The sequence below is a fragment of the Sorangium sp. So ce1504 genome (genome assembly GCF_051521635.1).
Classification (GTDB): Bacteria; Myxococcota_A; Polyangia; order Polyangiales; family Polyangiaceae; genus Sorangium; species Sorangium cellulosum_B.
In genome coordinates this window covers 1-115,343 of record NZ_CP150365.1, presented here as the reverse complement: position 1 = coordinate 115,343, position 115,343 = coordinate 1, and the positions used below count along the sequence as shown (strand labels likewise).

General features: G+C 71.3%; 87 protein-coding genes, 1 tRNA gene and 1 pseudogene. 53 read left to right on the top strand and 36 right to left on the bottom strand.

The window, feature by feature from the left end:
* The first annotated feature begins 559 nt into the window (after window positions 1-559).
* Entirely contained in the window at window positions 560-706 is a 147-nt protein-coding gene (locus WMF39_RS00445) for a hypothetical protein (protein ID WP_437743591.1), read from the top strand.
* Between the two features lie 33 nt (window positions 707-739).
* Here WMF39_RS00445 and WMF39_RS00440 read toward each other — a convergent pair whose 3' ends face one another.
* Together WMF39_RS00440 and WMF39_RS00435 are read right to left on the bottom strand one after the other, a co-directional pair.
* Window positions 740-1,357 (bottom strand): hypothetical protein, encoded by a 618-nt coding sequence (locus WMF39_RS00440; protein WP_437743590.1) that lies wholly within the window; start codon window positions 1,355-1,357, stop codon window positions 740-742.
* Window positions 1,358-1,775: 418 nt separating this feature from the next.
* Window positions 1,776-2,303, bottom strand: coding sequence for a hypothetical protein (locus tag WMF39_RS00435; RefSeq protein ID WP_437743589.1), 528 nt, complete (start codon window positions 2,301-2,303; stop codon window positions 1,776-1,778).
* Window positions 2,304-2,456: 153 nt separating this feature from the next.
* On the opposite strand from WMF39_RS00435, the gene WMF39_RS00430 reads away from it, so the two are divergent.
* Window positions 2,457-3,305 carry a GNAT family N-acetyltransferase gene (locus WMF39_RS00430; protein WP_437743588.1) on the top strand — a complete coding sequence of 283 codons (849 nt, stop codon included), beginning with the start codon at window positions 2,457-2,459 and terminating at the stop codon, window positions 3,303-3,305.
* Window positions 3,306-3,329: 24 nt separating this feature from the next.
* On the opposite strand, the gene WMF39_RS00425 is transcribed toward WMF39_RS00430, so the two are convergent.
* The gene (locus WMF39_RS00425) at window positions 3,330-3,641 is read right to left on the bottom strand and encodes a hypothetical protein (protein WP_437743587.1); all 312 of its coding nucleotides are present in this window, start codon (window positions 3,639-3,641) and stop codon (window positions 3,330-3,332) included.
* A gap of 488 nt (window positions 3,642-4,129) precedes the next feature.
* On the opposite strand from WMF39_RS00425, the gene WMF39_RS00420 reads away from it, so the two are divergent.
* Both WMF39_RS00420 and WMF39_RS00415 read left to right on the top strand, forming a co-directional pair.
* Window positions 4,130-5,131, top strand: a complete 1,002-nt coding sequence (locus WMF39_RS00420) for an N-acetylornithine carbamoyltransferase (RefSeq protein WP_437743586.1) — start codon at window positions 4,130-4,132, stop codon at window positions 5,129-5,131.
* A gap of 5 nt (window positions 5,132-5,136) precedes the next feature.
* Entirely contained in the window at window positions 5,137-6,471 is a 1,335-nt protein-coding gene (locus tag WMF39_RS00415; protein ID WP_437743585.1) for an acetylglutamate kinase, read from the top strand.
* Between the two features lie 46 nt (window positions 6,472-6,517).
* On the opposite strand, the gene WMF39_RS00410 is transcribed toward WMF39_RS00415, so the two are convergent.
* Entirely contained in the window at window positions 6,518-7,291 is a 774-nt protein-coding gene (locus tag WMF39_RS00410) for a GNAT family N-acetyltransferase (protein WP_437743584.1), read from the bottom strand.
* A gap of 177 nt (window positions 7,292-7,468) precedes the next feature.
* Window positions 7,469-8,080: a superoxide dismutase gene (locus WMF39_RS00405; RefSeq protein ID WP_012232705.1), complete on the bottom strand. Its 612-nt coding sequence runs from the start codon at window positions 8,078-8,080 to the stop codon at window positions 7,469-7,471.
* 347 nt (window positions 8,081-8,427) lie between these two features.
* On the opposite strand from WMF39_RS00405, the gene WMF39_RS00400 reads away from it, so the two are divergent.
* The 3 genes from WMF39_RS00400 (at window position 8,428) to WMF39_RS00390 (ending at window position 15,579) form a co-directional block, all read left to right on the top strand.
* The gene (locus tag WMF39_RS00400; protein ID WP_437743583.1) at window positions 8,428-10,254 is read left to right on the top strand and encodes an OmpA family protein; all 1,827 of its coding nucleotides are present in this window, start codon (window positions 8,428-8,430) and stop codon (window positions 10,252-10,254) included.
* Window positions 10,255-10,267: 13 nt separating this feature from the next.
* Complete coding sequence (locus WMF39_RS00395; protein WP_437743582.1) at window positions 10,268-14,521, top strand: hypothetical protein; 4,254 nt, start codon at window positions 10,268-10,270, stop codon at window positions 14,519-14,521.
* Between the two features lie 191 nt (window positions 14,522-14,712).
* Window positions 14,713-15,579 (top strand): Hsp33 family molecular chaperone HslO, encoded by an 867-nt coding sequence (locus WMF39_RS00390; protein ID WP_437743581.1) that lies wholly within the window; start codon window positions 14,713-14,715, stop codon window positions 15,577-15,579.
* Window positions 15,580-15,629: 50 nt separating this feature from the next.
* Here WMF39_RS00390 and WMF39_RS00385 read toward each other — a convergent pair whose 3' ends face one another.
* Both WMF39_RS00385 and WMF39_RS00380 read right to left on the bottom strand, forming a co-directional pair.
* Window positions 15,630-16,265: a TetR/AcrR family transcriptional regulator gene (locus WMF39_RS00385; RefSeq protein WP_437743580.1), complete on the bottom strand. Its 636-nt coding sequence runs from the start codon at window positions 16,263-16,265 to the stop codon at window positions 15,630-15,632.
* Window positions 16,266-16,333: 68 nt separating this feature from the next.
* Window positions 16,334-17,968 carry an FAD-dependent monooxygenase gene (locus WMF39_RS00380; RefSeq protein ID WP_437743579.1) on the bottom strand — a complete coding sequence of 545 codons (1,635 nt, stop codon included), beginning with the start codon at window positions 17,966-17,968 and terminating at the stop codon, window positions 16,334-16,336.
* Window positions 17,969-18,411: 443 nt separating this feature from the next.
* Here WMF39_RS00380 and WMF39_RS00375 point away from each other — a divergent pair, with 443 nt between their 5' ends.
* The gene (locus WMF39_RS00375; RefSeq protein WP_437743578.1) at window positions 18,412-18,876 is read left to right on the top strand and encodes an SRPBCC family protein; all 465 of its coding nucleotides are present in this window, start codon (window positions 18,412-18,414) and stop codon (window positions 18,874-18,876) included.
* A gap of 919 nt (window positions 18,877-19,795) precedes the next feature.
* Here the strand turns inward: WMF39_RS00375 and WMF39_RS00370 are convergent.
* Complete coding sequence (locus WMF39_RS00370) at window positions 19,796-20,161, bottom strand: hypothetical protein (protein WP_437743577.1); 366 nt, start codon at window positions 20,159-20,161, stop codon at window positions 19,796-19,798.
* Between WMF39_RS00370 and WMF39_RS00365 the strand changes: the two genes are divergently transcribed.
* Window positions 20,160-20,555 carry a cellulose binding domain-containing protein gene (locus WMF39_RS00365; RefSeq protein WP_437743576.1) on the top strand — a complete coding sequence of 132 codons (396 nt, stop codon included), beginning with the start codon at window positions 20,160-20,162 and terminating at the stop codon, window positions 20,553-20,555. The genes WMF39_RS00370 and WMF39_RS00365 overlap by 2 nt on opposite strands.
* 464 nt (window positions 20,556-21,019) lie before the next feature.
* Complete coding sequence (locus WMF39_RS00360; protein WP_437743575.1) at window positions 21,020-22,156, top strand: PLP-dependent aminotransferase family protein; 1,137 nt, start codon at window positions 21,020-21,022, stop codon at window positions 22,154-22,156.
* Window positions 22,157-22,325: 169 nt separating this feature from the next.
* Here WMF39_RS00360 and WMF39_RS00355 read toward each other — a convergent pair whose 3' ends face one another.
* A complete protein-coding gene (locus WMF39_RS00355; RefSeq protein WP_157906337.1) occupies window positions 22,326-23,108 on the bottom strand; it encodes a hypothetical protein in 783 nt (260 codons plus the stop codon).
* A gap of 241 nt (window positions 23,109-23,349) precedes the next feature.
* Here WMF39_RS00355 and WMF39_RS00350 point away from each other — a divergent pair, with 241 nt between their 5' ends.
* The 6 genes from WMF39_RS00350 (at window position 23,350) to WMF39_RS00325 (ending at window position 31,094) form a co-directional block, all read left to right on the top strand.
* Complete coding sequence (locus WMF39_RS00350; RefSeq protein ID WP_437743574.1) at window positions 23,350-24,024, top strand: dienelactone hydrolase family protein; 675 nt, start codon at window positions 23,350-23,352, stop codon at window positions 24,022-24,024.
* Between the two features lie 126 nt (window positions 24,025-24,150).
* The gene (locus WMF39_RS00345) at window positions 24,151-25,506 is read left to right on the top strand and encodes a cyclic nucleotide-binding domain-containing protein (protein WP_437743573.1); all 1,356 of its coding nucleotides are present in this window, start codon (window positions 24,151-24,153) and stop codon (window positions 25,504-25,506) included.
* Between the two features lie 276 nt (window positions 25,507-25,782).
* Window positions 25,783-27,306, top strand: a complete 1,524-nt coding sequence (locus WMF39_RS00340) for a protein kinase domain-containing protein (RefSeq protein ID WP_437743572.1) — start codon at window positions 25,783-25,785, stop codon at window positions 27,304-27,306.
* 8 nt (window positions 27,307-27,314) lie between these two features.
* Entirely contained in the window at window positions 27,315-28,307 is a 993-nt protein-coding gene (locus tag WMF39_RS00335; protein WP_437743571.1) for a tetratricopeptide repeat protein, read from the top strand.
* Window positions 28,307-29,989 (top strand): SBBP repeat-containing protein, encoded by a 1,683-nt coding sequence (locus tag WMF39_RS00330; protein ID WP_437743570.1) that lies wholly within the window; start codon window positions 28,307-28,309, stop codon window positions 29,987-29,989. Before WMF39_RS00335 ends, WMF39_RS00330 begins: the two co-directional genes overlap by 1 nt.
* 472 nt (window positions 29,990-30,461) lie before the next feature.
* A complete protein-coding gene (locus tag WMF39_RS00325; RefSeq protein WP_437743569.1) occupies window positions 30,462-31,094 on the top strand; it encodes a hypothetical protein in 633 nt (210 codons plus the stop codon).
* A gap of 160 nt (window positions 31,095-31,254) precedes the next feature.
* Here WMF39_RS00325 and WMF39_RS00320 read toward each other — a convergent pair whose 3' ends face one another.
* Both WMF39_RS00320 and WMF39_RS00315 read right to left on the bottom strand, forming a co-directional pair.
* Complete coding sequence (locus WMF39_RS00320) at window positions 31,255-34,587, bottom strand: lamin tail domain-containing protein (protein ID WP_437743568.1); 3,333 nt, start codon at window positions 34,585-34,587, stop codon at window positions 31,255-31,257.
* 37 nt (window positions 34,588-34,624) lie between these two features.
* Entirely contained in the window at window positions 34,625-35,950 is a 1,326-nt protein-coding gene (locus WMF39_RS00315; protein ID WP_437743567.1) for a hypothetical protein, read from the bottom strand.
* A gap of 80 nt (window positions 35,951-36,030) precedes the next feature.
* On the opposite strand from WMF39_RS00315, the gene WMF39_RS00310 reads away from it, so the two are divergent.
* The 4 genes from WMF39_RS00310 (at window position 36,031) to WMF39_RS00295 (ending at window position 41,729) form a co-directional block, all read left to right on the top strand.
* Complete coding sequence (locus WMF39_RS00310) at window positions 36,031-37,728, top strand: hypothetical protein (protein WP_437743566.1); 1,698 nt, start codon at window positions 36,031-36,033, stop codon at window positions 37,726-37,728.
* 180 nt (window positions 37,729-37,908) lie between these two features.
* Window positions 37,909-38,706 carry a hypothetical protein gene (locus WMF39_RS00305; RefSeq protein WP_437743565.1) on the top strand — a complete coding sequence of 266 codons (798 nt, stop codon included), beginning with the start codon at window positions 37,909-37,911 and terminating at the stop codon, window positions 38,704-38,706.
* A 44-nt stretch (window positions 38,707-38,750) separates the two neighbouring features.
* Complete coding sequence (locus WMF39_RS00300) at window positions 38,751-39,644, top strand: hypothetical protein (protein WP_437743564.1); 894 nt, start codon at window positions 38,751-38,753, stop codon at window positions 39,642-39,644.
* Window positions 39,645-39,782: 138 nt separating this feature from the next.
* Window positions 39,783-41,729, top strand: a complete 1,947-nt coding sequence (locus WMF39_RS00295; RefSeq protein WP_437743563.1) for a CBS domain-containing protein — start codon at window positions 39,783-39,785, stop codon at window positions 41,727-41,729.
* A 194-nt stretch (window positions 41,730-41,923) separates the two neighbouring features.
* On the opposite strand, the gene WMF39_RS00290 is transcribed toward WMF39_RS00295, so the two are convergent.
* A complete protein-coding gene (locus WMF39_RS00290; RefSeq protein WP_012232684.1) occupies window positions 41,924-42,130 on the bottom strand; it encodes a hypothetical protein in 207 nt (68 codons plus the stop codon).
* Window positions 42,127-42,339, bottom strand: a complete 213-nt coding sequence (locus tag WMF39_RS00285; RefSeq protein WP_437743562.1) for a hypothetical protein — start codon at window positions 42,337-42,339, stop codon at window positions 42,127-42,129. The genes WMF39_RS00290 and WMF39_RS00285 overlap by 4 nt, the downstream gene beginning before the upstream one ends.
* A gap of 259 nt (window positions 42,340-42,598) precedes the next feature.
* On the opposite strand from WMF39_RS00285, the gene fadI reads away from it, so the two are divergent.
* The 11 genes from fadI (at window position 42,599) to WMF39_RS00230 (ending at window position 55,780) form a co-directional block, all read left to right on the top strand.
* Complete coding sequence (fadI, locus tag WMF39_RS00280) at window positions 42,599-43,909, top strand: acetyl-CoA C-acyltransferase FadI (RefSeq protein ID WP_437743561.1); 1,311 nt, start codon at window positions 42,599-42,601, stop codon at window positions 43,907-43,909.
* On the top strand, window positions 43,906-46,134 hold the full coding sequence (gene fadJ, locus WMF39_RS00275) for a fatty acid oxidation complex subunit alpha FadJ (protein ID WP_437743560.1): 2,229 nt from the start codon (window positions 43,906-43,908) through the stop codon (window positions 46,132-46,134). The genes fadI and fadJ overlap by 4 nt, the downstream gene beginning before the upstream one ends.
* A gap of 248 nt (window positions 46,135-46,382) precedes the next feature.
* Window positions 46,383-47,363 (top strand): SDR family oxidoreductase, encoded by a 981-nt coding sequence (locus tag WMF39_RS00270; protein WP_437743559.1) that lies wholly within the window; start codon window positions 46,383-46,385, stop codon window positions 47,361-47,363.
* Between the two features lie 214 nt (window positions 47,364-47,577).
* Window positions 47,578-48,087, top strand: a complete 510-nt coding sequence (locus tag WMF39_RS00265) for a GNAT family N-acetyltransferase (protein WP_437743558.1) — start codon at window positions 47,578-47,580, stop codon at window positions 48,085-48,087.
* 12 nt (window positions 48,088-48,099) lie between these two features.
* Complete coding sequence (locus WMF39_RS00260) at window positions 48,100-48,879, top strand: lysophospholipid acyltransferase family protein (protein ID WP_437743557.1); 780 nt, start codon at window positions 48,100-48,102, stop codon at window positions 48,877-48,879.
* Window positions 48,880-48,887: 8 nt separating this feature from the next.
* A complete protein-coding gene (gene speB, locus WMF39_RS00255; protein ID WP_437743556.1) occupies window positions 48,888-49,856 on the top strand; it encodes an agmatinase in 969 nt (322 codons plus the stop codon).
* Between the two features lie 110 nt (window positions 49,857-49,966).
* Window positions 49,967-50,959, top strand: coding sequence for a M14 family metallopeptidase (locus WMF39_RS00250; protein WP_437743555.1), 993 nt, complete (start codon window positions 49,967-49,969; stop codon window positions 50,957-50,959).
* A gap of 137 nt (window positions 50,960-51,096) precedes the next feature.
* Entirely contained in the window at window positions 51,097-52,503 is a 1,407-nt protein-coding gene (locus tag WMF39_RS00245; protein WP_437743554.1) for a serine/threonine-protein kinase, read from the top strand.
* On the top strand, window positions 52,490-53,497 hold the full coding sequence (locus WMF39_RS00240; protein WP_437743553.1) for a tetratricopeptide repeat protein: 1,008 nt from the start codon (window positions 52,490-52,492) through the stop codon (window positions 53,495-53,497). The genes WMF39_RS00245 and WMF39_RS00240 overlap by 14 nt, the downstream gene beginning before the upstream one ends.
* A gap of 129 nt (window positions 53,498-53,626) precedes the next feature.
* Window positions 53,627-54,334 carry a hypothetical protein gene (locus tag WMF39_RS00235; protein WP_437743552.1) on the top strand — a complete coding sequence of 236 codons (708 nt, stop codon included), beginning with the start codon at window positions 53,627-53,629 and terminating at the stop codon, window positions 54,332-54,334.
* Between the two features lie 159 nt (window positions 54,335-54,493).
* Window positions 54,494-55,780 (top strand): alkaline phosphatase PhoX, encoded by a 1,287-nt coding sequence (locus tag WMF39_RS00230; RefSeq protein WP_437743551.1) that lies wholly within the window; start codon window positions 54,494-54,496, stop codon window positions 55,778-55,780.
* An 11-nt stretch (window positions 55,781-55,791) separates the two neighbouring features.
* Here the strand turns inward: WMF39_RS00230 and WMF39_RS00225 are convergent, their stop codons facing one another.
* The 6 genes from WMF39_RS00225 to WMF39_RS00200 all read right to left on the bottom strand — a co-directional run bounded on the left by WMF39_RS00225 (window position 55,792) and on the right by WMF39_RS00200 (window position 62,859).
* A complete protein-coding gene (locus tag WMF39_RS00225; protein WP_437743550.1) occupies window positions 55,792-57,123 on the bottom strand; it encodes an RNA polymerase sigma factor in 1,332 nt (443 codons plus the stop codon).
* A 2-nt stretch (window positions 57,124-57,125) separates the two neighbouring features.
* Window positions 57,126-57,479, bottom strand: a complete 354-nt coding sequence (locus tag WMF39_RS00220; protein WP_437743549.1) for a YciI family protein — start codon at window positions 57,477-57,479, stop codon at window positions 57,126-57,128.
* Window positions 57,476-57,799: a hypothetical protein gene (locus WMF39_RS00215; RefSeq protein WP_437743548.1), complete on the bottom strand. Its 324-nt coding sequence runs from the start codon at window positions 57,797-57,799 to the stop codon at window positions 57,476-57,478. Before WMF39_RS00215 ends, WMF39_RS00220 begins: the two co-directional genes overlap by 4 nt.
* A 5-nt stretch (window positions 57,800-57,804) precedes the next feature.
* The gene (locus tag WMF39_RS00210; RefSeq protein WP_437743547.1) at window positions 57,805-58,476 is read right to left on the bottom strand and encodes a glutathione S-transferase family protein; all 672 of its coding nucleotides are present in this window, start codon (window positions 58,474-58,476) and stop codon (window positions 57,805-57,807) included.
* 192 nt (window positions 58,477-58,668) lie between these two features.
* Window positions 58,669-61,404 carry a penicillin-binding protein 1A gene (locus WMF39_RS00205; protein WP_437743546.1) on the bottom strand — a complete coding sequence of 912 codons (2,736 nt, stop codon included), beginning with the start codon at window positions 61,402-61,404 and terminating at the stop codon, window positions 58,669-58,671.
* A 249-nt stretch (window positions 61,405-61,653) separates the two neighbouring features.
* Window positions 61,654-62,859: a serine/threonine-protein kinase gene (locus WMF39_RS00200; RefSeq protein WP_437743545.1), complete on the bottom strand. Its 1,206-nt coding sequence runs from the start codon at window positions 62,857-62,859 to the stop codon at window positions 61,654-61,656.
* Window positions 62,860-62,945: 86 nt separating this feature from the next.
* Here WMF39_RS00200 and pgeF point away from each other — a divergent pair, with 86 nt between their 5' ends.
* The gene (gene pgeF, locus WMF39_RS00195; RefSeq protein WP_437743544.1) at window positions 62,946-63,758 is read left to right on the top strand and encodes a peptidoglycan editing factor PgeF; all 813 of its coding nucleotides are present in this window, start codon (window positions 62,946-62,948) and stop codon (window positions 63,756-63,758) included.
* Between the two features lie 9 nt (window positions 63,759-63,767).
* Window positions 63,768-65,030 carry a bifunctional nucleoside/nucleotide kinase/histidine phosphatase family protein gene (locus WMF39_RS00190; protein WP_437743543.1) on the top strand — a complete coding sequence of 421 codons (1,263 nt, stop codon included), beginning with the start codon at window positions 63,768-63,770 and terminating at the stop codon, window positions 65,028-65,030.
* 58 nt (window positions 65,031-65,088) lie between these two features.
* On the opposite strand, the gene WMF39_RS00185 is transcribed toward WMF39_RS00190, so the two are convergent.
* From WMF39_RS00185 to rpoN, 3 genes are all read right to left on the bottom strand, one after another.
* Complete coding sequence (locus tag WMF39_RS00185) at window positions 65,089-66,087, bottom strand: hypothetical protein (protein WP_437743542.1); 999 nt, start codon at window positions 66,085-66,087, stop codon at window positions 65,089-65,091.
* A gap of 41 nt (window positions 66,088-66,128) precedes the next feature.
* Window positions 66,129-67,121, bottom strand: a complete 993-nt coding sequence (locus tag WMF39_RS00180; RefSeq protein WP_437743541.1) for a hypothetical protein — start codon at window positions 67,119-67,121, stop codon at window positions 66,129-66,131.
* 62 nt (window positions 67,122-67,183) lie between these two features.
* A complete protein-coding gene (rpoN, locus tag WMF39_RS00175; protein WP_437743540.1) occupies window positions 67,184-68,704 on the bottom strand; it encodes an RNA polymerase factor sigma-54 in 1,521 nt (506 codons plus the stop codon).
* 343 nt (window positions 68,705-69,047) lie between these two features.
* Here rpoN and WMF39_RS00170 point away from each other — a divergent pair, with 343 nt between their 5' ends.
* Window positions 69,048-69,809 (top strand): Crp/Fnr family transcriptional regulator, encoded by a 762-nt coding sequence (locus WMF39_RS00170; protein WP_437743539.1) that lies wholly within the window; start codon window positions 69,048-69,050, stop codon window positions 69,807-69,809.
* Here WMF39_RS00170 and WMF39_RS00165 read toward each other — a convergent pair.
* A complete protein-coding gene (locus tag WMF39_RS00165) occupies window positions 69,763-70,470 on the bottom strand; it encodes a response regulator (RefSeq protein ID WP_437743538.1) in 708 nt (235 codons plus the stop codon). The two genes, WMF39_RS00170 and WMF39_RS00165, sit on opposite strands and share 47 nt — an antisense overlap.
* Before the next feature lie 457 nt (window positions 70,471-70,927).
* Here WMF39_RS00165 and WMF39_RS00160 point away from each other — a divergent pair.
* From WMF39_RS00160 to WMF39_RS00140, 5 genes are all read left to right on the top strand, one after another.
* Window positions 70,928-71,012 (top strand) — tRNA-Leu (locus WMF39_RS00160).
* 314 nt (window positions 71,013-71,326) lie between these two features.
* Window positions 71,327-74,362 (top strand): preprotein translocase subunit SecA, encoded by a 3,036-nt coding sequence (gene secA, locus WMF39_RS00155; RefSeq protein ID WP_437743537.1) that lies wholly within the window; start codon window positions 71,327-71,329, stop codon window positions 74,360-74,362.
* Window positions 74,363-74,499: 137 nt separating this feature from the next.
* Entirely contained in the window at window positions 74,500-75,150 is a 651-nt protein-coding gene (fsa, locus tag WMF39_RS00150) for a fructose-6-phosphate aldolase (protein WP_437743536.1), read from the top strand.
* A 7-nt stretch (window positions 75,151-75,157) separates the two neighbouring features.
* Window positions 75,158-75,766: an rRNA maturation RNase YbeY gene (gene ybeY / locus WMF39_RS00145; protein ID WP_437743535.1), complete on the top strand. Its 609-nt coding sequence runs from the start codon at window positions 75,158-75,160 to the stop codon at window positions 75,764-75,766.
* A gap of 64 nt (window positions 75,767-75,830) precedes the next feature.
* Window positions 75,831-76,139 (top strand): HU family DNA-binding protein, encoded by a 309-nt coding sequence (locus WMF39_RS00140; RefSeq protein ID WP_437743534.1) that lies wholly within the window; start codon window positions 75,831-75,833, stop codon window positions 76,137-76,139.
* Here the strand turns inward: WMF39_RS00140 and lnt are convergent.
* Both lnt and WMF39_RS00130 read right to left on the bottom strand, forming a co-directional pair.
* The gene (lnt, locus tag WMF39_RS00135) at window positions 76,126-77,901 is read right to left on the bottom strand and encodes an apolipoprotein N-acyltransferase (RefSeq protein WP_437743533.1); all 1,776 of its coding nucleotides are present in this window, start codon (window positions 77,899-77,901) and stop codon (window positions 76,126-76,128) included. The genes WMF39_RS00140 and lnt overlap by 14 nt on opposite strands.
* Before the next feature lie 111 nt (window positions 77,902-78,012).
* Window positions 78,013-78,927, bottom strand: coding sequence for an outer membrane beta-barrel protein (locus tag WMF39_RS00130; RefSeq protein ID WP_437743532.1), 915 nt, complete (start codon window positions 78,925-78,927; stop codon window positions 78,013-78,015).
* A gap of 236 nt (window positions 78,928-79,163) precedes the next feature.
* On the opposite strand from WMF39_RS00130, the gene WMF39_RS00125 reads away from it, so the two are divergent.
* The 3 genes from WMF39_RS00125 (at window position 79,164) to WMF39_RS00115 (ending at window position 83,301) form a co-directional block, all read left to right on the top strand.
* Window positions 79,164-80,363 carry a class I SAM-dependent rRNA methyltransferase gene (locus tag WMF39_RS00125; protein WP_437743531.1) on the top strand — a complete coding sequence of 400 codons (1,200 nt, stop codon included), beginning with the start codon at window positions 79,164-79,166 and terminating at the stop codon, window positions 80,361-80,363.
* 10 nt (window positions 80,364-80,373) lie between these two features.
* Window positions 80,374-81,228: an HAD family hydrolase gene (locus WMF39_RS00120; RefSeq protein WP_437743530.1), complete on the top strand. Its 855-nt coding sequence runs from the start codon at window positions 80,374-80,376 to the stop codon at window positions 81,226-81,228.
* A gap of 183 nt (window positions 81,229-81,411) precedes the next feature.
* Complete coding sequence (locus WMF39_RS00115; RefSeq protein WP_437548427.1) at window positions 81,412-83,301, top strand: serine/threonine-protein kinase; 1,890 nt, start codon at window positions 81,412-81,414, stop codon at window positions 83,299-83,301.
* Window positions 83,302-83,520: 219 nt separating this feature from the next.
* Here WMF39_RS00115 and WMF39_RS00110 read toward each other — a convergent pair whose 3' ends face one another.
* Both WMF39_RS00110 and WMF39_RS00105 read right to left on the bottom strand, forming a co-directional pair.
* Complete coding sequence (locus WMF39_RS00110; RefSeq protein ID WP_437748138.1) at window positions 83,521-83,844, bottom strand: CxxC-x17-CxxC domain-containing protein; 324 nt, start codon at window positions 83,842-83,844, stop codon at window positions 83,521-83,523.
* Between the two features lie 144 nt (window positions 83,845-83,988).
* Window positions 83,989-84,129: pseudogene (locus WMF39_RS00105) on the bottom strand (zinc-ribbon domain containing protein); the annotation flags it as partial.
* Window positions 84,130-84,487: 358 nt separating this feature from the next.
* Between WMF39_RS00105 and WMF39_RS00100 the strand changes: the two are divergent.
* From WMF39_RS00100 to WMF39_RS00090, 3 genes are read left to right on the top strand one after another with little or no spacing between them, the layout of a single operon-like run.
* Window positions 84,488-85,909: a hypothetical protein gene (locus WMF39_RS00100; protein WP_437743529.1), complete on the top strand. Its 1,422-nt coding sequence runs from the start codon at window positions 84,488-84,490 to the stop codon at window positions 85,907-85,909.
* 27 nt (window positions 85,910-85,936) lie between these two features.
* Window positions 85,937-87,733 carry an ABC transporter ATP-binding protein gene (locus tag WMF39_RS00095; protein ID WP_437743528.1) on the top strand — a complete coding sequence of 599 codons (1,797 nt, stop codon included), beginning with the start codon at window positions 85,937-85,939 and terminating at the stop codon, window positions 87,731-87,733.
* 29 nt (window positions 87,734-87,762) lie between these two features.
* Entirely contained in the window at window positions 87,763-89,685 is a 1,923-nt protein-coding gene (locus WMF39_RS00090; protein WP_437743527.1) for an ABC transporter ATP-binding protein, read from the top strand.
* Window positions 89,686-89,696: 11 nt separating this feature from the next.
* Here the strand turns inward: WMF39_RS00090 and WMF39_RS00085 are convergent, their stop codons facing one another.
* The 3 genes from WMF39_RS00085 to WMF39_RS00075 all read right to left on the bottom strand — a co-directional run bounded on the left by WMF39_RS00085 (window position 89,697) and on the right by WMF39_RS00075 (window position 91,847).
* The gene (locus WMF39_RS00085) at window positions 89,697-90,272 is read right to left on the bottom strand and encodes a hypothetical protein (RefSeq protein WP_437743526.1); all 576 of its coding nucleotides are present in this window, start codon (window positions 90,270-90,272) and stop codon (window positions 89,697-89,699) included.
* Between the two features lie 3 nt (window positions 90,273-90,275).
* Window positions 90,276-91,277 carry a porphobilinogen synthase gene (hemB, locus tag WMF39_RS00080; protein ID WP_437748137.1) on the bottom strand — a complete coding sequence of 334 codons (1,002 nt, stop codon included), beginning with the start codon at window positions 91,275-91,277 and terminating at the stop codon, window positions 90,276-90,278.
* A gap of 192 nt (window positions 91,278-91,469) precedes the next feature.
* Entirely contained in the window at window positions 91,470-91,847 is a 378-nt protein-coding gene (locus WMF39_RS00075; RefSeq protein ID WP_437743525.1) for a DUF4339 domain-containing protein, read from the bottom strand.
* Window positions 91,848-92,050: 203 nt separating this feature from the next.
* Between WMF39_RS00075 and cobA the strand changes: the two genes are divergently transcribed.
* Complete coding sequence (gene cobA / locus WMF39_RS00070) at window positions 92,051-93,655, top strand: uroporphyrinogen-III C-methyltransferase (protein ID WP_437743524.1); 1,605 nt, start codon at window positions 92,051-92,053, stop codon at window positions 93,653-93,655.
* A gap of 325 nt (window positions 93,656-93,980) precedes the next feature.
* Here cobA and WMF39_RS00065 read toward each other — a convergent pair whose 3' ends face one another.
* Together WMF39_RS00065 and WMF39_RS00060 are read right to left on the bottom strand one after the other, a co-directional pair.
* Complete coding sequence (locus WMF39_RS00065) at window positions 93,981-96,797, bottom strand: ArnT family glycosyltransferase (protein ID WP_437743523.1); 2,817 nt, start codon at window positions 96,795-96,797, stop codon at window positions 93,981-93,983.
* Between the two features lie 266 nt (window positions 96,798-97,063).
* Window positions 97,064-97,921, bottom strand: coding sequence for a response regulator transcription factor (locus tag WMF39_RS00060; RefSeq protein WP_437743522.1), 858 nt, complete (start codon window positions 97,919-97,921; stop codon window positions 97,064-97,066).
* A gap of 298 nt (window positions 97,922-98,219) precedes the next feature.
* On the opposite strand from WMF39_RS00060, the gene WMF39_RS00055 reads away from it, so the two are divergent.
* On the top strand, window positions 98,220-99,179 hold the full coding sequence (locus tag WMF39_RS00055) for an RluA family pseudouridine synthase (RefSeq protein ID WP_437743521.1): 960 nt from the start codon (window positions 98,220-98,222) through the stop codon (window positions 99,177-99,179).
* Here WMF39_RS00055 and hrcA read toward each other — a convergent pair.
* Complete coding sequence (hrcA, locus tag WMF39_RS00050) at window positions 99,172-100,215, bottom strand: heat-inducible transcriptional repressor HrcA (protein WP_437743520.1); 1,044 nt, start codon at window positions 100,213-100,215, stop codon at window positions 99,172-99,174. The genes WMF39_RS00055 and hrcA overlap by 8 nt on opposite strands.
* A 336-nt stretch (window positions 100,216-100,551) precedes the next feature.
* Between hrcA and WMF39_RS00045 the strand changes: the two genes are divergently transcribed.
* The 3 genes from WMF39_RS00045 (at window position 100,552) to WMF39_RS00035 (ending at window position 103,089) form a co-directional block, all read left to right on the top strand.
* The gene (locus WMF39_RS00045) at window positions 100,552-101,346 is read left to right on the top strand and encodes a hypothetical protein (protein ID WP_437743519.1); all 795 of its coding nucleotides are present in this window, start codon (window positions 100,552-100,554) and stop codon (window positions 101,344-101,346) included.
* 70 nt (window positions 101,347-101,416) lie between these two features.
* Complete coding sequence (locus WMF39_RS00040) at window positions 101,417-102,478, top strand: hypothetical protein (RefSeq protein ID WP_437714927.1); 1,062 nt, start codon at window positions 101,417-101,419, stop codon at window positions 102,476-102,478.
* A 98-nt stretch (window positions 102,479-102,576) separates the two neighbouring features.
* Window positions 102,577-103,089 (top strand): Fur family transcriptional regulator, encoded by a 513-nt coding sequence (locus WMF39_RS00035; protein WP_437743518.1) that lies wholly within the window; start codon window positions 102,577-102,579, stop codon window positions 103,087-103,089.
* Between the two features lie 50 nt (window positions 103,090-103,139).
* Here WMF39_RS00035 and WMF39_RS00030 read toward each other — a convergent pair whose 3' ends face one another.
* Entirely contained in the window at window positions 103,140-105,587 is a 2,448-nt protein-coding gene (locus WMF39_RS00030) for an HAD family hydrolase (RefSeq protein ID WP_437743517.1), read from the bottom strand.
* Window position 105,588: 1 nt separating this feature from the next.
* On the bottom strand, window positions 105,589-106,851 hold the full coding sequence (locus WMF39_RS00025; protein ID WP_437743516.1) for an aspartate aminotransferase family protein: 1,263 nt from the start codon (window positions 106,849-106,851) through the stop codon (window positions 105,589-105,591).
* A 268-nt stretch (window positions 106,852-107,119) separates the two neighbouring features.
* Between WMF39_RS00025 and grpE the strand changes: the two genes are divergently transcribed.
* The 3 genes from grpE to WMF39_RS00010 all read left to right on the top strand — a co-directional run bounded on the left by grpE (window position 107,120) and on the right by WMF39_RS00010 (window position 113,792).
* Window positions 107,120-107,704 (top strand): nucleotide exchange factor GrpE, encoded by a 585-nt coding sequence (gene grpE, locus WMF39_RS00020; protein WP_437743515.1) that lies wholly within the window; start codon window positions 107,120-107,122, stop codon window positions 107,702-107,704.
* A 187-nt stretch (window positions 107,705-107,891) separates the two neighbouring features.
* Window positions 107,892-109,754, top strand: a complete 1,863-nt coding sequence (gene dnaK, locus WMF39_RS00015) for a molecular chaperone DnaK (RefSeq protein WP_437743514.1) — start codon at window positions 107,892-107,894, stop codon at window positions 109,752-109,754.
* A gap of 120 nt (window positions 109,755-109,874) precedes the next feature.
* Window positions 109,875-113,792, top strand: a complete 3,918-nt coding sequence (locus tag WMF39_RS00010) for a serine/threonine-protein kinase (RefSeq protein WP_437743513.1) — start codon at window positions 109,875-109,877, stop codon at window positions 113,790-113,792.
* A gap of 135 nt (window positions 113,793-113,927) precedes the next feature.
* On the opposite strand, the gene dnaA is transcribed toward WMF39_RS00010, so the two are convergent.
* Window positions 113,928-115,343 (bottom strand): chromosomal replication initiator protein DnaA, encoded by a 1,416-nt coding sequence (dnaA, locus tag WMF39_RS00005; protein WP_437743512.1) that lies wholly within the window; start codon window positions 115,341-115,343, stop codon window positions 113,928-113,930.

Genomic DNA, 115,343 nt, shown 5'->3' with positions numbered 1-115,343 from the left:
GAATCTCCATGTGTAAAGCGTACGAGAATGGCGCCGCGATGCTCAGCCGGACCGAGGAGGTCATGATGCGCTGGTCCGCCACGCACGAGGCGTGGAGGCGCGTCGCCTCTTCAACAGGGCGTTCCCCCGCTCGGCTCATCGTCGCCGCAAAGGCACTAAGCAAGGCGCATGCCAGTCAGGCGCCCTCTGACTCAAGGCCATCGCGGAGCACCCGAGATCGAACCGGCACCGCTCATCGATACGACAAATCCAGCCGAAGCGAGCCTCTCGCGTGTCGCGCCAGGAAGCCGGAGCGCTGGCCGGGCGAGCCGCACAAGGCGTGTCTGTCGCGCAGCGGGTCGTGACATGTCACGCAACGGGCCGTGACATGTCACGCAACGGGCCGTGACATGTCACGGTGGACGTCGTCGGGCGCCGGTACCGCGGCTGCGCCGCGCGCTCGCCTCACCGCCCCCGCGGCGTGACGCCGGGCGCTTGAAGACTCTCGACACGTCCGACAAGACGAAGGCGCTCGCGGAAAGGCGTCGTCGATCTCTCGTTCCGCGAGAGCGTGGGCGACGTGGGGATCTGGACCGTGGTCGGTTTCAAGACCGGCTCCGACGCGGGCACGGCGCACGCAGCGCAGGAGGCGCAGGTGCGGCTCTACGGGCAGGCGATCGCCAAGGCGACGGGAGAGCGGGCGAGGGGAGTGGCGCTCAGGGTGTGAGGGCGCCAGCGCCAAGCGCCTGCGATAGGCGGCTCAGCTCGGCTCCCACACCGTACGGATCCTGAACTTCCGCGTCGGGAAGCCGCTGCCATTGCCGGTTCGGGCGGTGGCGACGACGCGGTAGCTGTGGGTGGCGACCATGGGCGTATAGAACTTGAGTCCATAACTGAGGCCAACGTTGCAGCCGCTGCCGGCGACGTAATTGCCGCGTCTCTGCGCCAACTCTACGGGGACCATCACCCCATCATCCTCGTAGTACAGGGTGGCAGCCAGAAATAGATCGCGGCACGCCTCCGGGTCTGTCGGCAGGGTGTCCGCCCAATCCACGTACGTATTCAGCTCGTGGTTGGGGCCGGGCGCCGGAGGGAAACCGGCCTCGTAGCCGACGACGTCGACCGCCAGGCTCTTGTAGCAGCCCGTCGTGGTGTACGTCTGCGGCGAGTAGTAGTTGTAGCCACCGATGTAGGTGGTCACCGGAGCGACGGTAGCGCACGTAGCCTCGCTGTACGCCTGCTCCACCTCGGCGACGTCCTCGTCGACCGGATCGACCCCGTCGACCTGATCGTCCTGCATCTCCACGGCGCAACCCGTGGCGGTCATCGCGACCATCGAAGCGAATAGACACCCCACCACGGCATGAGTTCGGCTCATCGTGCCACTCTCCATGTACAAAGCGTATGAGTACGGCGTCTCGACGTTCAGCGGGGGACCGCGGAGCTCATGATGCGCTGGTTCGCCCAGCCAGAGGTGTGGAGGCGAATCGCCTCTTCAGCAGCGCATTCCCTCGCCCGGCTCATCGTCGCCGCAGGAGCACTTCGCAACAGAGATGCCAGCCCGGCCCCCTCGGCTTCAACCTCATCACCGAGCCCCCGAAGCCGGACCGGTGCCGCTCCTCGACACGGGAAATCCAGCCCGAGGCGAGCTCCTCGCGCCGCGCCAAGAAGCCGGAGCGCTGCCCGCGCGAGCAGCCGCAAGGCCGTGACATGTCACGCAGCGGGCCGTGACATGTCACGCAGCGGGCCGTGACATGTCACGCAGCGGGTCGTGGGCGCCGGGGTCCGACGGGCGCTCACCGCCGGCCGGGGGTCCGCACGAACCGCTCGTCGTCCACGGTGGTGGGGAAATCCTCGGCGTCGACGTGCTTGTACAGGTCGCCGTCGCGGATCTCGTAGCGCATGTACACGACGGGCTCCTCGATGGACTCCTCGACTCCATCCTGCAGGATGCGGGTGTACTCGAGCGCGATGCGGCCACGCTCGGTGTTGTACGAGGTGACGCGCGCGTAGAGGTCACGCGGAGCGCCCATGTACGGAAAGCGGTGGTGGAAGCTCGTCGCGCTCAGCTCGATGAGCGAGCCGTCATCCTCGCTGACCCACGTGCCCACGAAGGGCAGGCGCTGTGTCTCGTCCCTCCGGGACTCCGGCTCATCCGCCGCCAGCTTGGGCTCGGGCGCGGCAGGGCGCGAGGGCGGAAGGACGAGCTCGACCGGGGCGGCGGCCCCAGACGACAGCTGAGCTGGCGAGGGACCGCAGCCGATTGAGTAGAGCGTCGCGAGCGCAAGGGCGGCGCAGGTCGCGCAAAAGCCACGTCGGTGCATCGGACGAGTCTACACCCGAGCGGCGGGAGTCGGCCCTCTGGACGCGCGATGTACGGCGGGCGCCGGCGCCGCTCGGCGCCAGCACGGAAGGGCCTCTCCGAGGAGCCCGTAGTTCCTCGCGCCGGCGCGCGTGGGGTGACACAATCGTGGCCCGTGAGCGCTCTCCTCGCCGCCATCGAGCGGTTTTACGATGCCGTCCCTCGCTGGCGCGCTGACGCAGAGGACCATGGACCGCTGACTCTCTTCGTTCGCCGCGGCGACGGCTGGCCCTACTATGCCCGCCCCGCCCTCGGCCACCCCGGCGCCGTATCGGTCGAGGACGTGGCCGCCGTGCGCGCGCGTCAGCGGCAGCTCTCGATCCCGGAGGCGTTCGAGTGGGTGCTGGAGACCACCCCTGGGCTCGACGCCACGGCCGAGGCGGCCGGCCTGCATGTCCGGCGCTGCCCGCTGCTCGTGCTCTGCGGCGAGCCCCACCAGACGCCTTTGCCGGAGGGCGTCTCGCTCTCGACCATCACCGCCCAGGACCCGGATCTCGCCGAAGTGCAGGCCGTCGCGCACGTCGCCTTCGGCGCGCTCGACACCGCGGTCGGCTCTGCGGGACCGGCGGAGCGGGAGGCCGCCGCGGCCGTGCTCCCGGCCGGACAGGCGGCCGCATGGCACGCGTCGCTGATCGAGGGGACGCTGGTGCACGCGGCCGCTCGGGGCCGCGAGGGAGCGCTCGCCGGTCCGCTCTGCACCGGCAGCTACCAGCACGCGCGGGACGTCGCCGAGATCGTCGGCGTGGGGACGCTGCCGGCGGCCCGGGGGCGCGGCCTCGCCGCCGCGGTCACCGCGGCTCTGGCCCGCCATGCGCTGGACGCCGGGATCCGCACCGTGTTCCTGTCCGCGCAGAACGACCGCGTCGCGCGCGTCTATGAGCGGGTCGGGTTCCGGCGCGTCGCCACCGCGTGCATCGCCGAGCCGCCCGCGCAAGCGGAGAGCGGCACCGTCCTCGGAACGTGATGCAGCGCCACACAGCGGCGCCGGTCAGACAGGGGCGACGTGGTAATCCGGTCCCTCTTCCCCGCGCAGGATCTCGGTATGAACGACCGACGCGTCCCGCAGGTGCGCCACCTCCCCGAGCTCGGCGTCGCCGCGATAGGCCGAGAAGGCTTGTTCATCCGGAAACGTGACGAGGTGGATCTCCTTCAGGGTGAGCCCAGCGCCGTCGGGCGCGGTCACCACGGTCCGCTCGATCGCACCGCCGTACCGTGCCATCACGGCCGCGGCCTTCCTCTCGTACGCGCGGAACGCGTCGAGCGCCTCGCAGCGCACCGTGAGGATCACGACCAGCGTCACAGGAACACCCGCTCCTTCTCGCCACCCCACCACCAAAGCACAAAAAAAAGAGCGCCCATTCGACGGTGGGGGGGGAAACCGTCACGGGCGCTCTGCCCTACTTATTTAGCAGGATGCAGGCCAAGGGTTGCGCCCTCGATTTCCGCGAGTCTTTCCCCAGGGGACCTGCGTACTCCTTTCGTTCCTGAAATCAGCACCTGCAATCCTGGTGTCCCGACACTGCCGAGGAGCTCGTCCAGCGGCTGGTGGGGCCGACACGAGACCGTGCCCGCCACCGGCGTCGGTTCCCGCTCCCGGAATCTCCTCGAAGCGAACCACGCTCACCGGCTCCTCGTCGCGTCGCGCAGCGGTCCCCGCTCGCCGGAGGCGAAGGGCCGCCCCCTTGACTCGCCCGCGCGCGCGGCGCGGCGCGAGCAGCGTTGACATCACCGCCAGGCTTGCTCCAATGCGAGTGCCCGCTCCGCGACGTTCAAACGAGGAGGCATCCGATGCGGCACTTCCTGACCACGATGGACTACACCCGCGCAGAGATCGAGGGCCTCCTCGAGCGCGCGCAGCGCTTCAAGCGGCGGCCTATCGAGCCGCGCCTCAAGGACCGCACCATCGCGCTCGTCTTCTTCAACCCATCGCTGCGGACGCGCACCTCCTTCGACGTCGGCATCCGGGAGCTCGGCGGCCACGCCGTCGTGCTCGAGCCTGGCCGGAGCGCCTGGCCCATCGAGTTCGAGGAAGGCATCGCGATGGATGGCGAGCCGGAGGAGCACATCCAGGAGGTCGCTCGCGTGCTCTCCCGCTACGCCGACCTCATCGGCGTGCGCGCGTTCCCCAAATTCCAGCGCTGGGAGGACGATCGCCAGGACAAGGTGCTCCAGGGCTTCGCCCGCCACGCCACCGTGCCGGTCGTCAACCTGGAGACCATCACCCACCCCTGCCAGGAGCTCGCGCTCGCGCTCGCCATGAAGGAGCGCCTCGGCCGCCTCGACGGCAAGAAGTTCGTCCTCACCTGGACGTATCACCCGCGCCCGCTCAACACCGCGGTCGCCAACTCGGCCGTTCTCATCGCGTCCAAGCTCGGCATGGACGTGACCCTCCTCTGCCCCAGCGAGGAGTACCACCTCGACGAGCGCTACCTCGACGCCGCCAGGAAGAGCGCCGAAGGCAACGGGCAGAAGCTCTCGATCACCTACGACATCAAGTCCGCCTACGAGGGCGCCCACGTCGTGTACGCGAAGAGCTGGGGCGCGATTCCCTACTTCGGGCGCTGGGAGCAGGAGAAGCCCATCCGCGACAAGAACAAGCACTTCATCGTCGATGAGCAGAAGATGGCGCTCACCGCGGGGGGGCTCTTCTCCCACTGCCTGCCGGTCCGGCGCAACGTCAAGGTCACGGACGCGGTGATCGACTCGCCAGCATCGATGGTCATCGACGAGGCAGAGAATCGGCTGCATGTTCAGAAGGCCGTGATGGACGTGCTGGCCAACGGGTGGTGACAACGATGGGTTCGACGCAAGACGTCATCGTCCGCCTGCTCAGGAACCTCGGCAGCCGCAAGGAGGTCGAGCAGTACCTGAAGCAGTACGCGGCCGTCGATCAGCAGAAGTTTGCGATCATCAAGGTCGGCGGCGCCATCCTCGACGAGGACCTCGAGGCGCTCGCGACCTCGCTCGTGTTCCTCAACCAGGTCGGGCTGTATCCCGTCGTCATCCATGGCGCCGGGCCGCAGCTCGATCGGGCGCTCGCCCAGGCGGGCATCCCGACGGAGCGGGTCAATGGCCTGCGCGTCACGACGCCCCGCATCCTGGAGATCGCCCGCCGCGTCTTCCTCCGCGAGAACCTGCGGCTCGTCGAGGCGCTCGAGGAGATGGGCACGCGCACGCGGCCGATCACGGCGGGCGTCTTCGAGGCGTCGCTGCTCGACGAGCCGCGCCTCGGGCTGGTGGGCAAGGTGGAGCGCGTCCATGTCGACGCGGTGAGGTCCAGCCTCCGCGCCGGGCACCTGCCGATCCTGGCCTGCCTCGGGGAGACGCCGGGCGGGCAGATCCTCAACATCAACGCCGACGTCGCCGCGCGCGAGCTCGCGCTCGCGACGCAGCCGTTCAAGATGATCTTCCTCACGAGCACGGGTGGCCTCCTCGACGAGCACGGGCGCATCATCTCGGCCATCAACCTCGAGGAGGACTTCGCGGGCCTCATGGCCCAGCCCTCGCTGAACGGCGGCATGCGCCTCAAGCTGCAGGAGATCAAGCTCCTGCTCGACGGGCTGCCGGCGACCTCGTCGGTCTCGATCACGTCGCCGGATCACCTGGCGAAGGAGCTCTTCACGCACACGGGCTCTGGCACGCTCGTCCGCCGCGGCGAGCGGATCCTCCGGCACGACACGCTGGACGGCATCGACCGCGGCCGGCTTCGCGATCTGCTCGAGGCGTGCTTCGAGCGGAAGCTCGACGAGCACTACTTCGACAAGAAGCCTTTCTATCGCATCTACCTGTCCGACTCCTACCGGGCGACGGCGATCCTCACGCTCGACCCGCGCGGGAGGGCCCCGCTCACTCCGTACCTCGACAAGTTCGCGGTGACCTCGGAGGCGCAGGGCGTGGGGATCGGCGGCTCGCTCTGGACGCGGATGAAGAGCGAGAACCCGAAGCTGTTCTGGCGCGCCCGGAACGGCAACGAGATCAACCCCTGGTATTTCCAGCAGGCCGAGGGCAGCTACCGCAACGAGAGCTGGACAGTGTTCTGGTACGGCCTGTCGAACTTCGACGACATCCGCGCCTGCATCGATCACGCGCTGTCCTTGCCGGCAACCCTGCGCCAGCACGGCACGGTCTGACCCCGCCCTCACCCGCCGTGGCGGGGGCGCCTCGTCGCGAGCGGGCTCACGGCGGGTCGCCGCCGCCGTCGTTCTCCGCCTCTTCGAGCGGCTCGATCTCCTCGTCCGTCGCGGGGCCCGACGGGCGCGACGCCGGCGGCGGGGCGCTCGACCTCTTCTCGCCGCCGCGCGCCTTCAGCGTCCGCCGCGGCGCTCGCTTCGGCTTCGCGGGCGCGCCGAGCGCCTCCGGGCTGCGGGGCTTCTTGAGCGCCCGAGGCGGCAGGAGCTCCGCGTCGACAGCGACCTTCTTCGCCATGAAGATCGCGGCGTCGAGCCGGTAGAAGCTGCGCTTCCGGTAGAACTTGAGGGCGCCGTCGTTGTTCTCGGCCACCTCCAGCACGAGGTGGGTGCAGCCGTGGATGCGCGCGAGGTGCTCGAGCTGCTCGAGCATGAAGGCGCCGACGCCGCGGCCCTGGTAGTCGGGGTGGACCGCGAGCTCCTCGACGAAGAGCGGGCGCATGTCGTGCTTCGTGAAGTAGCGCTCGTTCATCCAGTTATCGGTCCCGGTGATCTCGAAGGCGCACTCCGCGTAGCCTACGATCTCCTGACCATGCGCCGCCCGGACCTCGAAGAGGAGCTGCTCGACCCCTTCTTCTTCGTAGACCTCGAGGAACCGCTTCTTCGAGCGAGGCCGCTGGTATTCGACCGTCTCCCGGTTCACGTCGCGGAACACCTTCTTGAGGAATTCCCAGACCCGGTTCAGGTCGCGCCGGTGGATCCGGCGCACGTAGATGAGGCTCTCTTCCCCGGCGGCGCGGGTGCTCGACTCGGCCTTGCTCATCGCCGCGCCCAGTCTACAGGACGAACGCGGACGGGGCACTGGGGGCGAGGCATGATCTGGAAAGCCGCGTCTGCGGGAAGTCCGGCCCGAGGAGAAGGTGGTCGCCGCGTGGCACGGGAGCGCCGAACTCGCCGGTGAGCCGGCGGGGACGGGTGCCCCCGCCGGGTAACGACAGGATCACCCCTGCTGAGCGTGCGGCCCGATCTGCGCGAGGCGCGCGTTGATCACATCCCAGTTCAGGCCCGAGAGCACGTTGGCCACATAGTCCGCCTTCTTGGTCTGGTAGTCCGCAAAGTACGCGTGCTCCCAGGCGTCGATGGCGACCATGATATGCGTGTTCGCGAACAGACCGACATCGTGCTCGGTCCGGACGAGGTTATTGAAGAGCTTCTGCTCCTGGTAGTCGTACACGAGCACCGTCCAGCCGTGCGCGCTCAGGAGCGACGCCTTCGCGTCGGCCAGCCAGGCGTCGAAGCTGCCGAACGACGCCTCGATGAGCTTCTTCGACTGGGCGCTCGGCTGCGTCGAGCCGTTGCCGATGTTCTCGAAGTACAGCTCGTGGAGCACCGTGCCGTTGAAGGCGACAGGCTCGCGACGCTTCAGCTCGCTGTACGCGTTGTACGAGTAGTTCGGCGCGCTGCGGTCGGCCTTGCCAAGCTGCTCCCAGATCTCGTTGAGCTTCTTCACGTAGCCCTGGTACAGCGTGAAGTGCGCCTTGAGCTGCAGGTCGCTCAGGCCCTTGGCGTTGCCGCCGAGGAGGTTGTCGAAACTCTTGGGTTCGCGGGACATGGTGCCTCCTAAACGAGTACCGCAAGCAGTGCGTGCCGCGGGGTCAGGCCGCCGCTTTACCGCTGCCGCTCTCCGGTAGCAACCCTGCCGTGCGACGTGACACACCGCCGACTCACGACGCCATCGGGCCTGACCTTCCGCGCAGGAAACTCCGGACGCCGGCTCGAGCCGCGCCGTGATCCCGCGCAGGGACGCCACGACCCCCGCGCGCCGCATGGCGCCGCGCCCGAGCTGGCCCGATCGGCCGGCGCGCGCCCAAAAACCTCGTGAAACGTTGAACGCCGCCGCCGTTTCGGTCGATACTCCTGGTGCTTGCTGTTCCTTCGCGCAAGGAGGCGACCTCGTTCATGCCGGCTCGTACACAGGGGACTCATCCGACGGCCGCGCTCGCGGCGGCGCTGTGCCTGCTCGGCGCAGCGGCTCACGCCGAGGCGCAGGAACCCGCGAGACCCGAAGGCTTCGCGCTCGACAGGTTCCAGCCTGCACCCGCCGGCGACAGGATGTTCGGAGTCCAGTCCGCCTACACGGCAGGAAGCACCGCACCCCACATCATGCTCCTCGGCGATTACGCCCAGGATCCGCTCGTGTTGCGGCGGTTGTCGGGGAACGAGGAGTTCGGCGACGGCAAAGTCGTCGGCAGCCAGCTCCTGCTCCACCTGAGCGCCTCGCTCTCTCTGTGGGAGCGCCTCACGGTGAACATCGATCTGCCCATCGCGCTCCAGTCGGGCGACGGCGGCGCCGCCTCCGGCGCCTTGCTGCCGCCGCCGACCAGCAGCGCCCTCGGGGATCTCCGGCTCGGCGCGCGCGCGACGCTCCTCGGCGGCTACTTCGATCCGTTCCAGATCGCGCTCGGCGGCTACGTGTGGCTGCCGACCGGCGACCCCGAGGCGTATTCGGGCGACGGCAGCGTGCGCGGCGGTCCGCAGCTCATCCTCGGCGGCCACCTGGATCGCGCGGTGTGGTCGCTCGCCGCGGGGCCGGAGTTCCGGTCCACGAGGCAGTTCGCCAACGTCGAGCAGGGGATGACGGTGCACTGGGGCGCCGGCGTCGGGCTGCTGCTCGACGACGAGCGACGCCTGCAGATCGGCCCTGAGATCACCGGCGCGGTCACGGTCACCGACGTCCAGCAGCGCACGACCAACCTGGAAGCCCTGCTCGGCGGGCGCTACCGCTTCGCGGACGACTTCGAGGCCGGGCTCGGCGTGGGCCCTGGCCTCACCCCCGGCGTCGGCACCCCCTCGTTCCGCGCGGTGGCCATGGTCGCCTACTCGCCCGAGGTGAAGCCGCCCGTGCAGGACCAGGACGCCGACGGCATCGCCGACGCGGACGACGCGTGCCCGCACACCGCGGGCGTCCGCAGCCCGGATCGCACGAAGAACGGCTGTCCGCCGCCCAAGGACGCGGACCACGACGGCATCCTCGACGCGGTCGACGCCTGCCCCGCCGTGGCCGGCGTCGCCTCGCCGGACCCGAAGAAGAACGGCTGCCCGCCGCCAGGGGACCGCGACAAGGACGGCATCACGGACGACGTCGACGCCTGCCCGGAGCAGGCCGGCCCGGCGAACGACGACCCGAAGCAGCACGGGTGCCCGCCGCCGCCCGATCGCGACGGCGACAAGGTCCCCGACGCGTCGGACGCCTGCCCGGATCTGCCCGGCCTCACCACGACCGACCCGGCCACGAACGGCTGCCCGGGCGACACCGACGGCGACGGCATCCGCGACGACAAGGACGCCTGCCCGAACGAGAAGGGCAAGCCGAACGAAGATCCGACGCAGAACGGGTGCCCGGTCGCGGTCCGGGTGACCGAGACCGAGATCGTCATCCTGCAGCAGGTGCAGTTCGACACCGGCAAGGCGACCATCCGTCCGGTGAGCAACGAGCTGCTCGACGAGGTCGCCGGCGTGCTCAAGGACCACCCGGAGATCCTCAAGATCGAGGTCCAGGGCCACACGGACGACCGCGGCACGCGCCAGTTCAACACGAAGCTGAGCCAGGCCCGCGCGGAGTCGGTGCTGAAGGCGCTCGTCGAGCGCGGCATCGCGGCCCAGCGCCTGCAGGCGAAGGGCTACGGCCCCGACGTCCCGATCGCGGAGAACAAGACCGAGGCGGGTCGCCAGAAGAACCGGCGCGTCCAGTTCAACATCATCGAGAAGGAAAAGAAGCAGCCCTAGGCTGGAGGCGTCGATGGCAAAGCGATTGGCATTCACGGGGCTCACAAGCGCCGCGCTGCTCGGGGCGCTCTCCGGGACCGCGAGCGCGGCTCCAGTGCGGCGGGTCCAGGTGGCGCAGCGGGGTGATTTCGTCCTTATCGGCAACACGCTCGCGCACGACTGCGCGTCGTCCACGCCCGCGCCGCTGGTGGGCACGGTCGGGACGTGCGGCACGACCGCGACGCTGGGGGACTCCGCGCCCGATATCTACTGGCGGGGCGACAGCCCCCTCGCCGGCCAGGCCGAGGCAAACAACAGCGTCGACCCCGCGGCTGCCCGCAGCACCGCGGTCCTCAGCCTCCCCGCGGGCGCTCGGGTGACCCACGCGTACCTCTACTGGACGGTGAGCCGCGACAGCGGCACCTCGGCCGATCTCACCGTGACCCTGGATCGGCCTGGCGGCTTCTCTTCCAGCGTGACCGGTACGAACTCGGGCCAGACGGAGATCTTGGGCCTCGCCCACGCCCAGACGGTCGCCAACGTCACGTCGATCGTGCAGACGCGCGGCGCGGGGGCGTATCGCCTGAGCGGGATCTCCAACGGGACCGATCTGGACAGCGTGAGCCAGCAGATCGCGTTCGCCGGCTGGTGGATGGTCGTGCTCTACGAGCTGACGACCGCGCCCGCGCGGAACCTCGCCGTCTTCGACGGGCTGGATCAGGTGATCGACGGCGCGACGGTCGGCTGGAGGATCTCGGGGTTCGTCGTCCCCTCGGGCGGGGGCCAGGCGAAGCTCGGCGTCATCGGGTACGACGGCGACAGCTCGACCGGCGACGCGCTCGAGTGGAACGGGACCGCGCTGTTCGACGCACAGAACCCGGCGAACAACTTCTTCAACAGCTCCCGTTCGTTCCTCGGCGCGCCGATGTCCTCGGCGGGCGATCTGCCGAGGCTCACCGGCGGGCCGCTGAGCATGAGCGGCATCGACATCGACGTGACGCAGGTGCCGGCCAACCTGCTCATGGCCGGCGACACGGAGGCCGAGGTCGGGGCGGCCGTCGACGGCGCCGACAGCTACCTGCTCGGCGGCCTCATCACGTCGGTGCCGACGCGCCTCCCGGATCTCTCCACGTCGACCAAGTCGGTCCTCGATCTCAACGGCGGCGGCGTCACGCCTGGCGACACGCTCGAATACACGATCCTCGTCACCAACACCGGGGACGACAACGCCGCGGCGGTCGTGCTGAACGACCCGTTGCCCGCCGGGGTCACCTTCGTGCCGGGCTCGCTCGAGATCGCCTCGGGCCCGAACATGGGCGGCGTGACCGACGCGCCCGGCGACGACGAGGGCGAGTACGTCGCCGGCTCGCGGGCGATCCGCGTCCGGCTCGGCGACGGCGCCGACGCGGCCCAGGGCGGGTCGCTCGGCGTCAGCGAGACCACGACGGTGCGGTTCCGCGTGACCATCGATCCGGGCACGGACGGCGAGATCGCGAACCAGGCCATCATCACCGGGCAGAGCCCCGAGGGAGGCGCTGCCCAGGACTACCCGACGGACGGCAACGGCGCGGAGCCGGGCACGCCGCCCACGGAGATCCTCGTCGACAGCGACGGCGACGGGCTGAGCGACGGCGACGAGAACTTCGCTGGCACGGACCCGAACGACGCCGACACGGACGACGACGGCGTGAGCGACGGCGACGAGCAGCTCTGGGATCGCGACACCGACGGCGATGGCCTCGTCAACGCGCGGGACGTCGACAGCGACGACGACGGGCTGTACGACGCGACGGAGATCGGCTCGACGGACTGCGATGGTCCAGGGACGGACGCGCTGGCGGGGCACTGCGTGCCCGACGGCGACGCCGGGGCGACGACGACCGACCCGCTCGACGCGGACACCGACAACGGCGGCGTGCTCGACGGCTCGGAGGACGCCAACCTGAACGGCGTGCTCGACGCGGGCGAGAGCGACCCGGCGGCCGGGCACGGCGCCGACGACCAGCGCGCCGACGCCGACAACGACGGGCTCGGCGACGATCTCGAGGCGACGCTCGGCACCGATCCGAACGACGCCGACAGCGACGACGACGGCGTGCGCGACGGCGAGGAGCCGAACCCGACGGACGACAACGACGGCGACGGGCTGATCAACCCGCTCGACGTCGACAGCGACAACGACGGCCTCTTCGACGGGACCGAGCTCGGGCTCGGCTGCGACGGCCCGGGCACCGACGCGACGGCGGGCAACTGCGCTGCCGACGGCGACGCGGGCGCCACGAGGACGTCGCCGCTCGAGGCCGACACGGATCGCGGCGGCGCGAGCGACGGCTCCGAGGACGTCAACCTGAACGGCGTGCTCGACGCGGGCGAGACCGACCCCCGTTCCGGTCATGGAGACGACGATCCGCAGAACACGGACGCCGACGACGACGGGCTGAGCGATGATCTCGAGGTCTCGCTCGGCACGGACCCGAACGACGCCGACACCGACGGAGACGGCGTCCGCGACGGGCTCGAGCCGAACCCGGCGGACGATACGGACGGCGATGGGCTCCTCAACGCGCTCGACGTCGACAGCGACAACGACGGCCTCTTCGACGGGACCGAGCTCGGCCTGGGCTGCGACGGCCCTGGCACCGCGCCGTCGCGGCGCTGCGCCCCGGACGAGGACGCCGGCGCCACGAAGACGTCGCCGCTCGACGCGGACACGGACGACGGCGGCACGCGCGACGGCTCCGAGGACGCCAACCTGAACGGCGTCGCGGACAACGGCGAGACCGAACCGACCCGCGGGCGCGGCGACGACGACGGCGACAACGACGACGGGGACGAGGACGGGCTGAGCGACGACCTCGAGGAGACGCTGGGCACGGACCCGGACGACGCGGACTCCGACGACGACGGCGTGCAGGACGGGCAGGAGCCGAACCCGGCGGACGACGCGGACGGCGACGGGCTCATCCACCCCCTCGACGTGGACAGCGACGACGACGGCCTCTACGACGGGACCGAGCTCGGCCTCGCCTGCGACGGCCCCGGCACCGACGCGGACGCCGAGCACTGCACGGCGGACGGGGACAGCGGGGCCACGATGACGTCGGCGCTGAGCCGTGACAGCGACCGGGGCGGCGCGACCGACGGCTCGGAGGACGCCAACCTGAACGGCGCGCTCGAGGCCGGCGAGACGGAGCCGACCGCCGGCCATGGCGCCGACGACAGCCAGAACGCCGACGGAGACGCCGACGGGCTGAGCGACGATCTCGAGGTGTTCCTCGGTTCGGATCCGGAAGATCGCGACACCGACAACGACGGCCTGCTCGACGGCGAGGAGCCGAACCCCAGCGACGACGGCGACGGCGACGACCTGCCCGACGTCCTGGACGCGGACAGCGACGGCGACGGGCTCTTCGACGGCACCGAGGCGGGGAAGGGCTGCGCGGACGCGGACACCGATGCCGCCGCCGAGAGCTGCAGGCCCGACGCCGACGGCGGGACCACCACGACGAGCGTGGTGAATCCCGACACGGACCGCGGCGGCCAGAGCGACGGCGATGAGGACCTGAACCACGACGGCAAGGTCGACGAGGGAGAGACCGATCCGAACGACGCCGGGGACGATCTCGGCGATCGCGACGGCGACGGCCTCTCGAACAGCGAGGAGACGGCGCTCGGCACCGATCCGGACGACGCCGACAGCGACGACGACGGCGCGCTCGACGGCGAGGAGGTCGAGCCTGGCGTCGACACGGACGAGGACGGGAAGATCAACGCGCTCGATCCCGACAGCGACGGGGACGGGCTCCTCGATGGGACCGAGCTGGGCAAGGGCTGCTCGCACGAGGACACCGACGCCGACGCGGCCACCTGCGTGCCGGACGGCGACGACGGGGAGACGACGACCTCGCCGACGCAGGCCGACACCGATGGCGGCGGAGCGAGCGACGGCGAGGAGGACGCGGACCACGACGGGGTGGTCGACGAGGGCGAGCGCGATCCGAACAACCCCGCGGACGATCAGCCCGCGGAGTGCGAGCAGGACAGCGCTTGCGGCGCTGGGATGGTGTGCGACGAGGAGACGAAGGAGTGCGTCCCGGGTTGCCGCAACCCCGACAACACGATCGGCCCGTGCACCACACCGCTCCCCGGTGAGGGCGTCGTGGTGCAAGGCGGCGGCTGCGCCTGCACGGTGGGCGCGGAGGGCGACGGCAGCCGCTCGGCGCCGTGGGCCTTGCTCGCGACCGGCGCCTGCGCCGCCGTGCTGCACCGGCGCCGCCGACGCAGCTGAGCTCTCCCCCCGGGCGGCGCCCCCCCGCGCCGCGCAGGAGGGGGCGCCTGTGCTACAAGCCAACGGAATAACTATGCTTTTATGCGAGGCGCGCCCGCCTGCGGGGCGCCTCCGCCTGCGGCGATCGATGCGGCGCGGGTTGCCATCGGCCGTCCGTGGCCTAACGATGTTTTCCCACGGGAGAGTGCATCTTGCCCCGACCTTCTGATTCCGTCGTCCGCGCCATCACGATGGATGGCGCTTTTCGCGTCATCACGGCGCTGACCACCGAGACCGTGCGGGGGGCCGTCGCGGTGCAATCTGCGACCGGCGCGACCGCGCAGCGGCTGGGAGAGCTGATCACCGGCGCCATCCTCGTGCGCGAGGCGATGGCGCCGAACCTGCGGGTCCAGGCGATCGTCAAGGGCGCGGCCGGTCACGGGACCCTGGTGGCCGACTCGCACCCGGACGGCACGAGCCGCGGCCTCGTCAACCTGGGCAAGGGGGCCACGGCGGAGAGCGCGGTGAAGATCGGCGGAGGGTCGCTGCTGCAGGTCATGCGCACGCTGCCGAGCGGCATGCTCCACCAGGGGGTCGTCGAGATCCCGACCGAGGGCGGCATCTCCGCGGGCCTGATGACGTACATGCAGGAATCGGAGCAGGTCGTCTCGATGATCGCGGTGGCGACGCTGATCGGCGAGGACGGCGTCGGCGCATCCGGCGGCTACCTCGTGCAGCTGCTCCCGGAGGTCGAGCGCGGTCCGCTCATGGTGATGACCGAGCGGCTCAAGGACTTCGAGCGCCTCGACGACGTGCTCGCGCACGAGGGAGCCTCGGCGGACGTGCTGCTCGGGGAGCTGCTTTACGGCATGCCGTTCTCACGGCTCGAGGACTCGCCGCTCAGCTTCAGCTGTCGCTGCAGCGAGCTCCGGGTGATGGCCACGCTGGCGAGCCTGCCGCGGAGCGACATCGAGGAGATGGTCACGGACGGGAAGGTCCTCGACATCCGCTGCGATTATTGCGGCAAGGACTACCAGGTGTCGCCGTCGCAGCTCCGCTCTCTGCTGACGACGAGCTGAGCCGCCGCGCGCCTGCGCGCGGCCGGCGGGCCGCACGCCCACGCGCGGGGTCACGCGGGCTCGCGAGGCGAAAGGCCGCGGATCACGAAGGCGATGACCCGCTCGATCTCCGCCTCGTCGTCCCACGCCGCATCGGGGGCGATGTACACGCGGTGGACGATGTACCCCACGAACGTCGAGGCGACGCAGCGGATGACGAGGGGCGGCGGCCACCCGACGATCTGCCCTTCGCGCTGGAAGTGCTCGATCAAGGTGATCCCCTTCTCGAGGAGCGGCCCGAAGACCTTGCCGGCGAAGCCGAGCCGCAGCTCGGCGTCGAACGGCAGCTCCTGCGCGAGGATGCGCACCAGCTGCGGGTGCGCGCGCACGAAGGCGATGCGCTCGGCGAGGAGCGCCCGCAAGAACGCCTCGAAGGTCGGGTACGTCGCCTCGAAAAGCGGGTCCATGGAGCGCGCCAGCGCGGGCCCGACGAGCCGTTCGACGGCGGGACCGATGACGCCCAGGAGGAGGTCCCGCTTGCTCGGGAAGTACTTGAAGATCGTCGCCTCGGCGACCCCTGCGCGCCGCGCGATCTCCTTGGTCGCGGTCCCGTGGAAGCCCTGCTCGGCGAAGGCGGCCACCGCAGCGTCGACGATCTTCTTCTGCGCCTCGGTCAACGTGTCGTGCGGGCGCGGGCGTCGGCTCATCAGCGTCCTCTCTCCTCGACGTCCAGCAGCGCCGCGCGGCGGCTCGGGCGCGCTGCGGTCGGCGTGCGCTAGGCGGCCTCGGCCCTGCGGGTGAAGAGCCGGTCGAGCGCCTGCCTGAGCTCGCGCTCGTCGAGCGGATCGCAGCGCACGCCGACGTAGCCGTCCGGCCGGACGAGGACGGCGGCTGCCGCCTCGGCGCCGTACGCCACGTGGGCGCGCCCGTCCGGATCTGCGTACCCTCCGGCCTCGGGCGCGCTGATGACCAGCACCTTGAGGTCCGGCCTGCTGAGCTCCGCGGCGAGCCGCCGGACGTGCCCGTGCGCCTCGGTGTTCGCGCTGCCCTGGGGTTGACCGGCGAAGAGCAGCAGCGTGGATTCGACGCCGCGCATCAGCTCGAACAGGTGGACCTGCTGTCCCGCCGCGCTGCGCAGCGAGGCGTCCGGCGCGCGATCTCCGGCGCGGGGCCCGCGCTCCGGCGGGTGCCCGATCTGGATGGACAGCGGGCTCTTCCGATATCGGATCTTGAGCTGCGAGACGAACCCCAGTATCCGGCGTTGCACGGCAGCGACGCCGATGGCGCGGGTCATGAGGCGCGGCGCGACGATGCGCAGCGCCCGGCCCATGAGACCGTGTCCGGCCATGAGCCCGAAGAGGCGGTCTGTGAAGGCGATCAGCCGGCGCGCGACGGGCAGCCGCTCCATCTCGTAAGTGTCGAGCAGCCACGCTGGCATCCTGCCCTGCTCGACGGCCGCGAGCTTCCACGCCAGGTTGTACGCGTCCTGGATTCCGGTGTTCATCCCCTGCCCGCCGGCCGGGCTGTGGATGTGCGCCGCGTCGCCGGCGAGGAACACGCGCCCCTTGCGCAGCCGCGTGGCGACGCGGTGGTGCAGCCGGTAGCGCGAGAGGACGATCGCTTTCTGTATCTTGAACGGCGTGGGGATCATCGAGCGCATCACGCCTTCGAACTCCTCGAGCGAGAGCGACGCGCCGCGCGCCGGCGACGCTTCGGGCAGGATAAGGACGATCCGGAACCGGTGGCTTCCGGGCACGGGGAAGGCCGCTGCGAGGCCCCGGCGCGAAGGGCTGATATAGATGTCGCCGTCCGGCAGTGGCCAGTCGATGACGAGGTCGCCGAGCATGCAGTGATCGTCGTAGGTGTCGCCCTCGAAGGCGATGTCTGCGCCCTGGCGGACGGCGCTGCGCGCGCCGTCGCAACCGAGGAGCCACTTCGCGCGCACCACCTCGGTGTTCCCGTCGACCCTGCGGAGCGTGCATGTGACGCCGGCGCTGTCCTGGGTATAGGAAGCGAGCTCGGCGCCGCGCTCGACCGTCACGCCCAGCTCCGAGAGCCGCGACTCGAGGACGCGCTCGGTGTCGAACTGCTGGATGACGAAGATGCCTGGAACGGGCGTGGAGAGCTCCGGGAAGTCGAAGATCGGCAAGCGTGCGCGCTGGCCGTTCGAGAGGAGGACGTTGAGCCCTCCGACGCGCGTGGCGCGCGCCATCGCGGCGTCTGCGATCCCCATGCTGGTGAAGATCTCCATCGTCCGCGTCTGCACCACGAGCGCTCGCGAGTGATCCGGCGGCGGTTCCAATGCCTTGTCCACGATCCGCACTGCGAGCCCGCGCCGAACAAGCTCTCCGGCCATCGTCAAGCCCGTCGGACCTCCACCGACGACCAGCGCATCCACAGCTTCTGTCATAGGCCGCCTCCGGATTGGTGAGTGAGCATTCACTCACTTTATATGAGGACCTCCTTCGGTTGGCAAGGCATCAAGGCAAAGCATGTCTTACATCGACACACATTCACACAGTCAACCGCACCATGGTTGAGCTCGCCCAGCTGCGCCAACCGCACCGTCAACCGCACCGGGGTTGAGCCGACCGACCGAGGTTGAGCCGACCGACCGAGGTTGAGCCGCCGACCGAGGTTGAGCCGACCGACCGAGGTTGAGCCGACCGACCGAGGTTGAGCCGCCGACCGAGGTTGAGCCGCCGACCGAGGACCAACGATCGCCCCCTGGTTGAGCTCAGCGACGCCGCCACATTCAACAGGAACGGATCTTGAAGCCCACCGGCGAACTCCCCGCTCACCCGCCCCCCACCCCGCCCTCGCTCGGCGAGGTCTTCGTGCGATGGTCGCCGCATGCAAGAGGTCCACGTCAACGTCTACATCCACGCCCCGGTCGAGCGGGTTTTCGACGCGGTGGCTGACCACGAACGCTTCCTGTGCTCCGGGGACGGCACCCACACGAAGGTCGTCCGGCCAGGGCTCACCGAGCACAACGGCCTCGGCGCCCTCCGCGAGGTGCGCGTCGGGAAGCGGATTCGCTACGTCGAGGAGATCACGGCCTTCGAGCGGCCGTCCTCGTTCGACTACCAGATCGTCGAGAGCACGCAGCCGCTCCGGCACCAGGGCTCGCGTCTCCGCTTCACTCCGCGCGGCGAGGGCACGGAGATCGACTGGACATCACGCTTCGACATCCCGCTGCCGCTCGTCGGCAAGCGGCTCGGATCGCTCGCCAGGCGCATGTTCATCGCGGCGTTCACCGAGCTGCTGCTCGCTGAAAAGGCGCGGCTCGAGGCCTCGCAGCCCGCGCGCGCCACGTGACCCCCTCGCGCGCTCACCGACAGGCAGCGCCTGGTCTTCATGCCCCTTCCCCCTGGACGTGAACTACGGCTGGGCGGACCGATCCTCTCGCTGGAGCGCGCCCTCCACAGAGGGCAAGGGCGACCCGTTCTGCGGTTCGGTGCTCTCGTTCGGCGACGAGGAGAGACCGGCGCCGTGGTCAACGCGGTTCATGGAAGACTCCGAGTTCAACTGGCCCATGCGCCGCCTCCGCTGGAGGACGCGCAGCGCGGCCCCGTCACTTCACATGACCGACGCCAGGGACGCCACACCGACCCCGCTGGCGCGGCGTGGCGCGGTGTCCGCAAAACACATGAAACGTCGTCCAGTGTATGGCCAGCATTCATCCGCCCGATCTGAGGGAAATGCATGTAGACGAATACCCCATCAGCTACGACATCGACAGAAAGTTCCCATGGCAAGCCTCTTGCTGATGCCAGGCGGTTCTCTATAAGCTGTTGACCTCAACTTCCTTCCGTTCGGCCTTCGGACTTGGTCGAGCGGTCGCAGGGGTGTTCAAGATGCGACCGATGGCAAGGTGTGCGTCGCTGCTCGGCCCGATGACCTCGGGAGCAGCTCGTATCCGGGGTTCCAGGGGGAAGGTGTCGACGAGGGCAGGAGCGCCGCCGCAGCTGGGCAGTCGCGGCAATCGGGTCAACCGAGTCAACCGATCGAGCTCTTGGCCGAAGGGAACCGCCGCGCTCTGTGCCATCTCGTTCCTGACGCTCGTGGCATGTGCCCAAGGCTCCAGCCTGGACGGCGAGAACACAGGAGGCGGGGGCGGCGCCTCCGCCAGCTCGGCTGGGGCACCTTCGTCCAGCTCAGCCGGCGCTGGCTCCACCGTATCTGCGACGAGCGGCTCGACGAGCTCCACAACGAGCGGCTCGTCCAGCGCTGCGGGCTATGTCACGAGCGCGACGGTGAGCAGCTCGTCCGGCTCAGGTGGCGCCGATGGTGCCGGCGGCGCTGGGGGTCTGGGCGGCGCTGGCGGGGACGACGCTGCGAGCGCCTCGGCCAGCTCCTCGGCGAGCGCCTCGGCCAGCTCCTCGGCGAGCAGCTCGGCCAGCTCCTCGGCGAGCAGCTCGACCAGCTCCTCGGCGAGCAGCTCGACCAGCTCCACGACGAGCAGCACGACAGGCACCGGCGGCGGTAGCGCCACGAGCTCCACCACCGCGAGCTCGACCACCGGCGGCGTGACCACACCGGCGCTCGAGCTGCAATATGCTGCGAGGGACACCACCGTCGAGTCCCAGCATCTGTCGTTCATGGTACAGGTCAAGAACACGGACGATGCGAGCATCGCGCTCAGCGATCTGACGATTCGCTACTGGTTCACGGCCGACGTCGCGAAGGTGGATCTCAAGAGCGAGTGCGACTTTTCGTCGATCATCGGTGGATGCGCCAACGTCACAAGGACGTTCGGCGAGGCATCGGGAACGAAGGCCGATCACTATCTCGAGCTCGGTTTCCTCGCCGCCGCAGGTGGCATCGCCCCGAACGTCACGTCCGGAAATGTGCAGATCCGCATCTACAACGGCGACAATTACGACCGCATGACGCAGACCGACGACTACTCCTTCGGCACCAACACCGCCTTCATGCCTTTTGAGCGGGTCACCGTGTACCACGACGGCGTGCTCGCCTGGGGAACAGAGCCTTGACTGGCCGCGAGGACGAGCTCCACGTCCTGCGGGAGCAAGCTCCGCATCGATAGCCGCCCCGGGCGAGCGTTCGCCGGACCTCGGCGTACGGTCAGCTCCGGAGATCGATCTCAGGACGGATCCCCCGCCCGGCCAGACCAGCCCGACCTGGCTCGCAGGGCCTGCCGCCCTGTGCGGACGCGCGCCCCTCCACGCCCTTCGGTGCCCTGTGGCGGCCTGGCTCGCCGCGCGCGCACGCCACACCCCGCAACATGCCGTTACACGCCCTGGCCCGTCCCAGGTTGCCGCGATGTAACCAATTTTCCATGGAATTCCGTCCCGCCATGGGACGCGAGCGCTTCCGCTCCACCTGGAGACGGGCAGCTCGGGCGGCACCATCCTTGAATGGCCTCGCTCGGACCCTGAACTCTATGGATGCCACCGCGCGCGCAACGCCTCCTCCCCCGTCGTCCCACACCCGGCCTGTGCAGGCCCCGATCTCGCGTGATGCGCCGCGGAGCGGACCGCGGCTCGGACACGGCCTCGAGCGGTTCGACCCCCTGAAGCGGCGCGCCGCGGACACACCTGGCCTCATCAGCTTCGCGGGCGGGCTGCCCGCCCCGGGCGAGTTCCCGCGCTCGAAGCTCGCGGCCTCGTTCGTTCGCGCTCTTCAGAACCCCAGCTGCGCGGCGCTCCCGTGTAGCTGGCCCGAGGGCGACGAGGACCTCCGCGCCTGGATCGCCGGGCAGCTGCGCCGGCGCGGCGCCCAGGTGGCTCGCGACGACGTCATCGTGACCAGCGGCGCACAGCAGGCCGTGTCCCTCGCCGCGCAGCTGGTCCGCGGATCGCGCGCCAGGATCGGCGTCGACCGCGAGAGCTCCCCCGGCGCGCTCGATCGGTTCCAGGAGCTCGGCGCGACGGTCGTCGACGGCGGCAGCAACGTCGATGCCTATTATCTCATGCCCGCCGTCTCCAATCCGCGTGGACGCACGCTGTCGCGCAGCGATCGAGCCAGGGTCCTCTCGACCCTCCGGCCCATCATCGAGGACGACGCTTACGCAGATCTGTCCTTTGACGGCGCCGTCCCGCGGCCGCTCCTGGCCGAGGCCCCCGATCGCGTGTTCCACGTCGGGACGTTCTCGAAGACGCTCTGCCCCGGCCTCCGCGTCGGCTGGCTCGTGCCCCCGCGCTCGCTCCGCGCCGAGGTCCTCCAGGTGAAGCAATCCGCCGATCAGCAGGCGGCCAGCCTGCCGCAGGCCATCCTGGAAGACTACCTCCGCACAGAGGACTTCGATCAGCGGCTCGTGCGCCTGCGGGAGTTCTACGGTCGCCGCGCCGCCCGCATGGAGCGGGCGCTCCGAAAGCACCTGCCCGGCTGGCGGTTCGACCCGCCCGCCGGCGGCTTCGCGATCTGGGTCGAGCCCGACGCCGAGCCGAACGAGGCCTTCTTCCTGGCCGCCGCCATCGAGCACGGCGTCGCCTTCGACCCGGGCTCGCTGTTCCGGGCTCACGGCGCCGTGAGCCCATTCGCCCTCCGGCTCTGCTTCTCCTCGGTGGCGTGCGACGAGGACCTGGACGAGGGCGTGCGCCGCCTCGCGCGGTGCTGGGCCGAGGTCGCGTAGCCTCGCCAGCGGGCGCCGATTCACGAAAGCGCCCTGCACGACCTCTCTCCCTCTCTCCTTCAACTCCCTCTCTCCCTCACTCCCTCTCTGCTCTCTTCTCCTCCTCTCCGATCGCGACACCGCGGCGGCGGCCTGCGCGCACGCCGCCGACCCCGCGCAGGGCGCGGCCTCACTGCGCCAGCGGGCCGCCTGGCTTGTGCGGGACGGGCGGACGGCGATCGAGCAGCTCCCGCGCCGCGGCCCGGACGACCGCGGGCACGTCCGCCGCCGCCGCGAGCCGCAGGAGCTCGGGCCGCAGGAGCAGGCGCACCATGGGCACCGCGATCTCCTGCGGCGCGCCCGGGTTCTGCACGATCGCCATGCGCACCCGCGCGCGCTGCGGCCACTCGGGGTGCTTCGCGATCTCCGTCAGGACCTCCGCGTTCGCCGGGCGGCGCGCCGCGAGGCGGACGACGTCATCCTCGGTCAAGCGCGGGTTGGCGAGCAGGTTGCGGATGACCAGCGGGTGCGGGTCCCGGAGCAAGGCGTCGAAGGCCGCGCGGGTCGGCCGCCGGGCCAGCGCGCGCCGCTCGCCGAGCGTGAGCGCGCGACCGGCGCTCGACGTGGCGACGAGCCGCTCGTCGGGCGCCGGCGAGGCCGGCTGCGCCTCGGGCCGCCGCGCCTTGCGGCGCAGGAGGCGCGAGAGCGGCAGCAGGGCATGGGAGGACGCGAGCTCGCGGAGCTGCTCGACGCGCTCCGAGAGCGCAGGATCCACGAGGACCGGCACGACGGCGCCCAGCACGTCGCGCGCGAGGGGGTTGGCCTGCTCGGCGTCGCGGCAGAGATCGTCGAGCGCGCGGGCGACGGAGGGGAGATCGGCGCGCAGCACCTCGCTCCGCAGGAACGCGACCCGCAGCCGGAGCTCCTTCAAGGACGAGACCGCTCGCCTCCATCGTCCCGCCAGCGCATCCACGCCGTCAATCTACATCGCCGGCGTCCCGGCGTGGAGCGCGTGCCAGGCAGTTTGCGCTACGCAACGTGCGCGGGGCGGTTATCCTGCGCCGCGCCATGAGGGGACGGCGGAAGCCGATCCCCGATTGCCGACGGAGACGGCGGAAGCCGATCCCCGATTGCCGACGGGGGCGGCGGAAGCCGATCCCCGATCACGGACGAGGACGGCGCAGCCCATCCCCGTCTCGAAAGGGAGGAGTCGCATGTCCGAAAAGGTTTCGTTCCCCGCGAAGGACGGGTCCTCGGCGACCGGCGAGATCGTCTGGCCGAAGCAGGGGGACAAGTCGCCTGCCGTCGTCCTGATCCAGGAGTGGTGGGGTGTGAACGACCACATCCGCTCGCTGCTCGACCGGCTCGCCGCCGCCGGGTTCATCGCCCTCGCGCCCGACCTCTACCAGGGCAAGACCACCAAGGACGCCACCGAGGCCAACCGGCTGATGACCGAGCTCGACAAGCCGCGCGCCCTCGAGGAGATCGCCGGCGCCGCCCGCTTCCTGTCGGCGCACGAGCGGTCGACCGGCAAGGTCGGCGTCATCGGGTTCTGCATGGGCGGCGCGCTGAGCTTCGCCGCCGCCGCGACGATCCCCGAGCTCGCGGCCGCGGTGCCCTTCTACGGCGTCCCGAGCCCCGCGCCCGATTACACGCGCGTCAAGGCGCCGATCCTCGCCCACTTCGCCGCGCGCGACGGCTGGGCGACGCCGGCCGCCGCCGAGGCGATCCAGAAGGAGCTCGCCGCCCGCGGCCAATCCATGGAGCTCCACGTCTATGACGCCGACCACGCGTTCGCGAACGACACGCGCCCCGAGGTCTACGCCCCCGAGGCCGCGAAGCTCGCGTGGGAACGGAGCATCGCGTTCCTGAAGCAGCACCTCGCCTGAGCACGACGCCGCGCTCCTTCCCGGGGATCCGCGGCGCGCGGGGCGCGCGGGGCGCGCGGGGCGTGCGGGGCATCAACCGGGCGCGTTCTTTGCCGCCGCGCAATGAACCCTGATATACACGCTTACATGGCCCTCCCCCCGGTACTCCCGGGCTCGATCCAGCAGGCGGAGTCGCCGATCGACCGCGCGCTCTCGCTGGCGCTCGCGGGAGAGCGGGACGCCGCGCTGCGCTGGGCCGCTGCGCTGGTCCGGCACGACCCGACGATGCCGTCGGCGCTCTGCCTCTGCGGGCGCCTCCTCGGCGAGCTGAACCGGCACGAGGCCGCGCGCGAGGCGTGCTCCACCGCGATCGCCCGCGCGATCGACCTCGAGAACCTGCCGCTCGCCGTGGCGGCCGCGCGCGAGAGCGAGCGCTTCGGCGGCGATGCCGGCCCCGGGCTCGACCTGATCGCCGAGGCGTTCTGCCGGGACTCGCCGCGGCTCGGCGAGGGCGCGCCGCCGCCGCCGCCCCTGCCGGCCGCCGAGGCGTTCCAGCCGCTCGCCTCCGTGCTGACCGGCGCGCTCCTGCTCAACAAGGCGACGGAGATCCTCCACGACGCCACGCGCAGGCTGGCCGCCCAGGCCGATCACCCCGGGATCGCGCCCCAGCCGGTCTTCTCGTCCGTCGGGCGCGACGCGCTCCGCGCCCTGTGCGCCGCCTTCACGCCCATCTGGGTGGCGGCGGGGACGACGGTGATCGAGCAGGGCGCCGCGCGCAGCGAGGCCTACTTCGTCGCGCGCGGGGAGCTCGAGGCGCGGCGCCGGCGCGGGGACGAGGAGATCCTCCTCGCCCGGCTCGCGAACGGCGCCATGTTCGGCGAAATGGCGCTGCTCTCTCGGGCCCCGCGCACCGGGAGCGTCATCGCCACCCGGCCCTCCATCGTGCTCGAGGTGAAGCGCGACGCGATCGACGACATCGCGCAGCGCGAGCCCGAGGTGGGCCTGGAGCTCGCGGCCTACTGCCGGGACCGCATGGTGGAGAACCTCGTCCGGATGAGCGACGTGCTCCGCGTCGTGCCCGAGGCCGACAGGCCCGCGCTCGTGAAGCGGTTCCGCACGCGCACGTTCGAGAAGAACGAGCGGCTGCTCGTCCAGGATGAGCGGCCCCCCGGCCTGTTCCTCATCGCCTCCGGAGAGGTCGCCGTCGTCCGGCGCGACGCGGCGGACGACGCCCGCGGCGAGCCGCTCGTGCTCTCGACGCTCGGCCCCGGCGACGTCGCCGGCGAGATCGCGATGGTCCTCCGCCGCGCGACGAACGCCGAGGTGATCGCCGTTCACCCCACCGTGACGCTGTACCTTCCGGCCACCGAGTTCATGGGTCTGGTCGAGGATCACCCGGCCGTGCTGGCGCAACTCTACAAGCTCGCCGTCCAGCGCGACGAGGAGACCACGAGCATCATGGCCGAGGAGGTCTCCGTGGCCGAGGACTTCGTGTTGATCTAGGGTACCGAACCGATCGAAAAATTGACGAAACGAACCACGGATGCGCGGAGGTTTTGTTGTTGTCGCTTCTGTGTCGCTGTGGTTCAAACTCTCTCTCGCGCGGCGTTCCAACCTGCTCGGTGCTCTAGCGACGTCCTGCGAGCACGCGGCGGGCGCACCGATTGACGCTCCGCGCCACGCCTCGTAGACTTTCAGTCTATCCGTTGTTCTTGTTGACCAGCACTGAACAATCACCAGCGTAGGGAAGGCCACGCGCGCACCACAGGTCCTGCGACAATGACGACGAACGCGTTCGGGCTGGAGGGACAGGTGCTGGTCGGCCGGTATCGGCTGCTCCGCCCTCTCAGCTCGGGCAGCATGGGCACCGTCTGGCGCGCGGACGATCTCACGCTGGGCTCGCCGGTCGCGATCAAGGTGCTCGGGCCTCTCTATGCGAAGGACGAGACGGTCCGCGCGCGCTTCTACCAGGAGGCGCAGGCGGCGGCGGCGCTCCGCAGCCCGAACGTCGTGCAGATCCTCGATCACGGCGTCGAGAACGACGTCCCCTTCATCGCGATGGAGCTCCTCGAGGGCGAGGACCTCGCGCACCGGCTCGAGCGTGTCGGCGCGCTCGATGCGGCCGATACGGCGCGCATCTTCGCCGACGTCGCGCGCGCCGTGCGCAAGGCCCACGACGCCGGCATCGTCCACCGCGACCTCAAGCCCGACAACATCTTCCTCGCCCGCGACGACGACCGGGAGGTGGCCAAGGTCCTCGATTTCGGCGTCGCCAAGACGCGCCTGTCCGGCAAAGAGGGCATCGGGACGCAGGCGGGCGTGCTGATCGGGACGCTGCCGTACATGAGCCCTGAGCAGGCGCAGGGCGCGACCGTCGATTACCGGTCGGACCTCTGGGCGCTCGGGGTGATCGCGTTCGAATGCGTCTGCGGCCGGGCGGCGATCACGGCCGAGGCGCCTGGCGCGATGATCCTCGAGATATGCAGTGATCCGCTGCCTGTCCCCTCGAAGGTGGCGTCTGTGCCCGTGCCGCCGGCGTTCGACGAGTGGTTCATGCAGGCGTGCAGCCGTGACCCGAACGGGCGGTTCGCCTCGGCGACGGCGATGGTCGACGCGCTGCGCGACGCGCTCTTGCCGCCCAGCGACGCGCAGGAGGGCGGGCGGGCTTCGGTGAGCTCGATCCCCGGGGGCGCGGGCACCACGTCGCCCTCCGTCCCGCCGATCTCCGCTGCGCCGCTCTCCGCCGCGCCGCTCTCCGGTCCGCCGATCTCCACGTCCCCGCTCTCCGTCTCGCCCGATGGGAGCGTCGCCTCGCCGCCGGGACTCTACGACGAGGCCGGAGCCGACTCGAGACCTCGCCGCAGGATGCCGATCCCGGCCGTCGCGCTAGGCCTCGCGGCTTCGGTCCTCTGCGGGGTGCTCTTCATCGGCTGGCGCGCGCTCGGGGACGACCCGATCCCGCACGCACCGCCGTCCGGCGCGGCCTCGCCGCCGGGGACGCTCGACACACCGCCTGTCGCCGCCCCCGCGAACAATCCGCCGGCGGAGGCGAATTCGCCCAGGGTGGCGCCCGAGCTCGCGCCTCCCCAGGACACGACGGCCGCGTCGACCTCGACGCCTGCGCCCCGCGCCGGCTCCGCGCTGGCGGCCAGCGCTCCGGCCGCGGCCGCCTCCTCCGCCCAGACGGCGCCCGCTCGCCCGGGCAGGGCCGCGTCCTCCTCGCCGCGGCCCAGGCCCTCGTCCGCGGCCCCGCCCGCGGCCTCCAGCGCGACGCGCCCCAGGTCCGACCGCCTCGGCTTCTGAGGAGACGAATGCGCGCGCGATCGAGGGTCTCGGGCACCGCCACCATCGCGTTCGCGCTCGCGCTCGCGCTCGCGACCACCGCGCGGGCGGCCGACGTCGACCCCGCCACCATGAACGCGGCCCGGGCCCTCGCCGAAGAGGGCCTCGACCTCTTCGACAAGGGCCAGTTCGCGGCGGCGCTCGACAAGTTCGGGCGCGCGGACCAGCTGATCCAGGCGCCGACGATCGACCTCTATGCCGCCCGGTGCCTCGAGCAGCTCGGGCGCCTCATCGAGGCCTCCGAGCGCTACCTGCAAGTGAGCCGCACCTCGCTCGACGCCTCGGCCAGCGATGTCTTCAAGGCCGCGGTCGCCGACGCCGGGAAAGCGTACGACGATCTCAAGCCACGAATCCCCAGGCTCTCTGTGGGGGTACGCGGCGCCCCGGAGCGCGAGGTGCAGATCACCATCGACGGCAAGCCGATGCCACCCGCGCTGGTGGGGGTCAGCCAGCCTGTCGATCCTGGCGAGCACGTCGTCGAGGCCGCGTGGGCGGGGCGTGTCGTCCGGCGGGAGGTCGCGCTGCAGGAGCGGCAGGAGGCGGCGCTCGCGCTCGAGTTCCCCGTCGGTGTCCGCCCGCCTATCGTCCTCCCCCCGCCCGCCGACCCGGCGCCGGGCACCACGCAGCGCGTGCTCGGCTGGACCGCCGTCGGCACGGGCGCCGCGGCGCTCGTCGTCGGTGGGATCACGTTCGGCATCACGAGCGCGCGGCGCAGCGAGCTGATCGATCTCGGGTGCACCGAGGACGTCGTGTGCCCGGACACGCCGAGGACGCGCGCCAGGCTGGGCTCGTACAACGACCTGCGCCTCGTCCCTGCGCCGGCGTTCATCGTGGGCGGAGCGCTCGCCGCGGGCGGCGTCGCGCTGCTCCTCACCGCACCGTCCGCGGCGGCGAGGCCCAAGGGCGCAGCGGTCCGTCCGTGGATATCGCCGTGGGGTGCCGGGATCGCGGGGGTGTTTTGATGAAACGCAACGGCTTCATGGTCCTTTGCGGCGCGCTCGGCGTGGCCGGCGCGCTGGGCGGGTGCTTCGATCAAGGCGTGCTCGTGCCGGGCGCCATCAGCGGCGGCGGCACCGCGCAAGGCGGGATGGCCGGCGTGGGCGCCGCGGGAGGCGCGGGCGGCACGGGCGGCGTGGGAGGCGCAGGCGCCGCGGGAGGTGCGGGCGGCACGGGCGGCGCAGGCGGCAGCGAGCCCTGCGACCCTTGTTATACAGGCCCCGAGTCGACCAGGGGAGTCGGCGAGTGCAAGGACGGCTGCCTGCGCGGCGGCGCGTGCGTCGACGAGGTGCTCCCCAGGACCGAGGCCTGTACGACGAAGGCGAATGACGAGAGCTGCGATCGTGTGGCGGAGTGCACCGGAGCGCACGAGTGGAGCACCCAGCTCGGAGTGAACGGCGAGCAGATCGGTTATGACGTCACCTTCGACAGGGAAGGAAACCTCCTGATCGCGGGTGCCTTCAGCACCAGCCTGGATTCCGTCGGCAGCCTGGGAGCGTTCGACGGCTTCGTCGTCAAGCTCGCGCCCGGCGGCGCGAAGGAATGGTCGAAGGCGTTCGGGGGGAACGGCTCGGATTCTTGCAATCGCGTGGCGCTCGACAGGAACGGCGGCGTGATCCTGGCCGGGACCTTCGAAAACACACTTAACTTCGACGGGACGCCGCTCACGAGCAGAGGCAGCTCGGACGTGTTCGTGGCGAAGCTCGACGCAGAGGGCGCCCTGGACTGGATCAAGACCATCGCCGGTCCGAGCGTCGATAGAGTTTACGGTCTCGCGGTGGATTCGGACGACAACATCGTCGTCGCTGGCAGCTTCACCGACTGGGCCGACGTGCTGGGCGGGCTGCAGATGGGCGGGGACCACCTGACGGGAGGTGGCGAGGACATCTTCGTCGCGAAGATGGACGCCCTCGGAAACTTCGCCTGGAGCAGGAACTTCGGCGATACGACCGCTGAGGTCGCGAACGACGCTGCCGTCACGCCCGACGGAGGCGTGGTCCTGGTCGGCCGCATCGCGGGCAGGGTGAACTTCGGGACGACGCTCCTCAATGCTCAGGGCGACGACGCCTTCATTGCGAAGCTCGACGGGGACGGGACGCCGCTCTGGGCCAAGATCTTCGGCGACACCATGAGCCAGGAATTTGCCGCGGTCGCGGTGGACGCGAAGGGGGACATCGTCGTCGCGGGGAGCACCGGGGGAACGATCAATTTCGACGGAGCGCCGCGGAGATACGCCGGGGGAAGGGACGCGGTCGTCGCCGCCTTCACCGCGGAGGGCAAGCACCTCTGGAACCGTCTGTATGGGGATGCGGAAGATCAGAAGGCGCTGGGGGTGGCGGCCGACCAGGCGGGCAACGTCATCGTGGTCGGAGAGTTCGAGAGCGCCATCGACTTCGGCGCCCCGAGCCCGAGGCTCGAGTCCCTCGGCGGCAACGACGCCTTCATCGCGAAGCTCGCTCCGAACGGCGACACGGCCTGGGCCAAATCGTTCGGCGACGCGGCGGAGCAGCGCGCCCGGGCCGTCGCCGTGGATGAGCTGGGAGCCATCGCGCTGACGGGCAGCTTCAGCGGCAGGATCGATCTCGGGCAGGACCCGATGATGAGCTCCGGGGGCGCCGACGCCTTCGTCGCCAAGCTGAAGCCCTGACGGCCACCTCGCGACGAGGATCCCGCGGGGACGCGGCGGTGGCCGGACTACGGCCGCAAGTAGCCGGAATCGCTGGCTCGATCGGGGCGCTTCCGATCGCTGCCGTGAGGCGGCCCTCCCTCCGCGCCGACAGCACCGGTGTTGCCGGCGCGTGGTGCAGGACCTCCGTCGGACCAGGGGACGCATCGAGGTCCGGTGAGCGATCCATGCACCAGAACAAGTGATCCACCCGGATCTCGCGCGACTCTCCTCGGGAGCGCCTCGTGAGTCCTCGTTTTGCGGTGTGAGTCCTCGTTTTGCGGTGCGAGCCACCGCTTTGCGGTGTGAGTCCTCGCTTTGCACCGCTGTTTGCTTCACGGACGATGCACACGGTGCCAAGTCGGGGCGCGCTCACCTGGCACCACACTTGCTTAGAGGCCCCCCACTTGCTTAGAGGAGGAACGGCTCACGCAGGAGGAGGTCGCGCGCGATGATGAACACGCAACAAAGCCCGGGAGTGCTCTACCAGGGGACCAGAGGGCCCGCCAGCATCGCGCCGGTGGCTGCCAGCGTGCCGCCCATGTCGGCCTCGGGGGACCTTGAACGCGAGCTCGAGGCGATCGCCCAGGGCGTGCGGCAGAAGCGGCGGGGTCGGTTCGTGTTCGGGGTGGGTCTGGTCGTGGCGGCCGTGGCCGCGGTCGCGGTGACCACCTTCGCCGGCAAGGTGAAGGTGGCCGAGGCGGCTCAGGCCGAGGCGGTGGCCGCCCGCGTCGCCGAGCAGGACAGGATCGCGCAGCTCAACCTCCAGCTCGACGAGCGCAACCGGAAGATCACCGAGCTTACCCTCGCGCTCGACGCCGCCAAGAGCGACGCTGAGAAGGCGCAGAAGGCGTTCTCCGATTACAAGGCGACGGAGGCGACCAAGGCGCTGGCGCAGGGCGAGGACGTGGCCGACACAAAGACGTCGAACATCAAGGGGGCCGCAACCCTCCGCGGCCGAGCGGCGACGTCCGGCAAGGCGGCGCGGGGCGCCAGCGCGGCGCGGGGCGCCAGCGCGGCGGCGCCGGCCAAGAAGGGCGGAAAGTGCGTGTGCAAGGCGGGCGACCCGCTCTGCGGTTGCCTGTGAGCGCCCGCTCACGGCCCATTCCTCCTTGATTCTCTTCACTCTCTCCGGACACAGCTGACAGGACGAAGACACCGGCGCGCGCGGCGCGGACCGCGTGGCGCCGGGCGAACGGCGGGCGTCGAGGTGCGCTGCGCTGAAGAACACGGCGTCTCGGCCGGGCTCACGGCACGTTCGCCGCACCAGGGGTGATCGTCGCGGAGAGCGCCCAGTCGGCGGCGGCCCGGTTCGGGTCCGTCCCGTCAGGCAGGCGGCAGAGCGAGCCTGTCGCCATGCCGCCGTCCGCCACCGTGGCCGGCAACGCGTCGCCTTCGACGAGGCTCACGCTGGCGCCCCCGATCGTGACGGCGGTGATGCTCCCCTCGTAGGAGAGCGCGTCGATCACGGCCCCTGTCATGGTGTTCATCAGCGCGATCCCGTCGGAAGCCCCGTTCTGCATCCGGTCGGTCTGCGCGCCCGAGAAGGCGATCGTCACCGCACCTTCCGCCACGACGCCTGGCATGGTGTCGGTGCCGACCACCGCCGTGCTGCCGACGACGAGGTACTGGCCAGCCGCGAGCGTACCGGCGGAGCCCAGATCGAGCGTTCTGTAGGCGGAGGGCGCGCTGCTGGATCCATCGACCAGCACGAGCGCATGGCCCGTGAGATCCACGGGCACGCCGGCGCCATTGTAGATCTCGATGAACTCGGCTCCATCTCCGCCAGGCTGATCGTAATCCACCTCGTTGATCACGAGCCCTGCCGTCGCGGCCGCCGCCCCGAGGGTCGTCACGAGATCATCGACGCCGCGCGGCTCGACCTTCGCGTCGTGGTTCCGGTAGGTGAGGATGCCGCGGATGCTCGCGAAATGCTGGCCTTCCGCCGGGAAGGGGCTGGACCGGTACAGGAGGTCGTCCACGCGCAGATCGCCTGTGACGACGAATTCATGAACCATCGTATCGAGCCCGATCACCGTGACGTCCTCCACCTCGACGAGGACCCCCTCGAGCTCGGCGGTGCGCGCGCCGCCCGCCGCGATGTCGGCCGGCGCGACGGGCGCCGGCGCCGGCGCCGCCTCGCCGAGCGACGCGATCACCTCGACCACGGCGGACCCGAGCTGGATCTGCCCGAAGTAACTCGCGATCACCGCGCTCGTGATCCGCACGCGATCGCCGACCAGCACCGTGTTCTGCGGGCTGTACACGTAGACGCCGGAGTGCGCCGGCCCCGCGTACCCCGGGTCGCCCGGCTTCGCCTGCACGAAGAAGCCGCTCGCGTGCTTCCCGGTCACGAGCACGTTCTCCAGGGCCACCGTCTCGCCCTCCGCGCGCGTGCCGTCCTTGATATCGTAGATCGCCACCGTGCAGCCCAGGGCCCCTGGGTTCGCCTGGTCCGGGCACAGGTCGCACGGGTCGCCCTTGCCGTCGCCGTCCGCGTCGGCCTGGCCGGGGTTCTGGAGGTTCGGGCAGCTGTCCGCGCCGTTCGGCGCGCCGTCGTTGTCGGCGTCGTTCGGGTCCGGCGGCGAGCAGAGCGTGCTGCCCGCGTCGAGCGGGCACGCGTCGCAGGCGTCGCCGTCGCCGTCGCCGTCGAAGTCGGCCTGGACCCCGTCGTCGAGCGGCCGGATCGGGTTGAAGACGCTCGGGCAGTCGTCCGCGCCGTTCTCGATGCCGTCGCCGTCGAGATCCGCGTCCGTCGGCTGCCCGGTGTAGACAGTCGAGCCGTTCACCGAGGCGTTCAGGGGCGCGCTCTCCGCGCGCGACGGGGTGCAGAGCGGCTCGCCCTCGGGCTCGCCGCAGAAGAAGGCCGGGTAGATCTCGCCCGCCTGCTGCTCGAGGTCCTCCAGCGTCATCCCGATCTCGTCCCGCAGACAGACCTGCTTCGACACGCCGCACACATCGACCGCGTCGCAGGCGCCCGCGCCCCGGACCGCGGACACCACGGCCGCGTCGCCATACAGGACCTTTCCGCCGCGCATCACGAGGACGACGTCCTCGGGATCGGCGGCGACGACAGCGCGGTGGCCTTCGCGCTCTCTGCCGTCGAAGATCGCGATGTCGGCGACCTTCCCCGTGGACAGCGCGCCGATCACGTCGTCCGTCGCGGTGACCGCGGCGGCGCTTCCGGTGACCATCCTCCACAGCTCCTCATCGGTGAAGAATCCGTCGTAATACGTCTCGTTGAGCGCCGCCGCGCACCGGAGCTCGCGCAGGAGGTTCATCGATCCGGTCGCGATCCAGTCGGTGCCGAGCGCGATCTGCACCCCGAGGCGGGCGGCGGCGGTGACCACGGCGGTGTCGCCGTAAAGCGTGATGTTGGAGCGGGGAGACCAGATGAGCGCCGTGTCCTCCGCCGCCATCGCCGCGTAGTCGGGCGCGGTCAGGCCGATCCCGTGGATGAACGCGCTCTGCGGCTCGAGCACGTCGTTCGGCTCCGCCTTCAGGCAGACGAACTCGTTGCGCGCCGACGCATCGATTCCCTCGGCGACGTGCGGGCAATAGGCGTCCTCTCCCTCGACGTCCTCCCCTGTCACCATGTCGGCCGAGTAGCCGCAACCGCTCACGAGCTCGCGGCCGCCCGTGTCGTCGAGCGGGAACGTGTCGAAATGGACCGCGTTCTGGCCCAGGCCCTCCTGGTCGGCCCGGTCCAGGTTCCGGAGGAGGCCTGGCGCGCTCCCCGAGCCCACGATCGAGGTCGCGCCGCCCATCAGGAAGCGGAGCTCGCCCCAGCGGATCTGCGCCTGGTCAGCCATGCCGGGCGTGTCGATTCTCGTGTGCTTGTTGTTGCCGGTGCGCCAGTCGTGCCGGTGCTCATAGCGCTCCTCGGTCGGGGTATACGGGCTGTTCTGCGTGTACGTGATGTGATCATGCGTGTTGATCAGCGCCGGGGAGACGACGCCGGTCGGGCACATGATCTCCGTCGCGCCCGCCGCCTCGCAATCGCAGCCGACGCACGCGATCGCGCCCCGCTCGTCCACGAGCACCCGCCCGCCCCGGTACACCCTGCCCGGGGCCAGCACGACGCCCCGGATCAGCGTCGCGCCCGCGCCGGCAACGACCTCGCACGTCCCCTGCGCGAGCGGCAAAAGCTCCTCGCAGACGGTCTCCTCGGCCGGCGTCTTCGTGCAATCGACCTCGCAGCCGTCGCCCGTCGCGACGTCCCCGTCGTCGCACTGCTCCCCCGGATCGATGGCGCCGTCGCCGCAGCGCGGGGGCGCCTCGATCTCGCACGCCGCCGAGCAGCCGTCCCTGGCCGCCTTGTTGCCATCGTCGCACGCCTCGCCCGCGTCGAGCGCGCCGTCGCCGCAGCGGGGCGCCGCTGGCTCCTCGCGCTGGCACGTCGGCGAGCAGCCGTCGCCCTCCGCGGTATTGACGTCGTCGCACACCTCGCCCTCGTCGACCACGCCATCGCCGCAGACGCCGAAGCGATCGCCCGCGCCGTCGTGCCCGCAACCAGTGAAGAGCAAAAGGCCGACGTGCACGGCCATCCGCCGCGCGAAGCGCGCCGAGCTGTGAGGCATGCCTCACCTGTCGGCGACGAGAGCGCTCGAGTTGCCTTCAAATGACGCGGCGGCAGCGCACCATCGCGATCGCGCCGATCGCGAACAATGTGAACCAACCCACATCTTTCCGCGTTCCGCCTCCGCTGGTTGCGCCCACAGCATAACTGCAGGAGCTCGCGCGCCGCTTTCCGTCGATCGGCCGCCCCACCTGTCCGCTGCTGCCGGGCGGCGAGCCGGCAGCAACACCGCCGCCGCTCGATCCGCTCCCCCCGCCGCCGCTCCCCGTCCCCCCGCCTTGCTCCGTCGGCTCGCAGTTGTCGGCGGACTCGCTGAACGCGGCGAGCGCGAGCTTTTCCACGCCGACCTCGTCGACGAGGCCGAAGGGCTGCTCGTCGAGCGGCGCGTCCTGGAAGCTGGCCCAGACCACGCCGGCGACGTCGTCGCGCTCCGAGAGGAGCTCGAACGACGTTGTCAGGTTCGCCGCCTGGAGCTCCTCGCCGGCGAGCGCGCTCGACCACGCCATCCCGGTCACCGCGAAGGGGCTCTCGTCCCCCTCCTCGTCGGCGAGGTCGCGCAGCGCGTCGAGATAATCGTTGAGCGTCACCGGATCGACCTCGGTGCTCTGATGGAAGAACAGCTGTTGACCGAGGCGAGACCACGGCGTCCGTTGGCCGAAGCGCGCCTCGAGATCGTCCCACGCCGGCTGCGCGTAGAGCTCGCGCAGGTAATCGACCCCCGAGAACGGCGCGGCCGCGTCGTCCGAGGCGAGCAGGCCGCCCGTGGTCAGCGACAGCGCGTCGACGTTGAAGAGCGCCTCGTTGCGGATGCGGATCTGGGCGAGGATCTGCGCGAGCACCCGGGGCAGGATGAAGGTGCAGCCGGCGTGCTCCGGGTCGCGCGCGGGGTCGGGGAGCTCGGAGCAGTTCGGCTGACTCCAGATCTCCCACTGGACGACGTCCCCGGCGTACCTCGTCATGAGCGCCTCTGCCGTCTCGGCGAACGCCTCCACGTACGCGTTGTCGCCGTCCCGGTCCGGATCGTCATTCCAGACGTCCTGTCCTTCTCCGATCGTGCGGTGAGAGAGGAGCCCGACCGGCTCGAGGCCCGCGGCGCGCGCCGCGTCGATGATGGCGTCGTACTGCTCGAGCTTGTCGTCGTCCCACGCCTCGGCGTCATCGAGCAGGAACTCGACGCGCACGGCGCCGGCGCCCGCCCGCGCGAGCCGCTTCGCCTGATCGTCGTCGAGGATCACCTCCCCTGCGTCGACGGGCGCCCCTGGATCGATGCCATAGAAACCGCACGGCACGCCTCGGGCACCGAGCGCTGGGGGCGCGACGAGAAGCGCGGAGGAGGCGGCAAGAGCGACAATGACTGCACGCATGTCGCGAGGATAGCTGGGATGAGCGCCTCGACCAAGAAACGACCCCGACATGAACCATCCATGGTAGGGAGAGGCTTCACATGGCTTTCCTGGAACCGGAAGAAGCAGAGCACGGGCAACTCGGGGTCGCCCCTCCGAGCGGCGAGGCCGACGGCGACATGGAAGCGGCGGGCGACGGCGTCGTCGAAGGCGCGCCCCCGGCCAGACGCTTGCGCGACTGGCTGCGAGGCGCGCCGCTCTCCGAGCGCCTGCACCTCGCGTTCGGCCTCGTCTTGCCGGCGTTCCTGCTCGTCGTGAACATGGTGCGCGTGCGCTCGTTCACGATCGACGACGCGTACATCTCGTACCGGTACGCGCGCAACTTCGCCCGGGGCCTCGGGCTCGTCTACAACGCCGGCGAGCGCATCGAGGGGTACACGAACTTCCTCTGGACCGTGCTGCTCGCGGGCGGCATCAAGCTCGGCCTCGACCCCGACGTCGTCGCCAAGGTGCTCGGCGGGCTCGCCGCCTGCGGCTCGCTCGGCGCGCTCTACCTCCTCTCGGCCCGGCTCCGCCCGCACGGCGCGGTCCCTTGCATCGCCACGTGGCTGTTCGCGAGCTCGATCGTGCAGAGCGGATATGCCGTCTTCGGCCTGGAGACGCCGCTGTTCGTCCTGCTCGTCCTCGCGGGCACCGAGATGATGTTCCGCGAGCGCGACCGGGGGACCGGCTTCCCGTATTCGGGCCTCGTCTTCGGGCTCGCTGGCCTGACGCGCCCGGAAGCGCCGTTGTTCATCGGCATACCGATGCTCTTCCTCGGCCTGCGCTTCTTCGGGCGGCAGAACCTCCTCCGCGGCGTCGTCTTCGCCGCGCCCATCGCGTGCCACATGCTCTGGCGGCACAGCTACTACGGCACGTGGCTGCCGAACACGCTGAGCGCCAAGACCGGCAGCCTCGCCGAGCAGCTGGCCGGGGGGCAGCGCTACCTCGCGGAGTACGCGGAGCACACGTGGCCGGCGCTGCTGCTCGGGCTCTTCGGCCTCTGCGTGGCGATCGTCGCGCGCCACCGCGACGCGCTCTGCGTCGCGGCCCTCGCGCTCGCGGTGGGCGGCTACGTGCTCCTCGTGGGCGGGGACTGGATGCCGTACTACCGCTTCATGAGCCCGTTCGAGCCGTTCTGCTTCCTCCTCGCGGGCCTCGGCGCGCGCGCGCTGCTCGAGCCGCTGCTCGCCCAGCTCTCGGCCCGCGCCGCGGACGCGCCCGAGGGCGGGGCGATCGCCCTCGCCGCGGGGGCTGGCGTGCTCGCGCTCGGCTGCCTCGTCGCGCTGGGCGTCTTCCGGGCGCAGCGGATCGAGCGCGCCCAGCACCGGATCCTCGACGACGAGAAGCGGTTCTGGGACAGCGCCGCGGGCGGCGTGGCCAACTGGTTCAAGGAGCACGGCAAGCCCGGCGAGGTCGCCGTGGGCGACATCGGGTACATCGGGTATGTGACCGACTACCCGGTGCTCGATCTCCTCGGCCTCGTCGATCCCGTGATCTCCAAGCTCCCGGGCGGCTACACGCGCAAGACGGGCCCCGGCTACGTGCAGCACGTCTTCGACAAGATGCCGCGCTACTTCGTGTTCGTCGGCGGCGCCGACACGTGCGACAAGCTCCCGTTTCCGGCGCAGGAGAAGCTCCGCAAGGACCGGCGTTTCCGGGGCGTGTACGAGGTGGCCGGGATGGTGCGCCACAGCAAGAACGGCTACTGGTGCGTCTTCGAGCGGCCGGACGACGCCGCTCCGGCCCCCGCGCCCTGAACCTCGCCGCGAAGCGGCGAGGTTCGCCACGATAGCCGCACCTCGCCGCGAAGCGGCGAGGTTCGCCACGACAGCCGCCCCTCGCCGCGAAGCGGGGAGGCTCGCCACGACAGCCGCGCCTCACCGCGGGCGCGCGCGACCCCACCGCAGCTCCGCGAGGTTTGCTAGCATCGCCGCCCCATGCCCTGGCTCTGGTACGTAGGTCCCTTTGCGTTGCTCGTCGTCTGGTTCCTGACCGGCTTGCGCGGTCGGCACGAGGCGCGGCGCGACCGCGAGCTCGCGCGCTGGCGCGCCCTGATGACCCCCGAGGCGGCCCCGGCCCGTCCCGGCGCGAAGCCCGGCGGCCAAAAGGCCGACGCCGGCGGCGACGGCCCTCGTCCGGTGCGCTCGTTGCCGTCCAGCCTCGCGCACACGCTGCAGGAGACGGGCGGCGGCGCGGTCCTCGCCCGCTACGAGCTCGTCCCGAAGCTCGCCTACGTCGCGGTCGTGGGCCCGGACGCGAAGAACGGCAGCGAGTACCAGGTGGTCCTCACAAAGCTGGCCAAGGCCGGGCCCCGGCTCACCGTGTGCCCGCTGCCCATCGTCGATGGCAGGCGTGCCCCCAACACCGGCGTCCAGTTCAAGAAGGACCCGGAGTTCATGGAGCAGTTCCTTGTCGAGGGACCCGAAGCGAAGGCCATCGGCCGGTGGCTCTCGAAGAGCATCCGCGACGCCCTGCTCGACTTCCCCGACGCGTGGCTGTTCGTGCAGGATCGCGCCATGGCGCTCGCCGTGTACGGCCCCGTCGACGCCGACCGCATGGAGGAGCTCGTCATCGCCGCTGACGCGATCTTCGCGGAGCACGGCAACGAAGGCGCTCCCTCCCTGCTGTTCGATGGCAACGTCGACGCTGACGACGACGAGGACGAGGACGAGGACGACGACGAGGAGGAGGACGACGACGAGGAGGCCGCGGGCGCCGAGGGTGCCGTTCGATAACCACGGCCGAGCCGAGCCATGGTAATCCTCGCAGGTGGGCCTGATTGAACGCGAGATCGCTGCTCTCCTCCGCTCTCCTGCTCTCGCTCTGGCTCACGGCACCCCCTGCCGCTCCGGCAGAAAAGAACAGCTGGGCTAAATCCCAGGGATCGCGTGCGGAGCTCGAGCTCGACGTCCTGAGCAAGTCGGCCTCATGGGCCATGGACGATGTCACGTCCGAGGTGAGCACGTTCGGGCTGACCTTCGATCTCCGAGGTCAGCTCGAGTGGTTCGGCCGGCTCCACCTCGACGTGGATCTCCCGCTCGCTTATGGCGACGTCTCCGCCTCGTTCCGGTCCACCCGGCTCGGCGTCGACGAGAGCAGCAGCGCCGGCAGCCTTCTCTTCGGCAACCCCACGGTCGGCGCCCACTATGCGCGCGCCCTCTCGCGCAAGCTCACCGTCGTCGGCGGCGGCGCGCTCTCGATCCCCGTCCTCAGCGCCCCCGACGCCGACGCCCGCGCCACGCTGCAGGCGACCGCCCCCGCGCGCGCGTCCTTCGACCTGCACCGGCTCACCGCCGGGCACCTTCCCCTGAAGGTCCGCGGCGGCGTCGAGGCGGAGCTCGCCGCGCGGCTCGTCTACCGCGCGGACACCGCGGTGATGTTCGCCCTTCCGACCAGCAAGGCCGGCGTCGAGCTCGTGGTCGAGCAGGGCGACGAGCTCGAGCTGCGCGGCCGAGGCCCCTACGGCGGCGGGCTCCGCCTCCAGGCCGCGCTGACGCTCACCCGCGACGACAAGATGCAGCTCGCGATGGAGCCGTTCTTCACCTACACGCTGAAGCAGCCTGGCTACTACGCCCGGGCAGGGCTGCTCGTGGCGCTCGACGCGCCGCTCGGGTTCGGCCTCGCCGAGGACAAGGTCGCCACCCTGCGGCTCGCGGCCGGCCGCAGCTTCTGACCGCGTCGCCCGCCGCCGCGCCGCCCGCGCCGAGCCAGACGCCCGCCGTCCCGCCGGGGGATCTCCCCCCGCGCCCCCTGCCGCTCGCCGTCGTAGGCTTCCCGGGAGCGAGAGCGAGCGAAAGGCGGGGCGATCACCATGGGCGAGCAGCACGTCTCCGAGCAGGCGAGCGAGGAGCAGCACAAGGCGTTCATGCGGGCGCTGCTCGACGACGTGGAGGCGCTCGAGCGCCTCCTCCTGGAGGATCGCATCGAGTCCGGCGTGCGCCGCATCGGCGCCGAGCAGGAGATGTTCCTCGTCGACCGCGCGCTCCGGCCCGCCCCGCTCGCGCTGGAGGTGCTCGAGCGGGCCGCCGACGATCGGCTCACGACCGAGCTCGCTCGCTTCAACCTGGAGGCGAACCTCACCCCGCTCCCGTTCGGCGGCGACTGCCTGCGGCGGCTCGAGGCCGAGCTCTCGGAGGTCATCGGGCGGGCGGCCGAGGCCGCGCGCGCCGTCGGCGCCGACGTCCTGCTCACGGGCATCCTCCCCACCCTGCGCGCCGGCGACCTCCGCCTCGAGAACCTCACGCCGGCGCCTCGCTACCACGAGCTCAACCGCGCGCTCTTGCGGCTGCGCCAGGGCGATTTCCGCGTCTCGATCCACGGGCTCGACGAGCTCGAGATGACCCACGACAACATCCTGCTCGAGTCGTGCAACACGAGCTTCCAGGTCCACCTCCAGGTCGGGGCGCGGGAGTTCGCGTCGCTCTACAACCTCGCCCAGACGGTGACCGCGCCCGTCCTCGCCGCCGCGGTCAACTCGCCGCTGCTCCTCGGGCAGAGGCTCTGGCACGAGACCCGGATCGCCCTCTTCGAGACCTCGGTCGACACCCGCCCGAACACGCTCGAGGGCCGGCAACACAGGCCCCGCGTCCACTTCGGCGACGGCTGGGTGCAGGGCGGCGTGCTCGATCTCTTCCGCGAGGACATCGCGCGGTTCCGCGTGATCATGACCGCCGATACCGGCGAGCCCCCCGCGGCCGTGCTCGCGCGCGGGGAGGTGCCGGACCTCAAGGCCCTGCGGGTCCACAACGGCACCGTCTACCGCTGGAACCGCCCCTGTTACGGCGCCCTGGCCGGGGTCGCGCACCTGCGCATCGAGAGCCGCGCGCTGCCCTCGGGGCCCACGGTCCTCGACGAGGTCGCGAACGCCGCCTTCTTCTTCGGCCTGATGACCGGCCTCGCCGCCGAGCACCCGCGCATCGACCTCGAGATGCCGTTCGAGGACGCCAAGACGAACTTCTTCGCGGCGGCCCGCCACGGCCTCAAGGCGCAGCTGACGTGGCTCGGCGGCCGGAGCCTCCCTGCCCCGGAGCTCATCCTCTCGCACCTCCTCCCCGCCGCCCGGGCGGGCCTCTCGGCCGCCGGCATCGACGCCGCCGACGTCGACCGGTACCTCGGCGTCGTCGAGGAGCGGGTCCGCCGCGGCCAGACGGGCGCGCAGTGGGCGCTCGGCTCGCTCGCGGCCATGGCCGGGCGGGGCACCCCGGAGCGGCGGAACCGCGCCCTCTGCGCCGCGATGCTCGCCCACCAGCAGGAGGAGGCCCGGGGCGGGGGGGCCGGGCGCCCGGTGCACGCGTGGGAGCCCGCCGCGCTCGAGGACGACCTGGACCTCGTGCGCGACAGCTACCGGACCGTCGGCCAGTTCATGTCGACCGATCTGTTCACGGTGCGGCCCACCGACATCGTCGACTTCGCCGCGAGCGTCATGGACTGGCGGCACGTGCGCCACGTCCCGGTCGAGGACGAGCAGGGCCGGCTCGTCGGCGTCGTCTCCCACCGCGCGCTGCTCCGGCTCGTCGCCCGCGGCGCCGCGGCGGCGCCGAGCGGATCCGCGCAGCCCACGGTGGCGTCCATCATGCGGCCCGACCCCGTGACCGTCGCGCCGGACACGCCGACGCTGGAGGCGATGCGGATCATGCGCGAGCAGCGCGTCGGCTGCCTGCCCGTCGTCGCGGGCGAACGGCTCGTGGGCATCGTGACCGAGCGCGATCTCCTCGACGTCTCGGCGGCGCTGCTCGAGGCCTTCCTGCGCGAGGCGTGAGCAGGCGCGGCTGCCGGTGACGCGCGAGCCGGAGCGACAGAGAGAGAATGAACCGCAAAGACGCAAAGGCGCAAAGGCGCAAGAAGTAGCGAGAAAAAATTCTTCTCGATCTCCTTTTGCGTCTTTGCGTCTTTGCGCCTTTGCGTTTTTATTCTTCTAGAAACCCTGCGAGGAGCAGCGCTCCCGCGCGGAGCTCACAGATCGCTGATCTCGACGCACGTCATCGCGTCGCCCTTGGCCTGGCAGTCGAACACGGTGCCGTACGCGTTGAAGAAGCCCTGCTTCGTGCGCGTGACGTGGTACCGCGTCCCGTCGATCTGCCGGATGCTCGTGTAGCTCCCCTGACAGCCGATCGCGCCGAAGCTCGCGAGCAAGAGCCCGAAAATCAAAGAACGCTTCATTCGGCCGCCTCCGTCGTTACCTCGACCTCGGTGCACTCCGCCTTGCCCGGCGCGTCAGGGCACATCCACATCGCAGGCTGGTTGTTCTTGTGACCAGCCACATACACATAACCCGGCGCCGCCGGCGCCGAGTCGCTTGCAAACGTCGCACACCCCGCGAGCGCCGGAGCGCCGCAGAGCAACGCACTGCATAGAATGAATTTCCGCATGGCCACCCACGCTATCGGCAAGCTCAACCGTGGGCCAAATTAGCGCCCAGGCTGTCCCAACCGTTCTTCCTCCCACGTCGCTTTCTCGTGGAGCGCCTCGCCGCCTGCGACGCCCTCGCCGCCCAAGGTTGACACGCCGCGTTAGCGCACCTAAGGGAATTACCCCAACCGGTGTGCGCTGGCACGCCGGGATCCGGGGGGCTGCGCGGGGCGCGCGGGGCGGGCTCGCGATGGGCTCTCCGGCAGCAGAGGAGTCGACATGGCTTCAGGCAAGAATGGGAAGGGCGGCAAGGACCGGGTGGCGGTCGTTGCCGGGCTGCGCACGCCGTTCACCAAGGCGGGGACGGCGCTCAAAGCGCTGCGCACCGTCGATCTCGCGGCCACGGTGGTCAAGGAGCTCCTCCAGAGGAGCGAGGTGACCCCGCGCGACGTCACGCTGGTCGTCTACGGGCAGGTGGTGCCGACGCTCGACTGGCTCAACATCGCGCGCGAGGTCGTGCTGCGCACCGGCCTGCCCAAGGACACCGACGCCTACAGCGTCTCGCGCGCGTGTGCCACGTCGCTCCAGGCCATGACGAGCGCCGCCGAGGCGATGCTCGCCGGCCAGCACCACGTCGCCCTCGTCGGCGGCGCCGACAGCATGAGCGACGTGCCGCTCGGCGTCTCCCGGAAGCTGGCCTCCGCGCTGACCGACTTCCAGAAGGCCAGGACGCTCGGCGCCCGACTGGAGATCCTCTCCCGCCTCTCGCTGAAGGACCTCGTGCCCCCGATCCCGGGCTTCTCGCGCGAGCCGACCACGGGCGAGCAGATGGGCGAGGCCGCCGAGAAGATGGCGAAGCAGAACGGCATCTCGCGCGCCGAGCAGGACGCGATCGCCCACCGCTCGCACACGAACGCCGCGCGCGCCTGGCGTGACGGCACCTACGCCGCCGAGGTCATGCACGTGATCCCCCCGCCTTACGACAAGCCGGTCGAGCGCGACAACGTGGTCCGGGACGACTCGACCCTCGACGCCTACGCGAAGCTGTCGCCGGCCTTCGATCGGCGGCACGGCACGATCACCGCGGGCAACGCGTCGCCGCTCACCGACGGGGCGAGCGCCCTGCTCCTGATGCGCGAGGGCAAGGCCAAGGCGCTCGGCTACCAGCCGCTCGGGTACGTCAAGTCGTGGTCCTACGCGGCGGTCGACCCTGGCTGGCAGCTCCTGATGGCCCCGGTGCTCGCCGTGCCGCGGGCGCTCGAGCGCGCCGGCCTCTCGCTCGCCGACATGGACCTCGTCGACATGCATGAGGCCTTCGCCGCCCAGGTCGCGTCCAACCTGAAGGCGCTCGCGTCGCCGTCGTTCGCCGCGGAGAAGCTCGGCCGGTCCGCCCCCGTCGGCGAGATCGATCCGGAGAAGCTCAACGTCAACGGCGGCTCGATCGCGCTCGGGCACCCCTTCGCGGCCACGGGAGGGCGCATGGTCCTCTCCACGCTCCGCGAGCTCAAGAAGCGCGGCGGGCATCACGCGCTCCTCACCGTCTGCGCGGCGGGCGGCCTCGGCGCTGCCGTTGTCCTGGAGGCCGCATGACGACGACATCCGCCGCCGCCACGCCGGCCCCCGCGGCCGCGAGCCCGCTCTCCCTCGAGGTGCGCCCCGACGGCGTGGCCGTCGTCACCTACGATGTCCCGGGCGAGGCGGTCAACACGCTGAAGCCCACGTTCACCGGCGATCTCGAGCGGATCGCGGGCCAGATCGCGAGCAACCCGCTCATCAAGGCGGCGATCCTCGTGTCCGGCAAGGCCGACACCTGGATCGCGGGCGCCGACATCGAGATGCTGAAGGGCGTCGCCACGGCGGCCCAGGCCGAGGCGATGTGCCGTGCCGGTCACGAGGCGATCCTGCGGATCGTGCGCTCGCCGAAGCCGATCGTCGCCGCGGTCCACGGCGCCGCGCTCGGCGGCGGCTTCGAGGTGGCGCTCGCCTGCCACGCCCGGGTGCTGAGCGACGACCGGAAGACGGTGCTCGGCTTGCCCGAGGTGCAGCTCGGCCTGCTCCCCGGGATCAACGGGCTCCAGCGGCTCGCGGAGCGCGCCGGCCTGAAGGCGGCGCTCGACCACGGCCTCACCGGCAAGAACATGCGCCCCTCGAAGGCGCGGCAGCTCGGCGTCGCCGACGACGTCGTCCCCGCGGCCATCCTGAGGGAGACGGCCGCGGCGCTCGCGCTCAAGCTCGCGCGTGTCGAAGCCGGCCCGCCGTTCCGGCCCAAGCGGGCGAGCGCGCCGAAGCTCGACTCCGCCGCGCTCACCCGCGCGGCCCTGGAGCGGAACCCGATCGGCCGTGCCCTGCTCTTCCAGCAGGCAGCGCGGCAGACGCGCAAGAAGACCGGCGGGCACTACCCGGCGCCCGAGCGGATCATCGACGTGCTGAGGACCTATGCAGAGAAGGGCTTCGAGGCGTCGAAGGAGGTCGAGGCGCGCGCGTTCGGCGAGCTCGTCGCGTCGAGCACGGCGCACCGGCTGATGGAGCTCTTCTTCGCGACGAACGCGATGAAGAAGGACACCGGCGTGGACGACCCCGCCGTGCAGCCGAGGAAGGTCGAGAAGATCGCGATGATCGGCGCCGGCCTGATGGGGGCCGGCATCGCCTATGTCAGCCTGAACGCCGGCATCTCCGTGCGGCTCCGGGATCGCGACGACGCGTCGATCGGCCGCGGGCTCAAGTACGTGGCCGACATCCTCGGCGAGCGGGTGAAGAAGAAGCAGCTCACGCCCCTCGAGCGAGACGAGAAGCTCGCGCTGCTCACCGCGACGACGGACAGCTCGGGCCTCCGGAGCGCCGATCTCGTGATCGAGGCGGTGTTCGAGGATCTGGCGGTGAAGCACGCGGTCCTGCGGGACGTCGAGCAGCACGGCAAAAGCGGGGTGATCTTCGCGTCGAACACGTCGTCGATCCCGATCTCGCGGATCGCGGCCGCGTCGAAGCGGCCGGAGAACGTGGTCGGGATGCACTACTTCAGCCCGGTGCACAAGATGCCGTTGCTCGAGGTCATCCGGACCGAGGCGACGTCGCCCGAGGTGGTCGCGACGGCGGTGGCGGTCGGTAAGCGCCAGGGCAAGACGGTCATCGTCGTGAACGATGGGGTCGGCTTCTACACGAGCCGGATCCTCGGGCCGTACATGAACGAGGCGAGCTGGCTGCTCGCCGAGGGGGTCGCGATCGAGCAGGTCGACGCGGCGCTCGTCGCGTGGGGCTGGCCGGTCGGCCCGCTCGCGCTGCTCGACGAGGTGGGCATCGACGTGGCGGCGCACGTCGGCCCGATCATGCTCGAGGCGTTCGGCGACCGCCTCGCGCCGCCTCCCACGATGGCCAGGCTGGTCTCCGACGACCGGAGGGGCCGCAAGAACGAGCGCGGGATGTACCTGTACGGCGCGGCGGCGAAGAAGAAGGGCAAGGGCAAGCACGCCGACGAGAGCGTCTATGGCGTGCTCGGGCTGCCGGTGCCGAGGGCGAAGGACAGCCCGCCGGTGCCGGTCGAGGAGATCCAGCTGCGCTGCTCGCTCCAGCTCGTGAACGAGGCGCTGCACTGCCTCGGCGAGGGGATCCTCCGGAGCCCGCGCGACGGCGACATCGGCGCGATCTTCGGCCTGGGTTTCCCGCCGTTCCGCGGCGGGCCGTTCCGCTACGTCGACAGCCTGGGCGCCGCGGAGGTGCTCCGCCGCATCGAGATCTACGAGCGCCGCTTCGGCAAGCGCTGGACGCCCGCCCCGGCGCTCGTCGAGGCGGCGAGGACCGGGAAGCCCTTCTACGGCTGAAGAGAGAGAAGAAAAAAACGCAAAGTCGCAAAGACGCAACGGCGCAAGGGAGAGAGAAAGATTTGTTTCTTCTTCTCCTTGCGTCTTCGCGCCTTTGCGACTTTGCGTTTAAAATTCTTCATCCATCCACCACGCTCGCCGTTTCAATCGAGCTCCGCGGCCACATCCGACCCGGCCCCCGGGGCCCTGATGGCCCGCGCCTTGCTCTCCTCTCCGCGAGGGAAAGACCGCGCGGGAGGGGGCCAGTCATGCGGAAGTGCATTCGCGATGCGGTGGTCGTTATCACCGGGGCATCTTCGGGCATTGGCAGGGCGGCGGCGCTCGCGTTCGCGAGGCGCGGCGCGCGGGTCGTCATCGCCGCTCGGGACGAGGCGGCCCTCGAGGAGGTCGCCGCCGAGTGCGCCAGCGTCGGCGCGTCGGCGCTCGCCGTCACGACGGACGTGAGGGACGAGCACGCCGTCCGAGCGCTCGCCCGCGCCGCCGTCGAGGTGTTCGGCAGGATCGACGTCTGGGTGAACAACGCCGCCGTGTTCCTCTACGCGCGCGCGGACGAGGCGCCCTACGAGGCCTACCGCCAGGTCATCGAGACGAACCTGCTCGGCTATGTGCACGGGGCGCGGGCGGTGCTGCCCTGTTTCCGCGCGCAGGGCGCCGGGGTGCTCATCAACAACGTCTCCGTTCTTGGCAAGTTCGGCGCGCCGACCATGAGCGCCTACGTGATCTCCAAGTTCGGGGTCCTCGGCCTCACGTCCTGCTTGAGACAGGAGCTCTCCAGCACGCCGGACATCCATGTTTGCAATCTCCTGCCCGCGACGATCGACACCCCGATCTACCAGCACGCCGGCAATTTCACCGGCCACGCCGTCCAGCCGATCCGGCCGATCGTCGACCCCGAGCGGGTCGCAGCGGCGATGGTCTCCCTCGCCGAGCGGCCGCGGCGCGATGTCTACGTCGGCGCCGCCGGCCGCATCACCGCCGCGGCGTTCGTCGCCTTCCCGGGCCTCATGGAGCGGCTGCTCGCGGCGTACACGCTCCGCGCGACCTTCCTGGATCGCGCGGCGCCGCACACCGACGGCAACATCTTCGTGCCCATGAAGCACTGGACCGGCGTGACCGGCGGATGGCGCGCGTCCTCGGGCGTCGCCGCGCTCCTCGACACCGCCCGGGCCTTCGCCGGCCTCGCGCTCGCACTCCCGTCCACGGCGGCAGAGCGCCTCAGGCCACGATGACATTGCCGCCCTGGCACCTTCCGTACGCGATTCCCCAGCCATCTTGACGCGCCATCGCCCCCGACGTGTCTCTCAACCTCGGGGGTCCTGTGACGTGTTCTCCACGGAGTCCCGGCATGCTGCGCCCACAGCAACGATTCAATTGAAATAAGGAGGCGCAACAATGAGCCGTTATGTGGCGCGCACGCTCCGAGGCGATGACTTTTCGACTCTGATGGAACTGGAGACGGCCCTCTTCGGCGGCGCGGGCGAAGGGGAGCTCGGGCGGTATTACATCCGTCTTTGCTGCGACTTCTTCAAGGACTCTTGTTTCATGGTCGAGGCCGCGGGGAGGCCCGCGGGCTACCTGCTCTCCTTCACGCGCGGCAAGGAGGTCTACTGCACGACCCTCGCCGTCCTGCCCGAGTATCAGGGCTCCCGCGCGACGCACACGCTGCTCCGCGCGTTCGTCGGGTCGATCCTCGGATGGGCGGAGTCGTGCTGGTTCACCGTCGAGGAGGACAACCACGCCGCGCGGGCGCTCCACGCCATGCTCGGCGCCAAGGAGATCGAGGTGCGCCCCGATTTCTATGGCACCGGACACCCGCGCATCATCTCGCGCATCGATCGCGACGCGTTCATGGCGCTCCGGGCCCGCTTCGAGAAGGTGGGGCTCGTCGATCGCCAGGCCGAGGCGAAGGAGCCGCGCGCGGCGGAGAGCGGCGGCATCGCCGCGGTGGCCTGAGGCCGACGGACCATGACGACCACCGCTCCGCTCGACCGCGGCCGCCGCGCGCCGACGGCGGACGACCGGCCCTGGACCGAGGCGCTCTCCATCGCCAGCCGGGTCTCCGGCGTGATGAGGCTCGCGCTCGACGCCGTGTTCCGGACCAGCCTGCTCCCCACGCTGCCCGCCTCGCGCCACCGCGAAAGGGCGCGCCTCCTCCACGGGATCGCCCGGGACCTGTGCGCGCTGCACTGCCTGCGCGTCCGCGTGACCGGCGCGCTCCCTGCGTCGCCGTTCGTGGTCGTGGCCAACCACGTCAGCTACCTCGATCCGATCCTCCTCGCGTCGCTCACCCCCTGCACCGCCATCGCGAAGCAGGAGATCGGCAGCTGGCCGATCATCGGCGATCGCGCGCGCGATCTCGGCGTGTTGCTCGTCGATCGGCAGCGCCCGGCGAGCGGGGCGCGCGTGCTCCGGAGCGCGCTCCGGGCCCTGCGCCATGGCGTCCCGGTGCTGAATTTCCCGGAGGGCTCGACCACCCGCGGAGAGAAGGTCCTCCCGTTCCGGAAAGGCATCTTCGGCGTCGCCCAGCTCGCGGGCGTCCCCATCGTGCCCGCGGCCATCACCTACGATGATCCGGAGCTCTGCTGGGCGGGCGACGACACCTTCCTCCCCCATTTCCTCCGCTTCTCCAGCCGCCGAGAGGCGAGCGCCCGCGTCGCCTTTGGCCCGCCGCTCGGCGATCACGGCGGCGCGGCGGATCTCGCGGACCGCGCCCGCGCCGTGATCCTGGACCTCTTGAGCCTGTAGGAGATCTCATGTCTCAACAACGAGCAGCCGCGTACCTGCGGCACGGGCAGACGCCGTTCTTTCGCCTCCCGACGGCGGGATTCCACGAGGCCGGCGCGTCCGCCTATTCCGGCGCCGATGCCGTGCTCCTCGGCGTCCCGTGGGACGGGAGCGTCACGTACCGCCCGGGCGCACGGTTCGCCCCCTACGAGCTGCGCCGCGTGAGCGCGCTCGTGCAGTCGTATCACCCCGGCCACGGCATCGACGTGTTCCGCGCGATCAACGTGCTCGACGGGGGCAATGTGCCCTTTCCCCCGTTTCACGCAGACTCCGTTCGCGAGCTGATCCAGGCCTCGGTCGACGAGGTGCTCGCGGCCGGCGCGGCCCCGTTCGTCGTCGGCGGCGACCACTCGATCGCGCTCCCGGTGCTCCGCGCGCTGTCGCGGCGCCACGGCCCCGTCACGGTCGTTCACGTCGACGCGCACCTCGACACGAGCACCTCGGAGGTGTGGGGCGAGCCGTTCCACCACGGCACGCCGTTCCGCAACGCGATCGAAGAGGGGCTGATCGGGCGGAGCGCGCTCCACCAGATCGGCATCCGCGCCACGTGGGGCCACCCGGAGGAAGGCGCCTTCGCGGCGCACGCCGGGGCGACCCTGTACGGCATGGATCGGATCGACCGCGACGGCGCTTCTGCGATCGCCGCCGCCATCAGGGCAGCCGCGGGCGAGTCGCCCGTCTACATCTCCTTCGATATCGACGGCGTCGACCCGGCCTATGCCCCGGGCACCGGCACGCCCGTGCCCGGCGGGCTCACCTCACGCGAGGCGATGCAGCTGCTCCGCGGCCTCGCGGGGATCAACCTGGTGGGCATGGATCTCGTCGAGGTATGCCCCGCGCTGGATCACGCCGACATCACCCTCCACCTCGGCGCGCACCTCCTGTTCGAGGGCCTGGCTCTCCTCGCGACGCGAAAGGGCGACCCGCCGCGCGGATGACGCGAATCGACGCGAATCGAGGAATCGCGGAACCGCGGAATCGCGACACATGAATCCGCTCAATCCGCTGGCGCCCGCCGCCATTCCGGTGTCACATAAGAGACACTGGGATGACACGCTCGCCCGATCTATGCGGCCGCTACGCCGAGCTCCCGCAGCTCGATGATGCCTGGGCGCGCCTGGCGCGCACCTACGGCGGACGGGAAATAGCGATCGGGACGTCCGCAAACGGAAGACCCTTGCGGCGCTACGACTTCGGCAATCCGCTGGGTCCGACGTTCCTGCTGACGTCGCTCATGCACGGGGTCGAGGTGATCGGCGGGCTCGCGCTGCTCGATGCGGTCCGGTCGATCCTGGTGAGCGGACGAGCGGGCGCGGCGGCGCGGGCGCGGCTCATCGTGGTGCCGGTCGTCAACCCCGACGCGTTCGCCGACAACCTGGAGCGCCTCCGCGGCGAGCGGCGAGCGGCGCAGCGCTGCAACGCCCGCGGCGTGGATCTGAACCGGAATTTCGCGCCGCTGTCCTCGTCGCGGCCGCTGCACCCGTTCGCGGGCTCGCGCCTCCGGTGGTCGCCGCACTACACGGGGCCTCACGCGTTCTCGGAGCCCGAGTCGCGCGCCCTGCGCGACGTCGCGCTGGAGACGCGGCCTGCGCTCGCGATCGGCTTTCACAGCTGCGGCAACTTCCTGCTCTACCCGTGGGCGCACACCGACGTGCCCAACCCGCGCGAGCCGCTGTACCGGGCGCTCGGCGACGCCTTCTGCCGGGCTCTGCCGCGCGAGCGGTACGAGATCCGCCAGGCGGCGCACTGGTACCCCACGGTCGGCGACATGGACGACTGGCTCGACGCCAACCTCGGAACGCTCGCCTTCACGGTGGAGGTCAGCCGTCCTGCACGCTCCTTCCGCGACATCCGCCGGCTGCTGAACCCGTTCTGGTGGCTGAACCCGCGCGAGGCCGACGAGGCGATCGCCAACGTCGTCCCCGGCGTCGGCGCGCTCCTCTGCGACGCCCTCGACCGCGGCGTGGGCGGCGCGGCCTCGCGGGCGGCCCCGCCGCTCGACGCGCCGCCTGCGGAGCTCTTCGCCGACGCCGCCGAGTGAAACGGCCGCGCGCTCTTCGTGTACTCGCCGGGCGCGCGGCTGCCTCTGGCCGCCATCCCGCGCTGGCCAGAGGGCGACGGCGGCGAGGACTGTCGAAAAGTGCCAGTCCCGCGCGCAGCATCCACTATCCTTCGGGCGTGGACGCCGCCACGCCCCGCATACCGCCGACCGTGCGGATCAGCCAGAGCGCGGCGGCTCGTCAGGCCGGCGCCGACGAGTCGGACATCTGGCAGCACACCCCCGACGAGGTCGTCGAGGGCAAATACCGGCTGGTCCGACCGCTCGGGCGCGGAGGCATGGCCGAGGTCTGGCTCGCCGTGCACGTCACGCTCAAGACCGAGCTCGCCGTGAAGTTCCTCAGCGCCTCGCTGACCGGCGACGCGGAGCGGAGCCGCACCGTCCTGGAGAGGTTCCGGTTCGAGGCCCAGATCTCGGCCCGCCTGAGCGCGCGCACGCGGCACATCGTCGCGGTCCACGACGCAGGGGTCCACGACGACATCCCTTACCTGGTGATGGAGCACATCCCGGGGCGAACGCTGTTCGCCGAGGTGCGCCAGAAGGGACCGATCGATCCGGTGCGCTTCGGGCACATCCTTGATCAGATCGGGGACGCGCTCACCGTGGCGCACGACATGGGCATCGTGCACCGCGATCTGAAGCCTTCGAACGTGATGCTCGTCGGCACGCCCGGCGCGGAGCTGACGGTGAAGGTCGCGGATTTTGGCATCGCCAAGGCGCTGCACGGCGATCTAGGCCTGGATCGGCCGCAGGAGACGGAGGCCGACGTCATGCTGGGCTCGCCGAACTACATGAGCCCGGAGCAGCTCGCCTCGCCGCTCGCGGTCGACGCGCGGGCCGATGTCTGGGCGCTCGGCGTGCTGACCTACGAGGTGCTGACGGACTGGACGCCTTTTCAAGGCAACAGCATCGCGGAGATCATCGTGGCGGTCAGCACCCGCGATTTCGAGCCTGCCACGGAGGTCCGGCGATCGCTTCCCCAGGGGCTCGACGCCTGGTTCTCGCGCGCCCTCGCGAAGGGGCCGGCGCAGCGGTTCACCTCGATCCGCGAGATGGTGGAGGCCTACCACGCCGCGCTCTCGGCGCCGCCGCCCGAGCGGCCCGCGGAGGTCGCGCCGCCGCGGCGGCCTCGGGTGGCGCCCGCCGTGGCGCTGGCCTGCCTGACCGCGCTCGGGGGGACCGCCGCGCTGGCGGCGCGCCTGCTCGATCGGCCGCGCCTGGAACAGCCGGCGCGGCTCATGGCCCCCGGCGTGCGGGGCGCGCTCCAGGCGATCGCGCTGCGCTCGCCGCCCCCGCCGCAGCAGCCCGCCGCGGCCGAGCCGCCGGCCACGGCCGAGCCGCCGGCCACGGCCGAGCCGCCGGCCTCCGCGGCGGCGCCCGCGCCGCCTGCCTCCGCAGCGCCTGCGCAGCCGCGCTCGTCCCAGCGCCGCCCCGGGGCTGACAGGGCCACCCCGCGCGCGACGGCGACCACCGCGCCCACGGTGCCCCGGCGCCGCAAGGAGATCGACAAGAGTGAGACCTTTTGAGCGACGGCTCATCACGCTCTGCAGCGTCGCCATGCTCGCGGCGGCGCCGGCGCGCGCGCTCGCCGTCGGGGCCGAGGAGGACGCGAAGACGCTGTTCGCCCGGGGGCGCGAGTTGCGGAGCACCGGACAGTGCGAGCAGGCGGTCATCGCCTTCCGGAGCGCGCTGGAGATCTACCCCGAGGGGCTCGGCGCGCTCCGGAACATCGCCGAGTGCGAGGAGGAGCTCGGCCGCTATGCCTCGGCGAGGCGAGACTGGTGGGATCTCCGGCGCGCCGCGCTCCAGTCCAACGAGGCCAAGTACGCCGGGTGGAGCGATGACGCCGAGGCCCGCTACCGGGCGCTCGGCAGCAAGGTCGGGACGTTGACCGTCCGGCTGAAAGGCGCCGAGGGGCGGCCGCCGGTCCAGGTGGTGCTGGACGGCAAGCCCCTCGACCCGAGGCTCCTCGGCGTCGAGCTCGAGCGCGATCTCGGCGCCCACACGGTCGAGCTGTTCTACGGCGGCGCCGCGCCGATCACGGAGCGCGCCGAGCTCACGCCTGGCGCCCGTCAGGTCGTGACGCTGACCGTGCCCGCGCCGCTCCCGGGGCGCGACGCGCTCTCCGCGCCGAGCGCCTCCGGCACGCCGGCCAGCGGCATTCGCATGGGCGGCTACGTCGCGCTCGGCGTCGGCGGCGCTGGCGCGATCGCGACCGTCGTGGCGCTGGCCGTGCGCGCCGGCGCGCTGTCCGCGGTCGAGGACGGGTGCTCCCCCGCCGGCGGAGGCGCTTACGAGTGCCCGCCGTCGCTCCAGGGCGACTACGACACGGGCAAGACCGCCTCGACGCTCGCCGGCGTCTTCGCCGGCGTCGGCCTGGTCGGGATCGGCGCCGGCGTCACGCTGCTCCTGCTGAGCCCTTCCAAGCCCACGGCGCCGGCCTCTGGCAAGCCGGCGGCAGAGCTCGTCCTCACGCCAGCGCCGGGCGGCCTCGGCTCGCGCCTGCTCGTGAGGTTCTGAGGTTCGGCGATCGGGCGCGACCGGCGCCGTGACGCGGCGGCGTGGGAGCGCGGGTCGCTGAGCTTGTCTTTCCGCACCCGGGCGCTACCCCATGATCGAGGCGAGGGCGCGCGAGGCGGGGAGGTCGAGATGAGCTCACAGCGGAACAAGATCCTTGGTTCGATTGCAGGGAGCGGCGCGGTCGCCGTCCGCGGGGCGGCGGAGGCGCTGTTCTCGGCGGCGGGCAAGAGGCTCCTCGACGAGGGCGCGCGGGAGGGCCTGCGGCGCGTGATGGTCGAGAACACCACGGCGGTCGTGGACGCGCTCGCGCCCGGGCTCTCGCTGGGCGCGCAGACGACGGCGAAGATCATCGCGGATCAGGGCGGAACGCAGACCGCAGCGATCGTCGCGCAGGCAGCGGGGCGGCACGCGGGCCAGGCCGCGCTCACCGACGGCGTCTCGGCCGCGGTCGCGAAGGGGCTGGCCCGAGAGGCGATGAGGGCCGCGGGCCGGGAGGTCCTGAAGGGCGCGGGCAAGGCGGCCGGCATCGGGTTCGTGATCGACGGCGCCTTCGGTGCCTACGAGGGCGTCACGGCCTACCAGCGAGGCGAGATGACGAGGAAGGAAGCGCTCGCGCACGCGGCGCAGGAGGCCTCGACAGGCGCGGTGGCGACCGGCGCCGGCGTGCTGCTCGCGGCGGGCCTCGTCGCGGTGACCGGCGGCGCCGCGGCGCCTCTCGTCTTCGCGGTGGGCGCTGGCGGCGCGATCGGCGCGAAGCAGGTCCTGCGGCGGCTCGTCGGCCGGGTGTCCTCGAAGGTCCTGGGCCGTAACGTCGCTGACGAAGGCCAGGTGGGATGACGCCACGAAGGTGGCGTGTGTCCCGGCCAGCGCGCTCAACGACTCGACCTCTCCTTGCGCGCGGCCCTGCGTTCCTCTCGTGCATCGGCCCCGCGGCGCCCATGTGGCAATTGCCTTCCGTGCCTTTCGCGTGATGGTGTTCCGACGTAGATCATCTCCATGCGACGACGCATCCCGAGGCGTTCATTCCTGCGCGTCGGTGGAGCTGCAGCCGCGACGCTGACCCTACCGTTCTCGCTGATCTTCTCGCGGAGGACGCAGGCGGCCGGCCGGTTCGGGCCTCTCGTGCCCGATCCCGCGGGCATCCTCGACCTCCCTGCGGGCTTCACGTATCGAGTCCTCGAGCGCGCCGGCGGCGAGATGGACGACGGTTACCGAGTTCCCGGCCGGCCGGACGGCATGGGGTGTTTTCCTGGGGCCGACGGCACCGTCGTCCTGCTCAGGAATCATGAGAACTCGCCTGCTGATGAGGGCATTGGCCCGTATCGATCCGGCCAGGGCGCGCCGGCGGAGGCGTACGACGCGGCGAGCATGGGCGGCGTCACGAGGCTCGTGCTGGACGCTGCGACGTTCGAGCGTCGCTCGAGCAATCTCGTGCTCGCTGGCACGAACCGGAACTGCGCGGGCGGCCCGAGCCCCTGGGGCTGGCTCAGCTGCGAAGAGAATGTCGACGCTCGCCACGGCTACGTCTTCGTCTGCGCGGCTACCGCGTCCAGGGTGGAGGCCCCGCGCCGCCTGACCGGCTATGGCCGCTTCCACCACGAGGCGGCGGTCGTCGATCCCACGACGAGGATCGCTTACCTGACCGAGGATCGCCCGGACGGCTGCTTCTACCGCTTCAAGCCGGCGGACCCCGCCGCTCCGTTCGAGGGCAAGCTCCAGGCGCTCTGCGTCGTCGGGGCGCGCAACGCCGAGACCTCCGGCTGGGAGCTCGAGGAGCCGCGCGACATCGCGTGGGTGGATATCGACGAGCCCGATCCACGCGACGACACGGTCAGGACGGAGGCCCGGACCAAGGGGGCCGCGATCTTCCGGCGCGGGGAGGGCGTCTGCCTATCGCAAGGCGTCGTGTACATCTGCGCGACGATCGGCGGCCCGGCCGGGGCCGGGCAGATCTTCCAGCTGGTCCCCCAGGGAGATGGCGGCACGCTCGGGGTCGTCGCGCAATCGACGGACACGAACGAGCTGGACGCTCCCGACAACATCACCATCGCCCCCTGGGGAGAGCTCTTCATGGCGGAGGATGGCTATCGAGGGAACTACCTTCGAGGTGTGACGCTGGACGGGCAGATCTTCGATTTCGCGCGCAATGCGCGGAGCATGAGAGAGCTCTCCGGCGTGTGCTTCTCGCCCGACGGCAAGGCGCTCTTCGTGAACATGCAGGAGGACGGCCTCACGCTGGCGGTCATGGGCCCGTTCCCCGGGGCGGGCGCCCTTCGCGAGTGAGGCGCGCTCGTTCATTCGGGCTCGGGGATCCGCGCTGCGCGATCTCCGCGCGCGGCCACGGCCGCGATCGTCGCGTCAGGGGCTGGCGCGGCCGCGCACAGGGCCCGCGGCCGGAGCGCGTCGATGCGCTGCTCGATCTGCGCGCGCTCTGCGGCGTTGGCCGCGCAATCGCGGGCTCGCTCGAGGGCCGCCAGCGCTTGATCCACCCTCCCCGTCTCCTCGAGCAGGACGCCCTGGACGAGGTGAGCATAGGGGTAACGCGCCAGAGCCGGGTGATCGATGGCCGTCGCGATCAGCTTCAACCCTTCCGCCGCGCCCAGCGCCCGGGCGACCGCGAAAGCACGGTTCACGCGCACGATCGGGCCCGGGCGGTGCTGCTCGAGCGACTCGTAGAGGATCGCTATCTGGAGCCAGTCGGTGTCCTCGGCGCGCGGCGCCGAGCAGTGGACCGCCGCGATCGCGGCTTCGATCTGGTAGGGGCCGGGGCGCCCCCGCTCGAGCGCCTCTCGCAGCAACGCGCAGGCCTCGTCGATCGCGGCGCTGTCCCACCTCGATCGGTCCTGCTGCTCGAGGCTCCGGGGCTGCCCTTCCTCGTCGGTCCGGGCCGGCATGCGCGCCGCGTGCAGGAGCAGCAGAGACAGCAGGCCCTGCACCTCGGGTACCCGTGGCAGCGCTGCGTCGAGAGCCCGAGCCAGGTGCATCGATAGCCGGGTGAGGCCACGACGTATCGGCGCCTCGTCGCCACGGGACCAGTATCCCGCGTTGAAGACGAGGTGGATCACCGCGAGCACGGCGTGGAGCCGCTCCGGCGCCTCCTCCAGCCGCGGGACTTCGTAGTGCTTGCGCCGCTCCCGGAGCCTCTCGCGCGCCCGGGTCAGCCGGCGCTCCATCGCCTGCGCGCTCACCAGAAACGCATGCGCGATCTCGTCCGTGGAGAGCGCCGCGACCGTCGACAGCGCCAGCGCCGCCCGCTCCTCGAGGCCGAGCGCGGGATCGCAGCAGGTGACGACGAGGCGCAGGACATCGTCCGGCCACCGCGCGGCGTCCGGCGCCGAGAGCAGCGCCTCGGACCAGGGACATCGCGCCGCGAGCGCCGCGAGCGCGGTCGCGTGCCGCTGCTCTCCGCACCGCCGCCGCAAGCCGTCTCTGTGGATGTTCGTGGCGACGCGCACGAGCCACGCCTCCGGCGCGTCGGGGACGCCCCGCTCTGGCCACGTCGCGAGGGCCCTGGCGACGGCTTCCTGCACCGCGTCCTCCGCCGCGTGCAGATCCCGCGTGTGGCGCAGCAGCCGCGCGAGCACGGGCGCATACGCGCGGCGGAGCAACGGGGCGAACCCCTCCATGACTACGGCGTGCGCTGCCAGGTGACAGGCCGGATCTCGACGGATCCATCCGCCGGGCAGATCTGCTGCGCCCGGGCCGCGGCGATGGTCTCATCGGCGCACTCGATCAGGTAAAAGCCAACGAGCCACTCCTTGGTCTCCATGTAGGGCCCATCGGTGATCGTCGCGGTCGTCCCCTGCACGCGCACCGTACGCGCCTTGTCTCGCCCGTCGAGCCTCGCCACGGCGAGCAGCTCGGCGCGCGCGGTCGCCTCTTGCTGGAGGGCGCGGTGACGGTCCAGCACCGCGCGCTCGTCCGCCGCGGGGAGCGGATCGCCCTCGGGGCGCGCGCTGTGGATCAACAGGACATAGATCATCCGATATCTCCTCGCGCGAACGCGTACGACGCCTGCAGATACGATTCCCACCGCGCGGCGTGCTCGAGCGGCACAGCGAGCCACTCACGAAAGATCCTCCCGCTCGGCGCGAACACCGCCCCCTCACCGGCGGTGATCGCCGCAGCGACACGCGCCGCCGGGAGCTTGACGACGAGGTGCCTCCCGTCGCGGTCGATCGACGCGAAGAACCGGCCCCCCACGCGAAGGCACGGGAAGCCCATCATCGTGCTGCGCGCGACGCTCGGCTCGAGGGCCCACCGCTCGGAGAGCCGCGAGAAGAGCTCGGCTCCGCCCGTCATTGTCGTCACGCTCCTCCGCGCTCCGAGCGATGCGCCGCCTGCTCGAGCGCCTGCGCCATCGCAGCCGGCATCGCGGTCGCGCGCCACGCTTCCCGCTCGTCGAGCCGGGCGAGCCACGCGCGGAGGTTCGGGAACGGCACCAGGTCGACGCGGCCGAGGGCGGCCATGGGCAGCTGGCACCCGAGCGAGTAATCGGCGAGCGTCACCGCGTCACCGGCCACGAATGCGCGCGCCTTCAGGTGCGCCTCCAGCAGCGCCGCGTACGGCTGGAACTGCTCGAGGGCGCGCTGGGCGACCACCTCGTCGGGCTGCCCCCCCATGAGCGGCTTGAACAACCGCTCGAAGAGCACCGCTCCGAGGGCACGCCCGAAGTGCGAGAGCTCCCAGCACTGCCAGCGAACCACATCGATGCGCCGCCTGGGGTCACGGGGAAACAGCGACGTCGCGCCATGGGCATCCGCAAGATACTGCATGATCGCGTTGGACTCCCAGAGCCGCAGATCTCCGTCTACAAGGCTCGGAACGAGGCCGTTCGGGTTGATCGCGAGGTAATCCTGGCTCTTGTGCGCGCCTGTAGCGAAGTCGACGAGGATCGTCTCGACGGGCACCGACAGCTCGTGGACGACGGCCTGGACCTTGCGGCAGTTGGGCGATCCCGGAACGATGTAAAGTTTCACAAATCGGCTCCTTTCGGAGGCTGGCGAGCCCCCGCCCGCCGCTTCCTGGAGCGAGACGTCGAGCGCCCCGCATTCCGGACAGGAAAAATGCCGCGGTCGCGCTTTCCTCGTCCGGCGGTGTCGCCGCCCTCGGCCTGGGGGCATCACCGTCGCTCCTGACGCCCCTCCGAGCCCTCCGATCTTGTGCGCCGCTCAGAACGGCGGCGGCGCCGTCTCGCCGGTCGGCAGCGGGCCCGGCTCCGGCGCGTGCTCCGACTCGACCGGCGCTGGCGCGGCCCCTGGCTCCACCGGCCGCGGCCCCTCGCCTGGCGTCGGCGGGGTGCCCTGCTGCTCGGCTGGCGCCACGCCGTCCGCCGGCTCCGCGCCCGCGTCCGCCTCGGGCACCTGCGCCTCCTCGGTCGGCTCTGTCCCGGCGACGAACACCTCCTCGATGGCGTCTTCCTGCCCCTCACGCGCGAGCAGACCCGTCAGCGGATCGATCTTCACGCGCACGACGCCGTTCGGCACCGGGAAATCGGCGGCCGGGCGCTTCGCGTGCGCCTGCTTCATGAAGTCCACGAACGCCGGCAGCGCCGCCATGGCGCCCGTCTCACCGCTGCCGAGCGGCGCCGCGTCGTCGTAGCCGGTCCACACGGCGCACGCGATGTCGGTCGAGTAGCCCACGAACCAGGTGTCCTTCGACTGGTTCGTCGTCCCCGTCTTGCCGGCGATCGGGCGCCCCAGCGAGCGCGCCTGCCTGGCGGTCCCGCTCTGCACGACCGACGTCAGCACGCTCGTGAGCACGTAGGCCTCCGCCTCCTCCATCACGCGGTGCCCCGGAGGGCGTGGCGGCAGCGGGATCTCCACCCCGCCGGGCCCGACGATCTTCGTGATCAGGACAGGCTGCTCGTGGACGCCGCCCGCGGCGATGCTCGCGTACGCGGCGGCCATCTCGCGCGGCGTGACCTCGTAGGCGCCGAGGGCGAGCGACAGGTCTGCGCCGAGCTTCGACTGGACGCCGAGCGCGCCGGCGAAGGCGACCACGTTCGAGGCGCCGACGCGCGACAGCGCCGACACCGCGGCCACGTTCACGCTGTGCGCCGCCGCCTCCCGGAGCCGCGCCGGCGACTTCCCCTCGCTCTCGTCGTAGTTCTGCGGTTTGTACCCGGCGATGGCCAGCGGATCGGTGTCGAGGATCGTCGCCGGCGTCAGCGTGCGCGCGTGGATGCCGTAGCCGTAGACGAACGCCTTGAACGTCGATCCTGGCTGCCGCCGCGCGAACGTCGCCCGGTCGAGCCCGCCGCGCATCGCCTCGTAGCTGCCGACGAGGGCGACGATCTCGCGCGTCCGCACGTCGATCGCGACGAGCGCCCCCTCGGGTCCGAGCTCGAGCCGCAGCGGCACCGGGGCCTCGGGCTTCCCCGGTTTGCCCGCGGGCGCGGCGCGCCCTGCCTCTCCGGCGGCGTCCTCGTCCTCGTCCTGGCCTGCGGCGGCCGCTTCGACGACCGGCTCCGGCGCGGGGCCGATCAGGCTGACGCGCACCACCTTGTCGACGTCGGCGAACTTGCTCGGCGGGAGCCCGTTCGGGTTGTACCGCTGCGCGCCGCGGAGCGTGACCGTGCCTTCCAGCGTGCCCACGCGCACCGAGAGCGTCCCTCGCGCGTCGTCGGCGCCCGTCACGACCCCCCGGAAGACCCTGTGGCCGGCGGGCGTCCCATCGAAGGCCGGCGGCTCTTTCTTGCTCCGCGCGAGCGGGCCGAGCAGCTTGTGCCGCTTCGCGTAGGCGTCGAGGTTCTTGCGGACGGACGCGCGCGCCGCCGCCTGCATCGCCGGATCGATCGTGGTCGTGATGGTGTAGCCGCCTTGCTGCGCGGCGGGCCCGACGAGCTCGCGCAGCACGCGCTGCGCCTCGGCGACCACCTCGGGCGCGAGCTCGGCGAGCGATTCGGTCTCGATGGCGAGCACGACCGGCTCCTGCTTCGCTTGCGCCACCTGGATCTCGTCCGCGAAGGCCTTGCGCTGCATCTGATCGAGCACGAAGTCCCGCCGCGCCACGGCGCGCTCGAGGTTCACCCGCGGCGAGTACACCGACGGCCCCTTCACGATGGCGACGAGCAGCGCGGCCTCGGCGAGCGTCACGTCGCGCACGCTCTTCCCGAAGTAGTAGCGGCTCGCCTCCTCGACCCCGTAGCGGCCGTGGCCGAAGTAGATCTTGTTGAGGTAGAGCTCCAGGATCTCGTCCTTGGTGAGCTCCTGCTCGATCTTGCGGGCGAGGATGATCTCGCGCGCCTTGCGGTTGAAGGTCCGATCCGGCGTGAGCAGGACGTTCTTCACGACCTGCTGCGTGATGGTGCTCGCGCCCTGCCGGGCCCGGGTCGAGCGGAGGTTCACCGCGAGCGCGCGGAGCATGCCGAGGTAGTTCAGCCCTGCGTGCTCGTAGAAGCCTGCGTCCTCGGCGGCGAGCGCGGCCAGCTTCACCTGGCTCGGGATCTCGCCGATGCGCACCACGGTGCGCCGCTCGGTGAAGACCTCGCCGAGGCGCGTCCCGTCGCGCGCGAGGATGCGCGTCACCTGCGGGGGCCGGTAGTCCTTGAGCTCGCGGGTCGAGGGGAGATCCGCCTCGTAGTGCCGGATGACGAGCGCGATCGTGGCGGCGGCGAGGACGAGCAGCGCCGCGAGCGCGATCCCGATGCGCTTCGCCCACGTCGCGATCCTGGGGCCTCTCTCCTGCGGGGGCGCGCCTTCCGGCTGGCTGGACAAGCGCTGCGCGCCCTCGATGTGCGGCGCGCTCGCCGGCCGCGTGGCCCTGCTGATCCGCTCCGGCGGCTCGCTCCCTCGCCCCGGCGGCCCCGACCGCCGCGCCGGCGGCTCCGACGCCTGACGCAGCGGATCCGACGCTCGGCGCAGCGGATCCGACGCCTGACGCAGCGGCTCCGACGCTCGACGCAACGGGTCCGATGCCTGACGCAGCGGCTCCGACGCCTGACGCAGCGGCTCCGACGCCCGATCCGGCGCATCGGTCTTCCCGACCGGATCGTTCTCGTTTCCCCCTGGGTTCCGTGATTGCTCCGAGGCCATGACGCCGTCCCCGTGAACGCTGGCGCAGGCGATGCGCATCCAGAGCGCCCGGCGCGCCGGCGCGGCGACGCTAGCACGCCCGCGGAGGCCCGCCTCGATCCGGGGCGCGCTCGCGGAGGATCAGCCCTGGAACAGCCGCATGGCCACGATGGTGATCAGGATGCCTGCGATCAGGCAGCCCGCCGCGATGCCGACGAGGAGCAGCGGCTTCGCCTCCACCTTGGCCGGCGCCTTGGTGGGCTGCTTGGCGAGGGGCGCCGGCGCGGGCGCTGGCTTCGCGGACGGCGCCGGCGGCTGCTGGACCATCTTCACCGTCTTCGCCGGCGACTTGAACGCGGACGACGCGGGCGCCTTGCTCGCCTGGAGCGCGGCTGCGTGCTGTTTCGACGCTTGCTCGAGCACCGCGTTCGCCTTCTTCGGCATCATCGCCGTGTAGCCCTTGCCCGCGCCGCCCGCGAACGGCTTGAGCGCGTCCGCGAACTCCGCGGCCGACTCGAACCGGTCCTCGGGCCGCTTCTCGAGCGCCTTGCCGAGCACCGCGCCGAGCCCCGGCGGAAACTGCTTCCCGGGGACGCGCTCGTCGAGCGGGATCGGGTTCCTCGTCACGTGGTGCTGGATGTACTCCATGGGCGTCCGCGCCTCGAACGGCAGCTTGCCCGTGAGCACCTCGTACAGGATCGTCGCGAGCGAGTAGATGTCGCTCCGCGCGTCGAGCACCTTGCCCTGCGCTTGCTCGGGCGACATGAACTCCGGCGTCCCGAAGACCATGCCCTCCTGCGTGAGCATCACCGACCCCGGCCTGAGCTCGCGCTCCGTCACCTTCGCGAGGCCGAAGTCGAGCACCTTCGGGTAGTCCTTCAGCCCGCCGTTGGTCGACAGGAAGATGTTCTCGGGCTTGAGATCGCGGTGCACGATCCCCTGGATGTGCGCCTCCTGCAGCGCGCCGCAGACCTGGATGAGGACCGGGATCGCGCGCTCGACGGGCAGCGGCCCTTCCTTGCGGACCACCTGGTTCAGGTTCTTGCCCTCCAGGTACTCCATCACGATGTACAGCGAGCCGTCCTCGAGCTCGCCGTAGAGCAGCACCTTGACCGTGTTCGGGTGCGTGAGGTGGCTCATCGCCCGCGCCTCGCGGCGGAAGCGGGACACGAGATCCTTCCGGTTCGCGAGCTTGGGGTGGAGGATCTTCACCGCCACCATCCGGTTCATCGCCGGCTGTGCGGCCTTGTAGACCGACCCCATGCCGCCGGAGCCGATCTTCTGAAGGATCTGGAACTGCCCTCCGAGCAGATCTCGACCGATGTTCGGGTCCGGACCGGCAGCCATGCGTGGAGCCGGAAAATACCACGCAACCCACCCGTATCGTCTATGACCGAAGCAGCCGACGCAGCGGATCCCGCCGTGGAGCCAAAATGACCGTAAAAATCGACGACCCCGGGGCCGCCGAGGCGCTCGAGAGCCCGCTCCTCGCCGCCGCCGGCTTCTCGCACGCCTTCTTCACGCGGCGCGGCGGCGTCAGCGCCCCCCCGTGGGACACCCTGAGCTTCGCCATCGCCCTCGGCGACGACCCCGCCGCCGTCCGGGAGAACCTGGAGCGCGCCGCGCGGCGCCTCGGCATCCCGGCCGCGCGGCTCTATTTCCTCAGCCAGGTCCACGGCGTCGAGGCGCGGGTCCTCACCGGTGAGGAGGATCGCGACGACGTCGTCCGCGAGGTGGGGGACGTGACCCTCTCGCGGGTACCCGGCGTCGGCTGCGGTGTCCGCAGCGCCGACTGCGCCCCGATCCTCCTCGCCGATCGCCGGACCGGCGCCGTCGCCGCGGTCCACAGCGGCTGGCGTGGGACCGTCCGCCGGGTCGTGGTCGAGGCGGCCCGCGCGCTCCGCTCGCTCGCCGGCCCCGGCGCGGAGCTCGTCGCGGCCATCGGCCCGCACATCGAGGCCTGCTGCTTCGAGGTCGGCGACGACGTCGCCGCCGATCTCGCCGCGTGCTCCAGCGCGGGCGCCGCCGCCGTCGTCCGCGGGGCCCCCGGCGCGCGCCCGCACGTCGACGTCCGCCGCATCCTCAAGGCCCAGCTCACCGAGGTCGGCCTGGACGCAACCTCGGTCGAGGACGTCCCTGGCTGCACCGCGTGTGACCCCGCCCGCTTCTTCTCGTACCGGCGCGACGGACAGCGCAGCGGCCGCCTGCTCTCCGTCATCGTCGCCGGCCGTACCGTCATCGGCTAGAACGCTCCCATGGTCTCGCTCGCGCGCGACTCCTCGCCGATCGTGCTCGCCATGGTGGGCCTGCCCGCCCGCGGGAAGACGTCCATCGCCCGCAAGATCGCGCGGTACCTGTCGTGGCTCGGCCACCCCACGCGGCTCTTCAACGTGGGCAACTACCGCCGCGCGCACCTCGGCACCGCGCAGCCGCACCAGTTCTTCGACCCCAACAACACCGAGGGACGCCAGGCGCTCCTCGGCATGGCGATGACCGCCCTCGACGACCTCATCGGCTGGCTCAGCTCCGGCGGCGAGGTGGCGATCTACGACGCCACGAACAGCACGCGCGCTCGCCGGAACCTCGTCACCGAGCGCTGCCAGGCGCACGGCTTCCCGGTCGTCTTCATCGAGTCGATCTGCAACGACGAGTCGATCATCGAGACCAACGTCCGCGAGACGAAGCTCCGCTCGCCGGACTACCAGGGCGTCGACCCGGAGGCGGCGCTGCGCGACTTCCGCGCGCGCATCGCGCACTACGCCCGCGCGTACGAGCCGCTCGGCGAGCCGGAGCGGAGCTACATCAAGATCATCGACGTCGGCCGCCAGGTCGTGCTGAACCGCATCCACGGCTACCTGCCGGCGCGCCTCGTCCCGCTCTTGATGAACATGCACCTCACGCCGCACCCGATCTGGCTGACCCGCCACGGGGAGAGCGTGTTCAACGAGAAGGGGCTGCTCGGCGGCGACTCGGATCTCAGCGCGCGCGGCGACGAGTACGCGAAGAACCTCTCCGCGTTCATCCGCGAGCGCGCCGGCGACGAGCACGTCAACGTCTGGACGAGCACGCTGCGCCGCACCATCCAGACCGCGCGCCCGATGACGCAGAACCACGTCGCCTGGCGCGCCCTCGACGAGATCGACGCGGGCGTCTGCGAGGGCATGACGTACGAGGAGATCCGCCAGCAGATGCCCGAGGTCTTCCACGCGCGCGCGGCCGACAAGTTCCGCTACCGCTACCCGCGCGGCGAGTCGTACGAGGACGTCATCCAGCGCCTCGACCCGCTGATCATCCAGCTCGAGCGCCAGCGCTCGCCCGTGCTCGTGATCGGCCACCAGGCGGTGCTGCGCGCGCTCTACGCCTACCTCGTGGATCGCCCCGCGCCCTCGTGTCCGACGCTGCCGATCCCGCTGCACACCGTCATCGAGCTGACCCCGACGGCGTATGCCTGCGAGGAGCGCCGCTTCCAGCTCGCGCCCGCCGTCCAGGGCGGCGACTCGAGCACCGCGCACCCCTGAGCCAGGCAGCGCGGCCGCGCTGGAGGCGCCAGCCGCGCTGCGGCGGGGCCGCGCCGGCTCAGCGATCCCGGCTGATCAGCTTGCGGAGGAGCTCCAGCGGGTGGAACGGCAGCATCGCGGCCATGTCGCTGTCGGTGCCGGCCCGCTCGAGCACCGCCCGCACCGCCGGCGCCACGATCCCCATCGGATCGATCCGCTCCACGAGCGCGCGGAGCGCGCTGAGCGCCGCGCGCCCCGCGTCGATCCCGAGCGGGATGGCGAGGGCGGCCGGCACCGGCGCGAGGATCACGTCGCGCACCGCCACCGCCCTGGCCCAGGCGCCCGGGCTCGGGTCGACCTCAAGCTGCCGGATGGTCTCCGCCTCCGCGAAGCAGCCGAGCGACAGCTCCCCTGCCCGCTCCTCGATGGCGCGCGAGAGGTGCCGGTAATCGCGGCGCCAGTCGCCCGCGAGCAGCCCCATGTCCTCGCGCACCTCGTCCGGCCCGAGGATCAGGTTGATCCCGCGGGCGTCGCGGCGGAGCGCGACGCTCGTCCAGAGCTCCCCGCCTTCGAACAGGCCGATCACCACCGTCTTGCCGACCCCGGCGAGCGACTCCAGCGTGCCGCGCACGACGCCCGCCGAGGGCATCGGCACGCCGCGCAGCTTCGCCGGCCAGAGATCGATCCTGCCCGCGAGGAGCTCCTCGCGGGCGAGCTGCAGCAGCAGGAGCGACTGGCCGATGAGATCGTCGCCGCGCCGCACCCGCGCCCCGAACCGCTCCACGATGGCCTCGAGGACGCCCGCCTCGATCACGGCGGCCCAGCTCGCGTGGTGGCTCGCGGCGAGCTCCTCCGCGGAGAGCGGGAGGGCGCGCTGCGCGTCGTCGATCCGGAGCCGGCCCGCGTCCGTGTGCACGAGCTTCCTGAGCCTGCCGCCCGCGTGGACCGCGACGACGCCTCCGCGCGCACGGCCGACCTCGCGCTCCTCGATGCCCGTGCGCCTGGGCCGGAACAACGACAGCACGCGAACCCAGTCGGTCGCGGTGAACCCCTCGAAGCGGACGTCGGGCGAGAGCACGGGGCCGAGCCTACCGCCGGCGCGCTCTGTGCGCGAGCCGGCTACGCCCCCCACCAGAGCATCTCGTGCACCTGGCTCTCGCCGCGGACGGGCACGATCACCCGGATCTTCTGGCCCTCGATCTGGACCACGTGGGCGGGGAAGCTGTCCGCCGGGTAGTAAAGCGACTTCACGAAGCCGTTCGCGTCGAGCCAGAGCAGGTGCACCCCGTCCGCGGTCGCCCCGTGCATGAGGAGCATCCGCCCGCCGCCGAGCAGCGCGAACTCCATGCTCTTGAAGCCCAGCTCCTCGAAGCGCTCCGGAGACGGGAAATCGTCGCCCACGGACCTGAGCTCCGGCAGGTGCGCGCGGAGGTGCTTGTAGAGCGTGTCGTAACGGACCTTCGCGAGCTTCGGGATCCGCCGGTCGCCCGCGGCGAGGATCGGCAACCGCTCCGCGTCGAACGTCGGCACCTCCACGTGGGTGCGGTAGCGATCCACGAGCCTGCCACGGCCGATCTCCTCGTCGCTGAGCGCCTTGAGCCACCACTGGAAGATCGCGAGATCGCCCGTCCCTGCGCTCGACTCGAGCCGGACCAGCGACTCCCACAGCGGCCTCCGGACCTGCCATTTTCCGCGGTGATTCTTGACGACGCACGCCCCGACGTAGAGCGCCCCGTGCGTCACGAGGGTGACGAGCATGGGAGGCTCTCCGCCCGCGCTCGCCGACGATGCGTCGCTCGCTCCGCGCGCGCCGCTCGATCCGCCTGCCGGCGCGAGCCAGGCGTCGCGTCGCTCGCGCGTCAGCGCCGCGCCCAGCCGGTGGACCGACGCATCGGAGAAGTCGAGCCCGAGATCGGGCGCGCCGAACGCCTCGGGCGCGAGGCGGGCGAACACCTCCGCTGCGTGGTCGATCTGGGCAAGGATCGACGGGTTTCCTGCCGGGTTCGCGTCCGTGGAGCGCACGCCTGCCAGGTCGGCGAGCGCGTCGGGCGGGTACAGCGGCGCGAAGAAGCGCTCGAAGATCTGGGCGACCGTGATCGGTTCGGCGGGCATGGCTCGGGGCCGTGAGGATCGGCGTGGCAGAGGGGCGGGCGACCGCGGACGGCCGCCGCGGCTCAGAACATCTTCTTGCGCTTCGACGAGCTCAGGATGCCGAGCATCTCGCGGTACTTGGCCACGGTGCGGCGGGCGATCTTGATGCCGTCCGTCTCCTCGAGGATCTTGACGATCGCCTGGTCGCTGTAGGGATTCGACTTGTCCTCGGCCGCGATGATCTTCTTGATCGCCTGCTTGACGCTCTCCGAGGCGATGTCTTCGTCGGCGACCCTGTGGATCGATGAGTTGAAGAAGTACTTCAGCTCGAAGAGCCCCTGGGGCGTGTGCACGTACTTGTTCGACGTCACGCGGGAGATGGTCGACTCGTGCATGCCCACCGACTCGGCGACGTCCCTGAGGATCATGGGCTTCAGGTAGCCCACGCCGCGCTCCAGGAACTCGCGCTGCTTCTCGACGATGCACTCGGTCACCTTGATGATCGTGCGCCGCCGCTGCTCGATGGCCCGGATCAGCCACTGCGCGCTCCGGAGCTTCTCGCTGATGAACTCCTTCGCCTTCGGGTCCCTGAGCATCCGCTGGGCGAGGTTCTCGTTGATGTAGAGCCGCTGGAGCCCCTTGTCGTTGTCGGTGACGACGAACTGGGTGCCGTCCTTGATGACGTACACGTCCGGGGTGATGGCGATGGTCTTCTCGTCGACCTCGGCGAAGTTGCGCGCCGGCACGCTCTCCAGCTTCTGGATCTCCTGGACCGCGTCGTAGACCTCCTCCAGCGGGATCTTCAGCGCCTTCGCGATCGCGGGGAAGTTGCGCCGCTCCACGTTGTGGAGGTGGTCCTTGATGATGGCCATCTCGATGTTGTCGAAGCCGAGCACCTCCGCCTGCACCCGCAGGCACTCCGACAGGTCGCGGGCCGCGACCCCGACCGGATCGAAGCGCTGGATCATCGACAGCACCTCCTCGGCGTCCTCGGGGTGGAGCTCCGCCTCCCGCGCCAGGTCCGCGAGGCTGATGTCGGGCCCCCTCGTGCCGTCCGGACGTTCGCCCCCCTTGAGGTCGAGGTACCCCTTCTCGTCGAGGTTGCCGATGACGAGCAGCGCGAACTGCCGCTCGTTCTCGACGAAATCGCTCATCTGGAGCTGCCAGAGCAGGTGGTCGCGCAGGTTCGACGGCTTGGTCAGGTTCTGGTCGATCGGCGGCAGCTCCTCGAAGCCGCCCCGGTGCGCGGGCATGGCCTGCTGGAGCTGCCTGTTTTCCAGGAACTGCTCCCAGTCCACCTCCTTGACCCGCTTCTCCGTCTCGCGCGCCGCGATGTCGGTGTCTCGGTCGAACCGCTCGCCGTTCTCGAGCCGCTGCTCCGTCGGCAGGTCAGCGTTCCTCCCCCGCTGATCCCCCTTGTCGCCGTCCCGCGCCTTCGGGTCGGTCATGTCGTCCGCGAGGACAGGGTTGCCGTCCAGCTCCTTCCTGATCTCGTCGACCAGCTCGAGCCGTGAGAGCTGCAGCAGCCGGATGGCCTGCACCAGCTGCGGGGTCATCACAAGCTGCTGCGACAGCTTGAACTGGAGCTTCATCTCCATGCCCATGAGGAGCTCCTTCTCTCAGTTCGCCGCCAGCGCCACCCGCCGAACGGGGGCCGGGGCATTGCGCGAGGTTCGTGCCATCGAGTGTCTCATTGGTGGCCTCACCCCCAACGTAGCATCGAACGGGGCAGCGGCCCGGGTCTTGCTTTCACGTCTGCACCAAAAAATAGCGCAGGGCTTGCATCCTACACCGCTGAACATGGTTTCAGCCTTCGCCGCGGTAGATTTTTCGCCCCGCGCGGAGCTCTGCCCGCAGCCAGTTCGGATTGGCCCCCATCCGCCGATCGTTGCACTATCGGCCGCCGATCGGGAGGCTTGAAATCCCGAAAGGTTGGGCGAAGGCGCGATGGGAAAGCCGAAGGTGCGCGGACCTACGCACGGGCACGGGATGGAGGTGGAGGGCGTGCGCGGCGGGGCTTCGCAGGATGTCGAGAAGGAGCGGATCCTGTCTCGCTCGCCCCTCGCCTCGCTGGCCTCACCGAGCCGGCGGGTGCTGTTCGAGCTCGGCAGGGTCGAGCGGCTCGCGCGCAGGCAGTGCGTTTGCCAGCAGGGCGCGCCGCCGAGGCACCTGTTCCTGATCGGGGCGGGTCGCGTGAAGGTCGAGCGCGTCGCCGACGGTCGGGTGGTTCCGCTCGGGCACCGCGGGCCTGGCGACCTCGTCGGCGAGGGCGCGCTCGCGGGCGCGACGGTCTCCTCCGAGAGCGCGACGGTGCTCGACGAGGGGGACGCGCTCGTGGTGCCGCTCGCCGGTCTCGAGCGGCAGCTCGCCTCCGACGCAGCGCTCCGCGGCGCGCTCGCGGCGGCGCTCGTGGCGCGCCAGCTCGAGACCGAGGCGCGCCTCGGCTCCCTGCTCCTCTGCACGGTCGAAGCGCGCCTGATCGATTTCCTCCGCGCCGCTGCGCGGCGATGGGGGCAGCCCCACACCGCTGGCCAGCTGGTGTCGGCCCCGTTCACGCACGCGGACATCGCGCTGCTGATCGGGTCCACCCGCGAGACGGTCACCCTGCTGCTCGGCAAGCTGAAGCGCGCCGGCCTGATCGCGTTCGACCGGCGGCGGATCGTCATCCGGGATGGCGAGCACCTCGAGGCGCTCGCCGCGACGGCCTGAGCGTCCGCCCGGAGGGGCCGCTGCGCGGCCTGCGCTGGAGCCGGTACACCGCGGCGCCGTTCGGCTCGATGAAGGTGCGCCGCTCGGCGGGGTGGCCTTCCACGCCTTCCACGCCCGCCGCAGCGCCAGGCGCGCTCGGACGGCTCCCCTCCAGGTCGGCGCGTTCGCCCTGGACCAGACGGAGGCGAGGAAAGATCCCGGACTGCGCGGATGGCCGGGGGCTGACGTCGACGAAGATCGTGCTGAGCAGCCGACCGAAGGCGTACGGCTTGAGCAGGACCTCGCTGACGTCGTCCGTGCCGTCGCACGAGACCGGCTCGTCGGCACAGAAGATCACCCGCCGGGGCATCGTGCCCTCGCGCCGCAGGCGGCCCAGGATCTCCCGGGCGCCTTTCGTTCCGGGGGCGAGATCGATCAGCGCGACGTCGTAGACGCGCTCGCGGGAGAGGGAGATCGCTTCCTCCAAGGTCGCGGCCGGGCTGACGAGCGCGCCGCGGTTGCAGAGGAGGAGCGCCGTAGCCCTCCGGAGGACATGGTCCTGATCGAGGAGGAGAACGTTCGGTTGGTACGTCATCGGGTATCCCTGCGGCTTGCAGTCGAATTGCGCCGCATCGACGAGGACGGCGACGAGCGCGCCCCCTCCGTCGTTCAGCGGCAGCATCCGCGTCCGCGGACGGTCCCCCCTTCGCAACCCACGTGCCGAAGGCGAGGCGCCGCCGCCGCCTGGGCCTCGTTTCCCCTGTTCTCGGCGGCAACGCGCTTGTTCGAGCGTCGCTGCCGGTGAGGCTGCCCCGCCGACCCCGGGGCCGCCGCTGTGCCCATTTCGCGCTCCCTCCGCGGCGCCTCTCCGCCCCGACGAAGAGCGCCCCCCCACCCTGTCGGCCTGCCCACCGCGTCGCTGACCGTCGGTGGGCGGTTCGTGCGCACGGGCCAGCCCAGGTTTGCGGCCCCGCCAGGGCGGCGCGGTCCGCCGATCCGCCGGTTGCTCCAGGCTCGACGTACCGCGGGTCACATGTCCAGACCGCTCGCGCTACCCCGCCCTGACGCGTTCGGCGCAACGCAGCAAACTGATTTTCCCGCTTGATGAGGCTGGCGTAGGGTGCCACAAGCGTCCGCGCGCACGAGTGGCGGAATTGGTATACGCACCGGTTTTAGGTTCCGGCGCCGGGAGGCTTGGGGGTTCGAGTCCCCCCTCGTGCACCACGGCTTGACGCCTGGAGGACTCGACCACCTCGCGCCGTGACGCGCCGCCCCGGGGCGCCTCCCGCGATGGCCCGGGACGGTCGTGGTCCGCTGGGCGCGCGGCGCGGTGTGGCGAGCGTTCGACCCGCGCGCGGATCTGACGACGAACGCGTGACGGGGGCGCGGGCTGCGGAGCCTCGGGCGGATCGCTTCGGCGGCGTCGTCGACCGCGCGCGGTCCTGGAATTGCGCGACGCCCGCGGCGCGACTACGTTCGCGTTCCTCGGCCGGACCGTCTCCTCCCACCTGACCGCCGCGGAGCCAAGGCACGTAAAGATGTTCACTTGGGCGATGAAGAAGATTTTCGGCACCTCGCACGAGCGTGCCATCCGCCGCCTGCGACCCCGGGTCGAGGCTATCGGCAGGATGGAGCCGGAGCTGCAGAAGCTCTCGGACGCCCAGCTCCGAGCAAAGACGGCGGAGTTCAAGGAGAAGCTCGCCAACGGGGCGACGCTGGACGACATCCTCGTCCCGGCGTTCGCGGTCTGCCGCGAGGCGTCGAAGCGCGCCCTCAAGATGCGCCATTACGACGTGCAGCTCATCGGCGGCATGGTGCTCCACAACGGCTGCATCGCCGAGATGCGCACCGGTGAGGGCAAGACCCTGGTCGCGACGCTCCCTTGCTATCTGAACGCCCTCGAGGGCAAGGGCGTCCACGTCGTCACGGTGAACGATTACCTGGCGCGGCGCGACGCCGAGTGGATGGGCAAGCTTTACGGCTTCCTCGGCCTGTCGACGGGCGTGGTCGTCAACCAGCAGGGCGACGCCGAGAAGCGCCACGCGTACCGCTGCGACATCACGTACGGCCAGAACAACGAGTTCGGCTTCGACTACCTGCGCGACAACATGAAGTTCTCGGCGCTCGAGTACGCGCAGCGCCCGCTGCACTATGCGATCGTCGACGAGGTCGACTCCATCCTCATCGACGAGGCGCGGACTCCGCTCATCATCAGCGGGCAGGGGGAGCGTTCGAGCGACAAATACCGCACGATCAACGAGGTGATCCCCCAGCTCCGGAACGAGGAGCATTACGCCGTCGATGAGAAGGCGCACTCGGTGACGCTGACCGACGAGGGCGTGGAGACGGCAGAGCGGCTGCTCGCCTCGCTCCAGGTGCTCAAGGGCACGAACCTCTATGACCCGGTGAACCTCGAGACGCTGCACATCCTGAACCAGTGCTTGCGCGCGCACACGCTCTACAAGCGCGATGTCAACTACATGGTACGCGACGGCAAGGTGCTCATCATCGATGAGTTCACCGGCCGCGTCCTCGCGGGGCGCCGGTGGTCGGACGGCCTGCATCAGGCCGTCGAGGCGAAGGAGAACGTCCGGATCCAGGAGGAGAGCCGGACGATGGCGACGATCACCTTCCAGAACCTCTTCCGGCTGTACAAGAAGCTCTCCGGGATGACCGGCACCGCGGACACGGAAGCGGCGGAGTTCCACAGCACGTACAAGCTCGACTGCGTCATCATCCCCACGAACAAGCCGGTGGTCCGCGTCGATTACGAGGATCTCGTCTACAAGACCGAGAAGGAGAAGTTCACCGCGGTCATCAACGAGATCCTCGAGAAGCACGAGCTCGGCCAGCCGATCCTGGTGGGCACGACGAGCGTCGAGAAGAGCACCGCGATCAGCCGGATCCTGACGAAGCGGGGCGTGAAGCACAACGTGCTGAACGCGAAGCACCACGAGAACGAGGCCTACGTGGTCGCGCAGGCGGGCCGCAAAGGGGCCATCACGGTCTCGACGAACATGGCGGGTCGCGGGACGGACATCATCCTGGGCGGCAACGCGGAGATGCTCGCCAAGCTCAAGTTCAAGGAGCAGAACCGCCAGCCCGAGGCGGAGCCCGACGCGTTCGAGGCCCTGGTCGAGGAGCTCAAGAAGGAGTGCACCGCGGAGGGCAACGAGATCCGCGAGATCGGCGGGCTGTACATCCTGGGCACCGAGCGGCACGAGTCGCGCCGCATCGACAACCAGCTGCGCGGCCGCGCCGGCCGCCAGGGCGACCCCGGGACGTCGAAGTTCTACCTGTCCCTCGAGGACGACCTCATGCGCATCTTCGCCGGGGATCGGGTGAAGAACCTGATGGAGCGGATGGGCATGCCCGACGACGAGCCCATCGAGCACCCGTGGGTGACGAAGAGCGTCGAGAACGCGCAGAAGAAGGTCGAGGAGCGCAACTTCGACATCCGCAAGAACCTGCTCGAGTACGACGACGTGATGAGCGCGCAGCGCAAGACGATCTACGACATGCGCCAGTCGCTGCTCGTCGGCCGTTACTCTCCCGAGATCCTCGACGAGGAGGGGAAGCCGACGGGCGAGAAGCGGACGATCAAGCCGATCCCGTCCATCGTGGAGCTGGTCCGTCCGGACGTCGGCTACCTGCTCGGCATGTTCGCGAACGACCCGGTGATGCCGCTCGACGCGGACGGCAACCGGCGCGAGATCGTGCGAAAGGACTTCGAGACGACGGAGCGGTTCGTCGAGCTCGAGAACATGCAGCGCGAGATCTACACGCGCTGGGGCGTGAAGATCGAGCTCGAGACGCGCGCCGACAAGGTCCTCGAGATCTACGACGAGTGCTCCGAGCTCATGCCCCTGGCGCTCACCGAGCAGCGCGAGCGGCTGCTCGATCTGATGGACCGGATCATCGGCGCGATGGTCGAGGAGTCTTGCCCGGCCCGCAAGCCGCCGGAGGACTGGGACTGGGGCGGCATCTTCCAGGGCTTCCGCGAGCACTTCGGCGTCGAGCTGCCGGACGACATCGCGCACATCGGCGACCAGGAGACGCTGGCGCGGGAGCTCTACGAGCGCGCCGAGAAGGCGTACGAGAAGCGCGAGGAGGAGATCGGCGTCGAGCTGTCGCTGCGCATCTTCCGCCACCTCTACCTGGAGGAGCTCGACAAGGCCTGGGTCGACCACCTGACCGACATGGACCACCTCCGCGACGGCATCGGCCTGCGCGGCTACGGGCAAAAGGACCCGAAGCAGGAGTACAAGAAGGAGGGCTACAACATGTTCGTCAACATGGTGGCCCGCGTCTCCTCGAACGTGGTCACGAAGCTCTTCAGCGTGAACGTCAGGCGCGCCGAGCAGGAAGAGGCGCAGATCGAGGCTGCGGATCGCGAGCGGCACGCAGCGGCGCTGCTCGACGCGGTCGCGCAGCACGACGAGTCCCTCCCGATCGGCGCGAACCCCGCCCCGGCGCTCCCGCAGCCTGCCGTCATGCAGGAGCAGGAGTGCCCCTGCGGCAGCGGCAAGCCGTTCAACAAGTGCCATGGCGGTGAGGACGAGGCGACGGCCTGAGCCGGCGCCCCCTGCCCGCTCCGCCTGACAGCCAGAACGAGGCAGCGAGGGGCCCTGTCAGGCCCTTGCTCCTCGGCATCTGACCCCAGCATGAACACCGCCGAAGGGCCGATCCATCGGTTCCCGGAGGCAGCATCATGAAGGTGTTCATCGATTCAGGGGATATCGCGGAAATCAAGGAAGCGCAGTCGATGGGGGTCATCGACGGCGTCACGACCAACCCGTCGCTCCTCGCCAAGGCCGGCAAGCCGACGAAGCGGGCGATCGCCGAGATCTGCGAGGTGGTCGACGGCCCCATCTCGGCCGAGGTGGTGGCGGTCGAGAAGGACGCGATCCTCCGCGAGGGTCGCGAGCTCGCGAAGATTCACCAGAACGTGGTGGTCAAGGTGCCGCTCATCGACGAGGGGCTCAAGGCCGCCCGGATCTTCGCTGCCGAGGGCATCAAGACGAACGTGACCCTCTGCTTCTCGGCCGCCCAGGCGCTGCTCGCGGCCAAGGCTGGGGCCACGTACGTGTCGCCGTTCGTCGGGCGCGTCGACGACGCCGCGGGGGACGGGATGGATCTCGTCCTGCAGGTCGTGACCATCTTCAGGAACTACGGGTTCTCGACGCAGGTGCTCACCGCGAGCGTACGGCACCCCGTCCACTTCGTGCAGGCCGCCATGATCGGCTCGCACGCCGTGACGATGCCGCTCAAGGTCATCAAGCAGCTGACCAGGCACCCGCTCACCGACGTCGGGCTCGCGCAGTTCTTGGCAGATGCGAAGAAGATCCCCGAGCTGGTATAGCGATCCCGTGGCCGAGAAGCGCAAGGAGAGCTCGGGGACGACGCGCCGCGGGAGCCGCCCGGCGGCCCCCGCGGTCGTGTCCGTCACGACGCAGGGAGGGCCCTTCAAGGGGGTGTCGACGGCGGTCGTGCGCCGGCGGGCGAGCAAGATGCTCTCCCACCTCGCATTGCAGGGCGTGGAGCTCTCCGTCGCCCTGGTGAACGATGAAGCCATCCACGAGCTCAACCGCAGCTACCGGCGCAAGGACAAGCCGACCGACGTCCTCGCCTTCCCGATGCTGGACCAGAACGGGGCCAACTCGCGCAGGCGCGGCCGGCGAGGTCCCGTGGATCCGTCGGCATGGCGCGGTCTTCTCGGCGACGTGATCGTCTCGATCGACACGGCCGCGCGGCAGGCCGCCGAGCGCGATCGCCCGCTGCTCGACGAGATCACGATGCTGCTCGGGCACGGCCTGCTCCACCTGCTCGGCTACGACCACAAGACCGACGCAGAAGAACGGGAAATGACGGATTTGACCCGGGAGCTCGAGGTCGCGGCAGCGTCACGAAGCAACAGCATCACTGTAATCGATCCGCATCGCAGCATCGCAAGGCAAAAGAAGACGGGGGCGCGATGACTTATCGCTTGCGAGGCGAAACCTCGCTTGTTAAACGGACGCCCCCTTTCGACTTGGAGGAGACATGCCCGGTTCGAACAAGCTGACCAAGGCCCAGATGATCGTCGGTCTTGCTGAGGCCACCCACCTCGACAAGAAGTCCGTGGCCAGCGTGCTCGATGCGCTCGGCGAGCTGGTGAAGAAGGAGCTCGGTCCGGAGGGGCCGGGCGAGGTCACGGTTCCGGGCCTCGTGAAGATCAAGGCGAAGGAGATCCCGGCCACGCAGGACCGGGAAGGCATCAATCCGTTCACGAAGCAGCCGATGACCATCAAGGGCAAGCCGGCGAGCCGCAAGCTCCGCGCGGCGCCCGTCAAGGCGCTCAAGGACGTCTGAGCGGCGCGTCCGTGGCCGCAGCTTGCGTCGCCGCATCGGGCGGCGCGAGCTCCGGGGGCCCCGCAGGCGGTCGCGCCCCCGAGCTGACGCCCCGGGCTTGCCGCGGGGCCTTCGCTGTGGAGCGTCGCGCCCGGAGCGCGCAAGCGACGCTCGCGAAGGCGAGCAGCAACGCCATCGGGGCGTCGCCCAGACGAGTGTAGAGCGTCAGCGGCGTGTCCCTGACCGAGGGGGTCGCGAAGGTCACCCCCGGCGCAGCGCTCTCATCGCGGCTGCGCACCACGCCCCGGGCGTCGATCCATGACACGACGCCGAGGTTCACCGCCCGCACGAGATCACGGCGCAGCTCGATGGCGCGCATGACCGCGAGCCTCGCATGCAGCTCGGGCTCGGCGCTCCCGGTGAACCAGGCGTCGTTCGTGATGTTGACGAGGAGGTTCGGGGCGAGCGCCCCGGTGATCCGCCGCCCCACCCCGGTGAGCGTGTCCTCGTAACAGTTGAGCACCCCGATCCGGAGCGCCGGCCCGTGCTCTCGGGGCAAACTGAGGGCGCGCGGCTCCGCGCCCGGGACGAGCCCACCGCTCTTCTGGAAGATGCGCCGCAGCCAGGGCAGGTAAGCGCCGCCCGGGACCGTCTCGCCGAACCACAGCAGCTGCAGCTTGTCCTGCGTCGGCTGCATGCTCCCATCGGGGAGCACAAGGGTCGCGGAGTTGTAGCTGTTCCGTTCCTCGACGCCGTCGGCGGCCTTCACGGGCGGCGCCTGGGTGATGAGCCCCGCGAGGATCGGGCCACGGATGCCGGGCCCCAGGATCGCTCGACCGCCGCGCGGCGCCTGCCGGGCGCTGTGCGAGAGAGGGTAAGGGTACGCCGCCTCGGGCCAGAGGGTGAGCTCTGCGCCGCCGGCCTCGGCCTCCCGGGTGAGATCGTGCAGGGTTCGCAGGATCCGCGGGTGGTTCTTCGCCTGCCAGCGCTCGTGAGGCCCGACCGCCTGGTTGACGAGCGCGACGCGCGCTGTTGGCAGGCCGGCGCTGGCGCGCTCCACCGCGGCCATCCGCAGCGCGCCGTGAGCCGCGAGCAGCCCGAACAGCGCGACGCTCGAGAGCGCCGGGTAGAGGATCGGGCGGGACAACCGAAGGCGGGTGGGCCGCGGTTCCTGCGCGGGCGCGCGCTCGAGCGGCCGCCCGCCCGGCGCCCTCCCCGAGGCGGCCAGGCCAGCGCGGGCGAGCAAGGCCGCCCCGACGGCGAACAGCACGGAGACGCCCCGCTCGCCGATGAGGTCGGCGAGCTGCACGAGCGCCGGCCAGGGGCTCATGAGACCCGCAGGAGTCCAGCCGAAGACGGTCGGGATGGCCACGGCGGCGAACACGCCGGTCGCAAAGGCGAGCTCGAGGGGAGCGCGCAGCCGCCGGATGAGCGCGCTCGTGATGCCGCCGCAGATCGCCCAGACCAGCGACTGGGCGGCCGCGAGCAGCACCAGCGCGAGGTACGAGGCCGCCGAGCCGAGAGGCGTGAACCGCTGGATGACCTCCGGCACGAAGCGCAGGCCCACGACGCCCGCCGCCGTTCCCCAGACAGCGCCGCGCCCGAAGGCGCGCCAGATCGTCGGGGCGTCGTGGACGGCGGCCGCCAGCAGAGCGAGGCCAACGATGACGGCGGGGACCAGATCCGTCGGCGGCGCCGTGAGGGCGAACGTCGCGCCGCCAGCGAGGGAGAGCAACAGCGGGGCGCGGCCACGGAGCGCGCGCATGATCGAGGCCTGGGGCACGATGCGGCGTTATACCGCGTGGAGACGGTCCGGACCGCGACCGCCTGGTCGAGAGCAGAACGGACGCGAACACCGCGCGGTCAGGGTGGACGGGAGGCTATGACGAGCCGCTCACCAGTAAATACTGAGCCCGCCGCGGAAGAGTCCCCCGCCCGACGTGTTGGTCGTCCGGCCGGTCTCGGGATCCGTGAACTCGGGAACGAGCCCATCGTCCGTACGGCCGCGCACGAAGCCGAGCGCATCGACGTTCAGGGCGATGCGGGGGGAAAGCCGGAACTCGAGGCCGATGCCGCCGTGCGCGCCGAAATAGTCGTACTCCGTGTCCGGAGCGAAGTCGGTGCCGCCGGCCGCGGCCTCGCTCGAGGAGCGATCGACCTCGGCGTGCGCGATGTTCAGGCCGCCCATGAAGTAGAACTGGGTGCGGCTGCGCGGGTTGACGAACAGCATCCCGGTCAGGGAGAGCGGCACCTCGGTCCGCTGGTCACCGTTGTAGTCCGTGCCCGCGAGGAAGTCGGCGCCTGCATCGAGCGCGAACGCCGGGACAGGCCGGTAGCGCAGGCTGATCCCGACGCCTCCCATGCCAGCGTCCTCCGCTCCGCCGTGCTCGCGCCCCAACATGACGCCCTCCATGCGGAGGTTGATGCCCCAGTGGCGCCGCCAGCGCCGCTTCACCGCCGGAGGCGGCGCCGGGGGCGCCACGCGGCGCACGATCACGCGCGGCGGAGGGGCCGCCCCAGGCGCCACGACGATCACCTGAGGAGGCGGGCCCGACGGCGAGGTCTCGTAGACGACGACCGGCGGGGCTGGACGGGCGGCCCCCCTGGCCGGCGGCGGGGGCGGCGGCGCCTCGGCAGGCGCGGCCTCGGCAGGAGCGACGGGCGGCGGTTCCGCGACGGGATCGCGAGGCGGCTCCACTTCCTCGCAGAACCACGCGCCGGGAGGACAGCTGCTGTCCTCCTGCGCGAACGCGCTCATCGGCGCGGTCATCGCCACCGCAACAAGGGCATGGGTCAAGCAACGGCGCATCGGGCGACTCCTCTTCGGTGCAGGGAAGTTAGCAACCGGGATGCCATCGACCATCTTGCGGGATCGTCGTCACCATGGCCGCGCAGCACGCCGGCGTGCATCGGCCGCCACGGCACGCTGTGGCGGAAGGTTCACACGCGCGCCGTTCCGCAGGGTACTAGCTCCCACGGCAAAGGTCACGGCGCGGTCGCCCCCGTCGGGAGCCCTGCCAACATCGAGACCAATCGGATTCCACCATGCCTACGGTTACGTTGAAGCAGGGTCATGTTCGGCCGGTGTGGTCGGGGCATCCCTGGGTGTTCGCTCAGGCGATCGCGCGCATCGAGGGCGGCGCGGTGGCCGGGGACGAGGTCGTCGTCACCGACCCCTACGGCAGCGTGCTCGGGCGCGGGCTCTACACCCCGCGCTCGGCCATCCCGGTGCGCATGTACACGCGCGAGGACAGGCCGATCGACGCGGCCCTGTTCCGGCACCGGATCGAGCGCGCCATCGCGCACCGCCGCGAGATCGGCCTGCCCGCGCGGGCGCCTGGCCATGAGACCGACGCCTTCCGGCTGATCCACGCGGAGGGGGACGGCCTGCCCGGGCTCATCGTCGATCTGTTCGGCGACGTGGTGGTCGTGCAGCTCGGGACGATCGGGATCAAGCGCCGCGAAGGGGTGATCTTCGACGCCCTCCAGGCGGCGCTCGCGCCGCGCGCGATCGTGGACAGGACCCCGGAATCCCTCGCGAAGCTCGAGGGGTTCACCGCGGACGCGGGCGTGGTGCGCGGCGATCCCGCGCTCGATCAGCTCCGGTTCGTCGAGCGGGGGCTGCGTTACACGATCCCGCTCGCGCTCGGCCACAAGACCGGGTTCTACCTGGACCAGCGGACGCTGCGGACCCGCGTCGAGCAGCTCGCCCACAACCGGCGCGTGCTCGATGCCTTCTGCTTCGTCGGCACGTTCGCCATGGCGGCGGCCCGCGGCGGGGCGAGCGAGGTCCTCGCGATCGACGAGAGCGCGACGGCGATCGAGGTCGGGGCGGAGTGCGCGCGGGAGAACGGGCTCCTCGACCGGATCAAGTTCACGCGCGACGACGCCCGCAAGGCGCTGCAGAACGCGTCGAGGCAGGCGGGCTACGATCTCGTCATCTGCGACCCTCCGAAGCTCGCAGGCACGCGCGCCTCCAAGGACGCCGCGCTCATGGCGTACCGGCGCCTCGCGGCCGGAGCGTGCCGGGCCACGCGCCCGGGCGGCGTCCTCGTGCTCTGCTCCTGCTCCAGCGCCGTGAGCCTCGACGATCTGACCCGGGTGCTCGCGCTCGGCGCGCGCGACGCGCGCATGCAGGCCGCGGTGTTCGACCGGCACTTCCAGGGAGGGGATCACCCCGTCCCCGCCGCCTTCCCCGAGGGGCTCTACCTGAAGAGCCTCATCGCGCGCATCGACGCGCTCTGACGATCGCCCGATGAAGCCGCTCTCCCTTCTGCCTCCCGACGCCGCACGCGCCCTCGCCGGGGTGATCTTCGATCTCGACGACACCGTGCTGGATCACGGCGCCCTCACCGAGGCGGCGTACGCAGCGCTCTTCCGTCTACGCGAGACGGGGCTCGCGCTGATCGCCTGCACCGGCAGGCCCGCCGGCTGGGGCGAGGTGCTCCAGCGGCAGTGGCCGATCGACGCGACCATCGTCGAAAACGGAGCCGTCGCGCTGGTCCGCGAGGAGGAAAGCGACGTCGCCGGCCATCGAGGAGGGCACGCCCCGCGCGCCGGCGCGCGCCGCGTCGTCACGCTCGACGGCCTGGACCGCGAGGCGCGGCGAGCCCGTCGAGCCGAGCTCATCGGGCTCGCCAATGACATGGTGCGTCGTTTTCCGGCGGCGGCGCTCGCGGACGACAACGACCAGAGAGTGACCGACGTTACCATCGACATCGGGGAGCACCGGCATGTCCCGCCGGAAGACGTGCAGAAGATGCGCGCCGAGCTGCGCGAGCGGGGGGTGAGGACGCTGCTATCGAGCGTCCACCTCCACCTCACGCGCGAGCCGTCCGACAAGGCCACGGGGATTGTGCGCCTGCTCTCCGCTCGGTTCGGTGAGGATCCCACCCGGGCGCGGCACCGCTACGCGTTCGTCGGCGACAGCGGCAACGACGGCGTCGCCTTCGCCGCATTTGTGCTGACCTTCGGGGTGGCCAACGTACGCGCCCACCTCGGTAAGCTGTCCGTACCGCCGCAGTTCGTGGCGTCCCTTCCCATGGGCCGCGGGTTCGCGGAGATCGCCCAGCAGATCGCCGAACTGCGGAAGAATGCACCCGAAACGTGATCTTGCCGCGCGCAAGTCACTTCGCACTGCGATCCGCCCCACACCTGACGCAGGTAACCTAGCCGCGGCGCGCACTGAAGGAATAGGATCGGTCTTTCGGGAGGGCCGTGCCTCCCAACCCTTTACAGGGGCGCGTGTTCTCGGGGACCATGACGTTGGTCCCTCGCCCGCCAGCGGCAGCAGATGGCGTTTCGACCCCCGACCCCCGGCCTCCTCGTCGACAACAAGTACCGCCTCGCGGAGCGCATCGGCGGGGGCGGCATGGGCGACGTGTTCCGGGCGGAGCACGTGCTCGCAGGTCGCGCCGTTGCGATCAAATTCCTCCACCCAGAGCTGGCGGACAACTCGGAGCTCTCGCACCGCTTCTTCCAGGAAGCGCAGGCGGTCAACCGGATCCGCCACCCGAACATCGTCGACGTGATCGACGCAGGCGTCGGCGAGCTCGGTCCTTACATCGTGATGGAGCACCTCGACGGCGAGTCGCTCGGCATGGCGCTCGCGCGCTTCGGTCGCCTCGACATGGAGGCCGCCGTCGGCGTCGCGATCCCGGTGCTCGAGGCGCTCGACGCCGCGCACCGCGCGGGGATCATCCACCGCGATCTCAAGCCCGAGAACATCTTCATCGCCTTCGATCCGAGCCGCGGCTCGGCCGTCGTCCGCCTGCTCGACTTCGGCATCGCCAAGGTGCTCGACTCCGATGGCCCCTCGCCGCGGACGCGCACGGGCGTCGTGTTCGGGACGCCCGACTATCTGTCGCCCGAGCAGGCCACGGGGGAGTCGCCGCTCGACGGTCGGAGCGATCTCTTCTCGGTGGGCGTGCTGCTCTACGAGGTGCTCACGGGCACGCGCCCGTTCCGCGCGCCGACCGCCGTGGCGACCGCGTTCCGCGTCGTGCACGCCGAGGTGCCCACGCTCGCCTCGGCGGGCGTGACCGTCGACCCGCGGCTCGAGGCGATCGTGCAGCGGCTCTTGCAAAAGGATCCCGCGAAGCGGTTCCAGACGGCCGGAGACGTCGTCCGCGAGCTCGAGCGCGTCGCGCCTGATCCGCCCAGACGGACGACGGCGCTCGGCAGGCTGATCAACGTGCAGCGGCGGATGGCCCTGAGCCTGGGGAACGCTCCGGAGAACGAGCGCGATCGCCTCTCGTCTTCGCGCGATCGATCGCGCCCGGGGTTCGACGTGAACCCCCCGCCGCCGATGCGCATCTCGCCGTCGATCGTGCCGGGGGGGCGCGTCACCGAGGCGCCGCCCGGGATGCGGCCGTCGTCCTCGGAGCCAGCGAAGCCCGCGCCCGGCATGACGCTCTCGAACGCGCTGCGAAGCCGCGGCTCGGAGCCCACGATGCTCTCGCAGCGCGGCGAGTCGCTGCCCACGGTGCGCAGCGCCGACCTCGGGCACCGGGCCGAGCCGACCGTCCGCAGCGCGGACTTCGGCTCCTTGATGAACCGGACACGCGACACGCGGCGGCCCAACGTCACCCCGGTCCGGCCGCTGCCGGCGCGCTTCGCCGGGCAGTACCAGGTGCGCGGCCCCGTCCTGCGGAGCGTCGATCGCACCATCGTGGATGAGTACGGGAGGAGCGCGCGCGACGAGGTCGTCTCGCAGATGCCGCTCCGCTACGCCGACGACTTCAAGCACGACTCGATCAACGCGCTCGTCGGGTACGAGCTCGAGGCGCTCGACGCCTACATGGAGCTCGCGACATCGCTGGTCCTGCGCGATCTCGAGCGCTGGCGCGACATCGGCAGGCTCGGCGTGGGCGGCGAGCTGCACAGCCTCGTGCGCACGCTGTTCGCCCGCCCGCTGACCGACATCGCGTCGCTCATGCGCCGCGGGACCTCGATCTGGTCGCGGCTCTTCACGTTCGGCTCGTGGCGCGTGGCGACGGGCCCGACCGGGCGGGTCACGCTCCACATCGGCGACTTCGACCCTGCTTCGCTGCCGCTCCGGCTGTGGGTCGTGGGGATGGTCGAGGAGACAGCGCGCCGCGCGTCCGGCGGCGGCGTGAAGGTCACGATCACGCTCGGCGAGCTCGGCTTCACCTCCGAGCTCGCCTGCGAGATCAGCCTCTAGTTCCGCCCGCCCGAAGTCCGGCCAGAGATCGCGGGGCTCCGGCGCCGCTTCGCGGCGGCTTCGCGCGGGAGGTCCTGGCTTTGTTTCCTCGGGGCTCCGCCCCGCCCCGCACCCCGGCGTCCGCTTCGCGGCCGCGCCGGCCGCGCCGGTCGCACGAGCAGCGACCGGCGCTCGGGGGTGTGCCGCAGCGCGATGGCTGCGCGTCGCTGGAGGCGTCTCTCAGGAAGGCTTGCGCGCGCGGTAGCACGCCTGACAGAACACGTCGCGGCCCTCGACCGGCTTGAACGGGACCTCGCCCTCGGAGCCGCACGACTTGCAGGTGATCGAGAACGTCGGACGAGTGCGCGGCGCGCGAGGCTGCTGCGCTGGACCGCGGCTCGGCGCGGCAGCGCGGCGCTCACCGGCGAACGAGGGGGCGCGGTAGTTGCCGTCATCTCGGAAGGGCGCGCCGCCGCGCGGGCGGTTCGGGTAGTGGCTCTGCGCCGCCCATGCGGGCGTCAGCCCCGAGTACGCGTCCTGCATCGGGCTGCGGTACTCGTTCACGTCGCCCGTGTAGCGGGGCTTCCGAGGCTGGCCGTCGCCGCGCGCCAGGCCGCGATGCCCCCCGGCGCCCCGAGACGGGCCAGGGCGCTGGCGCTCCGCAGCGCGAGCCGGCGATCCGCTCTCGCTCTCCCCTCGATTGTCCTTGCGCGCACGGCGGCAGGTCCGGCACCGCTTGGGCGGGGCCGCGAGCTTCCGTTCGGCGTAGACGGCAGCTTCCGCAGCCGAGAATAGGAACGACGTGCCGCAGCTCGCGCAGACAATGTGCTCGTCTCGATGCTGTTCCATGATTCCTCTTTCGTCAGGCCGACGGGCCTCGCAGGCTCACGGGCTCGGGTGACTCGGATGACTGGAGCGCCCGGGAGCTGCCCCGCTGCGCTGGAGAAGCGCGATTTACGCGGGGTTCTACGTGATATCGGTGGGATCGCCCTCTTGATGGGGCACGGGAGTGCCTACGGTGACATGCTTGTCAGGGCGGTCAAGCGTGCCGCCTCCACGCAACGCCAGGATCGATCGCGCGGCGCGGAGCTTTGATTTCGAAGCTCCTCACGATACCATCCGCGCGACTTTCACGAGGAGCACAGCTCTCCCGTGACGGACCACGAGCAGCATCCGCCCACGCCGCGCATCGCAACCAGTCGAAGCAATGAGCCATCCCTCCCTGCACCTCACCGCTCGTGACTTCGACGCGTACGCCGCCGAAAAAGCGACCTCGAAGGCCTACTCACGCCCCCGCCTCGAGGTGAAGCAGCGCGCGCTCGCCTGGGCGCGCGGCGTCGTCGCCCGGCTGGCCGAGCTCGGCATCTCGGTCGATGTCCATGGCTCGGACGAGCACCCGTCGATCCGCAACAAGCACCGGGCCGACTGCCAGTGGGTCTTCTTCTGGCGCGACCAGGCGGCGCGCGACGAGCTCGATCGCCTCCTCGACCGCGGCCGCTCGATCTCCGACGCGATCGACGATCCGAGCCCCTTCACGCGGCACGCGTTCCTCGCGCTGCGCATCTCGGAGAGCGAGGTGCAGGTGTGCTTCGCGGTCCACCCGGACGCGAAGGTGGACGTCGACAACCTCCGGGCTCGCCTCTCGGCGACCGAGGAGGCGACGGGCGCGCCAGCCTCGCCGCTCTCCGCCGAGCTCACGAGCGCGCTCCACGCGCTCCCGGAGCAGTTCTCGTTCGGCGCCGCCGGCGGCGATCGCGTGGCCTGCAGCGCGGCCACCTCGGACGCGATCGCCGAGATGCTCCGCCGCGCCGCCGACGGCCAGGTGCCGCTCTGGATCGGCTGGGCGATCCCGCGCGAGACGGCGGTCGAGCACGCCGACATCCTCGATGAGCAGCTCGAGGACGCGCTCGTCGCGCTCGCCCCGATCTACCGGCTCGTCGCGTGGTCGCGCGAGAACGACCGCATCGCGCTCGACCGCAAGCTCGAGGGAATCGAGCAGGAGCGGGCGCGCGCCCACGCCGAGATCGAGGCCGAGAACGAGCGATGGCGCTCCGAGCAGGCCCGAGCGCGAGAGCGCTCGATGGAGCAGGCTCGAGCGCGCGGCGATGAGCGCGTCGAGGCCGCCCTGCCCGCCCGCCGGCCGACCCTGGCGACGCTGTTCAAGTCGCCGAGCAACGCCGGCGCCGGCGCTGGCCGCGGCGGAGAGCCGCGGCCCTCGCTGAAGCGGGTCGGAGAGGGCAGCGCCCCTGCCCGGCGAGCGCCGCACGGCGAAGCGGAGCCGCAGGCGAAGGCCGAGGCTCCGCAGAAGCCCTCGGCCGATCACGCGCCGCGAGCGCAGCGTGGTCCGTCCGGCGAGCCAGAAGCTGCCGCGAAGGTCGCGCCCGATCCCGCCAAGGGCGGCGTGCTGGAGAAGGGCAGCCGCGTCCGCGTGCGACGAGGCCCCTTCGGCGACAAGATCGGCGTGGTGAGCGAGCTCGATGGGCGCGGAGGCGCGCGCGTCCTGCTCGGCCTGCTCTCGACGAGGCTCGAGCTCGACGAGCTCGAGCTCGTGGTCGATGGAAGAGATCGGCCCGCGCTCTCGACGTCGCACCGCAAGCCGCTCGCGCCGACGCCGCGCAAGGCGCGCTGAGCGTCGCCGCGCGGCCCCCCCCACGCAATGCTCAAGCGCGATCCCTCAACCTACCCCGTCGGTCTCGGCGCGCAGTTCCGCCACAAGCTTCCGCTCTACCTGACGGGCGCGGCGCTGCTCGCTGCGCAGCAGTTCCTCATGGCCAGGCGAGATTTCCTGGTCAAGGACGCCGTCGACGCCGCCGTGAAGGCGCAGTCGAGCGAGGCCGCGCATGCGGCGCTCCTCATGCTCGCGGTCAGCGTGGGCGCCGCGATCATGCGCGTGTTCTCGCGGGTCACCATCTTCACGGCGGGCCGCAACGTCGAGTACGAGCTCCGGGCGATCCTGCTCGCGCGCCTGCACAAGCTCGGGCCGGCGTTCTTCCGCAAGATGCCGACCGGCGACATCATGAGCCGGGCGACGAACGATCTGACGCAGGTCCGCCTCCTCCTCGGCTTCGGCCTGCTGAACGTCGTGGGCTCGATCTTCGCGTTCACGAGCGCCCTGTACGTGATGCTCCACATCTCGAAGAGGCTCACGCTCGCGGCGCTCCTGACGATGCCCGCGCTGATGCTCGTCACCCGGTCGTTCTCGACCAAGCTCTTCGTCCGCACCCGCGACAACCAGGAGGCGATCGGCGCCATGAGCGACCGTGTCCTCGCGAGCCTCGCCGGGGTCAGGGTCGTCCGCTCGTTCGCGCTCGAGGCGTCCGAGATGGCCGCGTTCACGAGCACGAACCAGGGCTACCTCGAGAAGAGCCTCGCGCTCGCCAAGCTGCGCGGCTCCATGGCGCCGCTCATGGGGGCCATCAGCTCCGTCGGCGTGCTCATCGTCTTCTGGTACGGCGGGCGGCTCGTGCTGGAGCAGCAGATGACCCGGGGAGACTTCGTCTCGTTCTGGCTGGCGCTCTTGCGGCTCACCTGGCCGATGCTCGCCCTCGGCTTCGTCGCCGCCATCGTCCAGCGCGGTCGTGCCGGCTACGACCGGCTCAAGGCGATCTTCGAGGCCATCCCTGAGGTCGTGAGCGGCCCGATGCCCTCCCCCGAGGTCGTCCACGGCGCCATCTCCGTCAAGGACCTGACGTTCTCCCACGGCGCGAGGAAGGTGGTCGACGGCGTGAGCTTCGAGGTCGAAGCGGGCAGCTCGCTCGCCATCGTCGGGCGCACCGGCTCGGGCAAGAGCACCATCGCCACGCTGCTCGCCAGGCTCATGCCCACGCCCCGCGGCTCTGTGCTCCTGGACGGCGTCGACATCTGCGACCTGCCGCTCGACACCGTGCGCGCGAGCATCGGCTACGCGCAGCAGGATGCGTTCCTCTTCTCGACGACCGTGGCCCGCAACATCGGCTACTCCCTCGATGATCCGGATTCGCCCGCCGCCTTCGAGACGATCCGCGCGGCCGCCGACGAGGCCGAGGTGCTGAACGAGGTGCTCTCGCTCCCTGACGGCTTCGATACCGTGGTCGGGGAGCGTGGCGTGCAGCTGTCCGGCGGACAGCGCCAGCGCGTCGCGCTCGCGCGCGCGCTCGTGCGCGAGCCGAACGTCCTCGTCCTCGACGATCCGCTCTCCGCCGTCGACGCGAAGACCGAGCAGGCCATCCTCGCGGCGATCGAGCGGCAGGCCGCGCGACGGACCGTCATCCTGATCACCCACAGGGTCGCGGCCGCGCGGCGGTGCGACGCGATCGTCGTGCTGGAGCAGGGTCGGGTCATCGAGCGCGGCACGCACGACGAGCTCGTACGCGCGGGCGGGATCTACGCGTCGTTCGCCGAGGAGCAGCAGCTCGAAGAGGATCTCGCGACCTTCGAGGCGTCGCCGTCCTCGCAACCGGTGGGGCTCTCGTGACACAGCCGGCTCACGGAGACAGCGCGACGATGCGGTCGAAATCGGGCGGCGCCTCGGCCGCGGGCGAGGCGGGCGCGGGCCCGCGGCGGCCGGCGCAGGCGACGACGGCCAAGGGCCGCGGGACGACGAAGGCGAGCCGCACGGAGGACGTGCTGAGCCGGTTCCACGAGGAGACACGGCTCGGCGAGGCGTACGACGCGCGCATGCTGCTGAGGCTGTGGCCGTTCGTGCGCCCGCAGGGCACGCACCTCGCGCTGTCGCTGGCGCTGCTCGTCGTCACGGCGCTGCTGGCGCTGCTGCGCCCGCTCATCATGCGCGACGCGCTCGACGCCTTCGACACGCCCGGCGGGCTCGATCACCTCACGCGCAGCGGCTTGTTGCTCACGGGCGTCATGGTCCTGGAGCAATCGCTCGCCTTCCCGCAGCTCTACCTGATGCAGCTCGCCGGCGCGCGCGCGATGGCCGACCTGCGCGTGCGCGTCTTCGGCTTCTTGCACACCCGCCGCCTCGGGTTCTTCGATCGCACGCCCGTCGGCCGGCTCGTCACGCGCGTGACGAACGACGTGGACGCGATCGGCGAGATGTTCGCGTCCGGCGCGCTCAACGCGTTCGGCGATCTCCTCCGGCTCGCCGTCATCGTCGCGGTGATGGTGTCGCTCGACTGGCGCATGTCGTTGCTCGCCTTCGCGGCGGTCCCCCCTGTCGCCCTCGGCGTCAACTGGACGCGGCGGCGGATGCGCGACGCGTTCCGCGAGGTGCGGTCGAAGACGGCCAGGATGAACGCGTACCTCAACGAGCAGGTATCCGGGATGGCCGTCGTGCAGGCCTACGCCAGGGAGGAGCGTTCGGCCGAGGAGTTCGACGAGATCAACGCGGCGTACCGCAACGCAAACAACCGCTCGATCGTGCTCGACGCGACGCTCGACGCCGCCATCGAGATGGTCTCGAGCGTCTGCATCGCCGCGGTGCTCTGGTACGCCGGCGTGAACAGCCTGAAGGACGAGATCTCGTTCGGGACCTTGTTCGCCTTCGTCGCCTACATCGACATGTTCTTCGTCCCGATCCGCGATCTCTCGGCTCGGTACACGCTGCTGCAGTCCGCGATGGCCGGCGCGGAGCGCGTCTTCGAGCTGCTCGACAACAAGGACGAGGACGCGACGGCGGCGGCGACGAGCGGCGGCGACGCACCGAGGACAGCAGACGAGGGCGTCGCGTTCGAGCTCGACAACGTCGGCTTCGGCTACAAGCCGGGCGTGCCCGTGCTGCGGCACGTGTCGATCGCGGCGAGGCGCGGCGAGAAGGTCGCGCTGGTCGGCGCGACCGGCGCCGGCAAGAGCACCGTGGCGTCGCTGCTGCTCCGCCTCTACGACGTCGATGAGGGCGTCGTGCGGGTCTTCGGCCGCGACGTCAGCGCGTACCCTCGCGACGAGCTGCGCCGCCAGTTCGCCGTCGTCCCTCAGGACGTGTTCCTGTTCCCGGGCACGGTGCTCACCAACATCGCGGCAGGCGACGCGATCCCCGATCGGGCCAAGGTGGTGAACGCGCTGAACCGCATCGACGCCCTCGACCTCTTCGAGCGGCGCGAGGGCGGGCTCGACGCCCCCGTGCTCGAGCGCGGCAGCAACTTCAGCGCTGGCGAGCGCCAGCTGATCGCCTTCGCCCGGGCCCTCTACCGCGACCCGCCGCTCCTCATCCTGGACGAGGCCACGGCCAACGTCGACAGCGACACCGAGGCGCGCCTCCAGCGTGCCCTCGAGGGAGCCATGGAGGGGCGCACCGCGTTGATCATCGCGCACCGCCTCTCGACGATCCGCGCCGTCGATCGCGTCGTCGTCTTTCACAAGGGCTGCGTCGTCGAGCAGGGCACGCACGAGGACCTGCTCGCCGCGGGCGGCGTCTACAGCAAGCTGTACCGGCTGCAGTTCGCCCGGCAGGCAGCGGCGCACGCCTAGAAGCGCGGGCCCTAGGGCGCCGCGCTCCCACCGCCGGGATCGGCGTCGTCGCCGTAGCACCTGCCGACGACGGTGCCCCCGGCGGCTCCCATCCCATCACCGCCGGCGCCGGCCGCGCCTCCTGCGGCTCCGGTCGCGCCGTCATCGGCGCCGATCGCGCCCCCGGCGACAACCCGCAGCCAGTACTCGGAGCAGCTGCCGTTGACGACGATCAGGTGCTGGTCGTCCACGCAGGGCACCTCGGCCTGGTTGCCAGCCGCCTGCGCCAGCGTCCCGCCGCTCTTCGTCCCGTCGCGCTCGAACGACAGGTACACCTGCCACCACCGCGGGCGCGCGCCGAGGTGATGCTTGAGCGCGTACCGCATGCCGCCCGGGAAGTAGAGGAGCTCCCCGTCCGGCGCCGAGGTCTCGTAGATGCCCCCCTCCGGTGTGGCCTCGACGAACTCGATCGGCGGGTTCGCTTCCTCGGACCGGTCGCACCTGTTCGGCGAGCACCCCGCCGCGAACGCCGCCGACGCGACCACCGCCCAGGCGGTGGCCCATCTCAAGCGCTGCGCGGCGTTCCCGCCTGCGCCCTGGCTCCGCATCGCTCAGCCGAGCCAGCGCGCGGCGTCGAGCGCGTGGTAGGTGAGGATGAAGTCCGCCCCGGCGCGCCGGATCGACGTCAGCAGCTCGAGCACGGCGCGCTTCTCGTCGATCATTCCGCGCTCCGCGGCCGCCTTGATCATCGCGTACTCGCCGCTGACGTTGTACGCGCCGAGCGGGAGCGTCGTCACCTCGCGCACGCGCGCGATGACGTCGAGGTACGCGAGCGCGGGCTTGACCATGAGCATGTCGGCCCCCTCTTCCTCGTCGAGCGCCGCCTCGCGCAGGCCTTCGCGGGCGTTCCCGGGGTCCATCTGGTAGCCCGCCCGGTCGCCGAACTTGGGCGCGCAGTCGGCCGCCTCGCGGAACGGCCCGTAAAAGCCGGATGCGTACTTCACGGCGTAGGAGAGGATCGCCGTCCCCGTCAGCGACTCGACGTCGAGGGCGCGCCGGATCGCGGCGACCCGGCCGTCCATCATGTCGCTCGGCGCGACCACGTCGGCCCCCGCCTTGGCGTGGACCACCGCCGCCCGCGCGAGCACCTCCAGCGTCGCGTCGTTGTCGACGTCCACCGCCCCGGACGCGTCCTGCCGGAGCAGGCCGCAGTGGCCGTGATCGGTGTACTCGTCCACGCACACGTCGGTGATCACGAGCAGCTCCGGCACGGCCTCCTTCATCGCCTTCACGGCGCGCGGCACGGGCCCGTCCGGGTCGTAAGCGCTCGTGCCTGACGCATCCTTGGTGCGCGGGAGCCCGAACAGGATCGTCCCGCCGATGCCGAGCTCCTTGCAGAGCCGCGCCTGCGCTGCCGCGGCGCTCACGGGCAGCTGCGAGACACCCGGCATCGTCCCGACCGGCCGAGGCGCGTCGAGCGCCTCGTTGAAGAAGAGGGGGAGGATGAAATCTCCCGGATGGAGGGTTGTCTCGCGCACCAGGGCGCGGAGGGCGGGCGAACGACGGAGCCGGCGCGGTCTCTTCGTGGGGAACACGGCGGCGGAGCATAGCAGCCCTGCGCCCGCGTGAGCCGCTCCGGTCCAGAGGAGCGCGCGATCCGTGGATCGCCTGGGCGCGGCGAATCGGTTAGTGTTCGCCCGAAACCGCCAGCATGAGAACGGCCCTCCACTTCCCGTCTTCCGGCCGCGCTCGCCCCGCCGCGCGCGCAGCTCGCGCCGGGCGCGGTCCGCGCGCGCGGCCATCGCTCAGCGGTGGGCCGCTCCAGAGCGCGCGGCCGGGCGCGCCGCCGGGCCGGGGCGCGGCGTCATCGGCTGGGGCGTCTGCTGGGACGACAGTGGAAGCGTGTCGTCGTCGTCATCCGCTGCCGAGCCCTCCTCCGGCTGCTCCGCAGGCGTCGCCGTGGCGGCGACCGTGACCGTTGCAATGTCGGACAGCGGGCACCACACGGTCCATGCCTCATTGCGGACGAAGCTATCGAGGGGGACCACTCCGCTCTCGATGCCGCGCGCGAGCTGGTCGAGCCTGACCGGCCCGACCGAGCGCTCCCCGTTGGTGACGTACCATCGGTCCGGAAAGCCGCGCTCCGAGCTCAGCAGCTCTTCGACCAGTTTCACCGATCTCATCGAATGGACTCCAGAAACCGCCGGACGTTGAATCGACCGGATGCGATTCTAATCCCATAACGCACCGGGTCAACATCACTGCAGAATCGCTATGACAATCAACGTCTGCCATGCATGAACGAGATAATGACGGGAGTTTGACTGTGTTTCCGAGGCGTAACGATCCTTCCGAGGAGGGCCCCGGCGCGGCGGCTGCGGGGGCAATGAACGACGGAGCGCCGGGCGCGGCCAGGCCAGGCGTCGTGTACCTGGTCGGCGCCGGCCCGGGGGATCCGGGGCTCCTCACGTTGCGCGGCGCAGAGCTCCTCGCCACGGCCGACGTCGTCCTGCACGACGAGCTCGTCCACCCCGCGCTGCTCGACCGCGTGCGGGAGGGCGCCGACGTGCGCTCGGTCGGCAAGCGCGGCGGCGATCGGGTGGTGAAGGACGCGAAGCAGGCGGAGATCGACGCGGAGCTCGTCGCGCTCGGCCTCGCGGGCCGCAGCGTCGTTCGCTTGAAGGGCGGCGATCCGTTCCTCTTCGGGCGTGGCTCGGAGGAGGCGGAGGCGCTCGCGCGGGCCGGGGTGCCGTTCGAGGTGGTGCCTGGCGTCTGCTCTCCGCTCGGCGCGACGGCCTACGCCGGCATCTCGCTGACGCACCGGCACATCGCCTCCAGCGTGATGATCGTCAGCGGCGTCACCCGGGCCGGCAGATCCTTCGACTGGAGCGAGCTCGCCTCCGTCCGCGGGACCATCTGCGTCCTGATGGGCATGCAGGCCCTCGACGCGGTGGTCGCTGGGCTGATGGGGCCGGGGCGCCGCGATCCCGCGACGCCGGCGGCGGCGATCCAGTGGGGGACGCGGGCCGACCAGCGCGTCGTCTCCAGCCGCCTCGACGACCTCCCTCGCCGCGTGGAGGAGGCAGGGATCGAGAGCCCCGCGGTCATCGTCGTCGGCGCCGTCACGGGCCTGCGCGACACGCTCCGCTGGTTCGATCGGAAGCCGCTCTTCGGCAAGCGCGTGCTCGTGACCCGGCCGCGCCACCAGGCGCGCTCGACGTCGAGGCTTGTGCGCCTCCGCGGCGGCGAGGCGGTGGAGCTCCCGACCATCGAGATCCACCCGCCCCCCGACCCCGCGCGCGTCACCGAGGCTGTCCGCGGCCTCTCCGGTTACCACGCCGTCGTCTTCACGAGCGAGAACGGGGTGGCCTGCTTCTTCAAGGAGATGGAGCGGCTCGGCCTGGACGCGCGCGCCTTCGGCCCTGCGCGCCTCGCCGCGATCGGCGTCGGGACCGCAGCCGCGCTCGCTGCGCGCGGCGTCCGCGCCGACATCGTCCCGCGGGAATTCCGCGGCGAGGAGCTCGCGGAGGCCATCCTCGCCGACCCCGCGCTGGCCGGACGCCGGGCGGCGTCCCCTCGAGTCCGCGTGCTCCTCGCGCGCGCGCTGGTCGCCCGCGAGGTGCTCCCCGAGCGCCTCCGCGCCGCCGGCTGCGAGGTCGATGTCGTGCCTGTCTACGAGACCCGCCCTGCGTCGGCCGGTCGCCGCGAAGAGCTGCTCCGGGCGCTCTCGGCGGGCGCGATCGACGTCGTGCTGCTCACCTCGAGCAGCACAGTCGACAGCCTCTGCGATCTCCTCGGCGAGGGCGCCGCAGCGCGCCTCGAGCGCGTGCTCCTCGCGAGCATCGGGCCGATCACGACCGCGACCGCCGAGAAGCGGGGGCTCCGGATCGGCGTGACCGCCGAGGTGAGCACCACAGCAGGTCTCCTGGACGCGCTGGATCGACATTTCACTGCATTGCAAGCTGCCCCTGGGAGCGCCGGGAGCGAATGAGCTGGTCGCACGATGTGCGGCCGGCGCACCTGCGGAAATAAAGAGAGCGTCGCAGCGGACCTGGGGGGAAGGTCTCCGCCGCGACGCTCGATCCCAGGGGAGAGCAGGGCGCGTGCCTGCGACTTCTTCAAGTCGATTCAGGTACTTAGGACGTCCCAGCAGGAGTCCCCTTGCGCTGCTGCGCCGCCACGGCGACAGAGATGCAAGGACACTCCTGATTCAGCATGACCGTCGAACATCGACAGCGGCATTCCCCGGGCCGGAGCAGGCGTACAGCGTCACAGCCGGACAGCGCTGGTGAGAGCGCCCTCCGGTTCCATTTGGCTCACTCGAACGTCGCTCGCACCACGAGGAACTTGTTGTTGAGCTCGATGGAAGTGAGCTTCTCGAAGATGCGAGGGCTGCCGAGCTCGTTCGACAAGGAGCCCGTGCGTCCGTGCTCGGTGACGAAGTAGAAGGTCTTCACGCCCTTCTTCTTCTGCTCGTTGATGTAATCCTGGAACTTCTTTCCGCTCGACACGAAGGCCGCCAGCCGGTTGCCGGCATAGAAGTTCTCGCCCTTCCAGTTCAGCTGGTAAGCGACGAGCGGCCCTGGGATCTGCTGATTCGCGCGCACGTAGGCGAGCAACGTCTCGCGTTGCCCCCAGTGAGGCGACGTCCGCACGAAGTACACGTCGATGCCCCACGCCGTGAACACGACGGCGAGCGACAGGAGCGCGTAGACGACGTGGCGGCGCCAGCGCGCGACCATCAGCAGCAAGCACAGCGCAGCGGCGGCGGCGGTGAAGGCCCACAGGGCCGCGGAGAAGTCGAGCGACTGCGGCCAGGGGCGCTTGTAATTGTACGTGAACAGGTGCAGCAGCCTGGCCTGGCTCGGCTGTCCCTCGCGCACCATCGCGAGATCACGCCCGACGAGGAACACGAGGAGCGCAGCGCCGAGCGCGACGGCGCCGAGCATCGCGCGCTCGTAGCTGACCACCGCGGCGGAGCGCGCCGACTGCACCGGCGAGGAGGCGCCGTTCGAGCGGCGCGCGAGCCCTCCCGCGCGGCCATCGAGGCGCAGCATGTCGTCGAGCAGGATCCCCGTCAGCATCGCCGCCGGCGGGACGGCCGGCAGGATGTAGTGATGGAACTTCGTCAGCATCAGCGAGAACAGCGCGAAGCCGAAGAGGAACCACATCGCCAGGAACACCGAGGCGTCGCCCTGGCGGACGTCGACCGAGCCGCGCTCCCCCGGCGCCGCCCCCTCGCGCCGCCTGAGCCACCACACGAGCGACGCGGGCACGAGCCCGGTCCACGGGAACATCGCGTAGCCGAGCTGCCACACGTAGTAGCGGAAGCTCACGTCGTCGCCCTCGTTCGTGTCGTGGACGTGGGTGAAGGCGCGCTTGAACATGTCGTGGAACAGGAGCCTGTCGGTGAACGGCTGGCCGTGACGCGCGTACATCGCGACGAACCAGGGCAACGCGACGCACGCGAGCACGAGCAGCCCGACGGGGATCTCCATCTTGAGCACGTCGCGGTACCGGCGGGAGACGACGACGTAGCCGAGCGCGCAGAGCACCGGGAGCCCGAAGCCGGCCGGCCCCTTGGCCATCGTGGACAGGGCAGCGAAGAACCACGCCGAGAGGAAGAGGAGCCGCTGGACGCGCCGCTCGCCCCAGCTGGCGTACAGGACGATCCCGAGCGTCTGCACCCAGACGAGCGCCTGGAGCGCAGGCTGAAGGCCGGGGAGCACGGGCAGCACCGACCGGCAGGCCTCGTTGCCAGGGAGACCGCAGTTGCCCGGTGAGCCCGAGCTGAAGACGTCGCCGCGGAAGTGGAGGCCGAAGGGCGAAAGGCCGATCTCGAGGTGACGCGAGAGCAGGTAGAGGATCTGCGGCAGCGCGCAGGCCAGGATCGCCCCCAGCACGAGGTGATAGGCCGAGAGGCCCACCTTGAGCGGGCCGAGATCCACCTCGTAGACGCGCGCCTCCTCCGCGTCGTCGGTGTGGATGCCGAGCAGGAGGAGCGCCATCGCCGCGGCCATCGTCGCGACGAACGGCATGTCGGTCATGGTCTGGTGGGAGACCAGGAACCACTGCGGCATCGTGGCGAGGACGAGCCCCGCGAGCAGCCCCGCGCGGCGGCTGAAGATCCGCGAGACGGCCTTGTAGAGAAGATAGACGGCGATGAGCGTCAGCGCGAAGACGGGGAGCCTGACGGCCCACTCGGGCCACGGGGTGCGCCCCTCGGCGGCCGCCGAGAGCATCTCGCCCGAGCGGTAGCGGACGCCGAACGCGGCCATCGCGAGCGCCTGCATCCAGAAGTCGAGCACCGGCTTCGACCAGAACCAGCCGTCCTGCGCCCACCAGAGGGAGATCCAGTCGTTCCTGGCCAGGATCTCGCGCGCTACCTCGCCGTAGTGCGTCTCCCAGGGATCGGTGAGCGAGTGGCTCCCGAGCATGGGCAGGTAGAGCAGCGTGACGACGGCGACGAGCCAGAAGCCGTGCCGCCGGCCGAGGGGGCGCGGAGCTCCCGCCTCGTCGACGCGACAGGGGCCGAGGCGCTCGCCGAACCGGAACGCGCCGATGACCGCCGTGAGAAACGCGGCAGGGACGGCGATGGCGGGCACCGCCAGCGAGAGCAGCGTCGGCGCGCCGTCCGACGAGAGGGGGCTCGGCGAGAAGAAGCCCGCGACGCTCAGCGTGATCAGGACGAAGAGCGCGACGAGCCCACCCCCGAGCAGCGCGAGCGGGCCGAGGAGGTCGCGGATCCCGACGCGCATGGCGACGCGCTCGGGGGGATCGTCGAACGTGCCGAGCAGATCGAGCAGGCCGATCGCCGCGATGGCGACGCCGAGCGCGCCGATCGGGACCCCCCAGCGCAGCTGAGGCGCGAGCGCCATCACGACGAACGTGAGGAGGGCGCCCGCGGCGGACACGGCAGCGCCGCGCCAGCGGAGCGGGTTGCCCTGCGGCACGAGGCGAGCCTCCTCGGCGTCGGCCGCGACCCCGGCCACCATGTCATCGCTCCCCGCCGCCCCGTCGCCAGCGGAAGGCGCGCGTGGCTCAGGAGCGTTCGGGCTCTCCAGATCGCCCGCGGCCGTCCCGTCGCGGGCGTCCGCGGGCGCACCGCTGCGTTTGTCGTGTGTGTCGTTCATGGCTGCGCCAACCGCGGAACGAGGCGCGGCCCTGGCGTAGCAACTCCAGGTCGCCGGGCAAAGCAGCGGTCGCATGCGCCCGCGCTGCGATCCCGACCGCGCGCGCCCCGCGAGCGACGCCGCGGCGCGAGGAGCGCCGTACCGTAGATGGATCGGTGGGCCTCACGCGCCCAGGAAGGCGCCCCGCCCCGTTCGCGTGCCTGGCCGGCGCGACAGGAGCAGGGGCGGGTCGACACCCGCGGCCAGGCAGCGGCCGCGGTGGGCGCCTACTTCGTCAGGCGCGCGATCTCTTCCTTGATGATCGTCTCGGCGAGCACCGGCACGACCTCCCACACGACGCGCTCCACGACGTCGCGGGACAGCGCCATCACGGCCTCCACCTGCTCGGAGGTGAGGCCGAGGCCCTCGAGCTTGCTCGCCATCTGGCCGTTGACCTGCGCGGAGGCAGTCGCGGCGACGGCGGCAGGCCCCGTCGCGGTCTTCGGCACGCCGGACACCGGCGTCGGCGAGAAGGCCATCGTCGTCGTGACCGGCACGTTCGCCGAGCCGCCCGGCGCCGTCTTGACCGAGGCCTGGGCCGGCGCAGCGCTCGTGGCCGGCGCGTTGGGCGTGTAGATGAGGGTCTTCGCGCGCTGGAGCGGGCTCGCTGCCGCCTGCTGCGCAGCGGCCGCGGGCTGCGCGGCGGGCTGCGCCGCAGGAGAGCGCGCTTGCGCAGGGGCCGCGGCAGCAGGGGTCGCTGCAGCGGCGGGCTTCGCTTCGCCGCGCGACGCCAGCAGCTTCTTGACCTTGTCGATCATCTGCTGGGTGTCGAACGGCTTGTCCATGTGATCGTCCGCTTGCGCGCCCGATCCCTTCGCGGGGTCGAACGGGTTTTGCTTGGACGACAGGATCAGGACGGGCGTCGCCGGTGAGGCCTGCTTGATCGCCTTGCACAGCTCGTAGCCGTTCTTCGGCTCGAGCGTGACATCGGCGATCACCAGGTCGGGTTTATCGCTCTTGAGCTTCTGCAGCGCAGCGTCGGCGCTGCTCGCCGTCACGACGCGGAAATCCTGACCCGCAAAGGTGATTTCGAGCACTTTGCGCATGGTCACGCTGTCGTCTACGGCGAGAAGGGTGCTGGCCACGAACGGGTCTCCTCTCAGATGGCGAGAAAGCGATGACGGCTCTGGATATCTTCGGCCCCGGTCGCGCGATGTGTCAACATTCGCGGTGTATTTCGCCCCGCGGGCCCCGCGGATGTGCGTTTTTCCGCGCCGGTAGAGCCCGGTCCCACGCTGGTGGGCGGAGCCGAGGCGCCCCGGTGAGCTCTACATGCGTCCGCTCCGACCCGCCACTCCGCCGAGCCACGAAGACAAATCCGCCGAAACGACCGGGGTCCACCCGGCCGCCCAGGTACGACCTCCGCAGGATGGCCGCTGGACGGTGCCCGCCGAGCTGGATCGGCGCCCGCTGGACGGGGCCGTCCGTGCGCTGGCCGCGGTCTCGTGGTCCGACGCGCGCCGGTTAATCGAGACCGGCAAGGTGCTGGTCGGGAGCGCGGTGGCGACGAGCGCCCGTCGGCGGGTGCTCGGCGGGGAGCTGATCGAGGTCCGCCTGCACGCGCCGAGGCCCGAAACCGTGCGGCGGCGCAAGCTCGAGGGCGAGCTCGTGGTCTACGCGGACGCGAGCGTCGTCGTGGTGAACAAGCCCGCCGGGGTGAGCACCATCCCGTACGGCGACGAGGCCCCCGCGGAGCAGGCCGCGACCCTCGACGCGCTGGTGCGCGAGGTGCTGGCCAGGCGCGACCGCCTGCGCGGGCGCGCGCCGCTCGGCGTGGTGCAGCGCCTCGACAAGGGGACCAGCGGGCTTTTGGTCTTCGCGCGGACGCTCGCCGCGAAGAAGCACCTCGCGCAGCAGCTCCGCGTCCGCGCGATGCACCGGCAGTATTTGGCGCTCGCGCACGGCGCCGTCCCGCGGGGCACCTACCGCAGCTACCTCGTCGAGGATCGGGGCGACGGGCTGCGCGGCTCGGCGCGAGAGGGGCGGCGCGAGGGGCAGCTCGCGGTGACACACGTGGAGCCGATCGAGGTGCTCCGAGGGCCGCAGGAGGGGGCCGGCGCCGGGGGCGTGACGCTGGTCGCGTGCCGGCTCGAGACGGGACGCACGCACCAGATCCGCATCCACCTCGCGGAGGCCGGGCACCCGCTCGTCGGCGAGACCGTCTACGTGCGGGATTACCGAGGGACGAGGGTCCCGGCCGCGCGGCTGATGCTCCACGCGGCCGAGCTCGGCTTCAACCACCCGGCCGACGACCGGCCGATGCGCTTCCAGGCGCCGCCGCCCCCGGACTTCGACGACGTGCTCGATCGGCTCCGCGAGCCGCAGCGGAAGGGCGCTACTTGACCTTGCCGCGGACCTCGGTCATCGCCGCGGCCGTGGCGTCGACCAGCGGCATGACCTTCGCGTAGTCCATCCGCGTCGGGCCGAGCACGCCCACGGTCCCGGCGACGCGGCCGTTCTCCATGTACGGCGCGGCGACGAGGCTGAGCTGGCCTCCGCCAAGGTCGCCCGCCTCGCTGCCGACGAACACGGTGACCTCACCCGCGCCGGCGGCGAGCGTCCGGTCGAGCAGATCGACGAGCTCCTCGCGCTCCTCGAGCGCCTTCATCAGCTTCTTGAGCCGGTCGACGTCGGCGTACTCAGGCAGATCGATCAGGCGGTTCTGCCCCTCGATGACGACCTCGCTCCGCCGGGTCACGTCGGCCGTCGCCTTGCTGCCGAGCTCGAAGGCGCGGCGCCTCAGCGCGTCGATCTGGAGGCGCTCGTCCGCGAGGCGGCGGGCGAACAGGTCCCGGATCTCGCCCAGGGTGCGCCCCTCGATGACGTCGGTGAGCAGGTTGTGGATCCGGGTGAGCTCGCTCTCGTTGATCGCCTCGTCGGCCGAGATGAAGCGGTTCGCGACCGAGCCGTCGGCGAAGACGAGCACCGCGAGCAGCTGCCCGGGCTTGGTCGGGATGAAGCGCAGCTGGGCGAGGGCGCGGAGCTCCGCCCGCGGCGCCGCGACGATCGCCGCGGCGCCGGACAGCTCCGAGAGGTAGCGCCCGGTCTCGCGGAGCGGATCGCTCGCCCCCGCGTAGATCTCGGTGAACCTCGCGCTCAGCTCGGCCTGCTGCTCGGGGGACAGCGACCGGAGCTCGACGAGCGCGTCGATGAACAGCCGGAGCGCGCGATCGGTCGGGATCCGCCCGGCAGAGGTGTGCGGCTGGTGGAGGTACCCGGCCTCCTCGAGGTCAGCGAGCACGTTGCGGATCGAAGCAGCCGAGAGATCCAGCCCGTACTTCCGGGCGAGCGTCCTGCTGCCAACTGGGTCGCCCGTTGCGATGAACTCGGTGACCGCGGCGAAAAGGATCTTTCGAGCTCGGTTGGAAAGATCACTCATATCAGTTGCATGCAGCGTACAAGCGCGCCGCCGTGGCTACCTGGACCAGGGACCGCCCGGACCGGGAAGCCATGCGGGCCGGACCTTCGCTCCCGTACGTCAAGCTGCACGTGCGGGCGCTTGACCCACGAACGCGCATGCGACCCATTTTGAGGGGATCGCGCGGCCCGGTCAAATGTCGCGGTAGGATCGGCAGCCAACCCCCCACGCACGGGGGGGCCCGCTCCACCGGATGGCGGCGCGGTCGGCCACTCGGCTACTCGGCCACGTGCACGTGGTCACTTGGCCCCCGAGAGGGTCGGCCTGCCTTGCTTCGCACGAGGATGTACCGCAACGATGCCGCCCGCACGCCATGCCGCCGCTGCCTGCGCGCTCGCCCTCGCGCTCGGCCCCCTCGCCGCCGCGCCGAGCGCGCAGGGCAAGCCGAAGGTCAGGTACCACCAGGACTGGGCGAAGCACCCGTCCGCGCGCTACGCGGCCATGAGCGCGGAGCAATGCCGTGCGGCGCTCACGCAGCGGAAGATCGCGTTCGAGCCGGTGCAGCGCGCGCCGGGCGTGCTCGCTCCGGTGCGGCTGATGCAAGGTGTCGGCGGGGTCCTCTACCGGACGGCGCTGCCGGCCCATCAACGCGCGGGAAACCCGCACGACGTCTTCGACTGCCGCCTCGCGCTCGCGCTCTCGGACTTCAGCCGGATCCTCCGCGCGCACGACGTCGACGAGGTGCTGATGTTCTCGGCCTGGCGGCCTCCGGCCAGGATGTGGCCCGAGGGCAGGCTCGCCACGAGGCACCCCGGCGGGCTCGCGATCGACCCCTACAGGTTCATCAAGGAGCGCGTCGGCGGCGGGTTCGCGGAGGATTGGCTCGAGGTGGAGCGCGACTTCGTCGGCAGGCGCGGCGCGCCGGTCTGCGGCGAGAGCGCCGGCCCGACCGGCCGGCCCCGCGGGGCCGGCAAGGGGGCGGGCAGCGGCCCTCCAGCGGACGCGGCAGCGCGAGAGCTGCGATCCATCGTGTGCGAGGCCATGGACCAGCACATCTTCACGTCGATCCTCACGCCCAACTACGACCGGGCGCACAAAAATCACCTGCATCTCGAGGTGACCCCCGGCGTCCAATGGCATCTCGTGCGCTGATCCGGGAGGGGCCGTCCTCCCGCGCGCAAACCCGCTCTCCCTCCGAGGTCGACCCGCTATGTTAGCCCGCGTGCCCGCACGAAGACCCCCGCTCTCCCGCGCGTCCGCCGCGCTGGCGCTCGCCGCTGTCGCGCTGTCGTTCACGTTCGTCGGCTGCCCCTGCGTCAGCGGTCCCGTGAACGCGAGCCCCGCCCTCCGCTGGTTCCTGTTCTCGAACTTCGGCGCCAGCAAGATCTGCCCCGAGATGCTGAAGAGCGGGGTCTCGCTGCGCCTGCAGGACAGATCGGCGTCCATGGGGCGGTTCTTCCCGATGCAGTGCTCGTACGACGTCAACGACGCGGCCCAGACGATCACCGTCCACATCGCCGGCACGGGCTACGGCTACATGCAGCCGGCCAAGCGGGTGGGCTTCTCGCTCACGACGTCCGTCGAGTACCGACCCGACTTCCAGCTCGCGGACGATAACGTCTACGTGTGGGGACGGCTGAACCGGATCGTGCAAGGCCCGAGCTTCCAGCTGGGCTACGTCGAGAACCCGGTCATCGACGTGATGGCCAACGTCCCGCCGTTCGGAGGGCTCGCCAACCTGCTCGGCAACCAGATCGTCGCTGGCGAGCTGACCCGCGGGTTCACCGTCCTCTACAACGAGGAGACCGGGAAGGACTTCACGCTGGGGATCCTCATGCCGCCCCAGCGACCGCACCACCCGTTCGAGGCGGAGGACGAGGAGCGGTACACGTTCGCGAACGAGACCGTCGAGGTGTACGCGAACCAGCGCGACTACCTCGGGCCGTTCGAGGTCGCCGACTCGGACCAGGCGCTCTACCTCAAGGTCAGCGCGCAGGGCGCGCCCGTGGACCTCATGATCGTCGACAAGCCCACCGGCGACGCCTGGCGCGAGGCGTACCAGACCGGCAAGCCGCTCGGACCCCCGCCAGGCCCGGTGCAGGCAGGCGGCCCTCTCCAGCCCGGGATCATCGAGACCCGCCGCTACGCGCTGCGCCCGGGCCTCTACTACGTCGTCATCGACAACACGGCGGCGGCCGGCCTGGTCGCGCCGCCCATCACGCTGCTCAGCCCCCTCGGGGGTTCGGCGGCTCAGATCAGCTACATGGCGCAGGTCGGCGAGTAGCGCCGACGAGCGAGGCACGGGCAGCATCGGCGAGGTCGCGCCACGTAGGTTCGGTCACCGGCCTTGACGCGGTTCGCCGCGAACGGGATAAACTTGCCATGGCCGTCATGGAGAGAGAGGGGAGCGGCGCCAGCCACGTGGACCAAATTGCCCTCGACCGGCTCCGCGCTCGCCTCCAGGCGTACATGGCGAAGAAGGGGCTGAGATCGACGGCGCAGCGCCGGCTGATCGTCGACACGTTCTTCTCCGGCGCCCCGCACATGACCATCGAGGACCTGCTCGCGGAGGTGCGCGCGCACGACCGAGGCATCGGGTACGCGACGGTGTACCGCACGCTCAAGCTGCTCGCGGAGTGCGGCGTGGCCTCCGAGCGCCGGTTCGGGGACGGCCTTAGCCGCTACGAGCTGGCGGACGACGCCAGCACGCACCACGACCACCTGATCTGCGTCAACTGCGGGAAGATCATCGAGTTCGAGGAGCCGCGGATCGAGGCGCTCCAGGAAGAGATCGCCGCGAAGTACGGCTTCGACGTGACCTGGCACAAGCACGAGATGTACGGCGTCTGCGCGGACTGCCGTGACGCGAAGGACACCACGCCCGACGTCTCGTAGCCGGCCCCCGGCGCGGCGAGGAGCCCCGCGCCGGCGAGCGCGCCCGGCGCTCAGCTCTTCGCGTCGAGCGCGCGGGCGTGGACGACGGCCATGACGCCGCCGAGCAGCGAGGCGATGGGCGCGTAGGCCGGCGGGAGCACGAACGCGGCGATGACCGCGGCGCCGACGAGCGCCGGGGCGACGCTGAGCGCGAGCCCGACGCGCGCCTCGAGGCGCGTGCGGTGCGCGAGCGCGAGGGAGAGCGCGGCGTCGCGGACGTCGTCCGACGCGAGGACCGTGGAGAAGTCGGCGGGCGCCGAGCCGGCGGCGCCGAGCGCCACGGAGACGTCCGCGGCGCCGAGCGCGGCGTCGTCGACGCCCGCGTGGCCGAGGACGGCGACGCTCGTGCCCGCGTCGATCAGGCGACGCACCTCCGTGCCGCGATCCGCGGGGAGGATCTCGGGGCGGATGTGATCGATGTCGAGCGAGCGGCCGATCGCCTCGCACGTCTCGCGCGCGTCGCCCGACATCAGCACGGGCTCGATCTGCGCGTCGAGCAGGTGCTGGATGGCGGCCCGCGCCCCGGGGCGCAGCCCGTCCTGCAGGCCGATGATGCCGACGAGGCGAGCGCCGACAGCGACGAGGACCACCGTGCGCCCCAGCGCCTCGAGCTCGGCGACGCGGCTCTCGGCCGCGGCGATCGAGATCCGCTGCTCGAGCATGAGCGCGCGGTTGCCGACGCAGAGCTCCTCGCCGGACGAGGTGACGGCCGTCACGCCGAGGCCGGGGTGGAAGTTGGGGTTGCGCACGCCGTCGGGCCGCAAGCCGCGGGCGCGCGCGGCGCGGACGATCGCCGTCGCGACGGGGTGCTCCTCGGTGCGCTCCGCCCCGGCCGCGAGCGCGAGAACGTCGCTCGGCTTGAGCTTCTGGCCGGTCGCCTCCAGCTCCGCGAGCTCCGGCTCGCCGAGCAGCAGCGTGCCGCGGGCGCAGAACACGGCGACCGAGGTCTTCCCCGCGCGATCCCAGGCGTCGGCGCTCTTGTAGACGATGCCCCGGCGGAGCCCGAGCAAGATGCCCCGCGCGACGTGCACCGAGGCGATGGAGGCCGTGATCGCCGTGGACAGCGCGGCGAGCACGGCGGCCGCGGTCATCGCGATCTCGACCGGAGCGCGCCCGGCGACGAAGGCGGAGAGCGCGCCGATCGCCGCGGCGCCGATCGCCCAGCGCTCGGTCAGGGCGCGGGAGGCCTGCGCGATGGGCGCGAGGGCGTCCGCGCGCCGGCGGGCGTCGAGCAGGACGCGCGCGACCGCGCGATCGCCGCCTGAGAAGGTGCACGCGCCGACGAGGCGACCCCGGACCACGGTGGCCCCGGCGACGACCGGGTCGCCGTCGCGGCGGCGGGTCGGCGTGGTCGCGCCGATCCAGGGGAGCACCTCGACGTCGCCGCCCGTGACGACGAGGTCGACGGGGACGATCTCCCCCGCGTCGACCTGGACGCCCTCGCCCGGTCGCAGCTCGTAGAGCTCATCCCCGGCGCCCTCGACAGGACCGCCGTCGCCGCCGCGCTGAGGGGCGCGGTCGGCGGGCGCCTGGCCCTGCGCCCACGCGCCAGGCGGCCGGCGCGCCGGGGTCGAGAGCACGGATCCGATCCACGCCCGCTCCGCGAACACGCGATGTCGGGCGCTCTCGATGAGCCACGCGCTGATCGCGCTGGCGGTGGCGATCACGCCGGCGAGCGACGCGGCCTCGGCCGCGAGGGCGCGGTCCTGACCGAAGAGGGCCCAGACGGCGGCCACGAGCCCGCCAAGAACAGGGGCGAGCATCGGCGCAGGGTGCGGATCGGTGGCGTCACGCGCGGTCGTGGCGGCGCGGCCAAGGAGCATCCCGGCGCTCACCGTGGCGAGCACGATCCGCGCGCCGATGACGAGCTTCGCGTCCCCGGCGAGGGTGAGCGCGACGGCCAGCGTCCCCGCGATGATCGCGAGCACGAGCAGGAGCGCGCCGATGTCCCGCGCCTCGACCGCATCGTAGCGCTGCGGCTCCTCGCTCAGGATGGTGTTCCCGATGGGCTCGAGCAGCGCGCGATCGTCGTCGAGGACGGGCAGGTCCGGGAGCCGCTCGTCGAGCGACACGGGCGGGAACGCGTCGACGATCGGCGCGTCGAGATCCGCGACGCGCGCCGCGCCCTCGTCGGCGCTCGCCCGCGCGGGCTCCGCGCGCGGGGTGCGCGGGGTGGAGGCGTGGTGCCCGCCGGCGCCGGGCGGCGCGCCCGACGGGAGCCCCCGGGGAGGAGCGCCGGCGAAGGGCGCGCCCAAGGCCGCGAGGCCCGCAGGCCGGCCGTCCCCCGGCGCAGGCGGCGCTTCACCGAGGAAGGCGTGGCGGCACCGCGCGTTGCAGAAGTAATGGAAGCGCTGATCGAAGATCGCCACCTGCCCCGCGCGCAGGGGATCGATCAGCTTGCTGCAGCCCGAGCACGGGACGGGTGCGACGGCGGGACCCGCGGCGCGCGAGGCGACCACCTCAACCTGCAGCCGGCGTCTCGGCGAGCGCGGCCTCGACCTCGGCCAGCGCCTCGTCGATCTGCGCCTCGCTCACGATGAGGGGCGGCGTGAACCGGAGCACGCTGCTCCCCGCGATCGTGAGCAGCACGCCCCGATCGCGCGCGCGGCCGAGGGCGGCGCGCGCGTCGACGGTCGGGGCGAGGATGAGGCCGCGGAGCAACCCGCGCCCGCGCTCGCCGAGGCACACGCCCGGCAGCCGCGCGGCGATCGCGGCGAGGCCGCGGCCGAGCTGCTCGCCGCGCTTCAGGGCGGCCTCGCACAGCTTCTCTTCCTCGATGACCGCGAGCACCGTGCGCGCCGTGGCGGAGGCGAGCGCGTTGCCGCCGTAGGTCGAGCCGTGCGAGCCCGGGGGCAGCGCGCCGTTGAGCCGCTCCCGCAGCACCAGCGCGCCGACCGGGAACCCACCGCCGAGCCCCTTCGCGAGCGCCGCGGCGTCGCCCTGGACGCCGTCGTACGTCGCGCCGAGCCAGTGCCCCGTGCGCCCGATGCCGGTCTGCACCTCGTCGATGAGCAGCAGCGCGCCGTGCTCGTCGGTGATGCGCCGCAGCTCGGCGAGGAACCCGGCCGGAGCCGGCAGCACGCCGCCCTCCCCTTGCACCGGCTCCACGAGGATCCCCGCGACGTCCGGGCCCATGGCCGCGCGCACCGCCGCCACGTCTCCGTACGGCACGTGCGTGACGCCGTCGAGCGAAGGGCCGAAGCCCTCGCGGTACTTCGGCGTCCCGGTCAGGGCGACGGCGCCGAGGGTGCGGCCGTGAAACGCGTTGTCGAACGCGATGATCCGGTAGCGCCCCTCCTCGCCCCGGTTGAAGAAATGGCGGCGCGCGAGCTTGAGCATCGCCTCGTTCGCCTCCGCGCCCGAGTTGCAGAAGAAGGCGCGGTCAAAGCCGGTCTTCGCGCAGAGCTCCTCGGCCAGGCGGAGGTTCTCGGCGTTGAAGAAATAGTTGGAGACGTGCATCAGGCGACCCGCCTGCTCGGAGATGGTCGCCACGAGCCGCGGGTGAGCGTGCCCGAGCGAAGCCACAGCCACCCCCGCGCACATGTCAAGGTACCGGCGCCCCTCCGTGTCGAAGAGCTCGCAACCCCTGCCGCGGTCGAGGACGAACGGCGGCTGGCGGTAGTTGCCGAGCAGGTGCTTCTGCGCCGCGAGGAGCGGCGCGCTGGCGGACGTCGAGGCGTTCGCCGGCGGAGGTTCGGCGGCGGGGCTTGTGGCGATGCTCATGGGGGGCGATCTAACGCCGGGCGGGGGGTCGGAGCAAACGCTCGATGCAGCGCCCGCAGCGGATCGTGGAGACCCGGGCAATCTGCGCGTCCGAAGCGCGTCTGGAGCGCGTCCGGAGCGCCCGCGCGCCGGCCCCCCCCACCCGCGGGCGTCCTGGGCCGGCGCGGCGGCGAGCGCCGACGCGCTCGGGCGCCGGCGCTCGCCTCCGGACCGACCATGGGCCTGGCGATTGCCAGCGGATCGCGGCTGGTTATAGTGCCGCCGTCCTATGAGCGATTCGGAACAAAATGGGTCGAACCAGAACACGGGGGAGACGGCCGACGCGCGGGCGGAGCGCGCAGAGGCCGCGGAGCAGCAGGCCCCCAGCCCCGAAGACAAGCTAGGCGAGGTGCAGGCCGAGGCCGCGCGGATGCGCGAGCAGCTGCTGCGCACCGCCGCGGATTTCGACAACTTCCGTAAGCGCTCCCGGCGCGAGGTCGAAGAGGCGCAGCGCCGCGGCCGCGAGGCGATCCTGAAGGATCTGCTCCCGGTCTTCGACAACCTCGAGCGCGCCGCCAGCCACGCCGAGAGCGCGCCGGACGTGAAGTCGGTCGCCGAGGGCGTCCGGATCGTGACGAAGCAGTTCGTCGACACGCTGGAGCGCATGGGCATCAAGCGCATCGCCGCGGTCGGCAAGCCCTTCGATCCCAGCGTGCACGAGGCCATCCAGCAGCTCGACTCGACCGAGCACCCCGCCGGCGTCGTGATCGCGGAGGTCCAGCCGGGATACATGCTGGGCGATTACCTGATCCGCGCGGCCATGGTCGTCGTCTCGAAGGGCTCGCCCGTCGAGCCGGCGCCCGCGGCGAACTGATCCTCCGCGCGGCGTCGCGCCGGCTCCCTCGGCGCACACCCTCGGCACGGTGCGCATCCTGGCGGTGATCCTGTCCGGGATCTGCCGTGCCCCGCTACCTCGCCGCACGATCTCCCCAAATATCGCGGGCGCCCAGGTCGTCTCCCCACCCGGCGAGCATCCAGGCCTGTAGTATCTTTCGCCGCATATGGGGAAGGTGATCGGCATCGATCTCGGGACGACGAACTCGTGCGTGGCTGTCGTCGAAGGGGCAGGCGTCGCCTCGGCCAACGATGTTCGGGTGATCCCGAACGCCGAGGGCGCGCGCACCACGCCGTCCGTGGTCGGCTTTCCCGCGAGCGGTGAGCGCCTGGTCGGGCAGGTCGCGCGCCGCCAGGCGGTCACGAACCCGCAGAACACCATCTACGCGGTGAAGCGGCTGATGGGCCGGAAGTTCACCGCGCCCGAGGTCAGCAAGCAGATCAGCCTCGCTCCCTACAAGATCGTCGAGGCGCCGAACAGCGACGCGTGGGTCGAGGTCAAGGGGCGCAACTACTCACCGCCCGAGATCTCCGCGGTGATCCTCGGCCAGATGAAGCAGGTCGCCGAGCGGTTCCTCGGCGAGCCCGTGACGGAGGCGGTGGTCACCGTCCCCGCCTACTTCGACGACGCGCAGCGACAGGCGACGAAGGACGCAGGGCGGATCGCCGGGCTGGACGTGCGCCGGATCATCAACGAGCCGACCGCCGCGGCGCTCGCCTACGGCCTCGACAAGGTGAAGGCCGAGACGATCGCGGTCTACGATCTCGGCGGAGGCACGTTCGACATCTCGATCCTCGAGATCGCGGGCGGGGTCTTCAGCGTCAAGGCGACCGGCGGCGACACGCACCTCGGCGGCGAGGACTTCGACCAGCGGATCATCGACCTGCTCGCCGACGAGTTCGAGGGGAAGAGCCGCATCGATCTGCGCCGGGACCGCATGGCGCTGCAGCGGCTCAAGGAGGCGGCCGAGAAGGCGAAGCACGAGCTCTCGTCGTCGCTCGAGACCGAGATCAACATCCCCTTCATCGCCGTCGGCCCGGGCGGAGGGCCGCTCCACCTCGAGCGGACGATGCGGCGCAACGAGCTCGAGATGCTCTGCGAGGGCCTCATCCGGCGGACCATCGACGTCTGTCGCGCGACGCTCGGGGACGCCAAGCTCCCCGTCTCCGCCGTCAACACGGTGGTCCTCGTCGGCGGCATGACCCGGATGCCCGCGGTGCAGGCGGCGGTGCGCGAGTTCTTCGGCCGGGAGCCGAACAAGGGCGTGAACCCCGACGAGGTCGTCGCGGTCGGGGCCGCGCTGCAGGGCGCCGCGCTCTCCGGACAGGTGGACGAGGTGCTGCTCCTCGACGTGACGCCGCTGTCGCTCGGCGTCGAGACCGGCGGCGGCGTGAGCTTCAAGCTCATCCCGCGGAACACGACCATCCCCACCGAGCGGAGCGAGATCTTCACGACGAGCGTCGACAACCAGAGCTTCGTCCCCGTGCACGTGCTCCAGGGCGAGCGCGAGATGGCCGCGGACTGCCGGAGCCTCGCCCGGTTCGAGCTCACCGGCATCCCTCCCGCGCCGCGCGGGCTGCCCAAGATCCAGGTCACCTTCCGCATCGACGAGAACGGGATCGTCCGCGTCGAGGCGCGGGATCTCGGGACGGGGCGGGTGCAGGAGATCCGGGTGACCCCCACGAGCGGCCTCACGCCGGACGAGGTCGAGCGGCTCGTCTCGGAGGGCGAGCGGTTCAAGGAGACCGACGCGCTCCGGCGCGATCTCGCCGAGCTCCGCAACCAGGCCGAGACCCTCGTCTACACGACCGAGCAGGCCCTCGAAGGCTACGGCGATCTGCTCGACGCCGAGCTCCTCGGCGAGGTCCACGCCGAGTGCGCGGCGCTGCGGAAGCTGCTCGAGGCCGGCGGCGACCTCGACGCGCTCCGGGACGCGTACGCGCGTCTCGAGGGGGCGGCGTTCCGGATCGCGGAGTCGATGTATGGAGGGGACGATGACGCCGGCGCAAACAAGGCCGTCGAGACATGACGCGCGGCTAGGCGACGCGGCCGGCGCGGCGGCGCCGGCTCGCGCGCCGATCGCGGGCCGTCCCCTCCGGAGCGCCGCGCGCGCCAAAGGCGCGAGGCTGCGTGGGGCGCAGGCGGGGCGATGCTGAGCGAGACCTTCGGGCGGTATCGCTTGCTCGAGCGCCTGGGCGAAGGCGGCATGGCCGAGGTCTTCAAGGCGAAGAGCTTCGGCGTCGAGGGGTTCGAGAAGGTCCTCGTCATCAAGCGCATCCTCCCCAAGCTGGCCGAGCAGGGGCGCTTCGTGGACATGTTCGTGCACGAGGCCAAGCTCGCCGTGCGCCTCTCGCACGCGAACATCGTGCAGGTGTTCGACCTCGGCCGCGTCGACCATCCGAACGGCGATCCGACGAGCTACTTCATCGCGATGGAGTACGTCCCCGGGCTCGACCTGGCGACGCTCCTCGCCCGCTGCCGGAGGGCGAAGAAGCCGATCCCCCTCGCCATGGCCGTCTTCATGACGGCCGAGATCGCGAAGGCGCTCGATCACGCGCACCGGCGGCGCGACGAGCAGTCGCGCCCCCTCGGCATCGTCCACCGCGACATCTCTCCGCAGAACATCCTGCTCTCCTGGGAGGGCGAGGTGAAGGTCACCGACTTCGGCATCGCGAAGGCGACGCAATCGATGACCGACGAGGAGGTCGGCGAGAACCGCGCAGGGAGGATCCGCGGGAAGCTCGCCTACATGAGCCCCGAGCAGTCGCGCGCCGGCGCGATCGACGGCAGGAGCGATCTCTTCTCGCTCGGCACGGTGCTCTACGAGATGCTCGCCGGGTCGAACCCGTTCGCGGCGCCGACGGCGTTCGAGATCATGCGGCGGCTGCAGGCGAGCGAGTATCCGCCGCTCGCGCTCGTGCGCCCCGACGTGCCCCGGTCGCTCGTCGACGTCGTGAGCACGATGCTCGCGAAGGACCCCGAGGATCGGTTCCCCGACGCCGGGCGGCTGCACGAGGCGCTCCTCGGCTTCTTCTACGCGACCGCCGAGCGGTTCGGGGCGAACGACCTCGCCGATTTCCTGGAGCCGTTCCACGAGGAGAAGAGCGCCGAGATCCAGGCGAGCGCCGTGCTCGAAGAGGAGCCGAACGGGGCCAACGAGCGCACGCCGGTCGAGGTGCCGCACACGGCGAGCACGCGCAGCCGCTCGGCGTCGGGGCTCCTCCAGCTGCTCGAGAAGGCCGACAGCGGCCCGGCCGCGCGCGGGCTCGGCGAGCGGCGCGAGGTCACGGCGCTCGTGCTCATCTTCACGGGATCCGAGGACGACGCGGCGAGGCGCATGGCGCGGGCCCGCGACGTGCTGGCGCGCTATGGCGCGCTGCTGCTCGAGCAGGAGGCGTCGCAGCTCGTCGCCATCTTCGGGCTCGGCGACGCCGACGGCCGCGACACGGAGGCCGCGGCGCGCGCCGCCCTCGTGGTCCTGCGCTCGCGCGGCGGGGGCGCCGCGGTCTCCGCCGGCATCCACCTCGCCCGCATCCTTGTCGACAGCGCCGGCGCCCCGATCCGCGACGAGCGGCTCACCTCGCTCATCGCCTCCGCCCAGGCGCTCGCACGCGCGACCGAGTCCCAGGTCGCCGTGTCGAACCTCACCGGGCGCGTCCTCCGCAACGCGTTCGCGACGGAGGAGCTGCCCGGCGCGGGCCGGACAGCGCCCGAGGGGGGGCGCGTCGTCACGTCCGCGCAGCCCCCGGACGGCGCGCACGGCCGCTTCATCGGCCGCCGCGACGAGCTCAAGCAGCTCGGCGACATCCTGGCCGCCGCCACGCGGAAGCGCGCGCAGATCGTCGTCATCCAGGGCGAGCGCGGCATCGGCAAGACGCGGCTGCTCGCCGAGATGGAGCGGCGGCTCTCGAAGGGCGACTACAACGTCGGCGTCTACGTCGCCTCGTGCCCGCACAACGGCGCCGACGTCCCGTGGAGCGGCCTCACCGCGATGCTCCAGGTGCTCTGCGGCATCCAGGAGGGCGACGACGAGGAGCGCATCCGCGCGGTGCTGCCGCGGCTGCGGGCGCTCGGCCTGCGCGACGACGAGTCCGCGGCCGTGCTCGGTCAGCTCGGCGCGGCGCTCGCCGAGAGGCGGGCGCCGCAGGGGACGACCGCGATCCTGCGCACGGCGTTCCCGCGCATGGTGCAGAGCCTCTGCGAGGATCGCCTCCACTGCTTCGCGTGGGACGACGCGCAGGCGATGGACCAGCTCACCGCCGAGACCCTGCTCGCCACCGCGGGCCGCGCCGGCGGGCTCCGCGCCGTGCTGATGCTGGCGACGCGCAGCGACCCGCCGCCGCTGCTCGAGGCGCACCCCCACTTCTACCGGCTCAAGGTCGGGGAGCTCTCGGACAGCGACAGCGCGCGCCTCATGTCGGCGCGCATCGGCGCGAACTTCCTGCCGCCCGACGTGGTCGCCTTCTGCCGCGAGCGCGCCGGCGGCCACCCGCTCTTCCTCGAGGAGCTCATCAAGGAGCTGAGCGACTCCGGCGCGCTCAGCGTCGTCAGCGGCGTCGTGAAGGCGCGGCTCGACGGCGCGTCGGCGGTGCCGCGCTCGCTGCGCACGCTCATCGCGACCCGGGTGCGGCGGCTCGATCCGAGCGACCGCGCCGTGCTCCAGGCGGCGGCCATCCTCGGCGATCCGGTGCCGACCGAGGTCCTCGCGGCGCTCCTCCAGCAGAAGCTCCCGGCCGTGAGCCGCGCGATCTCCGGGCTCGCGACCCGCGACCTCTTGCGGCTCAAGGGCCCCGCGCAGGCGAGCTTCGCGTCGCCCATGCACGGGGAGATCGTCCTCGACGCGATCCCGCCGGAGCTCCGCCGGGAGCTGCACGCCGCGGCCGCGGCGGCGTACGTCGCGGTCGTCGGCGAGGACGGCGCCGAGCACGCCGAGCGCATCGGGCAGCACTTCTACCAGGCCGGCGATCGCGACCGCGCCGCCACGTTCTACGCGCGCGCGGCGCTCCACAAGATCCGCGCGAGCCAGCTCGATCCGGCGCTCCGGCTCATCTTCCAGGCGCTCGATCTCGGCGACCACGCCCACCGCTCGCCGGCGGAGCTCTCCGGGTGGCTCGGCTCGCTCGCCGACGTCGTCGTGCGCGTGCGCTCCGCGCCGGATCTCGTCGACGTCGCCGCCCGCGCGCTGCGGCGCATCGACGAGGCCGGCACGCCGGAGCAGAAGCTCTCGGCCCGCGTCGACCTGGCGCGCGCCCTCGGCGCGGTGGATCTCTTCGCCGACGCGTACGCGAGGCTCGAGGAGGCCTACGCCCTCGCCGGCGATCGGGAGGACCTCCGCCGCAAGGCGCTCGCGTGCGAGACGGAGATCGGCGTCCGGACGGGCGACTTCGCGCGCGCGGAGCGCGCCGTCGAGCAGCTCGAGGCGACGGGCGCGATCGACGATCCGAGGCTCTTGCTCGCGATCTCCCAGACGCGCGCGGCGACGGGCGACATCGCGGCGGCGCTCCGCGCCCTCGATCGGGCGGAGGCGCTCGGCGATCCGGGCGACATCGCGGCGGCGAGCGAGCGCGAGAAGCAGCGCGTCCTCGTGCACGTGTTCCTGCGCGACTTCGACGCGGCGGTGAAGAGCTCCGCCCGCGCCGTCGACCTCGCCCGGTCCGCGGGCCTGCGCTTCGAGACCGCCGCCGCGCTGCACAACCTCGGCGACGCGAGCCGGCGGCTCGGCGATCTGCCGCGCGCCTACGCGTCGCTCACCGAGTCGAAGGAGCTCGCCGAGGAGAGCGGCCACGAGCGCCTCGCCTCCATCAACCGCGCGCACCTCGCCTACCTGGACGGGCTGAGCGGCGCGGCCGGCGCCGGCGAGCTCCTGCGCGAGCTCGCGCGCTACGCCGACGCGCGCTCCTACCGCACCGACGCGCTCGAGAGCCGGTACCTGCTCGGCGCGCTCCTGAAGCAGCGGGGCCTGGTGAAGGAGGCGCGGCGCGAGCTCGCCGAGGTGCTCGATCTCGCGTCCGCGTACGGCAACAAGCTCGTCGCGGACGACGCGCGCTCCGCGCTGTCCGAGCTCTGACCTCGCGCGCTCGTCGCGCGTCGCGCGTCGCGCGGAGATCCACGCGACACGCGGCCCGCTAGCGGACCGAGGGCCCGGTAGCCGGCAGGTCGCGCTCGTGCTGCGCGCGCGTCTTCCGCGTCGCGCGGGCGCGGCTCACTCGTCGGCGAGCTTCTTCTCGAGCGCCTCGAGGTGGGCGCGGACCTGCGGATCCGAGTCGCGCTGCGCCTCGATCTTGCGGACGGCGCTCATCACCGTCGTGTGATCGCGGTTGCCAAAGGCCCGCCCGATCTCCGGGAAGCTGCACTTCAGCCGCTGCTTGCAGAGGTACATCGCGACGTGGCGCGCGAAGGCCACGCTCTTGTGGCGGTCCTTCGAGGTGAGGTCGATCGAGCGCAGGTGGAAGTGGTGGCACACCGCGCGCTGGATGTCCTCGACGCTCATCATCTGCGCGCGCGGCGGCGACGTGGCCGTGATCTCGGCGCGCGCGAACGGGAGGTCGACGGGGCGGCCCGTGAGCGAGCTCTTGGCCGCCAGCCGGATCAGCGTCCCCTCGAGCTCGCGGACGTTGGAGCGGACCATCTGCGCGAGGTAGAGCGCCACGTCGTCCGTGAGCGCGATGCCCTCGAGCGCCGCCTTGTTCCGCACGATCGCGACGCGCGTCTCGAGCTCCGGCACCTGGATGTCGGCGACGAGCCCCCAGGAGAACCGCGAGACGAGCCGCTCTTCCATGCGCTCGAGGTTCTGGGGGTACTTGTCGCTCGTCACCACGATCTGCCGGTCGAGCGTGTGAAGCGCGTTGAAGGTGTGGAAGAACTCCTCCTGCGTCTGCTCGCGTCCAGCCAGGAACTGGATGTCGTCGACGAGCAGCACGTCGCAGCTCGACCTGTACCGCGTGCGGAACTCGTCCATCCGGTGGTGCTGGATGGCCGTGATGAAGTCGTTCGTGAACTTCTCGGCCGAGACGTAGATGATCCGCGCGTCCGGCCTGCCCTCGAAGACGCGGTGCGCGATCGCGTGCATGAGGTGGGTCTTGCCGAGCCCGGTGCCGCCGCAGATGAAGAGCGGGTTGTAGCGGCGTCCCCCGCCGCCCGCGGCCGCGATCGCGGCCGCGTGCGCCAGCTGGTTCGAGGGGCCCACGACGAAGCTCGCGAAGGTGTGCTTCGGGTTGAGGTCGTCCGGCATCGACGGGACGCGCCGGAGCGCCGGCTCGGGGCGGGGCGCCGGCACCGGCGCCGCGCTGGTCGGACGCACCACGAGCGCCCGCGGACGCACCGGGGTGAGCTCCACGCGCTGCGCAATGGGCGCGTCGAGGTTCTGATCCACCGTCCACGCGACCTGGACCGACCAGCCGGTGAGCTCTCGGATCTTGTCCGTGAGCGCTGGCAGGAAATTGTCCCTGACCCACTCGAGGACGAACTCGTTCTGGACACGCAGCGTCAGGACGCCGTCGGTCAGATCATCGAACTGAACTCCCCCGAACCACTGATCGAAAGTGGCCGGGGAAAGCGTCCGCGTATGCTCGATCGCCCGATCGAAGACCTCGCGCGGCTCGTGTTTCGGAATCGTCAT

Excerpts from the sequence above, each read along its gene's own strand:
- WMF39_RS00440 (WP_437743590.1), bottom strand. The coding sequence starts at position 1,357 with ATGAGCCGAACTCATGCCGTGGTGGGGTGTCTATTCGCTTCGATGGTC.
- WMF39_RS00435 (WP_437743589.1), bottom strand. The coding sequence starts at position 2,303 with ATGCACCGACGTGGCTTTTGCGCGACCTGCGCCGCCCTTGCGCTCGCG.
- WMF39_RS00420 (WP_437743586.1), top strand. The coding sequence starts at position 4,130 with ATGCGGCACTTCCTGACCACGATGGACTACACCCGCGCAGAGATCGAG.
- WMF39_RS00415 (WP_437743585.1), top strand. The coding sequence starts at position 5,137 with ATGGGTTCGACGCAAGACGTCATCGTCCGCCTGCTCAGGAACCTCGGC.
- WMF39_RS00410 (WP_437743584.1), bottom strand. The coding sequence starts at position 7,291 with ATGAGCAAGGCCGAGTCGAGCACCCGCGCCGCCGGGGAAGAGAGCCTC.
- WMF39_RS00405 (WP_012232705.1), bottom strand. The coding sequence starts at position 8,080 with ATGTCCCGCGAACCCAAGAGTTTCGACAACCTCCTCGGCGGCAACGCC.
- WMF39_RS00400 (WP_437743583.1), top strand. The coding sequence starts at position 8,428 with ATGCCGGCTCGTACACAGGGGACTCATCCGACGGCCGCGCTCGCGGCG.
- WMF39_RS00395 (WP_437743582.1), top strand. The coding sequence starts at position 10,268 with ATGGCAAAGCGATTGGCATTCACGGGGCTCACAAGCGCCGCGCTGCTC.
- WMF39_RS00385 (WP_437743580.1), bottom strand. The coding sequence starts at position 16,265 with ATGAGCCGACGCCCGCGCCCGCACGACACGTTGACCGAGGCGCAGAAG.
- WMF39_RS00380 (WP_437743579.1), bottom strand. The coding sequence starts at position 17,968 with ATGACAGAAGCTGTGGATGCGCTGGTCGTCGGTGGAGGTCCGACGGGC.
- WMF39_RS00375 (WP_437743578.1), top strand. The coding sequence starts at position 18,412 with ATGCAAGAGGTCCACGTCAACGTCTACATCCACGCCCCGGTCGAGCGG.
- WMF39_RS00365 (WP_437743576.1), top strand. The coding sequence starts at position 20,160 with ATGGTACAGGTCAAGAACACGGACGATGCGAGCATCGCGCTCAGCGAT.
- WMF39_RS00370 (WP_437743577.1), bottom strand. The coding sequence starts at position 20,161 with ATGAACGACAGATGCTGGGACTCGACGGTGGTGTCCCTCGCAGCATAT.
- WMF39_RS00350 (WP_437743574.1), top strand. The coding sequence starts at position 23,350 with ATGTCCGAAAAGGTTTCGTTCCCCGCGAAGGACGGGTCCTCGGCGACC.
- WMF39_RS00345 (WP_437743573.1), top strand. The coding sequence starts at position 24,151 with ATGGCCCTCCCCCCGGTACTCCCGGGCTCGATCCAGCAGGCGGAGTCG.
- WMF39_RS00340 (WP_437743572.1), top strand. The coding sequence starts at position 25,783 with ATGACGACGAACGCGTTCGGGCTGGAGGGACAGGTGCTGGTCGGCCGG.
- WMF39_RS00335 (WP_437743571.1), top strand. The coding sequence starts at position 27,315 with ATGCGCGCGCGATCGAGGGTCTCGGGCACCGCCACCATCGCGTTCGCG.
- WMF39_RS00330 (WP_437743570.1), top strand. The coding sequence starts at position 28,307 with ATGAAACGCAACGGCTTCATGGTCCTTTGCGGCGCGCTCGGCGTGGCC.
- WMF39_RS00325 (WP_437743569.1), top strand. The coding sequence starts at position 30,462 with ATGAACACGCAACAAAGCCCGGGAGTGCTCTACCAGGGGACCAGAGGG.
- WMF39_RS00320 (WP_437743568.1), bottom strand. The coding sequence starts at position 34,587 with ATGCCTCACAGCTCGGCGCGCTTCGCGCGGCGGATGGCCGTGCACGTC.
- WMF39_RS00315 (WP_437743567.1), bottom strand. The coding sequence starts at position 35,950 with ATGCGTGCAGTCATTGTCGCTCTTGCCGCCTCCTCCGCGCTTCTCGTC.
- WMF39_RS00310 (WP_437743566.1), top strand. The coding sequence starts at position 36,031 with ATGGCTTTCCTGGAACCGGAAGAAGCAGAGCACGGGCAACTCGGGGTC.
- WMF39_RS00305 (WP_437743565.1), top strand. The coding sequence starts at position 37,909 with ATGCCCTGGCTCTGGTACGTAGGTCCCTTTGCGTTGCTCGTCGTCTGG.
- WMF39_RS00295 (WP_437743563.1), top strand. The coding sequence starts at position 39,783 with ATGGGCGAGCAGCACGTCTCCGAGCAGGCGAGCGAGGAGCAGCACAAG.
- WMF39_RS00290 (WP_012232684.1), bottom strand. The coding sequence starts at position 42,130 with ATGAAGCGTTCTTTGATTTTCGGGCTCTTGCTCGCGAGCTTCGGCGCG.
- WMF39_RS00285 (WP_437743562.1), bottom strand. The coding sequence starts at position 42,339 with ATGCGGAAATTCATTCTATGCAGTGCGTTGCTCTGCGGCGCTCCGGCG.
- fadI (WP_437743561.1), top strand. The coding sequence starts at position 42,599 with ATGGCTTCAGGCAAGAATGGGAAGGGCGGCAAGGACCGGGTGGCGGTC.
- fadJ (WP_437743560.1), top strand. The coding sequence starts at position 43,906 with ATGACGACGACATCCGCCGCCGCCACGCCGGCCCCCGCGGCCGCGAGC.
- WMF39_RS00270 (WP_437743559.1), top strand. The coding sequence starts at position 46,383 with ATGCGGAAGTGCATTCGCGATGCGGTGGTCGTTATCACCGGGGCATCT.
- WMF39_RS00265 (WP_437743558.1), top strand. The coding sequence starts at position 47,578 with ATGGAACTGGAGACGGCCCTCTTCGGCGGCGCGGGCGAAGGGGAGCTC.
- WMF39_RS00260 (WP_437743557.1), top strand. The coding sequence starts at position 48,100 with ATGACGACCACCGCTCCGCTCGACCGCGGCCGCCGCGCGCCGACGGCG.
- speB (WP_437743556.1), top strand. The coding sequence starts at position 48,888 with ATGTCTCAACAACGAGCAGCCGCGTACCTGCGGCACGGGCAGACGCCG.
- WMF39_RS00250 (WP_437743555.1), top strand. The coding sequence starts at position 49,967 with ATGACACGCTCGCCCGATCTATGCGGCCGCTACGCCGAGCTCCCGCAG.
- WMF39_RS00235 (WP_437743552.1), top strand. The coding sequence starts at position 53,627 with ATGAGCTCACAGCGGAACAAGATCCTTGGTTCGATTGCAGGGAGCGGC.
- WMF39_RS00230 (WP_437743551.1), top strand. The coding sequence starts at position 54,494 with ATGCGACGACGCATCCCGAGGCGTTCATTCCTGCGCGTCGGTGGAGCT.
- WMF39_RS00225 (WP_437743550.1), bottom strand. The coding sequence starts at position 57,123 with ATGGAGGGGTTCGCCCCGTTGCTCCGCCGCGCGTATGCGCCCGTGCTC.
- WMF39_RS00220 (WP_437743549.1), bottom strand. The coding sequence starts at position 57,479 with ATGATCTATGTCCTGTTGATCCACAGCGCGCGCCCCGAGGGCGATCCG.
- WMF39_RS00215 (WP_437743548.1), bottom strand. The coding sequence starts at position 57,799 with ATGACGGGCGGAGCCGAGCTCTTCTCGCGGCTCTCCGAGCGGTGGGCC.
- WMF39_RS00200 (WP_437743545.1), bottom strand. The coding sequence starts at position 62,859 with ATGGCTGCCGGTCCGGACCCGAACATCGGTCGAGATCTGCTCGGAGGG.
- pgeF (WP_437743544.1), top strand. The coding sequence starts at position 62,946 with ATGACCGTAAAAATCGACGACCCCGGGGCCGCCGAGGCGCTCGAGAGC.
- WMF39_RS00190 (WP_437743543.1), top strand. The coding sequence starts at position 63,768 with ATGGTCTCGCTCGCGCGCGACTCCTCGCCGATCGTGCTCGCCATGGTG.
- WMF39_RS00180 (WP_437743541.1), bottom strand. The coding sequence starts at position 67,121 with ATGCCCGCCGAACCGATCACGGTCGCCCAGATCTTCGAGCGCTTCTTC.
- rpoN (WP_437743540.1), bottom strand. The coding sequence starts at position 68,704 with ATGGGCATGGAGATGAAGCTCCAGTTCAAGCTGTCGCAGCAGCTTGTG.
- WMF39_RS00170 (WP_437743539.1), top strand. The coding sequence starts at position 69,048 with ATGGGAAAGCCGAAGGTGCGCGGACCTACGCACGGGCACGGGATGGAG.
- WMF39_RS00165 (WP_437743538.1), bottom strand. The coding sequence starts at position 70,470 with ATGCTGCCGCTGAACGACGGAGGGGGCGCGCTCGTCGCCGTCCTCGTC.
- secA (WP_437743537.1), top strand. The coding sequence starts at position 71,327 with ATGTTCACTTGGGCGATGAAGAAGATTTTCGGCACCTCGCACGAGCGT.
- fsa (WP_437743536.1), top strand. The coding sequence starts at position 74,500 with ATGAAGGTGTTCATCGATTCAGGGGATATCGCGGAAATCAAGGAAGCG.
- WMF39_RS00140 (WP_437743534.1), top strand. The coding sequence starts at position 75,831 with ATGCCCGGTTCGAACAAGCTGACCAAGGCCCAGATGATCGTCGGTCTT.
- WMF39_RS00130 (WP_437743532.1), bottom strand. The coding sequence starts at position 78,927 with ATGCGCCGTTGCTTGACCCATGCCCTTGTTGCGGTGGCGATGACCGCG.
- WMF39_RS00125 (WP_437743531.1), top strand. The coding sequence starts at position 79,164 with ATGCCTACGGTTACGTTGAAGCAGGGTCATGTTCGGCCGGTGTGGTCG.
- WMF39_RS00120 (WP_437743530.1), top strand. The coding sequence starts at position 80,374 with ATGAAGCCGCTCTCCCTTCTGCCTCCCGACGCCGCACGCGCCCTCGCC.
- WMF39_RS00115 (WP_437548427.1), top strand. The coding sequence starts at position 81,412 with ATGGCGTTTCGACCCCCGACCCCCGGCCTCCTCGTCGACAACAAGTAC.
- WMF39_RS00100 (WP_437743529.1), top strand. The coding sequence starts at position 84,488 with ATGAGCCATCCCTCCCTGCACCTCACCGCTCGTGACTTCGACGCGTAC.
- WMF39_RS00095 (WP_437743528.1), top strand. The coding sequence starts at position 85,937 with ATGCTCAAGCGCGATCCCTCAACCTACCCCGTCGGTCTCGGCGCGCAG.
- WMF39_RS00090 (WP_437743527.1), top strand. The coding sequence starts at position 87,763 with ATGCGGTCGAAATCGGGCGGCGCCTCGGCCGCGGGCGAGGCGGGCGCG.
- WMF39_RS00085 (WP_437743526.1), bottom strand. The coding sequence starts at position 90,272 with ATGCGGAGCCAGGGCGCAGGCGGGAACGCCGCGCAGCGCTTGAGATGG.
- WMF39_RS00075 (WP_437743525.1), bottom strand. The coding sequence starts at position 91,847 with ATGAGATCGGTGAAACTGGTCGAAGAGCTGCTGAGCTCGGAGCGCGGC.
- cobA (WP_437743524.1), top strand. The coding sequence starts at position 92,051 with ATGAACGACGGAGCGCCGGGCGCGGCCAGGCCAGGCGTCGTGTACCTG.
- WMF39_RS00065 (WP_437743523.1), bottom strand. The coding sequence starts at position 96,797 with ATGAACGACACACACGACAAACGCAGCGGTGCGCCCGCGGACGCCCGC.
- hrcA (WP_437743520.1), bottom strand. The coding sequence starts at position 100,215 with ATGAGTGATCTTTCCAACCGAGCTCGAAAGATCCTTTTCGCCGCGGTC.
- WMF39_RS00045 (WP_437743519.1), top strand. The coding sequence starts at position 100,552 with ATGCCGCCCGCACGCCATGCCGCCGCTGCCTGCGCGCTCGCCCTCGCG.
- WMF39_RS00035 (WP_437743518.1), top strand. The coding sequence starts at position 102,577 with ATGGCCGTCATGGAGAGAGAGGGGAGCGGCGCCAGCCACGTGGACCAA.
- WMF39_RS00025 (WP_437743516.1), bottom strand. The coding sequence starts at position 106,851 with ATGAGCATCGCCACAAGCCCCGCCGCCGAACCTCCGCCGGCGAACGCC.
- grpE (WP_437743515.1), top strand. The coding sequence starts at position 107,120 with ATGAGCGATTCGGAACAAAATGGGTCGAACCAGAACACGGGGGAGACG.
- dnaK (WP_437743514.1), top strand. The coding sequence starts at position 107,892 with ATGGGGAAGGTGATCGGCATCGATCTCGGGACGACGAACTCGTGCGTG.
- WMF39_RS00010 (WP_437743513.1), top strand. The coding sequence starts at position 109,875 with ATGCTGAGCGAGACCTTCGGGCGGTATCGCTTGCTCGAGCGCCTGGGC.
- dnaA (WP_437743512.1), bottom strand. The coding sequence starts at position 115,343 with ATGACGATTCCGAAACACGAGCCGCGCGAGGTCTTCGATCGGGCGATC.